General features: G+C 49.1%; 74 protein-coding genes, 7 tRNA genes and 18 pseudogenes. 70 read left to right on the top strand and 29 right to left on the bottom strand.

What is annotated here, in order from left to right; translation table 11 throughout:
* The first annotated feature begins 49 nt into the window (after nt 1-49).
* Complete coding sequence (locus tag A3SI_RS07720; RefSeq protein ID WP_009054903.1) at nt 50-1,051, top strand: ABC transporter permease; 1,002 nt, start codon at nt 50-52, stop codon at nt 1,049-1,051.
* A gap of 64 nt (nt 1,052-1,115) precedes the next feature.
* Nucleotides 1,116-1,523: a hypothetical protein gene (locus tag A3SI_RS07715; protein ID WP_156810219.1), complete on the top strand. Its 408-nt coding sequence runs from the start codon at nt 1,116-1,118 to the stop codon at nt 1,521-1,523.
* A gap of 116 nt (nt 1,524-1,639) precedes the next feature.
* On the opposite strand, the pseudogene A3SI_RS07710 reads toward A3SI_RS07715, so the two are convergent.
* Nucleotides 1,640-2,480, bottom strand: a pseudogene (locus tag A3SI_RS07710) (aminotransferase class IV).
* 54 nt (nt 2,481-2,534) lie between these two features.
* Between A3SI_RS07710 and A3SI_RS19305 the strand changes: the two are divergent.
* Both A3SI_RS19305 and A3SI_RS07700 read left to right on the top strand, forming a co-directional pair.
* Nucleotides 2,535-3,113, top strand: coding sequence for a MerC domain-containing protein (locus A3SI_RS19305; RefSeq protein WP_040670396.1), 579 nt, complete (start codon nt 2,535-2,537; stop codon nt 3,111-3,113).
* Between the two features lie 66 nt (nt 3,114-3,179).
* Nucleotides 3,180-3,602 carry a hypothetical protein gene (locus tag A3SI_RS07700; protein WP_156810216.1) on the top strand — a complete coding sequence of 141 codons (423 nt, stop codon included), beginning with the start codon at nt 3,180-3,182 and terminating at the stop codon, nt 3,600-3,602.
* A gap of 207 nt (nt 3,603-3,809) precedes the next feature.
* Here A3SI_RS07700 and A3SI_RS07695 read toward each other — a convergent pair.
* From A3SI_RS07695 to A3SI_RS07680, 4 genes and pseudogenes are all read right to left on the bottom strand, one after another.
* Nucleotides 3,810-4,151 (bottom strand): annotated as a pseudogene (locus tag A3SI_RS07695) (DUF6567 family protein); the annotation flags it as partial.
* 65 nt (nt 4,152-4,216) lie between these two features.
* The gene (locus tag A3SI_RS07690) at nt 4,217-4,663 is read right to left on the bottom strand and encodes a c-type cytochrome (protein ID WP_009054889.1); all 447 of its coding nucleotides are present in this window, start codon (nt 4,661-4,663) and stop codon (nt 4,217-4,219) included.
* Nucleotides 4,656-5,345, bottom strand: coding sequence for an SCO family protein (locus A3SI_RS07685; RefSeq protein ID WP_009054887.1), 690 nt, complete (start codon nt 5,343-5,345; stop codon nt 4,656-4,658). The genes A3SI_RS07690 and A3SI_RS07685 overlap by 8 nt, the downstream gene beginning before the upstream one ends.
* A 1-nt stretch (nt 5,346) precedes the next feature.
* A pseudogene (locus A3SI_RS07680) lies at nt 5,347-5,888 on the bottom strand (CopD family protein).
* Between the two features lie 63 nt (nt 5,889-5,951).
* Between A3SI_RS07680 and A3SI_RS07675 the strand changes: the two are divergent.
* Nucleotides 5,952-6,374 carry a hypothetical protein gene (locus A3SI_RS07675; RefSeq protein ID WP_009054883.1) on the top strand — a complete coding sequence of 141 codons (423 nt, stop codon included), beginning with the start codon at nt 5,952-5,954 and terminating at the stop codon, nt 6,372-6,374.
* Entirely contained in the window at nt 6,361-7,374 is a 1,014-nt protein-coding gene (gene meaB, locus A3SI_RS07670) for a methylmalonyl Co-A mutase-associated GTPase MeaB (protein ID WP_009054882.1), read from the top strand. The genes A3SI_RS07675 and meaB overlap by 14 nt, the downstream gene beginning before the upstream one ends.
* Here meaB and A3SI_RS18160 read toward each other — a convergent pair.
* The 7 genes and pseudogenes from A3SI_RS18160 to A3SI_RS07650 all read right to left on the bottom strand — a co-directional run bounded on the left by A3SI_RS18160 (nt 7,346) and on the right by A3SI_RS07650 (nt 13,136).
* Nucleotides 7,346-9,022, bottom strand: a complete 1,677-nt coding sequence (locus A3SI_RS18160) for a TonB-dependent receptor (protein ID WP_238531656.1) — start codon at nt 9,020-9,022, stop codon at nt 7,346-7,348. The two genes, meaB and A3SI_RS18160, sit on opposite strands and share 29 nt — an antisense overlap.
* Nucleotides 8,946-9,329, bottom strand: a complete 384-nt coding sequence (locus A3SI_RS20490; protein ID WP_238531658.1) for a TonB-dependent receptor plug domain-containing protein — start codon at nt 9,327-9,329, stop codon at nt 8,946-8,948. Before A3SI_RS20490 ends, A3SI_RS18160 begins: the two co-directional genes overlap by 77 nt.
* On the bottom strand, nt 9,293-9,790 hold the full coding sequence (locus tag A3SI_RS20485) for a peptidase associated/transthyretin-like domain-containing protein (protein ID WP_050977428.1): 498 nt from the start codon (nt 9,788-9,790) through the stop codon (nt 9,293-9,295). The genes A3SI_RS20490 and A3SI_RS20485 overlap by 37 nt, the downstream gene beginning before the upstream one ends.
* 123 nt (nt 9,791-9,913) lie before the next feature.
* Nucleotides 9,914-11,343, bottom strand: a pseudogene (dnaA, locus tag A3SI_RS07660) (chromosomal replication initiator protein DnaA).
* Between the two features lie 99 nt (nt 11,344-11,442).
* Nucleotides 11,443-11,889: a metallophosphoesterase gene (locus A3SI_RS20480; protein WP_238531655.1), complete on the bottom strand. Its 447-nt coding sequence runs from the start codon at nt 11,887-11,889 to the stop codon at nt 11,443-11,445.
* 26 nt (nt 11,890-11,915) lie between these two features.
* On the bottom strand, nt 11,916-12,380 hold the full coding sequence (locus A3SI_RS20475; RefSeq protein ID WP_009054879.1) for a metallophosphoesterase: 465 nt from the start codon (nt 12,378-12,380) through the stop codon (nt 11,916-11,918).
* 3 nt (nt 12,381-12,383) lie between these two features.
* Nucleotides 12,384-13,136, bottom strand: coding sequence for a 5'-nucleotidase C-terminal domain-containing protein (locus tag A3SI_RS07650; protein ID WP_009054877.1), 753 nt, complete (start codon nt 13,134-13,136; stop codon nt 12,384-12,386).
* Between the two features lie 130 nt (nt 13,137-13,266).
* Here A3SI_RS07650 and A3SI_RS07645 point away from each other — a divergent pair, with 130 nt between their 5' ends.
* The 5 genes and pseudogenes from A3SI_RS07645 (at nt 13,267) to A3SI_RS07625 (ending at nt 21,342) form a co-directional block, all read left to right on the top strand.
* Nucleotides 13,267-14,679, top strand: coding sequence for a methylmalonyl-CoA mutase family protein (locus tag A3SI_RS07645; RefSeq protein WP_009054875.1), 1,413 nt, complete (start codon nt 13,267-13,269; stop codon nt 14,677-14,679).
* 2 nt (nt 14,680-14,681) lie between these two features.
* Nucleotides 14,682-16,814: pseudogene (scpA, locus tag A3SI_RS07640) on the top strand (methylmalonyl-CoA mutase).
* Nucleotides 16,815-16,821: 7 nt separating this feature from the next.
* Nucleotides 16,822-18,789 carry a DUF389 domain-containing protein gene (locus A3SI_RS07635; RefSeq protein WP_009054866.1) on the top strand — a complete coding sequence of 656 codons (1,968 nt, stop codon included), beginning with the start codon at nt 16,822-16,824 and terminating at the stop codon, nt 18,787-18,789.
* Between the two features lie 599 nt (nt 18,790-19,388).
* On the top strand, nt 19,389-20,396 hold the full coding sequence (locus A3SI_RS07630; RefSeq protein WP_009054865.1) for a hypothetical protein: 1,008 nt from the start codon (nt 19,389-19,391) through the stop codon (nt 20,394-20,396).
* Nucleotides 20,383-21,342 (top strand): hypothetical protein, encoded by a 960-nt coding sequence (locus A3SI_RS07625; protein WP_009054864.1) that lies wholly within the window; start codon nt 20,383-20,385, stop codon nt 21,340-21,342. Before A3SI_RS07630 ends, A3SI_RS07625 begins: the two co-directional genes overlap by 14 nt.
* A 121-nt stretch (nt 21,343-21,463) precedes the next feature.
* Here A3SI_RS07625 and A3SI_RS07620 read toward each other — a convergent pair whose 3' ends face one another.
* The 4 genes and pseudogenes from A3SI_RS07620 to A3SI_RS07605 form a co-directional block, all read right to left on the bottom strand.
* Nucleotides 21,464-21,787 (bottom strand): 2Fe-2S iron-sulfur cluster-binding protein, encoded by a 324-nt coding sequence (locus tag A3SI_RS07620; protein WP_009054863.1) that lies wholly within the window; start codon nt 21,785-21,787, stop codon nt 21,464-21,466.
* An 11-nt stretch (nt 21,788-21,798) separates the two neighbouring features.
* Nucleotides 21,799-22,802 (bottom strand): annotated as a pseudogene (locus A3SI_RS07615) (NAD(P)/FAD-dependent oxidoreductase).
* Between the two features lie 78 nt (nt 22,803-22,880).
* Complete coding sequence (locus tag A3SI_RS07610) at nt 22,881-23,324, bottom strand: MarR family winged helix-turn-helix transcriptional regulator (protein WP_009054861.1); 444 nt, start codon at nt 23,322-23,324, stop codon at nt 22,881-22,883.
* A 94-nt stretch (nt 23,325-23,418) separates the two neighbouring features.
* The gene (locus tag A3SI_RS07605; RefSeq protein WP_009054860.1) at nt 23,419-24,159 is read right to left on the bottom strand and encodes a toxin-antitoxin system YwqK family antitoxin; all 741 of its coding nucleotides are present in this window, start codon (nt 24,157-24,159) and stop codon (nt 23,419-23,421) included.
* Nucleotides 24,160-24,431: 272 nt separating this feature from the next.
* Between A3SI_RS07605 and A3SI_RS07600 the strand changes: the two are divergent.
* The 4 genes and pseudogenes from A3SI_RS07600 (at nt 24,432) to amaB (ending at nt 29,030) form a co-directional block, all read left to right on the top strand.
* A pseudogene (locus A3SI_RS07600) lies at nt 24,432-25,633 on the top strand (pyridoxal phosphate-dependent aminotransferase).
* Between the two features lie 491 nt (nt 25,634-26,124).
* Nucleotides 26,125-26,727, top strand: a complete 603-nt coding sequence (locus A3SI_RS21560; RefSeq protein WP_050977427.1) for a DUF4421 family protein — start codon at nt 26,125-26,127, stop codon at nt 26,725-26,727.
* Between the two features lie 5 nt (nt 26,728-26,732).
* Entirely contained in the window at nt 26,733-27,191 is a 459-nt protein-coding gene (locus A3SI_RS21555; RefSeq protein ID WP_009054854.1) for a DUF4421 family protein, read from the top strand.
* A 294-nt stretch (nt 27,192-27,485) separates the two neighbouring features.
* Entirely contained in the window at nt 27,486-29,030 is a 1,545-nt protein-coding gene (gene amaB / locus A3SI_RS07585; RefSeq protein WP_009054852.1) for an L-piperidine-6-carboxylate dehydrogenase, read from the top strand.
* Between the two features lie 199 nt (nt 29,031-29,229).
* Here the strand turns inward: amaB and A3SI_RS07580 are convergent.
* Nucleotides 29,230-29,304, bottom strand: a tRNA-Val gene (locus A3SI_RS07580).
* Between the two features lie 449 nt (nt 29,305-29,753).
* Nucleotides 29,754-31,340: a TonB-dependent receptor plug domain-containing protein gene (locus A3SI_RS07575; RefSeq protein WP_394330363.1), complete on the bottom strand. Its 1,587-nt coding sequence runs from the start codon at nt 31,338-31,340 to the stop codon at nt 29,754-29,756.
* 172 nt (nt 31,341-31,512) lie between these two features.
* Here A3SI_RS07575 and A3SI_RS07570 point away from each other — a divergent pair.
* Nucleotides 31,513-33,472 (top strand): annotated as a pseudogene (locus A3SI_RS07570) (M1 family metallopeptidase).
* A gap of 256 nt (nt 33,473-33,728) precedes the next feature.
* Nucleotides 33,729-33,950, top strand: coding sequence for a hypothetical protein (locus tag A3SI_RS07565; RefSeq protein ID WP_009054850.1), 222 nt, complete (start codon nt 33,729-33,731; stop codon nt 33,948-33,950).
* A gap of 108 nt (nt 33,951-34,058) precedes the next feature.
* Here the strand turns inward: A3SI_RS07565 and A3SI_RS07560 are convergent, their stop codons facing one another.
* Nucleotides 34,059-34,466 carry a VOC family protein gene (locus A3SI_RS07560; protein WP_156810217.1) on the bottom strand — a complete coding sequence of 136 codons (408 nt, stop codon included), beginning with the start codon at nt 34,464-34,466 and terminating at the stop codon, nt 34,059-34,061.
* 179 nt (nt 34,467-34,645) lie between these two features.
* Nucleotides 34,646-36,300, bottom strand: a pseudogene (locus A3SI_RS07555) (S41 family peptidase).
* A 141-nt stretch (nt 36,301-36,441) separates the two neighbouring features.
* Between A3SI_RS07555 and A3SI_RS20465 the strand changes: the two are divergent.
* From A3SI_RS20465 to A3SI_RS07515, 10 genes are all read left to right on the top strand, one after another.
* Nucleotides 36,442-36,594, top strand: a complete 153-nt coding sequence (locus A3SI_RS20465) for a hypothetical protein (RefSeq protein WP_009054846.1) — start codon at nt 36,442-36,444, stop codon at nt 36,592-36,594.
* 85 nt (nt 36,595-36,679) lie between these two features.
* Nucleotides 36,680-36,952, top strand: a complete 273-nt coding sequence (locus A3SI_RS20460; RefSeq protein WP_238531654.1) for a hypothetical protein — start codon at nt 36,680-36,682, stop codon at nt 36,950-36,952.
* Nucleotides 36,949-37,197: a hemerythrin domain-containing protein gene (locus A3SI_RS20455; protein WP_238531653.1), complete on the top strand. Its 249-nt coding sequence runs from the start codon at nt 36,949-36,951 to the stop codon at nt 37,195-37,197. The genes A3SI_RS20460 and A3SI_RS20455 overlap by 4 nt, the downstream gene beginning before the upstream one ends.
* Nucleotide 37,198: 1 nt before the next feature.
* Nucleotides 37,199-37,612, top strand: coding sequence for a Holliday junction resolvase RuvX (ruvX, locus tag A3SI_RS07545; RefSeq protein WP_009054844.1), 414 nt, complete (start codon nt 37,199-37,201; stop codon nt 37,610-37,612).
* On the top strand, nt 37,609-38,163 hold the full coding sequence (def, locus tag A3SI_RS07540) for a peptide deformylase (RefSeq protein WP_009054842.1): 555 nt from the start codon (nt 37,609-37,611) through the stop codon (nt 38,161-38,163). The genes ruvX and def overlap by 4 nt, the downstream gene beginning before the upstream one ends.
* Before the next feature lie 3 nt (nt 38,164-38,166).
* Nucleotides 38,167-38,913 carry an amidohydrolase gene (locus A3SI_RS07535; protein ID WP_009054840.1) on the top strand — a complete coding sequence of 249 codons (747 nt, stop codon included), beginning with the start codon at nt 38,167-38,169 and terminating at the stop codon, nt 38,911-38,913.
* 206 nt (nt 38,914-39,119) lie between these two features.
* Nucleotides 39,120-41,360, top strand: coding sequence for an NADP-dependent isocitrate dehydrogenase (locus A3SI_RS07530; RefSeq protein ID WP_009054837.1), 2,241 nt, complete (start codon nt 39,120-39,122; stop codon nt 41,358-41,360).
* Nucleotides 41,361-41,621: 261 nt separating this feature from the next.
* Nucleotides 41,622-42,626 (top strand): type I glyceraldehyde-3-phosphate dehydrogenase, encoded by a 1,005-nt coding sequence (gene gap, locus A3SI_RS07525; RefSeq protein ID WP_009054835.1) that lies wholly within the window; start codon nt 41,622-41,624, stop codon nt 42,624-42,626.
* A gap of 172 nt (nt 42,627-42,798) precedes the next feature.
* Nucleotides 42,799-43,482 carry a M48 family metalloprotease gene (locus A3SI_RS07520; protein ID WP_009054833.1) on the top strand — a complete coding sequence of 228 codons (684 nt, stop codon included), beginning with the start codon at nt 42,799-42,801 and terminating at the stop codon, nt 43,480-43,482.
* An 82-nt stretch (nt 43,483-43,564) separates the two neighbouring features.
* Nucleotides 43,565-44,191 carry an LON peptidase substrate-binding domain-containing protein gene (locus A3SI_RS07515; protein WP_009054831.1) on the top strand — a complete coding sequence of 209 codons (627 nt, stop codon included), beginning with the start codon at nt 43,565-43,567 and terminating at the stop codon, nt 44,189-44,191.
* A 60-nt stretch (nt 44,192-44,251) separates the two neighbouring features.
* Here the strand turns inward: A3SI_RS07515 and A3SI_RS07510 are convergent, their stop codons facing one another.
* Nucleotides 44,252-44,974, bottom strand: coding sequence for an SH3 domain-containing protein (locus tag A3SI_RS07510; protein ID WP_009054829.1), 723 nt, complete (start codon nt 44,972-44,974; stop codon nt 44,252-44,254).
* A 108-nt stretch (nt 44,975-45,082) separates the two neighbouring features.
* On the opposite strand from A3SI_RS07510, the gene A3SI_RS07505 reads away from it, so the two are divergent.
* From A3SI_RS07505 to A3SI_RS07485, 5 genes are all read left to right on the top strand, one after another.
* Nucleotides 45,083-45,155 (top strand) — tRNA-Lys (locus A3SI_RS07505).
* 78 nt (nt 45,156-45,233) lie between these two features.
* Nucleotides 45,234-45,308: transfer RNA gene (locus A3SI_RS07500), tRNA-Pro, on the top strand.
* A gap of 16 nt (nt 45,309-45,324) precedes the next feature.
* Nucleotides 45,325-45,398, top strand: a tRNA-Arg gene (locus A3SI_RS07495).
* Nucleotides 45,399-45,414: 16 nt separating this feature from the next.
* Nucleotides 45,415-45,487: transfer RNA gene (locus tag A3SI_RS07490), tRNA-Lys, on the top strand.
* Nucleotides 45,488-45,652: 165 nt separating this feature from the next.
* Nucleotides 45,653-46,303 carry an MCP four helix bundle domain-containing protein gene (locus A3SI_RS07485; RefSeq protein ID WP_009054828.1) on the top strand — a complete coding sequence of 217 codons (651 nt, stop codon included), beginning with the start codon at nt 45,653-45,655 and terminating at the stop codon, nt 46,301-46,303.
* A 180-nt stretch (nt 46,304-46,483) separates the two neighbouring features.
* On the opposite strand, the gene A3SI_RS07480 is transcribed toward A3SI_RS07485, so the two are convergent.
* From A3SI_RS07480 to A3SI_RS07465, 4 genes and pseudogenes are all read right to left on the bottom strand, one after another.
* A complete protein-coding gene (locus A3SI_RS07480; RefSeq protein ID WP_040670387.1) occupies nt 46,484-47,038 on the bottom strand; it encodes a gluconate 2-dehydrogenase subunit 3 family protein in 555 nt (184 codons plus the stop codon).
* A gap of 11 nt (nt 47,039-47,049) precedes the next feature.
* Nucleotides 47,050-48,729, bottom strand: a complete 1,680-nt coding sequence (locus A3SI_RS07475; protein WP_009054824.1) for a GMC oxidoreductase — start codon at nt 48,727-48,729, stop codon at nt 47,050-47,052.
* 31 nt (nt 48,730-48,760) lie between these two features.
* Nucleotides 48,761-49,645 carry a hydroxypyruvate isomerase family protein gene (locus tag A3SI_RS07470; protein ID WP_009054822.1) on the bottom strand — a complete coding sequence of 295 codons (885 nt, stop codon included), beginning with the start codon at nt 49,643-49,645 and terminating at the stop codon, nt 48,761-48,763.
* Nucleotides 49,642-50,885, bottom strand: a pseudogene (locus tag A3SI_RS07465) (nucleoside permease). Before A3SI_RS07465 ends, A3SI_RS07470 begins: the two are co-directional and overlap by 4 nt.
* A gap of 344 nt (nt 50,886-51,229) precedes the next feature.
* Here A3SI_RS07465 and A3SI_RS07455 point away from each other — a divergent pair.
* From A3SI_RS07455 to rpsA, 5 genes and pseudogenes are all read left to right on the top strand, one after another.
* Nucleotides 51,230-52,287: pseudogene (locus A3SI_RS07455) on the top strand (sugar phosphate isomerase/epimerase family protein).
* Nucleotides 52,288-52,305: 18 nt separating this feature from the next.
* A complete protein-coding gene (locus tag A3SI_RS07450; RefSeq protein ID WP_009054811.1) occupies nt 52,306-52,728 on the top strand; it encodes a c-type cytochrome in 423 nt (140 codons plus the stop codon).
* A 12-nt stretch (nt 52,729-52,740) separates the two neighbouring features.
* Nucleotides 52,741-52,938 (top strand): hypothetical protein, encoded by a 198-nt coding sequence (locus tag A3SI_RS22485; RefSeq protein WP_009054807.1) that lies wholly within the window; start codon nt 52,741-52,743, stop codon nt 52,936-52,938.
* Nucleotides 52,935-53,477: a 3-keto-disaccharide hydrolase gene (locus A3SI_RS07445; protein ID WP_009054805.1), complete on the top strand. Its 543-nt coding sequence runs from the start codon at nt 52,935-52,937 to the stop codon at nt 53,475-53,477. Before A3SI_RS22485 ends, A3SI_RS07445 begins: the two co-directional genes overlap by 4 nt.
* A gap of 428 nt (nt 53,478-53,905) precedes the next feature.
* Nucleotides 53,906-55,667: pseudogene (gene rpsA, locus A3SI_RS07440) on the top strand (30S ribosomal protein S1).
* A gap of 649 nt (nt 55,668-56,316) precedes the next feature.
* Here rpsA and A3SI_RS07435 read toward each other — a convergent pair.
* Nucleotides 56,317-56,387 (bottom strand) — tRNA-Cys (locus A3SI_RS07435).
* Nucleotides 56,388-56,752: 365 nt separating this feature from the next.
* Here A3SI_RS07435 and A3SI_RS07430 point away from each other — a divergent pair.
* From A3SI_RS07430 to A3SI_RS07305, 30 genes and pseudogenes are all read left to right on the top strand, one after another.
* Nucleotides 56,753-58,012, top strand: a complete 1,260-nt coding sequence (locus tag A3SI_RS07430) for a c-type cytochrome (RefSeq protein WP_040670385.1) — start codon at nt 56,753-56,755, stop codon at nt 58,010-58,012.
* Between the two features lie 35 nt (nt 58,013-58,047).
* Complete coding sequence (locus A3SI_RS07425; RefSeq protein ID WP_009054800.1) at nt 58,048-61,122, top strand: TAT-variant-translocated molybdopterin oxidoreductase; 3,075 nt, start codon at nt 58,048-58,050, stop codon at nt 61,120-61,122.
* A gap of 15 nt (nt 61,123-61,137) precedes the next feature.
* A complete protein-coding gene (gene nrfD, locus A3SI_RS07420; protein ID WP_009054798.1) occupies nt 61,138-62,502 on the top strand; it encodes an NrfD/PsrC family molybdoenzyme membrane anchor subunit in 1,365 nt (454 codons plus the stop codon).
* Between the two features lies 1 nt (nt 62,503).
* On the top strand, nt 62,504-63,034 hold the full coding sequence (locus A3SI_RS07415) for a DUF3341 domain-containing protein (RefSeq protein ID WP_009054796.1): 531 nt from the start codon (nt 62,504-62,506) through the stop codon (nt 63,032-63,034).
* An 8-nt stretch (nt 63,035-63,042) separates the two neighbouring features.
* A pseudogene (locus A3SI_RS07410) lies at nt 63,043-63,670 on the top strand (c-type cytochrome).
* 2 nt (nt 63,671-63,672) lie between these two features.
* Nucleotides 63,673-64,964: pseudogene (locus tag A3SI_RS07405) on the top strand (quinol:cytochrome C oxidoreductase).
* A 23-nt stretch (nt 64,965-64,987) separates the two neighbouring features.
* Nucleotides 64,988-66,022 (top strand): cytochrome c oxidase subunit II, encoded by a 1,035-nt coding sequence (locus tag A3SI_RS07400; protein ID WP_009054790.1) that lies wholly within the window; start codon nt 64,988-64,990, stop codon nt 66,020-66,022.
* Between the two features lie 13 nt (nt 66,023-66,035).
* Nucleotides 66,036-67,922 carry a cytochrome c oxidase subunit I gene (locus A3SI_RS07395; RefSeq protein WP_009054789.1) on the top strand — a complete coding sequence of 629 codons (1,887 nt, stop codon included), beginning with the start codon at nt 66,036-66,038 and terminating at the stop codon, nt 67,920-67,922.
* Entirely contained in the window at nt 67,906-68,982 is a 1,077-nt protein-coding gene (locus A3SI_RS07390; RefSeq protein WP_009054787.1) for a COX15/CtaA family protein, read from the top strand. Before A3SI_RS07395 ends, A3SI_RS07390 begins: the two co-directional genes overlap by 17 nt.
* Nucleotides 68,979-69,881 (top strand): heme o synthase, encoded by a 903-nt coding sequence (gene cyoE, locus A3SI_RS07385; protein WP_009054785.1) that lies wholly within the window; start codon nt 68,979-68,981, stop codon nt 69,879-69,881. Before A3SI_RS07390 ends, cyoE begins: the two co-directional genes overlap by 4 nt.
* A gap of 1 nt (nt 69,882) precedes the next feature.
* Nucleotides 69,883-70,464 (top strand): cytochrome c oxidase subunit 3, encoded by a 582-nt coding sequence (locus A3SI_RS07380; RefSeq protein WP_009054783.1) that lies wholly within the window; start codon nt 69,883-69,885, stop codon nt 70,462-70,464.
* 15 nt (nt 70,465-70,479) lie between these two features.
* Nucleotides 70,480-71,259: a cytochrome c oxidase subunit 3 gene (locus A3SI_RS07375; RefSeq protein ID WP_009054781.1), complete on the top strand. Its 780-nt coding sequence runs from the start codon at nt 70,480-70,482 to the stop codon at nt 71,257-71,259.
* Nucleotides 71,260-71,273: 14 nt separating this feature from the next.
* A complete protein-coding gene (locus tag A3SI_RS07370) occupies nt 71,274-71,597 on the top strand; it encodes a cytochrome C oxidase subunit IV family protein (protein WP_009054779.1) in 324 nt (107 codons plus the stop codon).
* A 73-nt stretch (nt 71,598-71,670) separates the two neighbouring features.
* Nucleotides 71,671-72,336, top strand: a complete 666-nt coding sequence (locus A3SI_RS07365) for an SCO family protein (RefSeq protein WP_040670384.1) — start codon at nt 71,671-71,673, stop codon at nt 72,334-72,336.
* Nucleotides 72,323-72,874 (top strand): annotated as a pseudogene (locus tag A3SI_RS07360) (DUF420 domain-containing protein); the annotation flags it as partial. The gene A3SI_RS07365 and the pseudogene A3SI_RS07360, both read left to right, overlap by 14 nt.
* 38 nt (nt 72,875-72,912) lie before the next feature.
* A pseudogene (locus A3SI_RS07355) lies at nt 72,913-73,177 on the top strand (hypothetical protein).
* 320 nt (nt 73,178-73,497) lie between these two features.
* Nucleotides 73,498-74,313 carry a hypothetical protein gene (locus A3SI_RS22480; RefSeq protein WP_316929126.1) on the top strand — a complete coding sequence of 272 codons (816 nt, stop codon included), beginning with the start codon at nt 73,498-73,500 and terminating at the stop codon, nt 74,311-74,313.
* Between the two features lie 46 nt (nt 74,314-74,359).
* A complete protein-coding gene (locus A3SI_RS07350) occupies nt 74,360-77,212 on the top strand; it encodes a sensor histidine kinase (protein WP_316929125.1) in 2,853 nt (950 codons plus the stop codon).
* Nucleotides 77,213-77,399: 187 nt separating this feature from the next.
* Entirely contained in the window at nt 77,400-78,035 is a 636-nt protein-coding gene (locus tag A3SI_RS07345) for a hypothetical protein (protein WP_009054775.1), read from the top strand.
* A gap of 63 nt (nt 78,036-78,098) precedes the next feature.
* The gene (locus tag A3SI_RS22475; protein WP_238531652.1) at nt 78,099-78,692 is read left to right on the top strand and encodes a heavy metal translocating P-type ATPase metal-binding domain-containing protein; all 594 of its coding nucleotides are present in this window, start codon (nt 78,099-78,101) and stop codon (nt 78,690-78,692) included.
* Nucleotides 78,635-79,321 (top strand): P-type ATPase, encoded by a 687-nt coding sequence (locus A3SI_RS22470; RefSeq protein WP_009054773.1) that lies wholly within the window; start codon nt 78,635-78,637, stop codon nt 79,319-79,321. The genes A3SI_RS22475 and A3SI_RS22470 overlap by 58 nt, the downstream gene beginning before the upstream one ends.
* A complete protein-coding gene (locus tag A3SI_RS22465; RefSeq protein ID WP_009054772.1) occupies nt 79,318-79,659 on the top strand; it encodes a P-type ATPase in 342 nt (113 codons plus the stop codon). Before A3SI_RS22470 ends, A3SI_RS22465 begins: the two co-directional genes overlap by 4 nt.
* Complete coding sequence (locus tag A3SI_RS22460) at nt 79,595-80,566, top strand: HAD-IC family P-type ATPase (protein WP_238531651.1); 972 nt, start codon at nt 79,595-79,597, stop codon at nt 80,564-80,566. Before A3SI_RS22465 ends, A3SI_RS22460 begins: the two co-directional genes overlap by 65 nt.
* Nucleotides 80,557-80,790, top strand: coding sequence for a cbb3-type cytochrome oxidase assembly protein CcoS (ccoS, locus tag A3SI_RS18150; RefSeq protein ID WP_009054769.1), 234 nt, complete (start codon nt 80,557-80,559; stop codon nt 80,788-80,790). The genes A3SI_RS22460 and ccoS overlap by 10 nt, the downstream gene beginning before the upstream one ends.
* A gap of 3 nt (nt 80,791-80,793) precedes the next feature.
* Nucleotides 80,794-82,927, top strand: a pseudogene (gene ccoN, locus A3SI_RS21540) (cytochrome-c oxidase, cbb3-type subunit I).
* An 11-nt stretch (nt 82,928-82,938) separates the two neighbouring features.
* Nucleotides 82,939-83,136, top strand: coding sequence for a hypothetical protein (locus A3SI_RS07325; protein ID WP_009054766.1), 198 nt, complete (start codon nt 82,939-82,941; stop codon nt 83,134-83,136).
* On the top strand, nt 83,120-84,097 hold the full coding sequence (locus A3SI_RS07320; protein WP_009054764.1) for a cbb3-type cytochrome c oxidase N-terminal domain-containing protein: 978 nt from the start codon (nt 83,120-83,122) through the stop codon (nt 84,095-84,097). The genes A3SI_RS07325 and A3SI_RS07320 overlap by 17 nt, the downstream gene beginning before the upstream one ends.
* Nucleotides 84,098-84,274: 177 nt before the next feature.
* Nucleotides 84,275-85,686: pseudogene (gene ccoG / locus A3SI_RS23205) on the top strand (cytochrome c oxidase accessory protein CcoG); the annotation flags it as partial.
* 33 nt (nt 85,687-85,719) lie between these two features.
* Nucleotides 85,720-86,154: a FixH family protein gene (locus A3SI_RS07310; protein ID WP_009054760.1), complete on the top strand. Its 435-nt coding sequence runs from the start codon at nt 85,720-85,722 to the stop codon at nt 86,152-86,154.
* A gap of 58 nt (nt 86,155-86,212) precedes the next feature.
* Nucleotides 86,213-86,929, top strand: coding sequence for a sulfite exporter TauE/SafE family protein (locus A3SI_RS07305; protein WP_009054759.1), 717 nt, complete (start codon nt 86,213-86,215; stop codon nt 86,927-86,929).
* Between the two features lie 120 nt (nt 86,930-87,049).
* On the opposite strand, the gene A3SI_RS22445 is transcribed toward A3SI_RS07305, so the two are convergent.
* Both A3SI_RS22445 and A3SI_RS22440 read right to left on the bottom strand, forming a co-directional pair.
* Nucleotides 87,050-87,907 (bottom strand): radical SAM protein, encoded by an 858-nt coding sequence (locus A3SI_RS22445; RefSeq protein ID WP_009054758.1) that lies wholly within the window; start codon nt 87,905-87,907, stop codon nt 87,050-87,052.
* Nucleotides 87,908-87,978: 71 nt separating this feature from the next.
* Nucleotides 87,979-88,404: an oxygen-independent coproporphyrinogen III oxidase gene (locus A3SI_RS22440; protein ID WP_009054757.1), complete on the bottom strand. Its 426-nt coding sequence runs from the start codon at nt 88,402-88,404 to the stop codon at nt 87,979-87,981.
* A 335-nt stretch (nt 88,405-88,739) separates the two neighbouring features.
* Between A3SI_RS22440 and A3SI_RS07295 the strand changes: the two genes are divergently transcribed.
* Nucleotides 88,740-88,827 (top strand) — tRNA-Ser (locus A3SI_RS07295).
* A gap of 79 nt (nt 88,828-88,906) precedes the next feature.
* Nucleotides 88,907-89,104, top strand: coding sequence for a hypothetical protein (locus A3SI_RS07290; protein ID WP_040670383.1), 198 nt, complete (start codon nt 88,907-88,909; stop codon nt 89,102-89,104).
* 274 nt (nt 89,105-89,378) lie between these two features.
* Here A3SI_RS07290 and A3SI_RS07285 read toward each other — a convergent pair whose 3' ends face one another.
* Nucleotides 89,379-90,302 (bottom strand): toll/interleukin-1 receptor domain-containing protein, encoded by a 924-nt coding sequence (locus A3SI_RS07285; RefSeq protein ID WP_009054755.1) that lies wholly within the window; start codon nt 90,300-90,302, stop codon nt 89,379-89,381.
* A 929-nt stretch (nt 90,303-91,231) separates the two neighbouring features.
* Here A3SI_RS07285 and A3SI_RS19675 point away from each other — a divergent pair.
* Nucleotides 91,232-91,901: ADP-ribosylglycohydrolase family protein (locus A3SI_RS19675; protein WP_238531650.1), on the top strand; the 670-nt coding region annotated here is incomplete at its 3' end.

The following is a 91,901-nucleotide window of genomic DNA, read 5'->3' as shown; positions in this document are numbered from 1 at the left end:
CAGCTGATACTCTCTAGCATTTACCATATTGATTTCCCTACAGGGAATATTGACCTGGAAGAAGCGCAGAAGCTTACGCAAACCGGCTTGTCAAGCAGGTGATCCACTCGGTTTAGGGAGTAACTACCAAGGCTATCGTATCGTGGGGACGAATTACGACTATCTGGACCTGTATGAGGCCGAAGTAGGGGAAGGGAAACGCTGGGAAAAACCTTTTGAAATCGTTTTGGGTGCTGCGGTAGCCGCAAAAACGGGCTTAAAGCTGGGCGATCAGATCATCGGCTCCCATGGTGTGGGTGGTGGCGGCCATGCTCATGATGAGCATCCCTATACCGTCGTGGGTATTTTACCCCTTCAGAAAAATGTCTTGGACCAACTTATCCTGACGAGCATAGAAAGTGTCTGGTACACCCATGATGAGGAAGAGGAGGGGGAAGAGCATGTGCACTCCAGTAAGTTCGATGCCCCGGTGGCGACTACGGGCTTTCCGGATCCCCAGGGTGAATTCCGCGAGGTTACCTCCTTATTAGTGCAGTATAGAAATCCGATGGCCGCCGTGCAGCTTCCGCGGATGATTAATTCTCGCACGAATATGCAGGCCGCCAGTCCGGCTTTCGAAGTAGCGCGACTGTTTGAACTTCTCGGCGTAGGTGTTAGTTTAGTGCAGGGAATCGCAGTCATTATCGTGATCATTGCAGGGCTTGGTATCTTTATCGCCCTATATAATTCCCTAAAAGAGCGCAAGTATGATTTAGCCATCATGCGAACGCTCGGGGCCACCGGAGGGCAACTCTTCCTACATATCTTACTGGAAGGGCTTATCCTCACCTTTCTGGGTGCGCTAGTGGGCCTCGGCCTCGGGCATGCCTTTTTAGCACTGGTGATAAACCAAGTGGACCAGGGAGCCGTTAATACGCTATCGGCCAGTGTGTTCTTATTCGAAGAGCTGTATATCTTGGCCTATGCCCTCGGAGTGGGGGTCTTGGCAGCCATCGTGCCCGCATTCGCGGCGTATCGCACCGATATCGCGGGCCAGCTGACACGCTCATAAAACCGTATACGTGAAACTACCAAAATTGAATATGAAGTACTTTAAGTTGTTCTTTATTACCTCCATGCTAGCACTATTCGCCCTGCAGGAGGTCGCCGCGCAGTCACCTACTGTCTGGCGCGATTTAAGTGCAGTCACCTACCGCATCACCGAAGATGAATTCGGGGAGCTCTATGTGCCTGTTTTCAGCGATAAAATCCGTAGCCTGGAGGGCAAAGTCGTGGAAGCAGATGGCTACATCATTCCTTTTGAAGGCTTATTTAAGCCCGAGCACATCATTCTGAGCTCACTGCCGCTGGCGGAGTGCTTTTTCTGCGGCTCTGGTGGCCCAGAAACGGTTATGGAAGCCGAGATGACGAAGGCGGTCAAGTACACCTCTAAAAAAGTGCGCATCCGCGGTACGCTCACCCTAAATGATAGTGACCCAGAGCGGCTCATGTACATCATGAAAAATGCACAACTGATCGATTAAGGGATCAGGGATAAAAATAGAGCCCGAATGTAGCGTTAACACGGCTATATTCGGGCTTTTTTATGGAGCAGTTTTTTTGGCCGGTAGGCCAAAGCGCCAGCAGGAGGACTCAGCAATCAATGAGTGGGAGCTTGGTCGGCTATCCACTGGGCTTCCATTTTTCGGAAGCGCTCCATGAGCATCTGGGTGACTGGTCCCACCCGTCCGGCATTAACTTTTTTATCGGCCAGGGTCGTCACCGGAAGGATGCGCTTCGTGGTAGAGGTCATGAAAACCTCATCCGCGCACAGGAGTTCATCTAGGCTTATCGGCCTTTCAGCGACATTTTCTGCCACCTGAATAACTTGCTTTCGTGTGATTCCGTACAGTATATCATGGTTGGGCGTGGAGATGGCCCCATCCTTTACTATGAATATGTTACTGCGCGAGCTTTCAGACACGAAGCCCTCGTGGTAGTACAGTACATCCTCTGCACCCGTAGCCTTCCAGTCTCCGCTTAAATACACCGGGAAGGCATAATTCGTCATTTTAATCGTCGCTACTGCCCGCACATGGGACACAGGAAGTAGCTTGACTCCCTGTATGTACTTAGAGGCATCCGGAAAAAACAGGTCTTCATTAAAAATAAAGAGCTGAGGACTGCCCAGGGGCAAAGTGATTTTCTGAGCGCCCCCCTGTGAGCACTAAGCGGATTCCTCCTTCGCGCAAGTCATTCTTGGCGATAAGGGTATAGATGATGTCACGGAGCTCGTCCTTCGTATAGGCGAGCGGCAGGCGGGTATGCTGTGCCGAAGCGATGAAGCGGTCCAGGTAGTCAGATAGAAAAAGAGGGCAGTATTCCTGGGTGCGTAAAAAATCGAAAATGCCATACCCGCGGATCACGGCGATGTCACTGGCATGTATGCGGGCCTCTTCTACCGGAGCGATTCGGTCTAGGGCAAAGCAGTAGGGCTTCATAAAATTTCGTTTAGAAAGTCAAATATCTTCAGAATTACCTATATTTACAATCGTATGTGGCAAGCTATTAAACAATTTACGTCGAAAACAGCCGATCTGATGGGCATGTCCGCTTCAGTGCTTTGCATGATTCACTGTCTGGCCGTTCCCGTGCTGATTTCAGCAGGATACTTTTTTAATCATGTCGGTGGAGATGAAGCGAACAGCGCACAAGCTGGGATCGCAGTTCATGCCCACCACGACCATGCACATCATGACCACGATCACGACCATGACCACGATCATGCACATCATGATCATGACCACGACCATGCACATCATGGACACAGCCACGCGCATCATGGGCATGCCCACGCGCATAGTCATGGCAGCATGCTTTGGCATGCACTCGATTATGTCTTTATTCTCATCGCGCTTTTCGCGGTGTACAGTGCCACGAAGAAGGCACACTCTAAAGGTATAAAAATAACGCTTTGGAGCGCTGTAATCGTGTTCTCAATCGGCGTACTCTTACATGACTGGAAACCTGAGATGATATTCGTGTCTCTGGCCGCGTCTTTCGTCCTCGTCATCGGGCATTACCTGAACTGGAAACAGCATGGGGCCTGTGAGGTAGATCACAGCCATTCCTGATCTTTTTACCTACCTTTCGGATTCAAATAATTTCACTTACTTCTTATGATGTATTTACGTGTTTTTATGGCATTCGGAGTGCTCCTGATGTCTGTCTGGGCTTGCCAGCCGCAAGCTTCCAGCGAAGAGAAAAAGATCGCTGAAAATGAAGCCCTCCGTGATGAGGTAATCGCCGTGCACGATGAGGTGATGCCTTACATGGATGAGCTGAAAGCGCTGAAGCGCAAAGTACTCGCCGATGCGGAATCGGGAGAGGGTCCCCTATCGGCCGAAGAGGCAGAAGACCTAGCCACTGAATTAGATGCCGCTTTCGATGGCATGTTCGCCTGGATGCGGCAGTTTAAAGTGAAAAATGATGAAATGAGCCCAGAGGAAGTAGAGGAATACCTAAACGATCAGATGGCAAAAGTACGTGTGGTACATGAGCAAATCACACGCGCTCTACAAAAAGGCCGCGAAGCTACGGGTTCTGATAAAGCGAATTCCTGAAGAATTACGCAGACCTCCGCTTCCGCTTTTAATGAGCGATGCCGATAGCTTTCTGAAATAAGTTCCTTGTAAGAAGCGGCTTGTTATTCCAAGATAACAAGCCGCTTTTTCATGTGTCTACATCATCTAATATAGAAAAGGTACACCTTATACACCCCACGCCACCGACACTGGTACACCTGGAATGGCGCAAAGAGGAAATGCGCCTCAATCTGTGAATTCTACGACATGTGCATGCACGAATGTAGTGCGGCGGATGTAGAGTGGTGTAATGGACTTTACATGGGACTCATTCGTGACATTCACGATGGCACGAGACTTGCCCACTAAGTCCGCATTATCCAGCATGTCCGTGTAGGCCATTTGAAGGAGTGCCTTATTCGAAATACCTCCAATCCCGAAAATGTAGGTGGCAGTGGAAGAACCTGTCACTTTTTTAACTACAGTAAAATTTTTCTCACTTAGCTCCACATTCGTGGTATTACTGTTGAGATTCGCTACGATAGCCGTATTCACGCCGCAGCTGCTTAGTCCCGCTATAAGGACGAAGGAAAAGAGAAAGGCAAGTTATTTTTTCATAGGGTTCATTTTTTTTGATTGTATAAAAAGTGATGTTAGTCCTTCAAGTATTCTACCACATCGTTTACGTGAATCAAGCCCTCCGAGTGGCCCCAAACGTTGTAAATATAGGTTGAGATCTGTGCGATTTCGAGCGGCGTAAGTTGTGGGTTTCCGGGCATGGCGCGGTTATAGGTGACGCCATTTACCACGATTTCACCCTTTAGGCCATAGCGAATCAGCCGAACCGTCCGCGGGATGTCTTCCAGCATGTAGTCCGAAGGGTTCAGAGGCGGAATTACCTTGCCCAGGCCTTTACCGTTTTTCTGGTGGCAGTTAGCACAGTGCATCTCGTACAGTGTTTTCCCCTGCACGGCATACTGCATCACCTTCGTGTCTGTGATAGAAGAAAGGCCGATTTCCTTATCGGCCTTATTGTCTTTGCGCGAGCAAGCGCCCAGCAGCAAAACCCCTATCAAGAGTGCGGCTAAGAACTTATGCATGATCTCCTTCTTTCTTCAGTAATTTCGGAATGTCTTTCAGCAGTCTGTCCACCTGGTCTTCACGGGTACCATCGTAGATTCCGCGGATATGACCGTTCTGATCGATCAGGACAAAGGCCCCCGAGTGCAGGTAACCTCCCGGTTCATCCTTGTCTTCCATGGCAGTGGTCAGGTAGGAGGTCTGACCGATTTCAAAGATTTTTTCTTGGTCTCCCGTCAGAAAATGCCAGGTGCGTGTGTCTTCTACGCCCAGGTCAGAAGCAAACTGCGCCAGTAGCTCTACAGTATCGTGCTCGGGGTCGATGCTGTGGCTGAGAATCTTGAAGTCTGGCTCATCGCCAAAGGCTTCATACACCCGTAGCATCTGTGTCTTCATGATCGGACAGATCGTTGGGCAAGAGGTAAAGAAGAAGTCTGCTACGTAGACTTTGCCATCCACGGTGAAGTTATCCACGCGCTCTCCCGCCTGATTCAGAAAGCTGAAGTCCGCGATTTTATGGTAGGCGGTGTCTGTCACTGTTTTGCCCTCCATTTCGAAGGTGTCGATGGTCTTTTGACCCAGAAAAGGGAGCTCGCCCTCCTCTTTTTTACTTTCCTTTTGGGCCTCGCCCCCACAGGCCACCAGGCCTAAGAAGAGGATTCCCAAGAAGAACGGATACATAATTTTCGCTTGTTTCTTCATATTAACTGACTTTTTTTTCACGAATACGGCGGTAAAGGGTGATGCCGAGCATAAGCATGGCGCCTAGGGCAAAGAGCCCGACGATGCCCCATACCATGCTGGCGAGTTTTTCAAGACGATGAGAAAAACGATCGCAAACAGGAACAGGGTAGCCACCTCATTCCATATTCTTAACTGATTTGATGTGAATTTAGTTGCACCCGTCTGGAGCTGCTTGTAGAGGATATGGCAGAGGTAATGATACACGTAGAGGAGCAGCACGAAAGCCAGTTTCGCATGCATAAAGCCCAGCTGCATGTAGCCCCAGCGGTAGCTCAGCGTCCAGAAGCCGAAAATTAGCGTCAGGATAGCGGAGGGCCAGGTGATGCCGAGCCAGAGGCGCTTAGCCATCAGCGCAAACTGCGGGCTGAGGATCGCGCTTTCGGCGGCAGGTTTCTCGTAGGCTTCCGTCTGATAAATGAAGAGGCGCACGATGTAAAAGAGGCCGGCGAACCAGGTGACGATGAAAATGATGTGTAATGCTTTGATATATTCGAAGGCCATATCATTTTTTCTGCTAAATTAGGGTTTAAATCTGAAAGTAACCCACATTTCGGCCACTATCCCATGAAGACCTTTTTGAAAATTGTGCTGTTTTTGGCGGCTTTGCTGCTGCTGTACAACTTATACCTGGCGCTCCATCAGGCTGGTCCTCAGGACTTAGTGACTCAGTTCGAGGAAATGGACCGCTACCGAAATGAAAATAATACCGGGCCGGTGCTGCGTATTTACACGGTAAAGATAGACCGAGAAGATTACATGGACATGCAGCGTTATGGCGATTTTATGCCGCACACGAAATATGGGAAAACCATCGTCTTTTTCTTTGATGAGCAGATGCCGGTGCAGGTGAAGGCGCGGCCAGACTATCCCCATATCGATCGGCAGTTGCAGCCTTTTTGCATCGCGAAATACGAGAAAGATGGCATGGGGCAGGTGCGGTTTCAGTTGAACCCTTTTGAAAAAATAGATCTTAATGCGCAAAAATAGATTGTCGGCCTCAGCCTACGTATCGGGAGTTTTAGCGGGAGATCGTGTGGTGCTTAGCCGCGCGATTACCTTAATCGAAAGCACTTTACAGAAGGATCGGCTGCTGGCCGAGCAAGTCATGCAGGAGATACTTCCGCACAGTGGTCGCTCGCTTCGGGTCGGCATTACGGGCGTTCCGGGCGTGGGGAAGTCTACTTTCATCGAGCGCTTTGGCATGCAGCTTATCGAGCAGGGTTATAAGGTCGCTGTTCTGGCGGTGGATCCGAGCAGTCAGCAGACGGGAGGCAGTATTTTAGGCGATAAAACGCGCATGGAGCGCTTGAGTCAGGATAAGCGCGCCTACATTCGCCCGAGTCCTTCGGGCAGCACGCTGGGAGGGGTGAGTGCCCGCACCCGAGAGGCCATGCTGCTCTGCGAAGCGGCAGGTTTCGACGTCATTTTAATCGAAACGGTGGGCGTCGGCCAGTCTGAAATCGCTGTAAAAGGCATGGTGGATTTTTTCTTACTGCTCATGTTAGCGGGGGCAGGGGATGAGCTGCAGGGCATCAAGAAGGGCATCATCGAAATCTGTGATGCGCTAATTATTAATAAGGCAGACGGCGAAAATGCGGCTTTGGCCAAGCGTGCCCGAAGGACCTATGCGAATGCGCTGCACCTTTTTCCGCCAAAGGAAAATGGCTGGATACCCGAGGTGAGCACCTGCTCTGGGCTCTCTGGCGATGGCTTAGAGGCGATCTGGGAGATGGTGCTGCGGTTCGAGCGGCATACCCGTGCGAATGGGACCTTTGAGCGGCAGCGTGCGCTGCAAAGAAAAACATGGATGCGTGAACATATTTCCTACCTGCTGTTGCAGGCTTTTTACGATAATCCGCTCATTCGGGGACAGCTGGCTGACGTGGAGAGCGATGTGGCTGCCGGTACTGTGTCTGCCATCGCCACTGCTAGGGCCTTAGTGGAGCGCTTTCGGGAGGCTAAAAATGAGCCCGAAAAGCCAGCGTAACATTCCGGCCCGGTGCCACTATCCCAGAGCTATAGGGGCGATACTGCAGGTCGAGCAGGTTTTCTACGCCCGCGCTGAGCTGATAGCGTTCTGCCATGTTCCAAAGCAATTTTAGGTTCCACGTGCTCCAGCCTGGAGAGAAGAGCTGTTCATTTTCATCCCGTACATAGAGCGCTGGCTTTTGCCGTTCTTCCTCTGCCAGGCGCTCGAAAGGCACCTCCGCGCTATACTGCACGTAGAGGATGCCTGTGAAGGCCTTGTTTTGGTAGCGCAGTTGGCTTTGGCCGAAGGCCGGTGCAGCATGCCGAGACGCGCTCACAGTCCCATCTTCCAGCTCTTCCTGCCCCCGCTGAAAGTTATAGCGGGTGTTTAGGGTCAGGCCTTTGGCCAAAAGGGCCTCGAAACCTAGGTGGAAGCCCCAGACGCGGCCAAAAGCGGCGTTCTGCAGTGCCAAAACGCGGCTAGGTACATCGTTAAAGCGGATACTGTCCTGGCCGGCGATCTGGAAGGGGCGGCGAACGATGGCGGCATCCAGATAGGTGTAGTAAGAGGTGAAGTCGAGCTTAAGCCAGTCTCCGACGACCTTAGAGGCGTGCAGCTCAGCATTGTAGGCGTACTCCGCGTCCAAGCTTGGGTTAGGCACCAGCACTTCTCCGCCCACGAAATCAAAAATCTTTCCGATGTCGTCGAGGTTCGGCGCTCGAAAGCCTGTGCTCAGTGTGCCACTCAGGGTCCAGCTGTCGTCGGGCATCCAGATGAGGCCTGCACTGCCAGTGGTGGCTTGGTTATGGAGGTTACTTTGTTCGAAGTCAAAGGGGAAGAAGGCCAGCTGCCGGCGGAAATCTGCGGCTATGCCAAAGCCCCCGTGGCGGAGTCCCGCCTGCAGCACCCAGCGCTCCTGCAGCGTCCAGCGGTAATTTAGGTAGGCGGCATAGCTGGTCCAAGTCCCCTGGGGATAGCGATCGGGGACGGCGATGGGGCTGCCGTCGCGTATATCAATTGCACTTCCTGTGGAGCTGACAGCGTTGCGGATGTATTCTACGCCGTAAAACAACTGCTGCCGCCCCCAGCTTTTTTCTGCGTCCACCTGCGCAGAGAGGGCTGTTACCTCTTCCAAGTTCGTGCGTAGGCGGAAGCGCTGCCCTCCTGAAAAATTCCTGTTGATGCGAGACTCTTCGAAGTACTGATGCGCGAGACGGATAGCCAGCTGATCGTAAAAAGCGTTTTGGCCCTGATGCAGGGCGCTCAGCAGCTGCATACGCCAGATCTGCGGGCCATAGCGCCAGTCTGCGGAGCGTGGGCTGCCATCTGCCTGGGTTTCGATCAGGCGGTCATAGCGCGGAAAATCTCCTGTTTCGGATAGGTGGAAGGCGTACTCCAGGTCCCAGTCGGCATGGGGCTGGTAGCGTAATTTCTGCATGAAGTTAAACTGCTCATAGCCAGTAGGGTGCTGTACGAGAGGGTCTGGGTTTTCTACCAGACGGTCTTCCCCATCGATGCGCTGCACGAAAAAAGGGCGTAAGTATTCGGGCCGCCCGCTTCTTCTGCCCATTCGCAGGTCTCCGAAGCGGTTATGTGTGAAGCTGCTGAGTGCGGCCCACTTCTTTCCTGAGAGCTGCCACCTGCGCGTGACTACGGATGTGCCCATTAGCGGAAGCTAGACCCAGCTCTGCGGCACCACTCACCTGTAGTGTGTCGGAAGGGCTGAAGCTGGGGCGCAGGGTCTGAAAGCTCATCACACCGCCGATGGCGTCGCTGCCATAAAGTACAGCCCCTGGGCCGAAAAAGACTTCCGTGCTTTGAATGGAAAGCGGATCTAAAGAGATGACATTATGCAAGTTGCCAGATCGGAAGATGGCGCTGTTCATGCGGATGCCATCCACGGTATACAGCAGGCGGTTAGCCGAAAATCCCCGAATCATGGGACTGCCGCCGCCCTGTTGGCTTTTTTGGATAAAGACCTCACCGCTACTGCCCAGGAGGTCTGCGGTGGTCTGCGGCTGTAGCAGCGCGCGGTCCTCAGGCTGATTTGCGTGATCTTCGTCGGTATGGCGCGGGCACGGGTACGCCAGCGTGTCGCGGACACCACATAAGTTTCGAAGGCTTGGACGATGGGCTCCAGGTAGAGGACATAATCTGCTGCCACTAATTCGGAGAAGCTAACGCTCTTTTCGCGGTAGCCCATGTGGCGCACGTCGATCTGCACAGCGCCGCGGAAATCTCGAAGCGATACCTGTCCCCTTTCGTCACATTGCGCGATGGCCTGTGGATCTGTGGAGCGCAGGGTGGCAAAAGGCACGGGCTGCTGGCTACCTGCTTCTAAAATCCGTAAGGTCTGAGCACAGGTCTGCCGCGCTGGAAAGCCCAAGAGGGCGGCCAGGAGGAGCATGCCAAGGAAAGAAAGCGAAAACTTCATATGCCAGCGGGTAAGCTATAAAACGAAATTAGCCGAAATATTACTTTCGGCTAATGCTATTTTAACGGCAGCATGTTTCAGGGATAAACGGTGGATTCGGTCACCGCTCCGCTGCTGGTAAGGCTAATACGCGCGGATTTTGAACTTTTTTTTCAGTTCGGCTACGATGTTTTTCGTGTTGTTATCCGAATCCAGCAGGTCATTAATCGCTGTTACGGCATGAATCACGGTACTATGATCGCGTCCACCGAAATGATAGCCGATCGATTTAAGGGAGTGGTTTGTGAACTCTTTCGAAAAATACATGGCGATCTGACGGGCCAGCACGATTTCTTTTTTACGGGTTTTGGCCTTCAGGTCCTCCACTTTCAAGTCGAAGTACGCGGCTACCGTTTTCTGAATCATGTCGATGCCTACTTCCGTCTCGATATCCTTCACGATGTTTTTCATGATGCTTTTGGCCAGGGCCAAATCGATCTCCATCCGGTTTAAGGAAGCGTGCGCGATAAGGGAAATCATGACGCCTTCCAGTTCACGCACATTCGTGTCGACCGTATGGGCGAGGTATTCGACCACATCATCTGGAATAAAGATGCCTTCGGCCTCCATTTTCCGACGAATGATGGCGACACGCGTTTCGAAATCCGGCATCTGCAGGTCCGTGGTGAGCCCCCATTTAAAGCGGGAAAGTAAGCGTTCCTCTAGCCCCTTTAAATCCTTTGGCGGACAGTCGGAGGTCATGATGATTTGCTTCTTACTTTGGTGGAGATGGTTGAAGATATGGAAAAACATCTCCTGCGTCTTGTCCTTCCCTGCGAGGAACTGGATATCGTCGATGATGAGGACATCTACCTGCATGTAGAAGTTGGTGAAGCTTTTTAAATTCCCTTCCTTGATGGAGTCCATGAACTGGTTCACGAACTTTTCCGAGGAAACGTAGAGGACAAATTTATCGGTAGGGCCGTTTTTAATTTCATTGCCGATGGCCTGCACCAGGTGGTCTTGCCCAGGCCCACGCCACCATATACCATCAGCGGATTAAAGGAGGTGATGCCCGGTTTACTGGCCACCGCGTAGCCTGCCGAGCGTGCCAGGCGGTTACAGTCACCTTCGATATAGGAGTTAAAGGTGTAGTTCGGGTTCAGGTTGGACTGCAGCAGCTGATCCTGCTGGAGGCTTTGCATGTCGAAAGGGCTTTTCCCTGCCTCTTTCACGCCTCCGTTCATCGCATGTTTCTGGGCTCCTGCTTGATTGCCTTGTGGATAGCTGACGGTGTATGCTTGGTTTTGGGCATTGCCCTTATCCACGACCACCGCATACTCGAGTCGACCCTGCGGGCCTAAGGTCGTCTTAATCGCCAATTTTAGCACTTCCACATAGTTGTCCTCCAGCCATTCGTAAAAAAACTGGCTGGGCACCCGGATTGTGAGGCTACTGCCTTCCAGGCGCACAGGTTCGATCGGCTTAAACCAGGTCGAAAAACTCTGAGCGTTAATGTGCTGCTCGATAATTTTCAAGCAGGCATTCCATACTGCATTCGCCTCTGAACTCATTTACTTAGGTATAAAAAAAGGAACGTACACGTGGTACTCCTTGCATTTTATGTGAAGAAAGGATTTCAAAATTGGGTAAAAATGTTGGAAATAAAAAATCTAAACTGCCTTGACTTTCTCATTAATATCCACATAGCCATAGTCTTTCGCCAGCATTTTTCCTGCCGCATTTTTACTGTAATAGAGGTGTCCAGCACGTAAGGCTGCCATGCCGGCTTGCGTTACCAAGCAGCTGCCGCCATCTGGACGCACCACAGGCACTGGTCGCTCCAAGAAGGTATGTGTATGTCCTCCAATGATCAGGTCGATTCCCGGTACGCGGGCGGCCAACTTCAGGTCATCTATTTTTTCGCTTTGATAGCGGTGCCCCAGATGGGACAGACAGATGACCAGGTCACAGGACTGTCCACGTAGCTCACGGACGATCTCGCGAGAGACGGCCACTGGATCCAGATATCGAGTCTGCCCGTAGTTTTTTTCGCCTACCAAGCCAGCCAGCTCGATGCCCACACCGAAAATCCCCACTTTAAGGCCTCCTCGTTTCACCACTTTGTAAGGCTTGAAGGCATCTTTTAATAGGGTGCGCGAGAAGTCGTAATTTGCGCACAGAATATCGAATTCTGCATGCTCGAGCTGCTCGTAGAGCCTTCGAGGCCATTGTCAAACTCATGATTGCCCAGCGTGCTGGCGTCATAGCCCATGCGGCTCATCAGTTTGAGCTCCAGCTCACCCCTGTACACATTAAAATAAGGGGTTCCCTGAAAGAAATCTCCTGCATCCAGGAGCAGCAGCGCCTCCTCCGATTTGCGATAGCTGTCCACTAAAGCCGCCAAGCGTGTCATGCCGCCCTTTCCTGCATTTCTACCTCCATCCATCGGAAAGGGATCGATGCGGGAGTGCATGTCGTTTGTGTGCAGCAGGTGCAAGCCTAAGGAAGGAACTGCTGGCGAAGCCGCTGCCTCTAATGCGCCGATTCCGGCGAGCCCGAGGCCTGTGCCCGTAAGGAGGGACTGTCTGAGAAATGCTCTTCTGTTCATGGTTTAACGATGTACTTGACGGTTTTCGATAGCTGCGGTGATGGCTTCTCCCTGCGCCGTGCGGGCTTCTATGCGCTCGATGAGCAGCTCGCGGAGGGTGAGGCTCGTTTCCTCTACACGCTTCAGCGGCACGAGAAACTCCATATAGTCGCCCCCATTCGCGATGTAATCATTCGCTGCGATGCGGTACATGCGTCCTGCTTCGAGGGCCTTTCCGCCCACGGTAATTTCTCGAACGCGGCCTCCCTCACTGCGAATTTCCATGCCCGAAACGGAGATGTTTTGGCGCTCCGCCGCGAAGGCCGCCAGCGCTTCCACCGCCGCTTTATTTCCTTCTAAAATCACCAAATAGTTGTCGAAAGGAGAGAGCTCGAAAATATGGCCTAAGGTGATGGGCCCTGCGGGCAAATTACTCCGCATGCCCCCATTATTCATTAGGGAGATGTCTACGGGAAGGCCCATTTTCTCGGCTGTATAGGAGGCCTGTAGATCGGTGACCAGATTGCCTAGGGCATTTTCACCTCTTCCGCGGACGATTTCTTCCGGGCTTTCCCCTAAGACGCGCCCCATCTCACGCTCCATTTGGAGGCGATAGGGCAGCACAAAAGCCTCTGTATCGGCTAAAATGGCCATGTTTTCTGAGAGCTCGATGAACTCGAAGTCAGGGCTTTTTACTAGCGGGCTGGCACAGGATAAAAGGAAGAGGAGCGCCAGGAAAGGCAGTCGGGTATACAAGAATTTAGCAGATTGAGCCATTTATTTCGCGGGCTAGAGTCGGTTTTAACTGGATTTCGCTGTATTTTTGAAAGACTTAGTCGAATACTGCGCCCCAAATATACAGCATGCGGGGCGTTTTGTTCGGGAAAAAAAGCAAAAATAACCCACCATGAAACATAACTTGTTTGAAGCCTTTCCTCCGCTGCAAAAGGCGGACTGGATCGCGCAGATCAACAAAGACCTTCGGGGAAAGCCATTTCAGGAGACGCTGGTGAGCCAGACGCGTGAAGGCTTAGAGATCGCCCCGGCTTACACGGCAGAAGATATCGAAAATGCGCACTGGGCAAAGGCCTTTCGCTACCGCAGCCAGCAGGATCTGACGGCTCTCGGTTATAGCCCTCGTCACTGGACCACGGTGGCCCAGCAGCGCGTGCAGCCCGGTGAAGAGGTGGCTGCGAATAAACGTTTACTGGATCAGCTCCAGCAGGGGGTGGATGGTTTGCACTTGAAGCTCGGTGCTGAGGTAGATTTCTCGGCCCTTTTTGCCGGTATCGGCTTGCCGTATATTTCTGTGTATTTGGCTCCGGAAGGGGATCCAGTGGCGCTATTGCGCGGTTTTCTCGCCTATGCGCAGCAGGCTGAGGGGAGTGCAGAGCAGCTGCAGGGCGGGCTGCTGTATGACCCTGTGGCGGCGGCGCTGCGGGTGCAGCAAAACCGTTCGGATGCCTTTCAGACTTTTTTGGCCCTGGCCGAGCTAAGTGCTCCTTATCCTCATTTTTATGGTGCCTGTGTGGACTTTCAGGCCTATCATGCCAGCGGGGCAGACGCTGTCCAGGAGACCCTTTATGCACTGGCAGGCTTCCAAGATCTTTTACTTCAAGCGGAGGAAGGAGGCCATGCCTTGGAGCCTCTGGCCAGGCAGGTGTTTTTGCGCGGCAGCGCGGGGGCCCATTACTTTCCTGAAATCGCGAAAGTGCGTGCGCAGCGGATCCTATTCCAAAGCCTCCTCGCCTTAGCTGATGTGACGGTGGCCAGTGAGGAGGTGCAGCAGTATGTGTCGACGAGCCCGTGGACGAAAACGCGGCGTGATGTGTACACGAATATGCTGCGGAACACCACCGAGGCGATGGCGGCCCTCTTAGGTGGGGCGAATGCGCTGGAGGTTTTGCCTCATACCGTCGCGAAGGCGGAGGCCAGCAATTTTGATTTGCGCATGGCGCGCAATATTTCCTCCATTTTACGGGATGAGAGCTACCTGGATAAGGTGGTGGACCCCTTGGCGGGGGCATATCTGATCGAAAATGTTATCGAGCAGCTTTGTGGGGAGGTGAAAAAGCAGTGGGAGGCGCTCGAGCAAAACGGCGGCTGGTGGGCGGCTTATGCTGCGGGCACCATGCAGGATGCGGTGCGGCGAGCTCGCGTTTCGGTGCATGAGGCGGTGGCTTCCGGGAAGCAGGTGATGGTCGGTGTGAATCGCTACACCCAAGAGGAGGAATTCGAGCCGGAAATGCCGGTGGAAGAGGCGGAGTGGCAGCTTTTGCCCGCCAGGGCCAGCAGTTTAGTAGAACGTAAAGCAGAATAAAGATGAAATCGATACACCATTTACAGCCCATTCAGGCGGAGGGGCCTACATTTTCCGCCCAGCCGGAGTGGGTGACGGCCGAGCAGATCGCTGTTCCGGCCCGATTAGAGGAGGCTCCCCTGCTGAAACTTCCTCATTTACAGTTTAGTGCGGCGGGGATTGCGCCCTACTTGCGGGGCCCTTATAGCACCATGTATGTGATGCGCCCTGGACGATTCGGCAGTATGCGGGTTTTTCCACGGCGGAGGCTTCGAATGCATTTTATAGGAGAAATTTGGCCGCGGGCCAAAAGGGCCTTTCGGTGGCTTTCGACCTGGCGACCCATCGAGGGTATGACTCGGATCATCCGCGCGTGACGGGGGATGTGGGCAAAGCGGGCGTGGCGATCGACTCGATATTGGATATGAAAATTCTTTTCGATCAGATTCCGCTCGATCAGATGTCGGTGTCCATGACCATGAACGGGGCAGTGATTCCGGTGATGGCGTTTTATATCGTGGCGGCAGAGGAGCAGGGGGTCAAGCAGGAGCTGCTGAGTGGCACGATCCAAAATGATATTTTGAAGGAGTTTATGGTGCGGAACACGTATATCTATCCGCCACAGCCATCGATGCGGATAATCGCGGATATTTTTTCGTACACGGCGAAGCATATGCCGAAGTTTAATAGTATTTCTATTTCGGGCTATCACATGCAGGAGGCGGGTGCTACGGCGGACATCGAGCTGGCGTATACGTTAGCGGATGGGCTGGAGTACCTGCGTACGGGTATCGCGGCGGGGCTGGATGTGGATGAGTTCGCTCCCCGTCTGAGCTTTTTCTGGGCGATCGGGATGAATCATTTTATGGAGATCGCGAAGATGCGGGCGGGTCGCCTGCTGTGGGCGAAGATCGTCAAGCAGTTTAACCCGAAGAGTGAGAAGTCGCTGGCGCTGCGGACGCACTGCCAGACTTCTGGCTGGTCGCTGACGGAGCAGGATGCTTTTAATAATGTGACGCGCACGGCGGTGGAGGCCATGGCGGCAGCGCTGGGGCATACGCAGTCGCTGCATACGAATTCTTTCGATGAGGCGATCGCACTGCCGACGGATTTTTCTGCGCGTATCGCGCGGAACACGCAGCTGTACCTGCAGGAGGAGACGGGAATCTGTCAGTCGGTGGATCCCTGGGGTGGGGCACACTATGTGGAGTACTTGACCGCCTCGCTCGTGGAGCGTGCTTGGACCCTGATCGAGGAGGTAGAAGCTTTAGGCGGAATGGCGAAGGCCATCGAGGCGGGCATTCCGAAGATGCGCATCGAGAAGCTGCGGCGCGTAAGCAGGCCCGTATCGATAGTGGCAAGGATGTGATCGTAGGGGTGAACCGCTATTTAGCTGATGAAGAGGCGGCTTTCGATATTATGGAAGTGGATAATGATGCGGTGCGGACTTCTCAGCTGGCGCGCTTAGCACAGTTAAAGGCTGAGCGGATGGTGAAGCGGTAGCGGCGGCATTAGCTGCGATCACGGAAAGCTGCCGGAGTGGGGAAGGCAATTTATTGGCATTGGCCGTGGATGCTGCGCGGAAACGTGCTACCTTAGGGGAAATTTCCGATGCTATGGAGCAGGTTTTCGGGCGTCATCAGGCGACGGTAAAGTCTATTTCCGGCGTGTACAGTGGTGAGGCGAAGGCCGATAAAGGGTTTCAGGAGGCGCAGGCGCTGGCGGATAAGTTCGCCGAGTCAGAGGGCCGCCGTCCGCGTATTATGGTGGCCAAGATGGGGCAGGATGGGCATGACCGTGGGGCGAAAGTGATCGTTACGGGCTTTGCTGATCTGGGTTTCGATGTGGATATCGGGCCATTATTCCAGACACCAGAAGAGGTGGCGGCGCAGGCTGCGGAGAACGATGTGCATGTGGTGGGAGCGTCTTCTTTGGCCGCAGGCCATAAAACCTTAATCCCCCAGCTGATACAGGCGCTGAAGGATATCGGCCGCGAGGATATTATGGTGATCGCAGGTGGGGTGATTCCACCGAAGGATTATGATTTTCTCTATCAGGCAGGGGTGGCCGCAGTGTTCGGCCCGGGGACGGTGCTGTCGAAGGCGGCGGTGCGGATCCTCGAACAGCTTATGCAGGAGGAGGAAGTAGACGAATAAAAGAAGGATGAAAGGCATCACATTAATATACGATCCCGCGTACCGGGAACAAGTAGATGAGCAGGTGGTGCCGGCATTTGGGCCACATTTAAAAATCAAGTACCGCTATGAGGAGGCGCTGAAGCTGGAGCTGACGGAGCGGGATTTCATCGTGTGTTTTCTGTCGGATGAGCAGCTGAAGGTTTTTTTGCCGCAGGTGTCTGAAAATCACTGGAAGATCGGGTTTTTACCCCATCCCAAGATGGATCAGGCGCGGCAGGGATTCGGTGTGGAGGCAGACTTAGAGCGCGCTATCGAGCATCTGCTGGCTTCGGAGGAGGTTTTCTCCGTGGATATGTTGCTAGCGAACGAGGTGCCCGTGTTTAATACGCTGGCGCTGGGTAATACGCTGAGTGTGATGTACAGTGCCATGGATGGCAATCGCTGGCAGCGTTTCGCGCAGCGGATGCGGAATCTGGGGCGTGTGCTGAAGCAGGCGAGTCTGCATGCGATCGCTTTAGACTGGGAAAACGATAAAGACCAGATGCGTGAGAAGCCGATCGAGACGGCAGCTCTGGGTATGGTGGTGGTTCAGCATGGTGCGAGCAACTTGCTCTCCAGGCGGATCTTAGAAAATTCGGCCATTAATGATGGCATGATGCATAGTTTGGTGCTGTCGCCCAAAAGCTTCGCGGAGCTTTTGGGCTTCACTTTTTCGGGGCTGCTGAGTGCGCGAAATTCCAAGCGGATACCGAATTATGTGGCCCATATCAAAACGAATCGACTCATCATTCACAGTGCAGAGGGGGTGGAGTTTTCGCTAGACGATCGTCTGATGACGGCGAAGGAAGTGGAGCTGGTGGTGAAGCGAAAGGCCTTAGACATCGTGCCGGGCCGCCTACTGCGAGTAGAAAAGCGGGATCGGGGCAAGAAGGTATTTAAGACACAGGCGCTGCCTACGGGTGAGCTGCGTAAGGAACTGATCAGTCGCAAGCTACCGCTGACGCGGCATGCGACGACGGAGGAGTTTAAGGGGCTGTTTACCACGCTTCGTGATAATGCACAGCTGACACCCTCTTACTTGGTGCTGATGGCGCTGTCCACGATTATCGCCACCTTTGGGTTATTCGGGGATTCTTCGCCGGTGATTATCGGAGCCATGATTTTAGCGCCGCTGATGTCGCCCATCATCTCTTTAGGGATGGGGGTGCTGCGGCAGGACACGTCCATGATACAAAACAGCATGCGTACGATTGGTTTTGGGATGCTGGTCGGATATGCTTTCGCGGTGGTGATCACTTGGTTTACACCTTTAAACACCCTGAATGCCGAGATTTCTGCGCGCATACGGCCTAATTTATTGGATTTAGGTGTAGCGGCTGCCTCAGGGATAGCGGGTGCCTATGCGCATGCGAAGGAAGAGGTGGCCAAAACGCTGGCGGGCGTGGCGATCGCGGTGGCTTTGGTGCCGCCTTTGGCTGTTTCGGGCATCGGCCTGGGCTGGGGGGATCCGAATGTTTTCGGTGGCGCGCTTCTGCTACTGGCTACGAACTTAGCCGGGATGGTTTTAGCGGCTGCGGTAACCTTTTTGATTTTGGGCTTTAGCCCTTTCGGCCTGGCCAAAAAGGGAATTTTACTATCGCTCTTTTTAGTGCTGGTCATCAGTACACCACTGGCTTTCGGTTTTTCCAAGATGGTGAAAGAAAATAAGTTGGTGCAGGAGCTTTCAGGTCGGGAGATTACTAAGGGGGTGATTCGGGATGTACGTGTGCGCAATTTACGCCCCTTGTCTATTTCCTTTACCTTAGTGACGGAGAAGCCGCTGCGTGATGAGGAGCTGCCGGGTATTCGAGAGGAGGTGATCGAGGTGATCGGCGAGGAGGCGGAGTTAGAGTTGCGCATCGGCATTCTACTGGACAAGGCCATCGAAGAGACGCTGGAAGAGGAGGATTCGGAAGGAGAGCGGGTGGATGCGGTACGCGCGCTGCTGAGATGAAAGGCTTAAGTTTAGTTAGCGTTTTAATGCTATCAGAAGCCGTCAGATCCTCAGCAGGGGGGAGACTGTCTGAGGCGGTTTATTTAGGTATTTAGAATGTTTTTCCGTTGAGAGTCAGTATTTTGTTCAAAAAAATAATTTTTTTATTTAAGTATTTGGATAATTAATAAGTTTTTTTTTCTTTTGAGTTGAACTAGAAAAGGCGCCTAAATTTAAGTTCAACTATGCCAAAGTTTGGTTCTGGTAAAATAAAACAACTAAAAGTTAAATAATTATGAGTAAGATTAGATTCTTTATACTAAGCTTCGGTCTTAGCTTTCTGGTAGTATCTGCAAATGCGCTTTGTATCAATTGTGGGTGTTCTTCTAATTACAAATCCTGTATAGCTAAAGTTAAATTAGCCGATCCATCTACAGGATTAATTGATAACGGAGATGGATCTTTTACGTATGCAGGTACACCAGGAGAGTGCAAACAAAGACGCTCGGATTGTCATAATTCCGGTGGTTTTCTTACAATCAGATTGTAAGCAAAATTTGATGTGGTTTTTTAGTTTAAGCCATCCTTTTTTTGGATGGCTTCTTTAAAATTCAGAAAGCATGATACGAAACATTGTATTTTTAGTCCTTGTTTTTATTATTTCTGCGTGTTCTAAAAATAAGCCTTCATCAGAAGGTAAAGCTAAAAGTCTGACCTATGTAAGCATTGATCTTTTAGAATCCTTGGGTATTTATACCATAGATGCGCCTGTCAGAGAATTTGAAGGAGACTATTTTATTTTGGATCGAAGCCAGCAAAAGGTAGCCCGGGTGGATGACTCGTTTGCTGCAGTTAAGTGTTTTTTTGACCTTCAGGAGTCTATTACCGATGATAATGAAGTATTTGGATTTGACATCCTTGGAGATAGATTGTTTTTGCGATCGCTGTCAGGTTTTACTGTATTCAATTTGCGTACGAATGCCCTTTTAGGCTTCCACAGAAATCCTTTCCCATTAACCCAGCAATTGATAGCAGGGGCACAGTCTTATTATACCACTAGATTTTCTAGGGCAGGTCTTGAGGTGGTTTCATTCAAGTGGGATGATGATCAGGGATTTCATTCCGTATCTACAATTGCAGAGATTCCTAATTCAAGAAATGTCATTGAAATCGATCAATCGGGTTGGCTGTTTGCAATGGATGCATACCTGGTCTATTTAGACGAGTGGTCGGGGGAATATTATGTTATGGATAGCTCAAAAAAGAAAATTATAACAAAAGGACGGCTACCCTTTAGCGGTCCAATAGAAGAAAATTATGAAGTCGATGAGGATGGCTTTTCCTTCGGGACCTATAAAAATGCCTATAGTGTATCGGTGAGTAGTCCCAACACGTTTTGGGCATTAAGAGAAGTAGATTGGGAAATAAGTGAGTCCGCAGATATAGATTTAGAAAAAGAATCAGATAGAAAAAGGATTAGAAGGAGAGTTCATCATTTCAATGCTAATATGGAGTTGATTGACTCATACGTGTTAGCGGAAATTGGTAATTGTATTTTCTATCATGACGGTAAGTTGTTTGTCAACCACACGGGTAGCGAAAAGGTGTATGTATATGCGTTGGATTAGCGTTTTATTTAGTATGATGCTGGGCTTTCAAGTGAATAGCCTGTTTGCGCAAAAGTTGGTATTTGATGCATTCAGGCAAGATACCTTGTACCGGTCTTTGATAGATAGACCCGATATCTCCTTAGTCTATTCCCAGCAGGGCATCATTTTCAGTGATTGGCTGATACAAAGTGACGAAACGAAAGTTTTTGCTGTGTACAGATATAATAGTCAGGCTTTTACAAGCCATACTCCTTTATTGCTTTTTGATAGCAATAACATAAGATTAGATTCTATTTCGATTCGTAACTGGCCTCACGATGGCCTTCCTCAAACATTTCCTATACTCAGTATGGCTGAGGGAAAAATAGCTTACCAGCCTTTAAGTATCTACGCTGATTCTGAAAGGTTTCCAGGGATAAACAAGCCAACGAAAGGATTTGTAAAAATTGATCCGCGTAATTTTAAATTAGACGACTTCGAATTTTCTCCGATTGAAGCAAGACTCAACCGGGATTTTATTCAATTCAATGAAAAAAAGGAGGAATTTTCTATCCCGTCTTTACGAGTGAAATCTGCTGCATTAACTAGTTTATTGCGGTTTAAGGATGCTATTACCCTAATGATAGACAAAGAAAATAGGAGATTTTACGTCTATAATCCTAACAGTACGCAAAACTTGATTCAAGGCGTCTTGCCATTGTCTACTGAAGATAAAATCGTTAATGTTGAGCTACTGGATGAAAACACATTCCTATTGATTTATCGAAGCAGACAGGATGGGTTCTACCATGTAACTTCGTTTGATATGAGCGAATTAAAAATCTACCCTATATATTCTTCCAAGTACTTTATACCGAGGGCCAAGGCGATTCATAGGGATGTATATGTTGAATTATCAGGTAAGTTCGCGGAATCACTCTATCCTGAATCTATTATTTTGAAACTGAAGGATGGCTTGCCTTAGCACACGCGATCACTATCTGTAAACAGGATAAAAAATAGCGAGGCATCATCGCCTCGCCACTGTATTTTTTAAAGACAGCCAAAAATAAGCTGGTTTTGTCGCATGACAATAAGGTACACCCTTAATTGTCCTCTCCACGAAGTTTGATGACAGCACCCTCCAGGTCTGGACTGATGCGTACCTGACAGGCTAACCGGCTAGTAGGGAAATACTCGGGTAGGTTTTCAAGCTGGTCGAGCTCTACGTCCGTAGCTTCACCTAAATCATCAGCCCCTCCCTCGAGGATTTCCACATGGCAGGTGGCACAGAGAGCCATGCCGCCACAGGTGGCCAATACAGGATATTCTGAGGCCTTTAAAATTTCCATCAGGCTTAGCCCCATGTCATCAGGTGCCTCCACCTCTTGTCTATTGCCCTCGTGATCTTCTATTGTAAACGTTACCATAGCGCGCTGGATTAAAAGGCGTTAACCCCGTTGACGGTGGTGTATTTAAAGCTCAATTTCTGGTCTGGATAGACATATTTGAAGGCGCTATGCATCATGATGGCCGCTTCGTGGAACCCACACAATATAAGCTTCAACTTACCTTCGTAGGTATTGATATCACCGATCGCATAGATTCTTTCCACACCCGTGGAGTAATCCTTCGTATCTACCTCGATGGCATTTTTATCGATGCTTAATCCCCAGTCGGCGATAGGGCCTAATTTTGGGCTTAGCCCAAAGAGAGGGATTAAGTAATCCGCTTCCAAGGTAAAGGCATTTTTCTTTTTATCTACCACAGAGACGCGCTCCAAATGGCCTTCACCCTCTAAAGCCTGCAAGTTAGCCGAGAGGATCAAGTCGATTTTCCCTTGGTTGGCGAGATCAAATACCTTTGAAGCCGAGTCTGGTGCTCCGCGGAAGGTTTCATTTCGATGGATGAGTGTTACACGTTCTGCTACATCGGCGAGGAAAATGGTCCAGTCGAGAGCAGAATCGCCACCTCCAGCGATGATTACCTTTTTGTCTCTGAATTTTTCAGGGTCTTTTACCATGTAGGCGACACCCTTGCCCTCGAATTCCTCCAGGCGATCAAGCGCTGGCTTTCTCGGCTCGAAGCAGCCTAAGCCACCTGCGATGACGATTACCTGACAGTGCACCTGCGTCTTATCACTCGTCGTGACGATGAAAGAGCCGTCTTGCTGCTTAGCCAAGTGGTCCACACGCTCCCCTAAGGTAAAGGTGGGGCTAAATGGCTTAATTTGCTCCATCAGATTATCCACCAGCTCTTGAGCTTTCACCTCAGGGTATCCCGGGATATCGTAAATCGGCTTTTGAGGATAAATTTCTGAAAGCTGTCCGCCTACCTGCGGAAGGGCATCGATCAGGTGACAGCGCATTTTAAGGAGACCTGCTTCGAATACGGCGAATAGTCTACTGGACCGGCTCCGATGATACAAATATCAGTGGTAATCATATCGCTTTTTATTATGTATCGATAACCAAAAAGGAGATCGAAATGTTTGTTTACAAATAGTTCGTGCAACAAATAGTTTTACACGTTTTCCTGATTTAAATTGTCATAAATCGTCGTCAGGATTCTTTTGAATTCATCGAAGTCTTGTTCGGTCAAGTTTTTCCAAGCCTGTTGGCGAATTTCTGCGATTTTCGGGCGCAGGTGGCGCACTTTTTCTTCCCCCTCTGTCGTCAGCATGAGCTGGAAGCTTCTGCGGTCACTGGGGTGCTGCTGGCGCAAAAGGAGCTGCTTTTTTTCCAGTATGTCCAAGATCCGCGTTAAGGTGGGGTGATCTTTACTCACCCGCTGTGCTAACTCGGTCTGGCTGAGTTGCTCACCGTCAGCGAGTTGGCGTAAGACAAGCCACTGATCTACAGTAATGTCAAATGCCTCCAGTTTAAATTTCTGCTGGGCATACTGCTTGACTCTCCTGGCGGTACGGTCCAGAAGAAAGGAATATTGACTGAATTGCTCTTTGGCCATGACTTCTTATGGCGCAAATATAGGGGATATATTTTACAAACAATGAATAACCTACAAAACAGATAGGGTTTAAATAGTAATCAATTATTTACTTTCAGTTTCTTCTGTAGATAAGGTTGCCATCGGTATCCCACTCGGCACGGATGAAGGGGCGGAAGGTTTTATCAAAAGGGTTTTCCTGGTACTGTATCTCTCTCTTTTTGATGACTTTCTCGTTATCGGTATTCCAGAATTCAGTCCACAGGCCCACGGGCTCACCGTAGCGATATTCTCCGATGACGGCGACTTTTCCATTTTCATAAAAGTGGAAGAAGTTTCCTTCCTTCAGGTCGTATTCGATGGGCGTGAGCTTCTCTATCTTGCGGCTTTCACGGTCGTAATAGCTTACGCGAGAATCCCGTGGCCAGCCCTCGCTGTAGTGCCACTTGCCGATGAGTATGCTGTTTTCATCGTACTTCATCCAAATCTTATGTTTGGCTCCGAAGTAGAAATGGCCTTCTTCTAAGAGTAGCTCATCGGCGCGTTTTTCGTAAGGGCCATGCAGGAGGTAGCCTCGCTGCGGGTCAAAATTACCTACCCGCACCACTTTATCTCGTTTATCGAACCAGTAGATATCGCGGATGTAGGTGTCTTGCGGCTTCTTATTGGTCGTATAATGAAAGAATTCGTAGCGATTAGCGCCGCGGTATTTTTGGCGCGTCATGCCTTTCGATGTTTTTTCTCCGAAGTAAACGTTTTTTCGTTTTTTCTTTTTCTGTGCCTTCTTTTTCTCTTTTGTAGCCTGATCGTCGAAGAGCAGGAGCGGAAGTGTGGTCGGCACCAGTTTGTCCACCACGACGCAGAGGAGTCTGGGTCGATGAGTGGCTCTTCGGATTTTTCTGATTTCTTAGAAGTACTGCCCTCCTTTTGCGCCAGCGCCACATGCTGCCAGGCAAGTAGAAAAAGGGCTACAAGTGATGGATAAAGGGCTTTCATACGGTATAAACGAATGTGCTGCGGGTATATTTTATGCTAAATTACGCATTCTCCCCTAATTTTTAAGAATTGTTTAGAATTAACGCATTCTCTACGTATTTTTGGCAAGAAAAATTTAAAAATAACCACTACATGAGTTCTATACTATCGGATCGTATCAATCAAATGGAGGAGTCGGCCACTTTAGCGATGGCGAAAAAAGCACGCGAGTTAAAGGGGCAGGGCAAGGCGATCATCAGTTTAAGTTTAGGGGAGCCAGACTTTAAAACGCCTCAGCATGTGCAGGATGCAGCGAAAGAGGCCATCGATACAGGAAACTATTTTGCATACCCTCCAGTGGCGGGGTACCAGGACTTGCGCGAAGCGATAGCCGAAAAGCTCCGTAGCCAGAACGGCATCGAGCAGGCGAAGCCGAAAATATCGTGGTGTCTACGGGCGCTAAGCACAGCATCGCGAATGTCTTTATGTGCATGCTAAACGTGGGGGATGAGGTCGTCATTTTCTCGCCTTACTGGGTGAGTTATGCAGAAATTATCAAGCTAGCCGGCGGGGTGCCTGTCCTTATCGAGGGGACTTTAGAAAACAATTTTAAGGCGACGGCGGAGCAGCTGGAGGAGGCGATGACGGACAGGACTAAGGCAGTTATTTATTCCTCTCCTTGTAATCCGACAGGCTCTGTGTTCTCTGCGGAGGAGCTCCAGGCCATCGCAGATGTCGTGCTAAAGCGTGAGGATGTGTTTGTGATCGCAGATGAGATTTATGAGTTGATTAACTTCACGGGCGCTCATGCGAGTATAGGGGCTTTCCCAGGCATGTTCGAGCGTACCATCACCGTGAATGGCTTTTCGAAAGGCTATGCGATGACGGGCTGGCGTGTAGGCTACATTTGTGCTCCGCTGACGATCGCGAAAGCGTGTGAAAAAATGCAGGGGCAGTTTACCTCTGGGGGGACGGGTATCGCACAGCGAGCGGCTTTAGCGGCTATCGCAGGGGATCAGGGGCCTTCTCAGGAAATGGAAGCAGCCTACCTGAAGCGTAGAGATCTTGTTTTAGGCTTGCTTCGCGACATCCCAGGGATTAAAACGCATGTACCTGAGGGGGCTTTTTACTTTTTCCCTGATGTGTCGGCCTTTTTCGGAAAGCAGGTAGAGGGTCGCGTCATCGCGGATGCGGATGCCCTGTGCTTGTATATTTTAGAAGAGGCGAATGTGTCGCTTGTGACGGGTGCCGCTTTTGGTGCGCCTAACTGTGTTCGCCTTTCCTATGCTGCCTCTGAGGAGGAGCTGATAGAAGCCCTAAAGCGCATGAAAGCAGTTTTAGCCAAACTGGCTTGATAAAGAAGTAATTTTCGGCTTTGGACCGTGGAGAATCGCTGGAAATTTTTCCAGCGATTTTTTTTTGGCCTGAGTGGGCTTTTTTTTGCTCGGAAAACGGTTTGAAAGTTCCGAAAATGCTATTAGTATATGGAATTATGCAGTTTGGTGTAGATTGTATGCAATATATTGTTTTAAAGAATTTTTACTTCCTAAAATTCCTTCTCGGCATGCTTGTTTTCCATTCGTAAAATTACGTATCTTTGTCACGGGTGATTAAGCGACTTTTTTTGCTTCGGTTTTTAGATTTATTTGAAAAAATGAAGGTTGTCAAGACAATTATTTTTCCCAATCTTCATTTTACCTTAGATTAGTTCTTTACGCGAAAAAATTTAGTTTATTAACTTTTTTGTGCTAGTTACACGTTCTCGGCATGTAAATTGTCCCTAAACTCCTTTAAGTTTCGTACATTCAGAACCGATTAGCTGTTGTTTCTTTTTGACCTGCCCACTATGCGAGCCACGTATGTGCTATTTTGGATATTGATCAGCCTGGGAGGCTCCAGCGCGCTTTTGGCGCAGGATGCGCCTACGTCCACTTCTACGGCTTATCCTTTCCGCACGCAGGCGGTGGCGGATTCATCAGGAAATGTTTTTTTCGAAACTTATCCCGATGCCATCACGGGTCGCCTATATGTATCTCGGAAATATACCGCTTTACAGCTGGCTGGTCCCTTGCAGTCTGCGGGGCCACGATTAGAGCCTTTTTCGACCCTTAATCTGGGGGTGGGGGCTTCTTATAAGGGGTTTACACTCAACTTAGCGACGGGCATTGGTTTTATGAATCCAGAAAATGGGCGCGGAGAAACCCGTTTTTTAGACTTGCAAGCGCATGCCTATCCCAAGCAGTGGGTGTTTGACTTTTTCGGGCAGTTTTATACCGGTTTTCACGATCCAGCTGTGCGCCTTCCCGAGGGAAATCTCCTGCAGTTTCCTGATAGCCGTATCCGTAAGTTTGGCTTGAATGCGCAGCGCCTGCTACGGCCTGAGCGGATTTCTCTGCGTGCGGCCTTCTTGCAGACGGAGCGCCAGGTGCGTTCGGGAGGTAGTCCCTGATCGGGGTGGAGGGCTTCGGTGGGCGGATCAGCCGACTTCCGCTGGGCTTTAGCGCTCAGGAAGCGGAAGGCATGGATTTACTCGCGCTAAACTTTTTTTCTTTAGGCCCTAATGCTGCCTATGCCCACACCTTCGTTTGGCGTGGTTTTTTCCTTACGGGCATGCTGTCTGCTGCCTTGCCCCTAAGCTATTCGCAGCAGTTTTTTCATGAGCCGAACGCTCCGCGAGAGCATGTTTTTGGCGTTGGCATGCAGCTTTTTCTGCGTGGATTCGTCGGGTATGATGCCGGTCGCTGGTCTGTAAATGCGAATTATGTGCATAACAGAGTGGAATTACTAGCGGGCGACTTGCTGCCCATGACGCTAATGACGGGGAATTATCGGATTAATTTTATCTATCGTTTTGGTGTCAGTGAGCGGGTGTATCCCATCGCGGAGCTATTTAACCTGCGGCGTTACCTGTAGTTAACTGCTCGTTTTTAGCATTCGGGCTGGGTTTTATAGGTGGGGTTATTGTGCGAAGAGGAGGCCAGTCGGGTGCTTGGATGAGGGTTCATACATGCGATGCTGGGGCTGTTTTTGTCGCTTGGCTTTTGGGCCCGCGGCCCAAAAGGTAGTTAGAAATCCCGATCTGCCAGGCAAATTTCTGGCTATGTGCTTTGAAAGCTGCTGGGAGGGGCTTAGTTTTACTAACGGGCTACTGCCGGTGGGCCAGTTTAGCTGTATGTGACATGTATAACCCAATTAGCAATAGACTTTATGGATTCAAAAAATAAGATGCAGGCGGTATTAGAGCGCCTGGGCATTCAAGCTGAAAACTCGGGAACGTCCACGGGCAGTGAATGGGTCACAAGTACGGGAGACTATTTTTCTTCCATCTCTCCCGTGGATGGGGAGGCCATCGCAGCGGTGCAGGCCACGGACGCGGCGGCATATGCGCGTGTCATGGAGCGGGCTACTGCGGCCTTCAAGGAGTGGCGCACGGTACCGGCCCCGCAGCGCGGAGAAGTGGTGCGTCAGATCGGTGATGCGCTCCGTGCACATAAAGAGGATTTGGGTACGCTGGTCTCCTACGAGATGGGCAAGTCCTATCAGGAGGGCTTAGGAGAGGTGCAGGAGATGATTGATATCTGTGATTTTGCGGTAGGGCTTTCGCGGCAGCTGTATGGTTTGACCATGCATTCGGAGCGTCCAGCGCATCGCATGTATGAACAGTATCATCCTCTCGGCGTGGTGGGCATTATTTCCGCCTTTAATTTCCCCGTGGCCGTGTGGTCCTGGAACACGATGCTGGCTTGGGTCTGCGGAGATGTCTGTGTGTGGAAGCCTTCTGAAAAGGCACCGCTTTCGGCCTTAGCCTGTCAGCATATCGTCGCTCCGATTTTCGCGCGAAACGGTTATCCGGAGGGCATTAGCTGCTTGATCCAAGGGGATTACCGTGTCGGGGAGTGGCTCAGTCAAGATAAGCGTATTCCGCTGGTTTCTGCTACCGGTTCCACGCGCATGGGTAAAATCGTGGCAGCTACCGTGGCGGAGCGCTTGGGGCGCAGTCTGCTGGAGCTGGGCGGTAATAATGCGATCATCATCAGCCCAGAAGCGGATATGGAAATCGCCATTCGCGGCGCCCTTTTCGGGGCGGTGGGTACAGCTGGGCAGCGCTGCACGACCACACGCCGTCTCATCGTGCACAGCAGCGTCTATGAACAAGTAAAGGAGCGCTTGGTGGCTGCCTACGGCAAATTAAACATCGGGAACCCTTTAGATGAAAAGCATCATGTGGGTCCCCTCATCGATAAAGAGGCAGTGTCTGCTTACCTGAAGACGATCGACGCGGTGCAGCAGGAAGGAGGGCGCGTGCTTATTCCGGCGCGTGTCTTGGAAGGTCCCGGTTTTGAGAGTGGCTGCTATGTGCAGCCCACCATCGTGGAGGCTGAAAATCACTACCAGAAGGTACAGGAAGAGACCTTTGCGCCTATTTTATATTTGCTGCGCTACGAAACCCTGGAGGAGGCCATCGAGATGCAAAACGCCGTTCCGCAAGGTCTCAGCTCAGCGATTATGACGCTGAATATGCGCGAGGCGGAACAGTTTTTATCTGCGGCTGGATCTGACTGCGGCATCGCAAATGTGAACATCGGCACCTCAGGGGCGGAAATCGGCGGTGCTTTCGGGGGTGAAAAAGAAACAGGTGGAGGCCGTGAGTCCGGCTCGGATGCTTGGAAGGTATATATGCGCCGGCAGACGAATACGATCAACTATAGCACTGCGCTGCCTTTAGCACAGGGAATCAAGTTTGATATTTAAATCTGCTTTCAAACCCATAGCTGTGGCGGGGATGCAGTGGAGGTAAGGCGTCATGGTCTAAGTAGCTCGCTTATCACTTGATAAGCGATAGTACATAAAAAGGGCTCTCGGATTTTTTCGAGGGCCTTTTTTCACCTTTGCCCCTCGAAGCAAAAAAATAGGCACAAAAAAAAAGATGCAGCTAAAGCTACATCTCTTGTGGGATTTGAGGGATTCGAACCCCCGACCCTCTGCTTGTAAGGCAGATGCTCTGAACCAACTGAGCTAAAATCCCATTCTGTGTGTTGCTTGGCCATGTGCCTTGCGTTAATTGGTATGCAAAGGTAGGTTTAAAGCGTTAAAATGCAAACTACCCTGTGAAATATTTTGCGCTATTGAAAATAAGGCCTTGATAATGAGAAATAAAAAAGTGAGCAGGAGCCTGTGGGATGTCCAGCTGCTCCTGTTCACCGGCTTACAGGTCAAATAAATTTAAGGTAAGCCCCATTCGGAACCAGCGTCCGGGCATCTGGACGAAGCCCGCTTCGATGTAGTCGGTATTGGTGATGTTCGAGATTTCGGCGAAGCCGCCCCATTTGCGCAAGCGCCCGATGTCCATACGTGCATCGAGGAGGAAGTAGGGATCCAGTGCGAAACGTTCGATGTAGCGTGCCTTCACGTTTAACTCCACGAAGTTTTTATAGGAAGTTTGTACCCCGCCGATGACCTGATGGCGCAGGGAGGTTAGCGTATTGCGTGACTCCAGCTCAGGGCGCTGGTTGAGGTCTGCGTCGATGTAGTTATAGCTAAATGAGATTTCGTCGATGCGGAAGTTTCCGATGGCTTCACGGATACCATAGGCCAGTCCCAGTTCGATGCCGTTAAAGCGCACTTCACTGACGTTATCGGGTCTCCAGGCTGCGGTGCCTGTCCAGGGGCCACAGGGGCACGCGTGTAGTCGATCAAGTTACGGGTATCGCGAAAGAAGTAAACGGCTTCCGCGCGCAGGCGTTCTCCCACATATTTGTAGCCCACTTCGAAGTTATAGGCCTCCTCAGGCAAAAGGTCTGGGTTAGAGCTATTACTGGGATCCACGTAGTAGAGCTCCGTGAAGGAGGGGATGCGGAAACTTACCCCGTAGCTGCTATAAAAGCGGCCTCTTTCGCTGGCTTGGAAGCCGATTTCTGCACCTGGAAAGGCTCTCCACCCGAACTCATCGTAGAAATTCGCATAGACACCTGCACGCGCATCCCAGCGGTCAAGAAATTCGACTCGGTGCTCACCGAAGACCCCTAAAAAATAACGTTCGCGCTCTCCCAGGTTGGTGCTGTTCAGCTGCTCGCTACGCCCCTCTACTCCGAAGCCCGTGCTGCCGAGACTGCTGGTGTAGCGGCCATTTACCTCTAAGGCATAGACATCGCTGACGTGGAAGTTCGTGAAAAACTCCGGTTCTTCGCGTCGCAGGCGGAATTCATCGTCATTTCTTCTCCAGTAGGCGCGGGTTTGCAGGTAGAGGCCGCCGTCGCGATAGGTATGGCTTAGGGATGCCAAGTAGGTGGAAACGGCCTCCCACTGATCAGGGAAAGCATCTGTGTAGAAGCCATTGGCCCCGAAATCGCGCTCCGTATAGCCGAGCATGGTGCGCCATTCGTGCTTGCCGCCCGTGGTGATTCCCCCTTCATAGAAGAGATTGTTTACCACGAAGTCCGAGTTGTGCCAGTGACCATTACTGGCATCATGGCTGAAGCTGATGGTTTGTTTGTACTTGCCTACCGGCAAAGAGAGGACGGCATTTGCTCCCCGCATTCCGAAATCACCCCCAAAGAGCTGCGCCTGAATGCTTTTTTCTTCAGGCAGGCGCGTAATTATATTGACAGCTCCCGCAAAGGCGTTTTGGCCATAAATACTGCTTCCGGGGCCTTTTAAGACGTCCACTTGCTGGATAGCCATCAGGGGAACGGGGATGTTCATCATGTGGTGGCCTGTCTGTGGATCGGTGAGCTTGATGCCGTTTAAGAGCATGAGTGTCTGTTCGAAGGAGCCCCCGCGAATGCCGATATTAGCCTGAACCCCACTGACGCCCCGCTGTCGTACATCTACCCCAGGAGTGAAGGAGAGGACCTCCTGCAAGCTGCGGGCTGGAGTCGTTTCGATGGCCTTTCGGGTGATCACGGAGACGTTCCGAGAACTTTTATTGTAGGGGATTTCCAGTCGGTTTTCCTGAATGGTGACCTCGCCGAGCTGGACGATCACACTATCCTGCTCGTGGCGGGCCTGGAGGATTCCGGAAAATAAGAGGCAGCAAAGCCCCGTAAGTAAAGGTTTTTTCATGGAATTCTTTCAAAGATGTAGCCAAAATTAGGGGGTATTTAGTCTACATTCTAATAAAAAATTGTATTTAATTTCAGCGTAGTACAATTTTATTTTTTTATGGTATTTAAGTTTTTTTCTCTTTCTTGTTTCTGTATTTTAGCGCATTAACTTACAGTTCCAAATAAACACTATGATTCGACTAAAAAGTAAAATTTTTCTTTTACTCTTCGGCTGCTTGTTCGCTACGGTGGCACAGGCGCAGTTTGAGGTACGAGGAAATAAGGACGCTGCCTTCACGGAATTTGGCTACCGCCAAGGCACAGCCTACCGCACGGCTTCCGGTAAACCAGGGCCTATGTACTGGCAAAACGGGGCGGATTATGTGCTCGATGTGACCTTAGATGAGGAGGAGCACACTGTCTCGGGTAAGGTGACCATAACCTATACCAATAATAGTCCGGAGTCACTGGACTTCCTGTGGCTCTACCTCGAGCAAAACCGCTTTATGGAGGATTCTCGCGGTACGCTGATCACTCCGATTCAGGGAAATCGCTACAGCGGAGATGTAAATGGTGGAAATACCATCGAAAATGTGCGGGCACAGGTGCTCGGACGTAACAAGCCGGTTTCCAACAAGTATCTGATTTCGGATACGCGTATGCAGGTCTTTTTTGCAGAGCCGATTCCCGCGAATGGTGGCAAGGCTACCGTGAGCATGGACTTTTCCTTTAAAGTTCCTGAAAAAGGCATGGACCGAATGGGACGTGTAAAGCTGAAAGACGGTGTTATCTATGCCTTGGCGCAGTGGTATCCGAAGGTGGCGGTCTTCGATGATGTCCGTGGCTGGAATGTAGACCCTACTTAGGAGCGGGCGAGTTTTACCTGGGTTACGGAGATTTTGATTATAAAATCACAGTGCCTTATGACCATATCGTAGTCGCTTCTGGAGAGCTCCAAAACCCACGTCAGGTCCTAAGCAAGACCCTTTTAGATCGTATGGAGGAGGCCGCTAAGAGCGATGAGCGTGTTTACCTGATCAAACCCGAGGAAGTAGGCGATAATGCCCTGCTTCGTCCCAAGCAGGAAGGCACCCTCACCTGGCACTTTAAGATGGAGAATAGCCGAGATATCGCTTTTGCTTCATCGAAAGCCTTTATTTGGGATGCCGCGCGGATTAATTTGCCTAGCGGCAAAAAAGCCATGCTGCAGTCCGTCTATCCGAAAGAGTCGGATGGCTACGAGGCTTGGGGACGTTCTACTGAGTATGGGAAGGCTTCCGTGGAGCATTATTCTGAGATGTGGTACGAATACCCATACCCAGTGGCCGTGAATGTGGCGGCAAATGTAGGTGGAATGGAGTATCCGGGCCTGAGTTTCTGCAGCTACCGCTCTAAAGGCGAAAGCCTCTGGGGAGTTACTGACCATGAATTTGGGCACAACTGGTTTCCGATGATCGTCGGGACGGACGAGAGACGACATGCCTGGATGGATGAGGGTTTTAACACTTTTATCAACTATTATTCGTACTTGGCCTTTAATGATGGCGAGTACACGAATAACTTGATTCAGACACGACGTTATGCGAACTGGTTAACGAATGAAAACCGTGAACCTACAGCGACGCATCCCGATCGTACGCAGTCGAATAACTTAGGGATGGTGGCCTATATGAAACCTGCGATGGGCTTGATGATGCTTCGAGAGTACGTGATCGGGCATGAGCGCTTCGATAATGCTTTCCGTTCGTATATCAAGACCTGGGCCTACAAGCATCCGCAGCCTGCTGATTTCTTTAATCATTTCGAGCATGTAGTAGGCGAGAATTTAGACTACTTCTGGAAAGGGTGGTTTTACAGTAACGATAACATCGATCTCGCATCGATGGGGTGTATCCTTACATGAATAATTATGTGGTCGTATTCTCGAATAGAGGAGACCTGCCAATGCCGGTGAATTTCGAGGTGACTTATGAAGATGGTACGAAAGAAAGACGCTCGCTGCCGGTGGAGATTTGGTATCAAGGAAACACATGGAATCATTTACTGAAGACAGATAAAAAGGTAGTCGCAGTAGAAATCGATCCTGATAAAGTGATGGCAGATATTAATGTGGCGAATGACCGCTGGCCGAACGCTATCTACGAAGAGTAGTACCTGTGGGAAAAGAAACTGTGTTTAGTCAATAAGGTTTCCCTTACAAGTAAACCCCTTAGGGCTTCTTAGGAGCAGTATTTAGGCGATTTTCGCTTGAAATACTGCTCTTTTCTTTTGTGGGGCAATCGGCTGACAGTGAGGAATTTTGGTCGAAAATTAGTAGGGTAAAGAAATGGCATGTATCTTTGCGATACAATAAGCGGTTTTTAGCCCTTATGTACTGTCTATTCATAACAATATAAACGACCAAACTATGTTTACGAAATTAAAGTCATTATCCGCCCTGACACTTGCATTCGCTTTCTTCTTCGCCATCGGTTTCACCTCATGCGAAGAAAAAGAGGCAGAAGATGCAGAAGATCAAATGGAAGAAATGATGGAAGATGCTGAAGAGAGCATGGAAGAGCTGATGGAAGAGGGCGAAGAGGTCCTAGAAGAGGCTGAAGAAGGCATGGAAGACGAGGCAGCTTTATAATAGAGCTGGCGAAGGCATTCCCTTTCCTACTGACTACATGGTAGTATGAAAATTAAAAAGAGCGCTTGCTGTAGCGCTCTTTTTTTTGGTCCTAAGGGAGTGCTTGCATCAGGGACGTAGTGAATCATTTACTTCTATCCAGTAGCCATTTGGGTCCTGCAAGTAGATCTGCTGGATGCCGTCTGGACGTGTGGTGACGCTTTTTTTGGCCCCTGGCCAATCTTCGTATCCAATTTCCAACCTGTTTAAGTTATCTATAAAGCCCTGCAGGTCGCTGACAGCAAAGCAGAGGTGGTTGTTCTTATCGATGGTGGGGGAGGTCCAGGTGTCTTCTATCAAATGTAAAGAGAGCCCATGGCCGATTCCTAGCCATGCGTGTACTTCGTCACGGAAGGGGTCTTCCAGTCGCGGAAATCCAAAGACTTTTTGGTAAAAGCTTAAGCTTTCTGGTAGGTTTTCCACTAAAATGGCGATGTGGTCGATTTGGGCAGCAGCCCGAGGAGTTGTTGTGTTCATTTGCGTTTGAGCCTGGGTAAGGGAGGTAATAAGTAAGGCGAAAAGCAGCGGGATAAAGATTTTCATGACTCAAGAAACCAAAAATTAGACGTTTATGCAATGTTTTTTTTAGAACTATAAGAAGTACAAAACAAAAAAGCAGCTTGTTTACCAAGCTGCTTTTTTGAAATTAGGAGGACTTACTCACTTTTCGAGTCGAGGTCGCCGGGTTTACGAGCGGCCACCCTGTCGGCTTCTCCGAAGAGGTTCAGGGCTTGCTGGTACACTTCGTTTATATCGTTAATGACCTTGTAGAATGCATTTTCATCGTAGATATTCCGGCTCATGTGCGCTTTTAGCAGAATTTTCAGGTAGTCTTTTGAGCGGTTAAAATCCTTTTCGTCAAATTTCACCTTGTTGCGCTCACCTACTTTCACCACTTCTTCCAGCATCGCATCGGACACCTCGAACTTGGCATAATAGTCTTGGAAAGGCATGTCTTTGAATTTGCTCTTATTCTTTTCCAGATAATCCAAGATAAATTCTCGGGCTGAGTCAGAGTTGAATAAACGATTCACGTAAGCGCTGGCCATGGTGGTATCGAAAGGCACGAAGAAATCCGGCATGATCCCGCCACCGCCGTAAACGATGCGGCCGGAGCGTGTTTCGTATTTGAGGCTATCGTTAAACTTGATGCTGTCCGCGCTGAAAAATTCTCCATGCTCGTAGCGATCGAGCCAGTCCATGCTATAGTCTTTATCCTCCCCGTAAGGCTTCTGAATAGAGCGCCCGGAAGGGGTATAATAGCGTGCGATGGTCAGGCGAAGTTCTGCTCCATCGGAAAGGTCTATCGGCATCTGCACGAGTCCTTTCCCGAAGGATCTTCTGCCCACGATAAGCCCTCTATCATTATCTTGAATGGCACCCGCCACGATTTCTGAGGCGGAAGCAGAGCCTTCATTGATAAGAACGATGACGCTACCATCTTCGAAAAGCCCTGGTTTTACTGCGTAGGCTTTTTGGTTAAAGCGAGTAGTTTTTCCTTTTTGAGACACGATGACCACATTATCGCTTAGAATCTCATCTGCGATGTTAATGGCGGCTCCCATATAGCCTCCGGGATTTCCCTGCAGGTCTAAGATGAGCTTTTGCATGCCTTGTTCCTTCAGCATCTTTACGGCTTCCTTAAATTCATCGTAGGTGGTGGCAGCAAACGCGTTACCTTAATATAGCCCACCTCGTCGTCCACCATATACTTGGCATTGATGCTGTACTGAGGAATTTTATCCCTTTTGATCGTAAAGGGCATGAGGTCTGCCTGATTTTTACGTTTGATTTCGATTTGTACTTCACTGCCGCGTGGTCCGCGCAAAAGGTCGAAAACATCCCGATTCGTGATGCCTGTTCCAGCCACAGTTTTATCGTCCACCTTGATGATTTGGTCACCAGACTGGATGCCTAACTTTTCAGAGGGCCCCCCTGTAAGTGGCGCCACTACATAAATGGTATCGCGTAAAATGCCAAATTCCACGCCGATGCCATCGAACTCCCCATCCAGCTGTGATTTCGCCAAACTAGCATCACGTGCAGGGATATAGTTGGAGTGCGGGTCGAGCTTTTCGAGCATCTTTTCGATACCATACTCGACCAGCTCGTTTGTATTCACACTGTCTACATAATCTCTATTGATGTAGGTGATGATTTCTTGTAACTTATAAATGGCCGCTCTCAGGTCATTTTTCTCTGATTTTTCAGGCTCATGGAAGGTAGCGCCTATCCAAATGCCCGCAGCTATCCCCAATCCGATGAAGAGCGGAAGCCGAATGATATGGTTGCTATTTTTACTAGTACTCACGCTTGAACTTTTTTAGAAAATCATGTAGAACAAATATAACACTTAACAGGTGGAATTGCTATTTCGTTTTGATAAACGTAAAAAAATCAATTTAGATGAGTTTCCCTGTCTTCGGTGGCTAAATATTTTTAAATTTGTACCATGATGCGACCCCACCCTACCACCACGATCCGCGAGCTTGTGAGCGAAGAGCGCCTGATGGCGGCCGTGCTGCATCACTTTGGTATAGACTTTTTTCGCTACGAGGAGCATACTTTTCAGCAGGTATGCCATTCTTTTCGCCTTATCACCTGAGCAGCTGACGCATACCTTAGAGCAGTGGGCGCAGGATCGCCGGGAGCCTGCCTTCGAGGAGCTTTATCTGCATCCGATAGAAGTTTTGGTAGAATACCTGACGGCGCGGCATCGGCAATTTGTCCGGCAGGACCTTCCTTTCCTCAGCCAGATGATCGAAGGAATAGCCGATGCGGGGAAATACCAATCTATTTTACTCGATTTAAGTACGCTGTTTCCGCTTTTTGTAGATGATTTCGTACATCACTTAAAGGAGGAAGAAGAAGGTATATTTCTGAAGATCAGCTACCTGAGTCTGCTGGAAAAAGGCAGCTGCCACTCCATCGTGCGCTGCAGGTGTGGGCGAAGTGTAGGGTGAGCACCCATTTAGATGTGCATGATCAGCATGACGATGAGATGCAGGGGATTCGTGCCCTTACCCGGGGCTATGCACTGGATGCGGAAGTGCCCTTTGCGGTACGCGTCCTTTATGAAGAGCTACAGGCCTTCGAGCGCAAGCTTCAGGTGCATGCGAAAATAGAAGACGAGCTTCTTTTCCCGAAGGCGGCGGCTTTAGAAAAGGAAGTGGAGCGTATTTTAACGCTTAAAATTAAGGCAAACTGATATGGGAAGGCTGCTGGCTATAGACCTGGGAACTAAACGCACGGGGCTGGCTGTTACAGACCCGTTAAAACTCATCGCTAACCCTCTGGAGATGGTCCCGACGCATCAGTTGCTGGTGTATCTCGAGCAGTATGTGGCTCGTGAGCCGGTGGAGGCCTTTATTTTGGGCCTGCCCCGTAACCTTCAGGGCGAGGCAAATGAGATGACGCCTCGGGTGCTGCAGCTGAAGGGGACTTTAGAAAAAAAGTTCCCAGTGATTCCGGTGAAGCTGGTGGACGAGCGGTTTACCTCTAAGATGGCCATGCAGTCCATGCTGGCGATGGGGTCTAAGAAGCGAGACCGGAAGGAAAAGACTGGTAATCTCGATAAGATCAGTGCAACTATTATTTTACAAAGCTATTTAGCGTCTATATGATATATCCAATCGTCGCCTACGGCAATCCGATTTTAAAGCGAGAGGCAGAGGAAATCCCTGAGGGGGAGGACATTCAGGCCCTTATCGCAGACATGTATAAAACGATGGATCATGCCCATGGTGTGGGACTGGCGGCTCCGCAGATTAATAAGGGGATCCGACTTTTTGTGATCGACAGCACGCTGATGCTGGATGAGGGCGATGAGGAGAAAGGCATTCGCCGGGCGTTTATTAACCCGATTTTGCTGGATGAGTACGGAGATGCCTTCGGCTTCGAGGAAGGCTGTCTGAGCATTCCCGAGGTGCGCGCTGAGATTATCCGCCCGGAAAAGTTGACGCTGGAGTACTACGATGAAAACTGGAACTTGGTGGAGGAGGAATTTTCAGGCATGACGGCGCGGGTGATACAGCATGAGTATGATCACTTAGAGGGCATCCTTTTCGTGGATTACTTAAAGGGCTTGAAAAAGCGCATGATCCAGAGCCGCCTGATCGAGGTGAGTAAGGGCAAGGTGCCGACCGATTACCGCATGGTGTACCCGACGCGCTAAAGCATGGAGGGACAGGGCCATACCACGGATACTGTGAGTGCTCCAGAGCTGCGGGTGCTGCTGGTTCAGGCTGACCTTTACTGGAAGGCACCGGAATCGAATCGTGCCCGTCTAGAGGAGCAGCTTTGGCAGGCGAATGCAGCTGAAGCGGATTTAATCGTACTTCCGGAGATGTTTACCACAGGCTTCACGATGGATGCTGCTGAGGTGGCGGAGGTTCCTGGGGGGCCTACCTCACGCTGGCTGCTGATGCTGGCGGCGCAGTTTGATGCGGTCGTAACGGGCAGTATTGTGGTTAAAGCAGGGTTGAAATATGTAAATCGCCTACTTTGGGCCACGCCCCAAGGGGAAATTCGGCATTACGATAAGCGGCATCTTTTTCGTATGGCGGGGGAGGATGCCTCCTACAGTCCCGGAGAGGAGCGTCCGGTGTTTACGCTGAGGGGCTGGCGGCTGCTGCCGCAAATTTGTTACGACCTGCGCTTCCCTGTGTGGTCTCGAAATCGTGTGCGCGGGGAGTGTCTGGACTATGACGTGGCCCTGTATGTGGCGAACTGGCCTCAGGCACGCACCTCCGCCTGGGATGTGTTACTTCAGGCGCGTGCTATCGAAAATTTAGCCTATACGCTCGGTGTGAATCGGGTGGGAGAAGATGGCAATCAGGTGCCCTATCAGGGGCATTCGGCGGCCTATGATTTTAAGGGCGAGGCGCTACTTTTTTTAGGCGAGAGGCCCGGGCTGGCTGGGTGACGCTGGAGCGGGCGCCATTATACCGCTTTCGGAAGAAATTTCCGGCCTGGCAGGATGCAGATGCATTTCAGCTGGGGAAGTCCACGTAGGGGGCATAATTCAAGAATTTTAGCTAACTTAGCGCAATTTTAAGGCATTTAATACGAGTTTAATCAGCACGGAGCAGGGCTGTTTCGTGCGTGAAACCACCCCATAACACTAGTGTAATGACCAAAAAAACCGCAAAAATCCTGTACACATTAACAGATGAAGCACCTGCATTGGCGACGTATTCGTTTTTGCCGGTAGTGAAAGCCTTCACCGATGCGGCAGGAATCTCAGTGGAGACCCGCGATATTTCTTTATCGGGAAGAATTCTGGCGCAGTTTCCGGATCGCCTGACACCCGAGCAGCGTGTGCCGGATTATCTGGCTGAGCTCGGCGAGGTGGCCAAAACCCCTGAGGCGAATATCGTAAAATTACCAAATATCAGTGCGTCTCTTCCGCAGCTGAAAGCGGCCATCACAGAGCTTCAGCAGCAGGGATATGCCCTTCCAGATTATCCGGATTTCCCGAAAAATGAGGAAGAAGAGCAGATTAAAGCCAGCTACGATAAGGTGAAGGGTAGTGCAGTAAACCCTGTACTTCGCGAGGGGAATTCGGACCGCCGAGCGCCTTTTGCTGTCAAGCAATACGCCAAAAATAATCCACACCGCATGGGCAAGTGGTCTGCAGACTCTAAGAGTCATGTGGCGAGCATGCCGGCAGGCGACTTTTATGGTAGCGAGCAGTCTCGTACGCTAAGTGAGGCTACCGAGGTGCGCATCGAGTTGACCACGGCCGATGGCCAAAAGCATGTGTTGAAGGAAGGCCTGAAGCTGCAGGCAGGGGAGGTGATCGATGCCTCGTTTATGCAGGTGGCAGCGCTCCGTCAGTTTCTCGCCGAGCAGAAAGCGGCGGCGAAGGAACAGGGGATACTGTTTTCTTTACACATGAAGGCCACCATGATGAAGGTCTCTGATCCGCTTATTTTCGGACATGCGGTGGAGGTTTTCTTCGCCCCGGTTTTCGAGCGTTTCGGAAAAGAATTAGCTGCTGTAGGTGTGGACGCCAGTAACGGTTTCGGGGATGTACTCGCTAAGCTCCATAAGTTAGATGAGGCGGTGCAGCAGCAGGTAGAGGAGGCGATTGCGGAGGCATTGGCCGAAGGCCCAGACCTGGCGATGGTGAACTCAGATAAAGGCATTACGAATCTGCATGTGCCGAATGATGTGATTATCGATGCTTCTATGCCGGCGATGATCCGTAGCTCGGGACAGATGTGGAATAAGAATGATGCGCTTCAGGATACGGTGGCGATTATTCCTGATCGCTCCTATGCGGGGGTGTATCAGGCCACGATCGATGACTGTAAGCTGCATGGCGCCTTCGATCCAGCGACGATGGGTTCGGTATCGAATGTGGGGCTGATGGCCCAAAAGGCGGAAGAGTACGGTTCCCATGACAAGACGTTTAAGCTGCCTGCTTCAGGTACGGTTCGCGTGATCGACGCTGCGGGAGAGGTGCTTTTCGCTCATGAGGTGAGTGAAGGAGATATCTGGAGAATGTGCCAGACGAAGGATGCAGCGATTCGCGACTGGGTGAAATTAGCCGTTAACCGCGCGCGTGCTACGGGTGATCCAGCCGTTTTCTGGTTAGATAAGGATCGGGCGCATGATCGTGAGCTGATCGCTAAGGTGGAAGCTTACCTGAAGGAGCACGACACAGCCGGCCTCGAGCTGCATATCCTAGCACCTACGGAGGCGACGAAGTTTTCTTTAGCGCGCATCCGTGAGGGCAAAGACACGATTTCGGTGACAGGAAATGTGCTGCGTGACTACCTGACGGATTTATTCCCGATTTTAGAGGTGGGCACCAGTGCCAAAATGCTTTCCATCGTTCCGTTAATGAATGGTGGTGGGCTTTTCGAAACGGGAGCAGGCGGCTCTGCTCCGAAGCATGTGGAGCAGTTGCTGTATGAAAACCACTTGCGCTGGGATTCTTTAGGGGAATTTTTGGCCCTAGCCGTTTCCTTAGAGCATTTAGGGCAGGTGTTCGAAAATAAGCGTGCGATTACCTTAGGAAAGGCGCTGGATGTGGCGAATGCCAAGTATCTACAGGAGAATAAATCTCCTTCTCGTAAGGTGAAGGAGCTGGATAATAGAGGCACACATTTTTATCTGGCCTACTACTGGGCGGAGGCGCTGGCAGAGCAGCAGGAAGATGAGGCACTTCGTGCCAAATTCACCCCAGTTTTAGCCGAGTTCGATCGCTTAGAAGCCCAGATTATCACTGAGCTTAGCGAGGTTCAGGGAGAGGGTGTCGACATCGGTGGCTACTACCGACCTGACCCTGCGAAGGCCGAGGCGGTAATGCGTCCATGTGCGACATGGAATGCCTTACTGGCGCGGATCGCTGAAGAAAATTAATGCCGTGAGACCATGCGAGTTCGCCTTGCATGGTCTTTTTTACTTTTAGCCGACATGCGGGGAGAAAAAGCAGTGAATCTGCAATCGTTTACGAGCGATTTTTTAGCTAAGCAGCTGCATATTATGATAGAATCTGTTGGGAGTACGGCGAATAAGTGGTAATTTTAAAAACAAATAAGGGATTTTTTACTGAATCATAAACGAATGCAGGGAAATCCGGATAAGAAGGAGTGTACCCAAAATTTAAATCTATAGTTAATTATGAGCACAATCAAAGTAGGAATTAACGGTTTCGGTAGAATCGGGAGATTAGTTTTTCGCGTCGCTGAGCAGCGTGAAGACATCGAAGTCGTGGCTATTAATGACCTGATCGATGTGGATTACATCGCGTATATGTTGAAATACGATTCCACTCATGGAAAATTCGACGGTACGGTAGACGTGCAGGACGGCAAGCTGATCGTAAACGGGCGTGAGATCCGTGTGACGGCAGAGAAGAGCCCTGCCAACTTAAACTGGGCTGCTGTGGGTGCTACGCATATCGTGGAATCTACGGGCTTATTTTTAACCAAGGAGTCTGCCAAGGGGCATATCGAGGCAGGTGCTCAGAAGGTAATTATGTCTGCACCTTCTAAGGATGATACGCCGATGATCGTAATGGGCGTAAATGAAGATACGTACACTCCGGATATGGATTTCGTGTCGAATGCCTCTTGTACGACGAACTGTTTAGCGCCTATCGCGAAAGTGTTACACGATAACTTTATTATCGAGGAGGGCTTGATGACGACGGTTCACGCGACTACAGCGACGCAGAAAACGGTAGATGGACCTTCGGCGAAAGACTGGAGAGGTGGTCGTGGCGCTGGTCAGAACATTATCCCTTCTTCCACGGGAGCTGCGAAAGCGGTAGGAAAGGTAATTCCAGAATTAAATGGCAAGCTGACGGGTATGGCATTCCGCGTACCTACGCCGAACGTATCGGTGGTGGACTTGACGGTACGTCTGCAGAAACCTACTACCTATGCTGAGATTTGTGCGAAGATGAAGGAAGCTTCTGAAGGTGCGCTTAGCGGTATTTTGGGTTATACGGAGGACGCTGTGGTGTCGAACGATTTTATCGGCGATGCGCGTACGTCTATCTTCGATGCGGGTGCAGGTATTCAGCTAAGCGACACGTTCGTGAAAGTGGTCTCTTGGTACGATAATGAGTGGGGATATTCGAATAAGGTCGTAGACCTACTCGCCTATATCGCTGCGAAATAAATCATGTCAGTCGCCTGCGGGAAACCGTGGGCGATTTTTTTATTTTTTGGTGGCGAGCGCCAAAGCGTCTGTTCGTTCAGGAACAATTTTAGGGAGAGCACGCTTTTATAGTAGAGTTAAAACTGTGCTTGCGAACGTCTGCGTTTTCGTTTGGCACGTATATTTCTTCGTTATGCAGCATTCCATCCGTTTCCTTTTTTTCTTTGTTCCTTTCTTCGGCTACCTTTCCTTTTGTGCCCTGGCACAAGTAACAGAACAAGTAACAGAAGAAGAACTATTACGGCATAAGGAGGTGCCCGATGAGCTTCGGGAGGTGGTCGTGGAGACCTTACGTTTTTTTCCGGAGCTGCAGGAGGTGTTTATTCGGTTCGAGTTTAAGGAGCGCATCCGTGGGGCCAAGATGCTTGGGCAGTCTCAGTTGGGAAGTTTGTTCGTGGACCGTAAGGACAATCGCAAGTACAAGGTGAAGCTGACGCGTTTTTTACCAGATGGAGATGGTTTGATGCCTGTGGAGGACGTCCCTAAGGAGGTGTTAATGGGCTGGATAGGTCATGAGCTGGGGCATATTATGGATTATCTAAATAGGAGCTCTGTGGGCATGATGCGTTTTGGGCTGAAGTACATGACCTCTCAGCGCCACATGGTGGATGCGGAGCTAGCAGCGGATGCCTATGCGATCGGTTGCGGCTTAGGGGAAGAAATTTTAGCGAATAAGCATTACATTTTATCGAATCCGTATTTTAGTGAGGATTATAAGGAGAAGATTCGAGATCTGTACATGAGTCCTACCCAGATCGTGCATGTAAAGGAAGCGCTGCACCACGTACAGCAACGTACAGAGGAAGAAGGGGATTAGGAAATGCATCTGCCCGTCTTTTTTAATCGGGGCTAAAACATCCCTTGGGGTATGGTGTTAATTTTGGTAAACCTGCAAGACTATGGAATCGCGTTTACCTTTATTTCCTTTAAAGCTGGTAGCTTTTCCCGGCGAGAAAGTGAATTTACATATTTTTGAGCCTCGATATAGGCAGTTAGTGGGCGATTTAGAGGCCGGAGATGGGCGTTTCGGGCTTTGTGTCTACTCTGATAGTCTTTTGCCGATAGGCACACTTTTAGAGCTAAGCTCTGTGGAAAAGCGGTATGCGGATGGGCGCTTTGATATTAGCTGTCGTGCGACCAGGACCTTTCAGATTCAGCATTTCTTTAATCCACTTCCGGGCAAGCTCTATGCGGGGGGTGATGTGGTTTTCCGAGAGCAGCAGCTGGTCGTTATTCCTTACCTGATGCAGCAGCTTATGCCTTATGTTCAAGATTTTTTTCGCTTGATGGGGCATGAAAAAACCTACGAAGCCAAGACGACGACAAGCTTCGACTTGGCCCATAAGTTGGGCCTGAGTTTGGATCAGGAATATGCCTTGCTTCTAATGCCTGAGGAAGAAGAGCGTATTTCCTTTTTGCGTGAGCATCTGCTGCGCGTCCTGCCTGTCTTACGAGAAGCTGAAAAGGCCCGACAGCGTATTCAGCTGAATGGCCATTTCAAGCATTTAGATCCTTTGGATTTTTAGTTGTTTCGCCCTTTCCGCGCTTAGGGTGTAGCGCCTATCCGTGACTCAAGCTTACCGTGGTTACAGCATGCGCAGGCTGGATTTACGGATATAGCCCGTTTCATTTTCCAGCTCGACGCGGAGCCAGTTGTCGGTTTCCCCGACCACCTGTACGCGGTGGCCTGTTTCCAGTTTCTCCACTAGTCGGCTGCCACCGGATGGGCCTTCCATGAGTAAGGTGGGCATGCGGTCGATGAGTGCGTATTTAGGGTCTTGTAGGCCGTTATTTAAGGCGAGGGCCAGCAGGCAAAAGACCAGGGCAGGGAAGGCGGCTTCGCGGGCTCTGGCGGGCTTTAAAAGGGCTAAGATAAGGAAGACGATTACCAGAAGGCTGAGTGCACCGAGGAGGGGTTCTTTATAGAGTAGGAGAAGGGAAAGGAGCTGTTCCTTGTCTGATACGGTAAAGCCACGGAGGTTTTCCTGTCCGTTAATGAGTTTAATTTTAGAGACCACTCTAGGGGAGTTATTGTGGGCGTAGTATTTGGCCAAGTAAAAGGAGGCTGCGCTTAAATCCCCGCGACCCTCTGCGATGAAGGCCATCTTTAGTAGCATGGCAGGAGAGAATTTACCCTGTTCGTGCAGGAGAACTTCGTAGACTTCCATGGCCTCTTGATAGTCTTGGGCGGCGAAGAAAGCATCTGCCTGTTCGAGGCTGATAGTAATTTCCTGAGCATTAGCGTTTTGGGTGTTTTTGCTGAAAAAAAGCAGGAAAAAAAGAATAAAGAAGGGCTTTAGGTTTTGCATTTTCAATTACTACGCTTATTTTTGCAGTCCAATTACGGCAAAGATTTACTCAAAACCAAGTCAGTGCCGATAATTTAACCGCTTTTAAAATACGTTTAAGGGCATTTTGATTCCGTAGCTCAGCTGGTAGAGCATAACACTTTTAATGTTAGGGTCCTGGGTTCGAGCCCCAGCGGGATCACAAAATAAATTGAAAACTGCTTTCAAAAAAGTTTGGATTACAAAGAGTAATCACTACCTTTGCAAACTCAAACAGAATCGGGGTGTAGCGTAGCCCGGTTATCGCGCCACATTTGGGATGTGGAGGTCGCAAGTTCGAATCTTGCCACCCCGACTTCTTTTTGAAAGCAGGTCCTGTAGCTCAACTGGATAGAGCAACTGCCTTCTAAGCAGTAGGTTTCAGGTTCGAGTCCTGACAGGATCACATTACTAAGATTTTAGATTCCGTAGCTCAGCTGGTAGAGCATAACACTTTTAATGTTAGGGTCCTGGGTTCGAGCCCCAGCGGGATCACAGAGGGATATCTTCGGATATCCCTTTTGTTTTTTTATCTTGCCCCACGCGGTAGCTTATTTTTGGCAGGGTTAAGGGCTTGGTATTCACAAGAAAAATCTTGGATTTACCTTGTATTCCTTTAACTTAGCATGTTCAATTATAGAAATTCAGCGTACCCAAATTATGACAAAGGGATTTAGAAGTAAGCTCACCTTAGCCAGTGTTCTGTCGGTTATCGTGTTGGCGATCGTGTATAAAAATTATTTAGAGCGTAAAAATTTCGAGGCGCTAGGGAGTTCCTTCGCCTCTGTGTACGAAGACCGCTTAGTTACCGAGTCTTTACTTTTTGATATAAGTGAGCGGCTGTATGAAGTAAAGCTAGCGATTAATCACTGCGATGTGGTAGAAGATCCCGACCTGATCCTAGCGGACATCGCCCAAAAAGAGGAAGAGATTTTAGCCCGCGTTTATCAGTTCGAAAGCACACTCCTCACCGTAAGTGAAGCCGATGCGCTGGCTGATTTTAGACGCATCGTGGAAGATGAGCTGAGAATAGAGCGCTATGAGCGTATTTTTAATACAGCGACGAACACCGTAAACACCGAGGAAGTACGTGTCTATAATGCGGCCATTCGGCGTGCGCTGACGGATTTAGAGCGTCTTTCCGAAATTCAGCTGGACGAAGGACAGCGCTTAGTAAAAGAAGCGAGTGTCATTATTAATCGTTCGCGCATCTGGGCGCAGTTTGAAGTGGCAGGCTTGTTTCTTTTACTCGTACTGGTGTATTACTTGCTTTACAGCTCCCGTTACGTCACGAAGAACTGGGTGGATTAAGTCTATAGCTAAACATGAGCTAAAGCGATTACGATAAAACCCCTTAGGAAAAGCTGCTGCCTTCCTAAGGGGTCTTTTTTTAACTTGAGCGACCGATGGGTGTTGACTTCCCCGGTAGTAGTATGTACGACTACATAAAGAAGTCTTGCCTATACACCCATAAACGAGGTTTTTACACCTTTATAATGCCCATGCCCTGTCGCCAGGAACATACTCCATACAACCGTCGTATTTCCCTGGCGTCTCCATGTAGCGTAAGGCCTGTGTGGCACCGATTTCAGAGGTGAAATACCCGAGGACTGTGAGATCCTTGGCCATCGCTAAGAAGCCAGCTAAAGCCTCCTCCTCAGCCGCTCGCGCCTGTAGGGCGTTGAGATAGGCGGTGCGATCTGCCGTGCTAGCCTCCATAAAGTCTGTGCTTTGCTGTTTTTTAAAGTCTGCGCGTAAAGCATTCAGGCCATTGGTAAACTTCTCTTGCTCTGCTGCATTATAGGTATCCTTTACCATCATGACCATAAAGGTGCCGATTTCAGCTGCCTTAGCCCCTGGCGTATCGGTGGTGGGGATAATCGCCTCACCCAGCTCGTCTAAGAAAGCGATATCTTTCTCGCTGAAATTCAGTCCGCTAAGTTGTTCCTCTGGGCTACACCCTGTCAACAAGGCATTCATCCCTACTATAGTTCCTCCCATCAGGAGGGCCATGGATTTTAGTGCGTCTCTTCTATTGATTGCCATGATCGATTCTTTTATAGGTTCCCTTTCTTTAATTCTGCTACCGCAAAGTCCGCTGCTCGTGCGGTTAAGGCCATGTAGGTCAGAGATGGGTTCTGCGCAGCCCCTGAGGTCATACAGGCACCATCTGTGACGAAAACGTTTTTAGCGTCCCACACCTGATTATTGCCATTCAAGACTGAGGTTTTCGGGTCACGCCCCATACGAGCGGTTCCCATCTCATGGATTCCTTGGCCTAAGGTGTAACCTGCATCAAAACCGCGTACATCTTTTAAGCCGGCAGCTTCTAGCATAGCGACCGCCTCGCTCATCATGTCTTTTCGCATGCGCTTTTCGTTCTCCTTCAGCTCTGCATCCATTTCTAAGACAGGAAGCCCCCACTTGTCGGTGACATCCTTCGACAGGGTGATTTTATTTTCATGGTAAGGGAGAATTTCACCGAAGGCGGTGATGCCCATGCTCCAAGGTCCTGGCTCCGTAAGTGCCTCTTTTAGAGGAGCACCGAAGTTTATCTCGGCCACATTACGGCTCCATCCGGATCTGCTGGCGCCTCCCTGATAGCCAAAGCCGCGTACGTAGTCACGCTTGTCATCACCTACGTTTTGGAAGCGCGGAATGTAAATTCCATTTGGCCGGCGGCCAAAATAATAGCGGTCCTCGAAGCCCTCGTATGTTCCGTTCGCTCCTACGCGGAAGTGGTGGTCCATAACGTTATGGCCGAGCTCTCCACTGCTGCTGCCGAGGCCTCCTGGCCAAATATCTGTGGCAGAACGCATCAGAATGGCGGTGGAATTAAAGGCAGAGGCACACAGGAAAATTACTTTGGCCTTATACGTGTAGGTCTGATTATTTTCAGCATCTAAAACCTCCACTCCTGTGGCCTTCTGGGTATCCTTATCGTAGGTAAGCTTGGTTACGATCGACCAGGGGCGAAGGGTTAAGTTGCCCGTACGCATAGCGGCAGGAAGGGTAGAGGACTGCGTAGAGAAGTAGCCTCCGAAAGGGCAGCCGAGCCAGCATTTATTTCTGTACTGGCAGTTTACGCGTCCTTCATGCGGCTGCGTGATATTCGCCACACGGCCGATGGTCATGAGCCTTTTCCCGTTCCACTTGGCTTTAATGCGTTCCGCCACCTCTTTTTCGACGCAGTTTAAGTCCATCGGAGGTAGAAATTCTCCGTCAGGAAGGATATCCAGGCCGTCACGGTTACCGGAAATTCCAGCAAAGCGCTCTACATAGCTGTACCAAGGGGCCAGGTCCTTATAACGCACTGGCCAGTCTACTGCGATGCCTTCTTTTAAGTTGGCTTCGAAGTCGATGTCAGCCAAGCGGTAGCTCTGGCGGCCCCACATCAGGGAGCGTCCACCTACTTGGTAGCCTCTAAACCAGGTAAATGGTTTTTTCTCCACGTAGGGGGAGTCCTTTTCATGTGCCCACCAGTCGAGATTCTGCTCATTTAAGACGTAATCACGTTTTAAGTTTGGGTGATTTTCCAGCATTTCGATGGTCCTGCGCCCTCGGTGAGGGATTTCCCAAGGCGCCTGATTGGCGTTTTTGTAGTCTTTGACATGTTCTACATTTTGCCCACGCTCTAATAAAAGTACTTTTAAGCCTTTTTCTGTGAGTTCCTTTGCCGCCCAGCCGCCGCTGATACCGGAGCCGACGACGATCGCATCGTACGTTTGATCTGCCATTTATGTGATTGAGTTTATCGCGTTAGTATAGTTATAATTTCGTGTAACTGTCGCAGATTGCTTTCGCTTCTGCTAGTGCCTGCTGCTTATCCGGATTCTTCGGAATAAATTCATGGGCGATGTAGCCCGTATAGCCTGTTTCCATGATCGCTGCCATCACGGCGGGATACTGGATTTCTTGTCGGTTTGTCAGCTCACCACGCCCAGGATTTCCTGCAGTATGGTAGTGCCCGAAATGCTGGTGATGCATGCGTATACTGCGAATGAGATCTCCTTCCATTACCTGCATGTGGTAAATATCGAAGAGCAGCTTAAACTGCGGGCTGTCCAGTTCCTCGCAGAGCGCGATGCCCTTTGCACTCGTGGCGGCCCAGTAGTCGGGGTGATCCAAGCGGCTATTGAGCAGCTCCATGTGTAAGATGACTCCATGCTCCTTTGCTAGAGGGAGTAAGGGCCTCAGGCCTGCGGCGCAGTTCGCTAAACACTCCGCATCACTTTGGCGCCCTTGGTTTCCGCTGAAACAGATAAGGTTTGTATATCCAGCTGCAGCTACTTCCGGAATCAGGGCCGCATAGCGGGTGAAGAGCTCTTCGTGTAGGTCTGCTTGCGCAAAACCCTCGGTCAGGCTAATCTCGGCTCCATTACACATGCTGCAAGCTAGTCCATGGGCCTTTAAGGTCGGCCAACCGGCGGGGCCCACCAGGTCGATGGCCTGAAAGCCCAGTTTTTGTGCCACGCCGCACTGCTCGGTTAGGCTCAGTTCTGGGAATAGCCAGCTGCAGAAGGCATGGCGTATCCGGGAGTCTTTCGCGGCGGGTGTCCGCAGCTGCCCTGCTCCGGCGAGGCCGTGAAGGGAGGCTGTCCCTAGTGCGAGGCTGCTGATTCCGATACTTTTCAGCCAGGTTCTGCGCTTCATGCTTTTACAGGTATTTCTGGATCTTTTTTACGCTCGTCCTTAAAGGCGATAAAGAAGATCAAGACCACTAGCGCCGCGATGCCTGCTGGAATGAGCCAGATGGATTCCCAAGCATGTGTGTTTTCGGAGAGCAGGTAGGCGTCGGCTACTTTGCCGGCCACGGCAAAACCGATCAACATTCCTACTCCATAGGTGGCAAGGGTAATCAGACCCTGTGCAGCGGATTTTACTTTCGGCCCCGCCTTCGCATCGGTATAAATTTGGCCCGAAACGAAGAAGAAGTCGTAGCAGATGCCGTGCAGCGCGATTCCGATGAGTAGGTAGTAGAACTTACCGTCAGCGTCGCCGAATGCAAAGAGGGCATAGCGGAGCACCCAGGCGATCATGCCTAAGAGCAGGGTCACTTTAAAGCCAAAACGTTTAAAGAAAAAGGGTAGTGCGAGCAGGAAGAGGGCCTCGGAGACCTGTCCGATGGTCATTTTTCCGGTAGGGTTCGCCACGCCGATTTCTGTCAAGAAGGGGTTCGCCAGCTGGTAATAGAAGGCGAGTGGAATGCAGATGAGGATAGAGGAAACGAAGAAAATGCCGTAGTTTCTATCCTTTAATAATTTGATGGCATCTAGACCGAGTAGACCGCCCAGGCTGACCTTTTCGTTTTTATTTGCCTTCGGGGGTGTAGCGGGGAGGGTGAAGCTAAAGAGCCCTAGGATGAGGGAGCTGATAGCGGCCATCAGGAAGGTATTTTTTAAGAGGCCTTCGGCCAAGCTGGCGCTGCTATCCCAAGCGAAGACGTAGCTGATGGCGGCACCAGCCACTACCCAGCCGATGGTTCCCCAGACGCGAATGGCAGCAAATTCCTTTTCGGGGCTTTTCAGCTGATTAAAGGATACGGAATTTACTAGGCCAGGGTGGGCATAAACAGCACCATGTAGGCCAGTACATAAGGATAGAAGCTGCTAAAATCCGTGGCATTAAACATCATAAACATGAGCGCTGCGCCTGCTAGGTGGAGGACGCCGAGGATGCGCTCAGCATTAAAGTAGCGGTCGGCGATGAGCCCGATGATAAAGGGGGCGATGATGGCGCCGAGGGATTGGGAAGAGAAGGCAGCTGCGGTCTGCGCGCCCGTCGCTTGTAAGTTGGTACCCAAGAAAGTACCCAGCGTCACGAACCAGGAGCCCCAGATAAAGAACTCCAAGAACATCATAAAGGAAAGCTGAAATTTTACTCCTGAACGCATGCGTTATTTCGGTTAGATAGGTTTAAAACGTTTTCGAGAAACGTGAATTATAAGACCAAACTATCAATTTTTCATTTAATATTCAGCCTTTTTCCTTTAAATTTAAATCTTAAATGCCGTTTTTTCGGGAAAAGAATCCGTAAGCGGCGTGCGCGATTGGAAGAAAAAAATGGGAGTCGAAGTGAAAAAGTAGCCTATAAAGGCTTTGCAATCGATTTAAATTCAAAATCCCACTTAGGACGCTTGGGGTCAGGACGTTGGTGGATTTTGTGATGAAGTGCAGACCCTTTCGTGAAAAAAAATGTTTAGAAAAGAACCAAACCGATTAAACCGAATACTGAAAAATGAAAAATGTGAGAGGGCCGGGAATTTTTCTGGCACAATTCGTAGGGGACCAAGCGCCCTTTAATCGTTTAGACACGATCTGTCAGTGGATGGCGGAAATAGGCTATAAAGGGGTGCAGATTCCTACCTGGGAGCCGCGTCTGATGGACTTAAAATTAGCGGCGGAGAGTAAGACGTATGCGGATGAGCTGCGGGGAACCGTGGAGGCGGCGGGGCTTCAGATTACCGAGCTGTCCACGCACCTGCAGGGCCAGCTAGTGGCGCTAAGTCCGGTGTACAATCAGTTGTTCGACGCCTTTGCGCCAGCGGCGCTGAAGGGAGACCTGAAGGGCAAGCAGGCCTGGGCGAAGGAGCAGCTGCTGCTCGCGGCAAAGGCTTCCGCGAACTTAGGCTTGCAAGCCCATGCGACCTTTAGTGGGGCCCTGATGTGGCATACGGTGTACCCTTGGCCGCAGCGCCCGGCGGGACTGGTGGAACAGGGGTTTCAGGCTTTGGCGGCACGCTGGCTTCCGATTTTAGATGCCTTCGATGCGGCGGGAGTAGATCTCTGTTATGAGTTGCACCCAGGTGAGGACCTGCACGATGGCGTCACGTTCGAGCGGTTTTTAGATGAGGTGAAGGGGCATGTGCGCGCGAATATTCTATATGATCCAAGCCATTTTCTGCTGCAGTGCATGGACTATGTGCAGTTTATCGATTTCTATCATGAGCGGATCAAGATGTTCCATGTGAAGGATGCGGAGTTTCGCCTTCGGGCAAGCAGGGCGTCTACGGCGGCTATCAGAACTGGGTAGAGCGAGCCGGTCGCTTCCGTTCCTTAGGGGATGGGCAGGTGGATTTCAAGCAGATTTTCAGTAAACTTGCGCAGTATGATTTCGCTGGCTGGGCGGTTTTAGAGTGGGAGTGTGCGCTGAAGCATCCTGAGCAAGGAGCCATAGAGGGGGCGCGCTTTATCGAGGAGCACCTGATTCGGGTGACGGAAAAGGCCTTTGACGATTTCGCCTCCGCGGGTGCAGATGCCGCCTTTAATGCGCAGATTTTAGGAGAGAACATGTAATTTTAAAAGAGATAAAAAATGAAGATGAATCGTATGTATGTGGCCCTGATCGCGTCGGGCCTATTTCTCATGACTGTCGCCTGTGGTGGTGGCGGTGAGCAGACGACCTCTGGAGAGGCGCTCACGACGGATGCTGTGGAGGTGAAGCAAAGCCCCGAGGAGCGGTACAAAAATGATCCTATTTTCCAAGCCGGCAGTGAGAAAGTGAAGGCGAATGGCTGTACGGCCTGCCACATGTCTGTGCGTAAGGTGATCGGGCCTTCTTATAAGGATGTGGCGGAGCGCTATGAGGCTACGGATGAAAACGTGGAGATGCTGGCCGCCAATATTATCAATGGAAACTATGGCAACTGGGGCGAGGTGCCTATGCCTCCGCATCCGCAGATCAGTCAAGACGACGCGGAGACGATGGTGCGCTATATTTTAATGTTTAAAGATTAATTCAGACAGACTATGAAGAAAAATATGATTTTAGGTGTGTTTTTAGCCGGAATACTGGCGGCTTGTGGGCCTGAGCGCACGGAAGAGGTAGAAACTGAGGTGGTGGAGTCGGAAGTTACGGATGCGGAATGGGTGGCTTTGTTTAATGGAGAAGATCTGAGTGGCTGGCGCAAATATGGGGGAGAGCCCGTGGCGCTGCCTGGAAGGTGAAGGAAGGGGTCTTGTATTTAGATGCCTCGAATAAGGATGGCTGGCAGACCGGTGATGGTGGCGACATCATTACAGAGGAGACCTTCGATGATTTTCACCTGCGCTTAGAGTGGAAAATTTCGAAAAATGGGAATTCGGGCATTATGTTTTTAGTGCATGAGTCAGAAGATTTTCAGTATCCGTGGATGACAGGTCCTGAGATGCAGATTTTGGATAATGACGGGCATCCTGATGGGCAGATTCGGACGCACCGTGCGGGAGATTTATATGATCTGATCGAGGCGAGTGAGGAAGCTGCCCGGCCTGTGGGCGAGTGGAACTTAGCGGAGGTAATCGTCCAAGACGAACAGCTTTCGCTGAAGTTAAACGGTGTTTTGGTAGTGCAGACCTCTCTTTGGGATGAGAGCTGGAAGGAGCTTATCGCAGGGAGTAAGTTTAAGGATATGCCAGGTTTCGGTTCTTTCAAGTCTGGCCGTATCGCACTTCAGGATCATGGCGATGATGTATGGTTCCGGAATATCGAAGTGAAACGTCTGTAAAAGGCGTTTGATTTCCTGTACTTGAGACCCGTGGTTTGGGGCTTTGTTTTGCACCGGGAGGTGCAAAACGCTCTTCTGTCTAGGCGCTACTCTTTTTATAGAAAGTCTGCCGGCAGTATCTCATTCGGTAGGGATTTAGTTTCAGGGGTTGATTTTGTAAATTCAGGGTGAAGGCGTATATTTGTCATGGACATACGTCCTTTCACTAAATGTTTAACTCTTTGCTTGCAGCCTCCAAAGCGTTTTGGGGGCTTTTTTTCTTTATCTCCTTGTATTTCATGCGTTTTTAGGGTGGATGGTCAGGATTTTTTTCGTACTTTTGCCTTCCCTTCGAGTGAAGTGGCCTTTCGAAACGAGAGGAATTCCTTACTGTAAAACCTCAGCCCGATGACTCTAGGGCTGTTGAAAATCAGAGTTACTACATTTATATGTCAAACAATCAAGATTTTAACTGGGACGATTTCGGCACCAAAGGTTTCGGTGAAGGCTATTCTAAGGCAAAGCGTGAGGAGATGGAAGCGCTTTATGCTGGAACGCTAAATGAGATCACAGAGAAAGAAGTTATCAAGGGTACTGTAGTAGGTATCAATGATAAGGATGTTATCATTAACATTGGCTTCAAGTCTGACGGTTTAGTGCCTGTATCTGAATTCCGTGACCTTCCTGATTTAAAGATCGGTGACGAGGTAGAGTTGTTTATCGAAGAGCAGGAGAATGCTTTAGGACAGCTTGTACTTTCCAGAAAAAAGGCGCGTATGGTACGTGCATGGCAGGATATTGAGTCTGCGTTAGAAGATGATAACGTGATCGAAGGTCTTGTAAAGAGAAGAACGAAGGGTGGTTTAATCGTAGACATCTACGGTGTAGAGGCTTTCCTACCGGGTTCTCAAATCGACGTGAAGCCTATCCGTGACTTCGACGTTTACGTAGGCAAGAAAATGGAAGTGAAAGTGGTTAAGATTAACCACGCGAATGATAACGTAGTAGTTTCTCATAAGGTCCTCATCGAGAAAGATCTAGAGAAGCAGAAAGCGGAGATCCTGAACAACCTAGAGAAGGGTCAGGTACTAGAAGGTGTGATCAAGAACATGACCAATTTCGGTGTATTCATCGACTTGGGTGGTGTAGATGGTCTCCTTCACATTACGGATATCTCTTGGGGTCGTATTAATCATCCGGAGGAAGTGCTTAACCTGGATGATAAGGTACAGATCGTAGTGTTAGACTTCGATGATGACAAGAAGCGTATTTCTTTAGGTATGAAGCAGCTTACTGCTCATCCGTGGGATGCACTTTCTGCTGAGTTGGAAGTGGGTTCTCGCGTACAGGGTAAGATCGTGAACGTAGCGGATTATGGTGCGTTCCTAGAGCTAGCTCCTGGAGTAGAAGGCTTGATTCACGTTTCTGAGATGAGCTGGTCACAGCATTTACGTAATCCTGCGGATTTCGTAAAAGTGGGTGATGAGATCGAGGCGGTAGTACTTACATTAGATAAGGAAGACCGTAAGATGTCACTAGGCATCAAGCAGCTAACGGAAGATCCTTGGACGAAGGGCGATATGAGTACGAAATACGCTGTAGGTACGAAGCACCGTGGTGTTGTGCGTAACCTGACGAACTTCGGCTTGTTCTTAGAGCTTGAGGAAGGAATCGATGGTTTGGTTCACGTGTCTGATTTATCTTGGACGAAGAAGATCAAGCATCCATCTGAGTTCGTAAAAGTAGGCGACGAGTTAGACGTGGCTGTTTTAGAGCTGGATGTAGATAACAGAAGATTAGCCTTAGGTCATAAGCAGTTAGAAGAGAACCCATGGGATACTTTCGAGTCTGTTTTCCCTGTAGGTTCTACGCATAAGTGTACAGTCGTTTCTAAAAACGATAAGGGAGCGGTACTTGAGTTGCCTTACGGTTTAGAGGGTTTTGCTACATCTAAAAACCTGGAGAAGGAAGATGGTTCTTCTGTAGAGGTAAGTGAGGCGATTGATTTCGTGGTGACGGAGTTCTCTAAGGAGGATAAGCGCATCGTGTTATCGCACACAGCTACGTTTAGAGAAGAGGCGAAGCCTGCTAAGAAAGCGGCTGCTGGCAAGAAGAAGCCAGAGTCTACTGAGCCTGCCAGAGAAGTCTACATTAGGAGACTTAGATGCTTTAGCACAGTTAAAAGAGCAAATGGAAGGCGGTAAGAAGTAAGCGTAAGCACTTCCGTCTGCATGTATACTAAAGCCCGGTTTTCCGGGCTTTTTTTATGGTGTGGAGTGCCTTCTTTGGGAGGGTGTTTTGTACAGATGTAGATGCCTTGCAGCTCTTTTGCGCTGGTCTCGACGGCCTGGTTTACATGAGCGCAGCAGCGCTCGGTCTCGCAAGCTCTAAGGGCGGTATTTCAATTAATATGGAAATAGGGTAGTGGGTAATGCCTAGCGCAAGCGCGCTTTGCGCTTTTCCTTTTTGTATGGAAAGGAGCGCTGTCTATGTGTCTAGATGAGCTGGTTTACAGGCTCCGTTTCTTCGTCCTGCATGGGCTTAAAAGATGGGGTGAGGCCTTGGAAAAATGCCTAGTAGGATGGTTTCTGGATGGAGTAAGTTTCGTTACAACTGTAAATAATACAGATAAAAGTGGCGGGATTTGAAACTTATTCAATGGGTTATACGCTTTAAATAAAAAATCTTAAGCATAGCATGAACCACAGCTACACTGGAGTATCAAGAATGCGTAGTAAGGGAAAGAGGGGGAGAACTGCGCTGAACGGAGCCTTATTACAGGACGCTAATTTACTATCCTGTCTACAAAAAACAGAACCTCCCGAACACTTTAGAGAAAGTATAAGGGAGGTTTCAGGAGAGGTCGCGAGCGGATTCGAACCGCTGTAGAAGGTTTTGCAGACCTCTGCCTAGCCACTCGGCCACGCGACCATTAATTCGAAGTGCAAAGGTACGCATAAGTTCGAATATTCAAAATTTAGAAGCGTTAAAAATCACATCATGCTTTATAAAGCATCCGTTTGCAGCGCTGCTAATATTTGTAAGCTAAGGGTAAAAGCATCATAATCAGCTTGGTGAATTCTTATAGATGAGGACTTATTTATAAGCTTTCTAAATTAAAATTCAAAGGGATTGCTAACTTATAAAGTGCTGATTTTTAGTGCTTTGATTTGAAATGTCTCTTGGATTTTGATGCTTACAGTGCTTTAGTTTCAAGTTTGAAAAATGGAATTGCGGTCGTACTTTTGTGATGTTTAAGTTTAGGAATAAATCAAACTGGTTAATTAGTAATAAATATGTCAATCAAACGCTCTTTATTAAGCATTCCGTCTCGGTTAGGCGTTCTGGCGTTCTTGTTCCTCATGGTGTTGGGGACACAGGTTTTCGCTGCCCATCCGGACGTCCCAGATGACGAATCAGCGATTTCGGCTGGTAAAGCATTATTCAATTCCAACTGTCGTACTTGTCACAAGCTTGATCAGCGTGCGACAGGTCCAGCGCTTCGCGGGGTGACAGAACGTAGATCCCTGGAATGGGCAGGGAAGTTCATTAAAAACAGCCAAGCGCTTATCGCTTCAGGGGACGCACAGGCAGTTGCGATCTATGAAGAGTGGAATAAGTTGGCCATGCCGTCTCATGAGTTTTTGAGCGATGATGACGTAATGAACCTATTAGCTTACATCGAGTATGGTGACAAAGCTGAAGCACAGGTAGCTGGTGGCGATGGTGAAGGATCCGGCGGTGGTGGCGGAGGCTCAGGTGTTCCTAGCGAATACCTAACGATTATCCTAGCGGTGCTCGTTATCGTGCTTCTTCTCATCCTTATCGTTTTAGGTTTAATCATCTCTGTACTCACAAAATATCTAAATTCTCAAAACTTAGAGGAGGATGATAAGGAGTTTGTGAATCAGAAATTTGATTTAGGCAAAATTCTTAAATCTGATGCTTTTGTCATCATCGTGACTGCTCTGGTTATTGCGCTTGTGGCGAAAACGGCCATAGATGGTCTTTACTCTGTAGGAATTCAGCAAGGTTATGCACCGAAGCAGCCGATAGCGTTTTCTCACGCCTTACATGCTGGTCAGTATGAGATCGAATGCCAGTACTGCCATACGGGTGTTGAAATCGGCAAGTCCGCTAATATTCCTTCCGCAAACATCTGTATGAACTGTCATACACATATTCAAAACGTAGGTGGTAAAGACGGTATTTCTCCAGAGATTCAGAAGATTTACGATGCATACGATAATAATAGACCGATCGAGTGGGTACGTGTACACAACTTACCTGATCTGTCTTACTTCAACCATGCGCAGCACGTGGCAGTAGGAGGAATCGAATGCCAAACTTGTCATGGCCCTATCGAAGAAATGGAAGTGGTTTACCAGCATAGCTCCTTAACGATGGGCTGGTGTATCGACTGTCACAGACAAACAGACATCAAGTCTAATGGTAATGCTTATTATGACAAGTTAGTACAACTTCACTCAGAGTCTAAAGGGTCTTTAAAGGTAAAAGACATCGGGGGCTTAGAGTGTGCGAAGTGTCACTATTAATTAAATAAGAATCTTCTTTTCTGGATATATATAAGATGAAAGAAATTAAAAAGACATATTGGAAAGGCGTCGAGGAACTTACGAATGATCCTGCATTTATTAAAAATGCAGATCGTGAGTTCCCTGAATTACCTACGCAAGAAGAGAATACTCCTTCAAGAAGAGATTTCTTGAAGTTAATGGGTTTTAGTTTAGCTGCTGCTTCTTTAGCAGCATGCGAGGCTCCTGTTCGTAAGGCAATCCCTTATGTAAATAAGCCGGTGGATATAGATCCTTCTATTCCTAATTACTATGCTTCTACATACAATATTGGTGGTGATTATGCCTCCATCGTAGTAAAAACAAGAGAAGGTAGACCGATTAAGATCGATGGAAACGGTATTTCACCTACCACTCAAGGAGGTACATCTGCCCAAGTAGAGGCATCTGTACTTTCTTTATATGACAAGCAAAGACTTTCTGGCCCTATGGCCAATGGTGAAAGTAAAGACTGGGATGCTTTTGATAGAGAATTAGCGGGAAAATTTGCTTCTGCTTCCTCCATTACGATAGTGACCAACACAATTCTTTCTCCTACTACGGAGAAGGCAATAGCCAAATTTGCAGATAAGTATGCAAATGTAAATGTGGTGACCTACGACCCTTCTTCCAACTATGGTATCTTGAAAGCTGCCGATGTAAGCTATGGAGTTAAAGGTATCCCTACTTATCACTTTGATAAAGCGAAGACCATTGTGAGTTTCGGTGCTGACTTCTTAGGTACTTGGATTTCTCCGATTGAGTTTAGCAAAGATTATGCGCAGACGAGAAAGATTTCGAAGGAAAGACCTGAGATGTCTCGTCATTATCAGTTTGAGTCAAACCTCTCTTTAACGGGTGCTAATGCTGATTACAGAACACCTATCAAGGCTTCCAAGTCTGGATTAGCTGTTTTAGCGCTTTACAATGCACTGGCAAAGAAAGCAGGTGCGAGCACTTTTACTGCTCCAGCAGTAGAGGTTGAGCATTTAGATAAAGCAGCGAATGAGCTTTGGGCAAATCGCGGAGCTTCCCTCGTAGTTTCTGGATCCAATGATCCAAATGTGCAGGTGGTTGTAAATGCTATCAATGATTTACTAGGAAACAATGGTAAAACTGTAGATTTCTCTCGTCCTTCTTATTTCAGAAAAGGAGACGATGCAGCAATGAATAAGTTTGTTGTGGATTTAAAAGCGGGAAGAATCGACGCAGTAGTATTCCACGAATGTAATCCTGCTTATGACTTCGCTAAAGGGGAAGAAATAGCTGATAATATCTCTAAGGCTAAATTAACCGTCTCTACTAATGACACATTAAACGAGACGGCTTCCTTAGTGCAGTACGTAGCGCCAACACATCATTTCTTAGAGTCTTGGAATGATTATAGCCCGCGTTTAGGTGAGTATAGCTTGGCACAGCCTACTATATCTCCACTTTTCAATACACGGCAGGCTCCTGAGTCTTTCTTGGTGTGGGCTGGAGAGTCGATGACGTATTATGAATTACTTCAGGAAGAGTGGAAAGCGCACTTCGCCAAGCAAGATGTGATTGCTGATTTCCAGACTTTCTGGGATTCAAGCTTGCACAATGGTGTAGTCGAGGAAGCTTTTACTCCAGTTTCTTTAAGTGAGTTGAATGGTTTAGAACAAGCCGCTTCAGCGGTAGCTAAAGCCTATAAGTCGGATAATGCAGGTACTGAGCTTATTGTTTATAAGAAAATAGGTGTGGGTACAGGTGTTATGGCGAATAACCCGTGGTTACAGGAGATGTCTGATCCGATTTCAAAGGCTACTTGGGATAACTACCTAACTGTATCTCAAAAGTGGGCGAATGAAAATGGTTTGCGCATGGTCGAAGGTGCTACTCGCAAGGCCAAACTAACGGTAGGAGATAAGTCTTTAACTGTTCCGGTTTTGGTTCAGCCTGGTCAAGCAGAAGGCACCGTAGGTTTAGCGATTGGTTACGGTAGAACCAAGGCAGGTCGTGTAGCGAATGGTGTAGGGGTGAATGCTTATGAGTTACTAACTACTGGTGGTGACTTTGTTAATTTCGATATTACGGATGGTGTTACGGTAGAGTTAACGTCCGATACCTACAGTATCGCGCAGACGCAGACGCACCAGACTTACATGGGTCGTGAATTTGTGGTTCAGGAGTCCACACTAGGCGCTTATAAAGAAGATGCCTTCGCTGGTCGTTACAGACCTGAAATTTATAAAGATGGCAAGTTCGTAAAGCCTTCAAAGGTAAGTTTGTGGAAAGGGCATAAGTATAGCCAGCACCACTGGGGACTTGCGATTGACATGAACTCTTGTGTGGGTTGTGGTGCTTGTACCATTGCTTGTCAAGTAGAAAATAACGTAGCAGTAGTAGGTAAGCAAGAGGTTCTAAATCGCCGCGAGATGGCTTGGATCCGTGTTGACCGTTACTATAGCTCTGATGCTGATGTAAAAGACTTGAAGGGTCTTGAAATCGCTTCTGAAAATCCGGAAGTTACCTTCCAGCCGATGATGTGTCAGCATTGTAATAATGCTCCTTGTGAGACTGTATGTCCAGTGGCTGCTACTACGCACTCATCTGAGGGATTAAACCAAATGACGTACAACAGATGTATCGGTACCCGTTACTGTGCAAATAACTGTCCTTATAAAGTACGTCGTTTTAACTGGTTTAAGTATCATGACAACAAGGACTTCTCTGTTGTGAACGTAGCACAAAATGATGACATGGGTAAGATGGTACTGAACCCAGATGTTACAGTTCGTGCTCGTGGTGTAATCGAGAAATGTTCGATGTGTGTGCAGCGTATTCAGGCAGGTAAGCTAACCGCTAAGCGTGAAGGTCGTCCGGTTCGTGATGGCGAGATCAATGTAGCGTGTGCAGTGGCTTGTCCTACAGATGCTCTTGTATTCGGAGATATGAACGATGCTGAAAGCCGTGTATCTAAATTGCTTAAGATTCAGGAAAATGAACTTGAGGCAATTAAGGAAGTGGGTGAGGAGCGTGCATATCACGTTTTAGAAGAAATCAACGTGAGCCCGAATGTTTGGTACTTTACCAAAATCAGAAATAAGGATAAATCAGAAGCGTAATAAATTTAGAAAGATATGCAGGTTACATCATCGCTAAGAGAACCTCTGATTACAGGAGGGAAAACCTTAAAAGACGTTACCCATGACGTATCAAGACATGTGGAGGGTAAACCTACCCTCTCATGGATCTTGGCTTTACTGACTTCCGTAGGCGTTTTAGGGGTAGGTGCTATTGCACTTGCCGCTACCCTTTGGGAAGGAATCGGTATGTGGGGTTTAAATAAAACTATCGGTTGGGCGTGGGATATCACCAACTTCGTATGGTGGGTAGGTATCGGTCACGCTGGTACTTTGATTTCGGCAGTACTTCTTTTGTTCAGACAAAAGTGGAGAATGGCCATTAACAGGGCAGCGGAGGCGATGACCATTTTTGCGGTTATCTGTGCAGCGCTTTTCCCGGTAATTCACATGGGTAGACCATGGGTGGGTGCTTATTGGGCGCTTCCGCTACCAAATACATTTGGATCTCTATGGGTAAACTTTAACTCCCCGCTTTTGTGGGACGTGTTCGCGATCTCTACCTACTTCTCGGTATCCCTTGTATTCTGGTATATCGGTTTGATTCCTGATTTCGCTACGATTCGTGATCGTGCGACAGGCTTAAGAAAAACGATTTACGGAGCCCTATCTTTTGGTTGGGATGGTGCTGCTAAGACTTGGTTTCGTTACGAGGCTGTAGCCTTAATCCTTGCGGGTCTTGCCACTCCTCTCGTACTTTCCGTACATACGATCGTATCCTTCGACTTTGCAACTTCTGTAATTCCTGGCTGGCACACGACGATCTTCCCTCCGTACTTTGTGGCGGGAGCGATTTTCTCCGGTTTCGCCATGGTATTAACCTTGATGATTATCACGCGCAAGGTGTTTAAGCTTGAAGATTATATCACGATTGGCCATATCGAGTTGATGAACATTGTAATTATCATTACAGGTTCGATCGTAGGTATTGCGTATATCACTGAGTTTTTCATCGCCTGGTATTCTGGAGTAGCAGCAGAGCAGTACGCTTTCATTAACAGAGCCTTTGGTCCTTACTGGTGGGCATATTGGGCTATGATGACATGTAATGTGATCTCTCCTCAGTTATTCTGGTTCAAGAAGATTCGTACTTCTATTGTGTTAACTTTCATACTATCTATTGTAGTTAACATCGGTATGTGGTTTGAGCGCTTTGTAATTATTGTAACATCCTTACATAGAGATTTCTTACCTTCTTCTTGGGCTATGTTCTCTCCAACCTGGGCCGATATGGGAGTTTATCTCTTTACATTCGGATTATTCTTTACCTTATTCCTTCTGTTCGCGAAGTTTTTCCCAGTGATCAACATGGCGGAAGTGAAATCTATTGTTAAATCTTCTGGTGAAAAAGTGAAAAAATAATATGGAAAGAGATAAGCATTTCGTATTAGGTGTTTATGAGGACGAAGACGTTCTTTTGGATGCCGTAGCTCAAGTGAGAAACAGTGGAGTGAAAATCCATGAAGTATATTCACCTTTCCCTGTTCACGGTTTAGATGAAGCTCTTGGTTATAAAAGAAGTAGATTGCCTATTGCAGCCTTTCTTTTTGGTATGTTAGGCACTACCCTGGCACTAACCATGCAGTTTTACATGATGAAATTCGACTGGCCGATGATCATCGGGGGTAAGGATTTCGCAGGTTTCCCGAACTTTGTTCCGGTTACATTTGAGTTAACCGTTCTTTTAGCAGCCTTTGGGATGTGTGGTGTCTTCTTTGTAAGCAGTAATTTGAAGCCATGGGGTCAGCCTAGAATCTTTGACATTCGCGTTACTGATGATAAACACGTGATGGCCATAGATTTAGCAGCTAATGCTAAGCTAGATGAGCAGCAGATTGGTGAGGTATTAAAAGCTACTGGTGCTTCTGAGGTTAATAAAAAGAACTTTGACTAAGTAGAAAAATGAAGACGAAAACTTTCATATATACAATGTGTGTCGCAGGGCTTTCTTGGGGTTTATCCTCATGTGGAGCCTCGGGTGACCACCCCGGTTACGAGTATGCACCTCAAATGTATAATTCTGTAGCCTATGAGCCGCTAAGCCAGATTAAGGATGAATCTCAAGGAAGCTGGTTGTCCTCACGTGAAGATGGTAAGGGCGAGTTTTTTAACTCAAACCCGAACAACCCACACGGGATGAACATGCGCGAGCCTGTTCAAGGGACTGTTCCACGTAATCATCAAGGATACCTTCCTTACCGTCTAGGTGTGAACGAACTTGAAAAAGCTGCAGAGATAGAAAATCCTGTGGAGCTTACAGACCAAGTTTTGGCAGAGGGTAAAGTGCTTTATACGCAGTTTTGCGCTACCTGTCATGGTGCTGGTGGTGAAGGTGATGGCAAAGCAGGCGAAGTATTAGGTGGTGTAGCTAACCTTAAAGGAGGAGCTTACATCAATTTACCTGAGGGGCATATTTTCCATGTTATTACGCATGGTAAGGGTAGAATGCTTGCGCATGGCTCACACAATGTCTCAGGAAAAGAGATGGAAAATCACACACTATGTTAAACAAGAAATTCAGAAGCAATAGTCATGGGTAAGCAGGTAATCGATATAAACTGGGATCAGAAATTTGATTTTGCTGGGACCTTTAAGAAGCCGATAATGAAAGTTTTGGTGCTTGGTGCCATTCTTCTTGTCGCAGGGATTGTAATTGAAATGATGGCTGGTGGACATGAAGAGGTTGCTGAAGCCGGTGACCATGCCTACCATTGGTATCATCGATTGTTCGCTGCTATATGGGTGAATAATATTTATTTTGCCGGTATAGCTGTTATTGGCGTCTTTTTCTTCGCCTTACAGTACGCTGCTCAAGCGGGTTGGTCTGCGCCAATTCTTAGAATTCCTTTATCTTTTGGTAACTGGTTACCATACGCAGCAGTGATTACCATCGTTAGTTACTTTATCGTAGGACATGATATCTTTCACTGGACGCACAGTTACTTGTACGATGTGAATGATCCTCAATATGACAGAATCATTGATGGTAAGGGTGGATTTTTCTTTTGGCCTATGGCAAAGGGTTCTTTCCCGATCTTCTTTATCGTAAGAATGGTTGTATTCTTTGCTGCTTGGGCGCTTTTCTTTAATAAATTGAAGCAGCTTTCGTATGCTGAAGACTTAGAAAAGTCGGATAGTTACTGGAGAAGAACGAGAACTGTCTCTGCTATTTTCCTTGTTTTCTTCGCTGTATCTTCTTCTGTTGCAGCCTGGGATTGGATTATGTCTATTGACACGCACTGGTTCTCTACTATGTTCGGATGGTATATGTTTGCCTCTTGGTTTGTAGCAGGTCTCTCAGCCGTGACTTTAATCACTTTGTTCTTGAAAGACAAAGGCTATCTTGAAATGGTGAATTCTAACCATATTCATGACCTAGGTAAATTCATGTTTGCATTCTCTATCTTCTGGACATATATCTGGTTCTCCCAGTTCCTTTTGATCTACTATGCGAACATTCCTGAGGAGTCTGTTTACTTTGTAGAGAGACTGCAGAGCGAGCTATATGGGCCGTTGGTTTTTGTAAATCTAGGACTAAACTTTATTTTACCATTCCTTGTTTTAATGACAAGAGATGCTAAAAGACATGGTGTATTCTTAAAAGTAGTATCTGTTTTAATCATCGTTGGTCACTATATTGACTACACACTAATGGTTCAGCCAGGTACGCTTAGAGAGCACGGTGGATTAGTCTAATTGAAATTGGTCTATTCTTAGCATACGGTTCTGTTGTTGCTATTGTTGTTTTGACAGGTTTATCGAAAGGCAACTTAGTACCTAAAAATCATCCGATGCTTGAAGAAAGTCTTCAGCATCATATTTAAACTAGTCCGAAAAATTTAATACTATGTACGGATTTCTTATTGCTGTAGGTGTTGTGTTGTTACTGTCCTTAATTTGGATGGTCTACCGCATTCAAACACTTGTTTCTGTGGTGAAGGGTTCTGATAAGAAGATTGCAAGTAGCAGTAACAGTGTCAATGCCTTTCTATTTATTGTTTTCCTCGTTTTATTCGGGGGACTCATGGTATGGTATTCTGTAAAAGAATTTGATAATTATACGCTGCCAGTAGCTTCTGAGCATGGTATAGAGACAGATAAGTTGTTTTGGGTGACGATGGCCGTTACAGGTTTTATCTTCATCATTACACATATTCTGCTTTTCATATTCCCTTATAAATATCGTTATGATGAGAAGCGTACTGCTTCTTTCTACCCAGATAACAATAAACTGGAGGTCATTTGGACTGTTGTACCTGCTATCGTTTTAACCGTGCTCGTTATCGGTGGTTATCAAACTTGGTCGGATATTACGGCTCCTGCGCCTGAAAAGTCGCACCAAGTGGAATTGATGGGATATCAGTTTGGTTGGGAAGTTCGCTACCCAGGTATGGATGGCGTTTTAGGATCGCACGATTACAGATTGACTTCTGGTACAAATGCTTCTGGTATCGATTTTACGGACAAAAATGCTTTAGACGATTTTACTTCTCCAGTAGTTGTAATCCCTAAAGGTGAGCCTGTAGAATTTAAAATTCGATCTAGAGATGTATTACATTCCGTTTTTGCGCCTCATATGCGCTTAAAAATGGATGCGGTTCCTGGAATGCCTACTCGCTTTTGGTTTGTCCCAACCAAGACAACAGCTGAAATGCGTCAGGAACTTGGAAATGATGAATTCGTATATGAAATTGCCTGTACTGAAATCTGCGGTAGAGGGCATAATGCAATGAGAAGAGTGATTGAGGTTGTTGAGCCAGCTGAGTATAGAAAATGGATGGCAGAGCAGAAGCCCTATATTGTAAACAATCCCTCACTTGTTGAAAACTTAACTCCTGATCTTAAGGAGTTGGCAGAAATTACAATTTCAGAACACAAGTAAAACTTAATATCACATGGCAACATTAGCGCAATCAACTGCTTCCCATGATGCACATGATCACGATCATGAGCACCACGAGGAGGGTTTTATCTCCAAGTATATCTTTAGTTACGATCATAAAATGATCGGGAAGCAATTCCTTATAACAGGTATATTCTGGGCTATTATCGGTGGTTTACTTTCGGTAATCTTCCGTCTACAGCTGGGTTTTCCGGATTTAGAGCTACACTTCTTGAAGCCTTTACTCGGTGGATGGATTGACGAGTCAGGTAAGCTAGATCCTGAGTTCTACCTTGCATTGGTTACCATGCACGGTACAATCATGGTATTCTTTGTACTAACAGCGGGCTTGTCTGGCACTTTCTCCAACTTCCTTATTCCGTTGCAGATTGGTGCCAGAGATATGGCTTCTGGCTTTATGAACATGCTTTCTTACTGGTTATTCTTTGTAGCTGGTGCAATCATGTTTGTTTCTCTCTTCATCGAGACAGGACCAGCAGCTGGTGGTTGGGTAGTATATCCACCACTCTCGGCGCTTGAGCAAGCAATTCCAGGTTCAGGATTAGGGATGACACTTTGGCTAATCTCTATGACGTTCTTTATCGCTTCTTCATTACTTGGTGGTATCAACTATATTTCCACTGTAATTAACTTAAGAACGAAGGGAATGTCTTTTAGCCGACTGCCATTAACCATTTGGGCTTTCTTCTTGACTGCCATCATTGGTTTATTATCTTTCCCTGTACTATTTGCAGCTGCCCTATTACTTGTGTTTGACCGTAGCTTTGGTACATCTTTCTACTTGTCCGATATCTATATTGCGGGAGAAGCTTTACCTAACACAGGTGGTAGTCCTGTGCTCTATCAGCACTTGTTTTGGTTCTTAGGACACCCTGAGGTATACATTGTATTATTACCTGCCTTAGGAATCACTTCTGAGATCATTGCTACTAACTCACGTAAGCCTATCTTCGGATACAAAGCGATGATTATCTCCATGTTGGGTATTACTATTCTATCATTCGTAGTATGGGCTCACCACATGTTCGTGTCTGGTTTGAATCCTTTCTTAGGAAGTATATTCATGTTCTTGACACTTATCATTGCGATTCCATCTGCTGTGAAAGTGTTTAACTACCTGACGACGTTATGGAGAGGTAATTTGATCTTTACTCCGGGAATGTTATTCTCTATTGGTCTTGTATCTTTCTTTATCTCTGGTGGTTTAACAGGTATTTTCCTTGGTAACTCTGCCATCGATATTCAGCTGCATGACACTTATTTCGTGGTAGCTCACTTCCACTTAGTAATGGGTTCTGCTTCTTTCTTCGGTCTTGTTGCAGGTGTTTACCACTGGTTCCCTAAAATGTTTGGTCGTATGATGGATAACCGTTTAGGTTATATTCACTTCTGGTTGACTTTCGTAGGGGTTTACCTTGTGTTCTTCCCTATGCACTACATCGGTATTGCTGGTTTCCCAAGAAGATATTATAGCTGGACAGGTTTTGAATTCTCCAACATGTATGAGGATCTGAACATGTTCGTATCTGCAGCAGCCATTGTCACGTTTGCAGCTCAGTTTATCTTCTTGTTTAACTTCTTCTACAGTATGTATAGAGGAAGAAAAGCGAATCAGAATCCTTGGAGATCTACTACATTAGAGTGGACTACTCCAGTATTACCTGGTCATGGTAACTGGCCTGGTGAAATTCCTACGGTGTACAGATGGCCTTACGACTATTCGAAGCCAGGTGCCAAGGAAGATTTCATCATGCAGACTGTTCCTTTATCAGCTACACCTGAATCTAATTTACCGCATGAGCAAGAGCTTGTGAAATTAGAAAAGGAAATTATGGCAGAGGAACAAGAAGTATTGGTCGCTAATGAAGCTAAATCTTAAATCTTTAAACAGCTTTCGCAGGTTATCATTGATAACCGCGTTAGCTGTTTATTTCCTCATTTTGGTTGGGGGCATCGTTAGAAGTACCGGTTCTGGTATGGGATGTCCTGACTGGCCTAAGTGTTTTGGGAGCTGGGTTCCGCCTACGAGCGTGAATCAGCTCCCATCTAATTATCAGGAGATATATCTCGAAAAACGCATCGTTAAAAATGATCGTTTTGTGGCTTCTCTTGAGCGATTAGGGTTCGCCAAAAAGGCTGAGGAAATAAAAAACGATAAAAGCATTTTAATTGAAGAGGAGTTTAATGCATCCAAAACCTGGATTGAGTATGTAAACCGGCTTATTGGAGCGATTATTGGCTTGCTTATTCTGGCTGTATTTATTCGATCCATTTCGCTTTACAGCGTCGATAAATGGATCCCTATACTCTCTTTCATTAATCTTATTCTACTGCTCTTTCAAGCTTGGATAGGTTCCATAGTAGTATCCACTAATTTACTACCGTGGATGATCACAGTACATATGGTACTGGCATTAATCATTGTTTGCCTTTTGTTGTATGTGTTTTACCGTGCACTTAAGGTGAATTATGTTCCTAAACATACCATGAGGAATGCCAATAAAGTTTATACGTTATTACTTGTTGGTTTTATTCTTATGATTCCTCAGATCGTATTAGGTACGCAAGTTCGTGAGGCTATAGATCATGTAGCCTTTGAATTTGGGAACCTTTTTAGAGGACAATGGATTAACAATTTAGGGATTGAGTTCCTGATACATCGGTCTTATTCTCTTGTGCTTCTTCTTATTCATGCAGTACTTATGTATTGGATTTATAAGTATACAGTAAGAGGGAGTAAGATCTATTGGCTAACTAAACTACTGTTTGGAGTCATCGTATTAGAAATTCTTTCCGGTGTTGGTATGGCTTATTTTGCTATTCCAGCGTTTCTCCAGCCGATTCACTTGTTGTTCGGCGCACTAATAATTGGGATTCAGTTTTTGCTGCTCCTTTTTATTGGGAATCAAAAAGTTAAAAGTGATAGTATTCCTTCATGAGAACCGTTCATTTCATTCTTGACAACTGGGCCCAATTTGTGTCTTCTCGCCTGAAAGCGTATGCAGAGCTATTAAAGCTTAGGCTTTCCTTATTGGTCACCTTTTCTGCAGTCTTTGGATATATTTTAGGTGATTCAGGGGCAGTCTTTTCGTGGCCTACCTTCGTAGGACTTATGTTAGGTGGTTTCCTCATAAGTGGTGCCTCAGGTGCTGCGAATGAAATCTGGGAACGGGACTATGATAAGCTGATGAAGCGGACTCAAAATCGTCCTTTGCCAACGGATGCTATTGGATTGAATGAAGCGATTTTGTTTACCTTCTTCGCGGGTTTTACGGGGATCTATTTGCTTTGGATCTTTACCAATCCATTAACGATGTGGTTAGGGATTCTCAGTATGGTACTCTATGTATTCGCGTATACGCCACTTAAGCGTGTAGGGCCTATCGCCGTGTTCGTAGGCGCCATCCCTGGTGCTATGCCACCACTTTTAGGATGGACTGCGGCTACAGGAGTAATTGGGCATGAAGCACTTATTTTATTCGGTATTCAGTTTATCTGGCAGTTTCCTCATTTCTGGGCTATCGCTTGGGTTAGTGACGAAGATTATAAGCGAGCAGGTTTTAAACTGCTTCCCTCAGGAGGTAAGAAGGATTTAAATACGGCCATCCAAATCATGATTTATACCTTATTTCTTCTTCCATTAGGTCTGTTGCCTACTTATTTCGGATTAACAGGAATTAACTCAGGTATAGTCGCTACAGTTTGTGGTGTTTTATTTCTTGCTCAGACCTTCTCGTTGATGAGGGACTGTTCACGTAAATCTGCCTTACGTATCATGTTTGGGTCCTTTCTGTATCTGCCCATTGTACAAATTGCATATCTATTAGATAAAGTTTAATATGGAAGAAAAATTCGCTTATGCGGAAGGAGTAGAGCAACCCATTGCGATGCATCCTAAAAAGTTCGCCTTGTGGCTTTTTATGGTGACAGTGGTGATGATTTTTGCCGCCCTTACGAGTGCTTATATCGTACGTCAATCGGAGGGGAATTGGCTTGAGTTTGAATTGCCAACGCTCTTTTGGTATTCTACTGGTATTATTATCATTAGTTCGTTGGCATTGCATTGGGCCTATACAGCTGCAAAACGGGATAACCTAGTGCAACTTAAGCTCGGCATGGCCGTAACTGTGGTAACTGCCATCGCGTTTCTTGTAGCGCAGTGGTACGGTTGGGTAGCTTTAGTCAATCGTGATGTGTTCTTCGTAGGGAATCCTTCCGGGTCCTTCCTATATGTTTTTACCGGTTTGCACGGAATACATTTGATAAGTGGTGTGATATTTATCATTTTTGTATTAATTTCGTCATTCCGATATAAAGTGCATTCACAAGAAATGACTGTCATGGAAATGTGTGTGACTTACTGGCATTTTCTTGGTGGTCTTTGGATTTACCTCTTTATGTTCCTTCTATTGAATCATTAAAAATTATTAACTAATATGGCTACTGTTTCGACATCAGTCCCAGGTGTTAGCTCTAAAAGGGGAGTCTGGGGTGGCGGTAATGAACCGCTGAAGGCAAGTTATGGAAAACTCATGATGTGGTTTTTCCTACTATCCGATATCTTTACTTTTGCTGCCTTCCTGGTAGCTTATGTGGCTATTCGTGTCAGCTTCCCAGCTTACGCGGGTCCAGATGACGTATTCGTGGGTTCCAACGAATACTGGCCAGTACCAGAAATGGTGTTCGACGCCTTCCCTTTCTTCCATGGTGTTCATTTACCACTAGTTTTCGTAGGTCTAATGACGTTTATTCTCATCGCAAGCTCCGTTACTATGGTATTGGCCGTAGAAGCTGGTCACCGTAACGATAGAGAAGATGTAGTAAAGTGGATGCTTTGGACATTACTTGGTGGTATTACCTTCTTGGCCTGTCAGGCATGGGAGTGGTCTCACTTTATCCATGGTTCTGATGGTGGTAGTATGATTACCTACGTGAATAACATGGGGAAAGTGGTCACTGACACAGTGTTTGGTGCCAACTTAGTGGTGAATGAATACGGTCCTGCCGCCTTTGCCCAACTTTTCTTCTTTATCACTGGATTCCACGGTTTTCACGTAACTATCGGTGTCGTACTTCTATTCCTTGCTTTCTATCAGGCAGCAGTAGGTGTGTATGAAAGAAGAGGTCACTATGAAATGGTAGAAAAAATAGGGCTTTACTGGCACTTTGTAGATCTAGTGTGGGTATTCGTGTTTACCTTCTTCTATCTCATCTAATTAAATTTAAGACTATGGCGACAGAAAATAAACCACTTAACGTCATCCCTAGAGATGAAGCTAAGATTGTAAAAATTTGGAAGACAGCTGGTATTCTATTAGCACTTACTCTTGTAGAATTCGTATTTGCTTTTAACATGGAGCGAGGGATCTTATTATATTTGATCTTTATCGCACTCACCATTTGGAAAGCAAAATATATCATGATGGACTTTATGCACCTTGGTGAAGAAGCGAAACCGCTTTTCTACTCCATCGTCGTTCCATTGATATTCTTAGTATGGCTTGCTATCGCATTAGTGAAAGAAGGTTCCGAAATCTTCTTAATGCGCTGGTAATCGCTATTCGATCGTACAAAAAAAAGCAGGTAGAAATAGACATTTTCGCCTGCTTTTTTGTTATTCCTCTACTATGAAAGGATTACGTTTGCTACAGGGCCTCATTCTGGTCTGTATTCTATTAGTGCCGATTCTGATCTTTCTCTTTCTTAAAGCTTTTGGGGAAAATCAATATGACATTCCCCTTCTCTATGAAAACGGTGTGGAAAATATCTATCATGACTGTGTCTATGAAGAGGGTGTCCAACATACCATTCCCTATTTCGAGCTTACCAGTCACCGTGAAAAACCGCTAGGAAGAGAAGAAATGACGGGCAAAGTAACTATTGTTGATTTCTTCTTTACTTCTTGCCCGAGCATCTGTCCCGTTATGTCCACAGAAATGGAGCGTGTAGATGATGCATTTCGGGGGGATGACCGCGTTCAAATCTTCTCTATAAGTATCGACCCTGATTATGATACGCCTGAAGTGCTTCGTGAGTATGCCGATTTTCACAGAGCATCCGATAAATGGCACTTTCTTACAGGTGATAAAGAGGCTATTTACGACTTAGCTCGCTGCGGATTTATCCTGCCCACCATCGACGGAGGGGACGACCCCGAGGAATTTGTGCATTCAGATAAGTTCGTGCTCATAGATGATCAGGGACGTATTCGTGGTTATTATAGTGGCACAAATCGTAAAGATGTCGATCTCTTAATTCTTGAAACAAAGGTTCTATTACATGGAAAAAAGTAATGTCATGCGTCCTGGTAACGAAAGCACGATTCGGCTTTGGATTACCATCATTTCGATAGCAGTGCCTGTCGTCGTAGCCATCCTTCTGTTTATGCCTGCCAAATTAGATGTGGCCTCGGACTGGGTTTATTTCCTTCCGCACCTAAATGCGGTGATTAACTCGGCAGCGACCATCGCACTTATTGCAGGGCTCGTATTTATCAAGCAGAATAACATCAGTATGCACCGAACGGCCATGAGTACCGCTTTCGGCCTGGGAGCTATTTTCTTGGTCTCCTACGTGATCTACCATGCATCAGCAGAAAGTACTTCCTTCGGTGGAGAAGGAACCATCCGCACGGTGTATTTCTTTATTCTCATTTCGCATATCATCTTAGCAGCCGTAGCACTATTCCCGATCTTGTTTGCCTATTATTATGGATACACAGATCAACGAGCGAAGCATAAAAAAAGTCGTTCGCTTCGCTTATCCCATCTGGCTTTATGTGACAGTAAGTGGCGTAGTGGTCTATCTGATGATAAGCCTTATTACATGCATTAAGGGAACTTAACCCGCCAAAAAACACTTATTTAGGTATGAAAAAGATTATTGCTCTCAGCATCACCCTTCTGGTAACGCTTCTCTTTCACGTGCAGAGTTTTGCGCAGTGCGCCATGTGTCGCGCTACAGTGGAGAATAATGTATCCAATGGAGATACTTCTGTAGGTGCTGGTCTTAATGCGGGAATTCTTTACCTGTTCTCGATGCCCTATCTCATCGCTGGCAGTCTTAGGCTACCTTTGGTATCGTAATGCGAAAAATAGGAAAAAGAAGTTTGTGTTCTTCGGTGAGAAAATGTAAAAAGCTCCGAGTAATGTCGCTAAAAGTAATTAGCACTCAGCGCTTAAACTGACTATATACAAGAAGACGTCCATAAGGCGTCTTTTTTTGTTTCTTCTGCATGGTTTTTGCGCCACGCGCAAAAGGTAAACCGCCAAAAGGACTCCCTATTTCCTGCTTTGCTGCCTCTCCTCCCTGATATATCACCCTAGGAGAGAGGGGAGGGCACAGGAGTAGAAGGGTTATGCTGAAGCGAAGTATCCCGTAAGGTTAGCTAACTTTCTCTGTTCTTTTCGTATTTTACCACACTATACCGCTTTTAGCATCCTCCATTTCGTTCTATGTTAAAACAAAGACGGCTTCTTTTATTTCTGCTCTTAGGATCGATGGGCTTCCTGCTGCTCGTGGGAAGCTTTTACCTAACCGTCCGAGATGATGAACAGGCATATTTCGAACAACTGAATACGCAGTTTCAGGAAATAGATGCACAGTTCGACCAGGATTTTGTGGACTTACTGCTCAGAAGCAAGCCTGATGAAGGCCTGCGTTTTTCCCAATTGAACTTTGATACGACCTATCCCTTTCTAGTGTATACCGAAGAGGGAAAGCTGGCTTTTTGGTCAGACTTTACCCTGGTACTCGATTTTACCTTGGTGAATAACCAAGTTAAGTATCAATTGGTAGAGGATAATTTTGGGCGCTACTTCTCCAAGCTTCGCCGTTTCTCACGAGGTGGGGAAAATTATTGGCTCCTGCAGGCTGTTCCTGTTTATTACAAGCGGACTATCGAAAATCAATACCTCTATACAGGGCCTGATAACCGAATTTTCGGCTCGCAGCCTATCGTTATTGCCGCTACTTCCCGTGCGGGTTTCCACGATGTGCGTTCGGTCAGCGGGGATTACTTTTTTTCGGTAGGCTTCCAAGAAAATGCATCCTTTATGTACTTGAATGAAGGAAACATCACCCTGCTCATTTTTTTCTTCTCCTTAATTTTCCTCGTACTGCTTATTGGGTATGACTTCATCCAAATGCTATGGTCACGAGGAAAAGGGCTTTTGGCCATCTTTTACACTGCCATGCTTCTCTTTACCATGCGGGCGCTTATGCTTTTCTTTCACTTTCCGCAGGATTACTTCGAGCTCGACTTTTTTTAGTGCCACATTTTATGCCTCCTCTTTTTTTAATCCCAGCCTTGGAGACTTGTTTTTAAACGTCGTTTCTTCTATCGTGGTGCTGCTGATGGTCATCGGTTTTATCACACGGAAAAAATTCACCTATAAAATCCGACGCTTTCTGCTTCCTAAGCCCGCATGGGCCTATACCTTAGCTGCTTATATCTTCTCCAGCGTGCTGCTGCACCTTTTTTATTCGCTTTACCTTAATATTTTCCAAAATGCTCAGTGGCAACTGAATATATTAGCTATTCCCTCTTTCGATGCCTTTAAGCTGACCAGCCTAGTCATCATTTTCTTAGCAGGTGCAGGGTATTTGCTGTTTTCGATCCTGGTGATGAACCTCATCATGACGCACATGGGGGTCGGCAGGCGCTTTGCACTGCAAGTGCTCCTCCTCTACAGCTTGCCCATGATGGGGGTGCTACTGTACCTCAACTGGATGCTGGTTCTCGTCTTCAGCGCGCACTTGATTCTGGTGGTCTCCATCATCAGTTTTCGTCTGTATGAAAATATCTTCACCCTCGGACTGAATACTTTTTTGACCTTTTTCTTTGGCTGTCTCATCGGGGCCGTAATTACGGGGGTGGCCACCTATGAGGTGCAGCTGGCCAGTGATAAGCAGACCAAAACCAGTTTCGGACAGCAGCAGCTCGTAGAAAACGATATTCTCGCCGAATACCTGCTGGCCGATGTAAAGGAACGCGTAGCCGGAGACCTCTTTATCAAAACCGTGCTTCCAGACCCGCTTCAGTCGAATGAGGCCATCGTGCGCAAGATTAAAAAAATCCACATCGGTGGCTACTTCGATCAGTATGAAGTCACGATTCGACTGTTTAATGTGGCGGGGGATGACCTACTGGATGCCGAGAGCCCCCTGCGGCTACTCGATTATAAGCGCGAGTACGTAAACAGTGATTACGCGACTTCGGTGCGCGATCTTTATTTTATAAAAAACCCAGAGGAGGATTTTGGAAATACCTACGTGGCCTTTATCCCGATCATCCGCGATAATCAGCTGCTGGGCACCGTGCTACTCTATCTTAAGCAGATGAAAGTGCTGCCGGGCGCCGTGTTTCCGAGACTGCTCCTCGACGATAAATACAGCGCGGGTCTAAATAGCCGTAATTTCGACTATGCCGTGTACAGCGATGAGGAGCTACTCTACAGCGTAGGCGTGTTTAACTACCGCGCAGAAGATGTGCTGCGCCTGCCCAGTATGCGCGGATTAGACGGACAGGGGGTCAACCTAAAAGGCTATCACCATGTCGGCATCGGAGAGCCCGGACGTCTGGTGGTAGTCAGCTCGCCCCTTTATCCCCTTTACTACATCTTGGCTGATATCTCGTTCTATTTTATCGCCTATATTCTGCTCACACTGCTCTCCATCCTGCTTTACTTGGCGATACGTGGCATTCGGCGCGTGGATTTTAACTACTCCACCAAGCTCCAGTTTTACCTGAACTTTGCCTTTTTCGTGCCCATGCTCGTGATCTCGGTGATCATCATCGGCCTGCTGACGAATAGCTACCGCGAAGAACTGAACAGACAGTATTTTCAGCGGGCGAATCTCATCGGGAATAACCTCTCCGCCATCCTGGAGCAGGAAATCGCCGGCGAGCTCGAACCCGATGACTTCCCTGAGGCCGTAGGAGATCTCTCCCTGCTGACCAGTACCGAAATAAATATCTATGAACCCAGGGGCAGCCTATTGGCCACTTCCCAGCCGAATATTTTTGATAAGGGCATCTTGCGGCCCTGGGTGAATCCACGCGCTATCGCGCAAATAGTGGAAGGCCAAAACAATATCATCCTCCTAGATGAGCGGGTCGGCGAGCTGCGCTACAAAGCCGTATATGCCGCCATCCGTTCCACGAACAACAAGGAAATTCGCGCCATCATGGCCATCCCCTTCTTTGAGTCTGAAAATGAACTCGACGCACTCATCGCTGATGTGTTTAGCAATATCCTGAACATCTTCGTACTCATCTTTATCGTCTTTCTGATCATTTCCTACTTCGTGTCGAAAAGTCTCACTTATCCCTTTAAGATGCTAACCAGCAAGCTTTCCGAAACCGACCTGGATACGAATGAACCCATGCAGTGGCCCAGCCGTGATGAAATCGGACTCCTGATCGATGAGTATAACAACATGCTCTTTAAGCTCGAAGGCTCGAAAAAGGCCCTAGCCAGCACCGAGAAAGAGTCCGCCTGGAGGGAAATGGCCAAACAGGTGGCCCACGAAATCAAAAACCCCCTGACCCCCATGAAACTGACCCTGCAGCACCTGCTACGCCTGCAGCAAATGGGCCACCTCGACGATCCCGAAAAGCTTAAAAAGCCCATTCAAACCCTTATTCATCAGGTGGATACCCTAAGCGATATCGCCACCTCTTTCAGCACCTTTGCGAAGATGCCCCTGCCGAAAAATGAGCAGATGGACTTCCGCCAAGTCGTGACAGAGGCCGTCGAACTCTTTAAAAACCGCGAAGACCTCCTCCTGCACTTTGAAGACCAACTGCCTGCAGGGAAAGTCCAAATCCTAGGAGATGATCAACTTTTCGGAAGGGTAATCGGCAACCTGATCATTAACGGTATTCAGGCCGTGCCCGAAGAGCGACAGCCAGAGATCCACTTGGTACTCTTTGCCCGGGAGGGCCAGGTGATCCTCTCGATTCGGGATAACGGCAAGGGCATTCCCGAGGAGCTCGCCGATAAGATTTTCGTGCCTAATTTTAGTACCAAGTCGGAGGGCTCTGGACTGGGGCTGGCCATCGCGAAAAGGGGCGTCGAGACCGCAGGAGGGCGCATTTGGTTCGAGTCGCAGGTGGATGAGGGCAGCACCTTTTACCTCTCTTTCCCCCTGCAAGCGCCCGTTTAATGCCAGCCGTGCGAAAGGCATTACGCTCACCAAGCGCCTCCTAAGCGAGTACCTGAGGCCATTTCTAAACAGCGGTTTTTGGGCTATGCCGCCCAAAACATGACATGTATCATATTTCCAGCTGGGAAAAGGTCAATCCCCCCATGCTGCCCATGCAGTAGCTTTGTACCTAATAAACGCTACAGCTATGGAGGGAAACAGCACATTAACAGCCACATTCGAAATTCCGGAAAATCTGATTGCGGCGCATCACTGCGCCCAGCTTCCGATCGGTTTTACCCGGAACGGCATGCCCTATAAGGCGCTTTGTACGGGAGAGGTCCTCGAAAAGCCTACCCTCTACACCGCGCAGCTCCCTCAGGTGCTCGACTGGCTCCACAGTCAGGAGCGCCCCAGTGCCTTAGAGGCCAGCCCCTGTGAGGTGCCGGTGCTGCTCTATGAAAAAGAGCTCTCCTTTTCTCATATTTTATTTCACTACGACGGTACCAAAGCCTCCGTGCGCCTTATTGAGAATTTTTTACAACTTTTCGGCCCACACCTAACGGAAAGTAAGGCGACCATCATCTCCCCGCGCTTCACCCCGAAATCCAAGCAGCGTGAGGAGCAGCGCATCATCGAACAGGTCGGCCAGGTGACCGCTGAAACTTCCTTTATCAAGTTCAATTTTACGCGCATCGGGGACTTTTGGTCCTATGCCGTGCAGCAAGACTGCAGCCTGCTCGTCACCACGAAAGCCTACCAGGCAGATCTGGCTAAAGTGCTCTTTCACTTCTATAAAGGCAGCAAGTGGAGCGACCGCCTCTCCTTCTATCTCGCGCTTTAAATCATGCTAAAAGCTGATTTTCATCACCTTTTTTCTCTGCCGACGGCCTAACTTGCATCCATTATGAAACCAGAACTGCTCCATACCGCCCGCGTTTCCACGCCGCCTGCCTGCTACCACTGCGGGGAGAGCTGCAGGGAGGAACACCTGACCTATGCAGAAAAAGACTTTTGCTGCACGGGATGTCAGCTCGTCTATCAGGTCCTCAGCGAGGCGGATATGTGCAGTACCTACTATGCGCTGGAAGCCCAGCCGGGCAGCACCCAGAAATCCCGCTCCGAGCGTGAAAACCGCTTTGACTACCTCCTCGATGCCGAGGTGGAAGGCAAGCTGATTGACTTTAAAAACGAGCGCGAAACCCACATCACCTTTACCATCCCACTGATCCACTGCGCCTCCTGCATCTGGCTCCTCGAAAACCTGGAACGCCTCCACAGTGGCGTGATCTCCGGACGGGTAGACTTTATGAAAAAACAGGTGCAGATCAAGTTTTTGCACGAAGTGCTTACCTGCGCGACCTGGTTCGCCTGCTCAGCAGCATCGGCTATGAGCCGCGCATCCAGCTCTCCGATGTGGTCGAGCGCAAGGCTGTCTCAGGCATGGATAAAACCCTGCTGTTCAAGCTCGCCGTCGCAGGATTTTGCTTCGGGAATATGATGTTCTTTAGCCTGCCCGAATACTTTTCGGAGGCCGCACTGCTCGGAGACAGCTTTAAAGGCCTTTTTAACTACCTGAACGTGTTGCTGGCGCTGCCGGTCTTCTTCTATGCCGCCACGGACTACTACCGCTCCGCCTGGTTGTCACTGAAAAATCGGCAGGTAAACATGGACGTGCCGATCGCCATCGGTATCGTGACGCTATTTAGCTATAGCTTGTACGAAATCTTCGTCCTGGGCCAAGAAGGCTACATGGACACCCTCGGCGGGCTCTTGTTTTTCCTTTTGCTGGGCAAATTATACCAAGCCAAGACCTATGAGACGCTTTCCTTCGACCGGGATTATACGGCCTATTTCCCCGTAGCCGTCACCCGCCTGAAGCAAGACCGCGAGGAGGTGGTGCCCCTCACCAAATTAGAGGTGGGCGATGTGCTGCTCATCCGCGACCAGGAGTTGATTCCTGCCGATAGCCTGCTGCTGGACGGCCAAGCCTACATCGACTACAGCTTCGTGACGGGGGAGGAAGTGCCTGTGGCGAAGAAAAAAGGAGAGCTCCTCTATGCGGGCGGTCGCCAAAAAGGCCAGGCCATCACCTTAGTGGTGCAGAAAAGCCCCTCTCAGGCTACTTGACGGACCTTTGGAACCAGGAGGCTTTCGCCAAAAAAGATAGCCCTAGCCTGGAGTCCCTCGCCACGAAAATCTCGGGCAAGTTTACCGCCGTGGTCCTCTTCATCGCGCTGGCGAGCCTCATCTTCTGGGCTTATCGCGGAGAGGCCGGACTGGCCGTGCAGACCTTTACAGCGGTGCTGATCATCACCTGTCCCTGCGCGCTGGCCATGTCCACACCCTTTACGCTGGGCAATACCCTCCGCATTTTCGGCAGAAATAAGCTGTACCTGAAAAATGGCCCGTCATCGAAAAGATGGCTGCCATCGATACCTTGGTCTTCGACAAAACGGGGACGCTGACGGACCCCGCGCATGCGAGTATCGCGTATGTGGGCTTTACGGGCACCACGCTCAGCGAAAGCCAAAAAAGCATTATCAAGGCCATGGTGGGCAGTCCACGCATGCGCTCAGCAACAGGCTGCACCGCTACCTGCAGAAAAGCCCTGCCGCGACGCTCAACTCCTGCGAAGAAATCCAGGGAAAAGGCTTGCTCGCCACACATAAGGGCAGCATGTACCGCCTCGGCTCAGCCAGCTTTACAGGATTGCCACAGGCACTCCGCCAGGGCTTCACCGGAAATCAAGTGGTTTTCGCGCAGGACGATCGGATCATCGGCTATTTTCTCCTCCACAGCGGACTGCGCCAGGGGATGGAAGCGATGATCGGCAGCCTGTCGGCGGACTATCCCGTGCACCTGCTCTCCGGCGATCAGGACCATGAGCGTACCAGCATGGCTCAGCGCCTCGGCTCAGAAGTACAGCTAAACTTCCGCCAGAGCCCGCAGGACAAATTAGACTACCTCGAAAAGCTTCGCGCAGCCGGCCAGCATGCGCTGATGATAGGCGATGGGCTGAATGACGCCGGCGCCCTGAAGGCTGCCCATGTGGGCATCGCGCTGACCGATCAGGCCAGCCACTTCTCTCCCGCCAGCGACGCCATCCTAGATGCCAGCATGCTCGAGCAGTTGCCCCGCTTCTTTCGCTTCAGCCGCCAAAGCCGAAACGTGATCAAGGCCAGCTTCGGACTGAGCTTTACTTACAATGCTTTTGGCGTGTACTTCGCCGTACAGGGGCTAATCAGCCCGCTGTTCTGCGCGATCCTCATGCCCATCAGCAGCTTGTCCGTGGTCCTTTTTACCACGCTCGCCACGAATTACCTGGCACATCGTCAGGGTCTTAGCCTTAAACCCACTGTCTCATGGAAGTAATCTTCGTGCTGATCGGGATCAGCCTTCTTCTGGCCGCAGGCTTTCTGTACATCTTCTTTCGGGCCCTGAAAAGCGGGCAGTTCGACGATGCACATACCCCGGCCATCCGCATCCTCTTCGAGGGCAAAGGGCCGAAAGCCCCCGCCGCCTCGGAAGCAGGCGCTGCACATCCCACCGTAGAAAAAACCAAATCGAATCGCATACCATCAACTAAACACAAGTAAATTATGTCAGGAGCCACGCTGGAAAAATTCAGTTACGATAATAAGATCGTAAAGTATTTCGGTGCCGCCACCATCTTCTGGGGCCTCGCCGGCATGCTAATCGGGGTGATCGCTGCCACGCAGCTTTTCCTCCCCGAAGCCAACCTGGGCAATCCCTACACGACCTTCGGGCGTATCCGTCCACTGCATACGAATGCGGTGATTTTCGCCTTCGTCGGGAATGCCATCTTCGCCGGTATCTATTACTCGATGCCGCGCCTTTTAAAAGCGCCCATGTGGAATAAAACCCTCAGCTGGTTTCATTTCTGGGGCTGGCAGCTCATTATCCTCTCTGCCGTCATCACCCTTCCCCTCGGCCTGACGACCTCTAAGGAGTACGCTGAGCTCGAGTGGCCGATCGATATCGCGATCGCGGTGGTGTGGGTTGCCTTCGGTGCGAACATGATCGGAACACTCGTGAAGCGTCGCGAGAAACACATGTACGTAGCGATCTGGTTTTACCTCGCCTCTTTCGTGACGGTGGCGGTGCTGCATATCTTTAACTCCCTGGCCCTGCCGGTATCCTTCTTTAAAAGCTACTCCGCCTATGCTGGGGTGCAGGATGCCCTCGTACAGTGGTGGTATGGACATAATGCGGTGGCCTTCTTCCTGACCACGCCCTTTCTCGGCTTGATGTACTACTTCCTACCGAAAGCGGCGAACCGTCCCGTGTACTCCTACAAGCTCTCCATCGTGCACTTCTGGTCCCTGATCTTTATTTACATTTGGGCAGGGCCCCACCACCTCCTCTACACCGCGCTGCCAGAGTGGGCACAGGTGCTCGGAGTAGCCTTCTCGGTCATGCTGATCGCGCCTTCATGGGGCGGGATGGTAAACGGCCTGCTGACCTACGTGGTGCCTGGGATAAGGTCCGCGTAGATCCTGTACTGAAATTTATGGTCGTGGCTGTGACTGCCTACGGGATGGCCACCTTCGAGGCCCGCTGCTTTCCCTTAAAAGTGTGAACGCCATCGCGCATTACACCGACTGGATCGTGGCACACGTGCACATCGGTGGCCTGGGCTGGAACGGCTTCTTGACCTTCTCCATGCTCTACTGGTTATGGCCGCGCATGTGGAAGACGAAATTGTATTCCGTGAAAATGGCAAATACGCACTTCTGGCTAGGGACTTTGGGGATTTTATTCTATGCCCTGCCGATGTATGTGGCGGCGCTGACGCAAAGCTTGATGTGGAAAGAATTCACTGAGGCAGGTCGCTTGGCCTATCCGAACTTCCTCCAAACGGTCATCCAGATCGTGCCCATGTATGTGCTCCGCGCTATCGGAGGAGTCTTCTACCTCAGTGGGGCTGTGATCATGGTGGTGAACCTGGTGAAAACGGCCAAGCAAGGCGAATTCCAAGCAGAGGAGGCCGATGCTGCCCCTGCTTTAGCCCCATACAAAGCTGAAAAAGGTGAGTTTTGGCACCGCGCTTGGGAGCGCAAGCCGGTCTTCTTCACCGTCATGGCTACCGTAGCTATCCTCATCGGGGGTGCCATCGAGATCGTTCCGACCATCCTCGTCAAGTCTAATGTGCCGACCATCGCTACCGTGGAGCCGTACACGCCGCTCGAACTACAGGGCCGTGACCTCTACATCTCTCATGGCTGCGTGGGCTGCCACTCGCAGATGATTCGCCCTTTCCGCTCCGAAACAGAGCGCTATGGGGAGTACTCGAAAGCAGGAGAGTTCGTGTACGACCGTCCGTTCCTTTGGGGCTCTAAGCGTACCGGGCCAGATCTGCACCGCGTCGGCGGCAAGTACCCGGACAGCTGGCACTACCACCACATGGTAGATCCTACGAGCATGTCGCCAGGCTCCCTCATGCCCCCGTACCCCTGGATGGCCACGAACAGCATGAAGCATGACGATGTGCCAGCCAAGATCCGCACCATGACCAAGCTGGGCGTTCCTTACCCAGCCGGCTATGACGAGCAGGCCCTTGAGGACCTTTGGGCGCAAGCCGAAAGCATCACGAAAAACCTCGAGAACTCGGGAGTGGCCGTGAGTGCCGACAGCGAAATCGTGGCCCTGATCGCCTACTTGCAGCGTCTGGGTACGGATATCAAGAAAACCACAGCTACCGCAAACCCTTAACCGCCACTGCCATGCATAAAGAACTCTTAAGATCCATCGAGAACATCGAAATCTACCCGATTATCTCGCTCCTTATCTTCGTGACCTTCTTTGCGGGGATGTTCTGGTGGGTGCTCCGCGTAGATAAAAGCTATGTGGATGAAATGAAAGCCATGCCTTTAGAAGACGAACCAGCGCTAAAACAAGAACGACATGAAACGAAATCCTAACTACACCGCACTCCTCCTGGCGGGCCTCCTGGGCGCCCCCGCCGGAGCGATGGCGCAGACTTCCTCCATGCCCTGGGTGAATGAACTGCTCAGCTTAGACGCCTCCTCCCTCACACTTCTCATCCTACTGGGCGCCGTGCTGGGGGTGATCCTGCTGCTCTTAGTGCTCATGATTTACCTGATGAGCTTCCTGTCCACCGTGCTGAAGCGCGAGATGCTGGCCAGTGGGGCCCTCGCCGCCGCTGCTGTAACCGGCCCGAGCTGGTGGCAGCAGTTTAAAGAGCGCTGGGTGACCGGCAAGCTGAAGCCTGTGGAGGAAGAACAAGACCTCATGCTGGACCACAGCTACGACGGCATCGTGGAGCTGGACAACTTCATGCCGCCCTGGTTGAAGTTCGTCTTCTACGGTACCATCGTCTTCGCCGTGGCCTACTTCGTGAACTACTCGGTGCTGGGCATCGGTAAAACACAGGTGGAGGAATACGAGGAGGAGAAGCGCCTGGCGGCCATCCAAATCGAAGCCTATAAGGCCAATCTGCTCAGCAGCATAGATGAAAATTCGGTGATCTATGACGACAGCCCACAAGCGTTGCAGGCCGGTAAGACGCTCTTCATCGAAAACTGCGCCGCCTGTCACGCTGCCGATGGCGGGGGAACAGTAGGCCCGAACCTGACAGACGACTACTGGATCCACGGAAACAGCATCGCAGCGGTCTTTAAAGTGGTGAAGTATGGCGTGCCCGCTAAAGGGATGATCCCCTGGGAAGACCAGCTGAGCCCAGAGCAGATGCAACAGGTATCCAGCTATGTGCTGACCCTACAGGGCACTACGCCGGCTAACCCGAAAGCGCCTGAAGGAGAGAAAATGGCCCCTACCAGCCCTTCCGATTCCGCCGATGAAGCGGAAGAGGAGGAGGCCTCCGAGGGGACAGCAGCTCCGGAAACGGCTACCGCTGTATAAGCTTACGGGCAGCTTGATCTGCCTATTCGGTGGGCGCGGAGCGCCAAAGTAAAAGCATGCAGCGCCCACCATATTCCATTCCCGCGGGGAGGGACAGCTTCCTCCCCGCTCTTTAAACAACCAGAGGATCCCCCTACGCCACATCCACCCATTACCCCCTTTACTCAGTCATGAAAACCCCATCTCAGCCCAGAAAAATTTCGCGACGCGCTCGCTACGGTAAAAGAGGATGGTGCGCGGAACTGGATCTTCCCTAAGCGGGTCAGCGGCTGGTTTTACAGCGCCCGCACCTACCTGTCCTGGGTGCTTCTAGCCGCCTTTTTTGCAGGACCTTTTATTCAGGTAAACGGCCGCCCTTGGCTGCTTTTCAATATCTTCGAACGTAAATTCATCATCTTCGGCGCTGCCTTCTGGCCGCAGGATACGCATATTCTGATCTTTCTGATGCTGACGCTCTTCGTCTTCGTCATCGTCTTCACCGTGGTCTTCGGCCGCGTCTTCTGCGGCTGGGCCTGCCCCCAAACCATCTTTATGGAGATGGTCTTCCGCAAAATCGAGTACTGGATCGATGGAGATGCCGGGCAGCAGCGACGCTTGGACGCGCTCCCCTGGAACGGAGAAAAGCTGCGCAAGCGCCTCCTCAAGTGGTCCGTTTTCCTGGGGATTTCTGTGTTGATCGCGCACACGGTGATGGCCTATCTCATCGGCATGGACCGCGTGATCGCCCTGGTCCAAAGCTCCCCAGCGGAGAACTGGGCGGGATTTTTCGGCCTGTTAGCCTTCACCGGCGTCTTTATGTTCGTCTTCACCTGGTTCCGGGAGCAAGCCTGCCTCGTGGTCTGCCCCTATGGCCGCCTGCAGGGTGTACTGCTGGATAAAAACAGCATCCATGTGGCCTACGACTATGTGCGGGGCGAGCCGCGGGGGCCTTTGCGCAAGCAAAAACCGCTCGTGGAGGAGGTGAAAGGGGCCTGCGTGGACTGCTCCCTCTGCGTGCAGGTCTGCCCGACAGGGATCGATATCCGAAACGGTGTGCAGATGGAGTGTGTCAACTGTACCGCCTGCATCGATGCCTGCGATGAGGTGATGGAAAAGGTGCAGCGGCCAAAAGGCTTATCCGCTATGCCTCGGAGGCGGGGATCTCCGAGGGGACGAGCCGCCTGTGGACAGGAAGGGTGAAGGCCTATACGGCCATTTTAACCCTGCTGGTGGGGATTTTCGTGGCTTTGCTGCTGACCCGCACCGACCTGGCCGCCACCGTTACTCGCTTCCGGGGCATGACCTATCAGGAGCGCGAGGGGGGTATGGTGAGTAATCTCTATGAGGTGACTTTTATCAATAAAACCTTTCAAGAGCAGGCCATCGCCCTACAGCCGGAGGATCCGACGCTGCGCCTGGAGGTGGTCGGAGATCAGCGCTGGGTGCTCGGGGAGCAAAGTAAATTTGAGGGTCGCTTCTTCCTGGTTCGGGAGCAGGAGGCCATCAGCCGAAACCAGGAGGATGTGGTGCTGCTCTTGCTCCAAAACGGGGAGGTGATCGATCGCCTGAAAACTTCTTTCGTGGGGCCAGTGAAGCGCACAGAACCGTAAAGCTATACAGAATAACACGTAACGACTAAGGATATGAAAATGAATTGGGGAACAGGAATCGTGCTGGTATTCGTCGGATTCGCGACGATCATGATCAGCATGGTGCGCATCTGCATGAAGCAGGATGATCTGCACCTGGTGGAGGAAAACTACTATGCGGAGACGATCCGCTACCAAAGCCACATCGATAAGGTGGGCAATACCCAGGAGCGGGGCCAGCAGGTCATGCAGCAGCTCCCTGGACAGGCGGCGCTACAGTTTGCGCTGCCGGCGGGTGCCAGTGGGGAGGTTCACCTCTTCCGCCCTTCGGATGCGCGACTGGATCAGCGCCTCAGTGTGGCAGGTACGCCGACAGAAGAGGCCGTGGTGCTGCCACTGGAAGGCCTGAAGGCGGGCTACTGGAAGGCCAAGTTGACCTGGCAGCTCGGGGAGCAGGCCTTTTACGAGGAGCTGAGTATCCACTTATAAAGTTCATGAGGTCCGCGCAGTGCTGCTGTTCGGACCCAAAATGAGAAAGGAGTCAAGCATGCTTTGGACGGGATTTGTTTTAGGATTTTTAGGGAGCGTACACTGCGTGGGCATGTGTGGGCCGATCGCTTTGGCGGTAGGTGCGGGGGGAGGCAAGGCCGCCTCGGCGCGTCGCTTCCATCTCCAGAAGCTGGTGTACCACCTCGGCAGGACGTTTACCTATAGCCTGCTGGGCCTGCTCATCGGCCTGCTGGGCTTTTCCCTCTTTTTAGCGGGGATGCAGCAGTCCCTTTCGCTGCTGGCGGGGCTTTCCCTGCTGCTGATGGCTTTCTTTTACAAGCGCTCCGAGCGGCTGGCAGGGCAGGGCATGGCCTTTCGCTTCGTCCAAAAGCTCCGCGGGCTGCTGGCGCGCTACCTGCGTCAGGGCAGCTACCGGGCGCATTTTTTTACCGGGGCCTTAAATGGGCTCCTACCCTGCGGGATGGTGTACTTGGCGCTGCTGGCGGCCTTTGCACTGCAGCGCCCCTGGAAGCGGCAGCCTACATGGCGGCTTTCGGGCTTGGGACGAGTCCCTTGCTGCTGGCCTGATGCTGGGAGGGCACCTGCTTCCCATGCTTTGGCGCGAGCGCCTGAACCGCGCCATTCCCTATATGGCCGTGCTGATCGGGCTACTTTTTGTGCTTCGTGGCCTGGGCCTGGGGCATCACCTCTCTCCCGCGCTGCCCACTCAGCGCCCGCTGTCGGGGTGGAGATGACGCTCTGTGGAGGGATGTAAGGGCCTCCCGGCCCAAAGCAAAAGAAAGGAGTGCAGCTGTGCCACACTCCTTTGCTGGGATTGAACTGTAATTCGTCTAAAAAATTTCTTTCTTCATACACTAATCTGCGGCCAAAGGGCCTAAATGGACTGGCTATAGCGCTTTCGTGCTTGGGCATCTCCCTGCAAGCGGCGGTCGAAGACCATACAAATGTTACGCAGGTAGGCCATGCCTTCGGGGCGGATGCGGATGCCTAGGTTCGAGAAGTGGAGCAAGCCCTCCGAGCGGAAGGCCTCCAGCTGGCTTTTGGCTTCGGCGCTGAGGCCGTCGAAGTAGCAGCGGTTCCATTCGGCTCGCCCGTTACAGGTGAGAGCCAAAAGGAGGCGGCGGGTTTCGATGTCTTCCGAGCTCATCACATGCCCCTTTACGTGTGCGCTGCGGTCTAGGCGTAGGAGTGCCCGGTAGCTGTCCACATGCTTTTCGTTTTGGACATAGGCATAATGGATATCGCTGATGGCCGAGCTACCCAGCCCCAGAAGGAGGCGGGAAGGCTTGACGGTGTAGCCCATAAAATTGCGGTGCAGCCGCGCCTGCTCCTTCGCTTGGCAGAGGGGGTCATCGGGCAGCGCAAAGTGGTCCATGCCGATTTCCTGATAGCCGAGCTGGGTCAGTAGCTCGCGGCCCAGAGCGTAGAGGGCCCGCTTTTCTGCGTTTTGGGGCAGGAAGCGCTCAAAGCTTTTTTGGGCCGGGAAGGCAGCAGGCAAGTGGGCATAGCTGTAGAAGGCGATGCGCTCCGGCCGTAGGGCTGCCACCTCGGTGAAGGTCTGGCGGATGCTCCTCGGAGTCTGATGGGGCAGTCCATAGATCAGATCAAAATTAATGGAGGTGTAGCCGATCTCCCGTGCGGCTTCTGTCACCTCGATCACCTTTTCGAAGGGCTGTATGCGGTTGATGGCTTGCTGCACCTGTGGATTGACATCCTGCACGCCGAAGCTCACCCTGCGGAAGCCCAGGTCATAGAGCCGCTGGAGGTGTTCGCGCGTGGTGTTATTCGGGTGGCCTTCGAAGCTCAGGACGCATCTGCTGCCAGTGTTCCCCCATCGAGCAGCTCCGAAAGCAGGAGCTCCAGGTGTTCGGGGGAGAAAAAGGTAGGTGTCCCTCCGCCGAGGTGGATGCCCGAGATGAGGGGTTTAGGAGGCAGTGCCGCCAGGTGTTCTTCCCATTCTTTTAGGACGCTATAGACATAAGGCTCTTCGACCTGATGGTTTTTCGTGATGCGCTTCGTGCAGCCGCAGTAGGTGCAGAGGCTTTCGCAGTAGGGGAGGTGGATGTAGAGGTGGATGCCTTCTTCCTCGCCGAATTCCGCGTAGGCCTGTCGGAGCAGGATCTGCCATTCGGTTCTATCGGGCATCTGTTCCCACTGCGGTACGGGTGGGTAGCTGGTATAGCGTGGTGCCGGCACATTATATTTTTGGATAAGTGTTGCGTTTTCCATGTTTTCCTGCTTTTAAGGCATTGAGGGTCTGGGCGCTGGCCCAAATCTGGAGGTAAAGGTCGTCGAAAAAGGGGGTGTTTCTGCTGTCTCTGCTCATGTGCTGACCTGATAAAAGTCATAAAAAAGCCTTATTTGTTTAAAAAACAGGGGGGGATTGGTGCTGGGTAGAGGGGGGAATCGGTATTTCCTGCGTTTTTTTTGTGGGGTGGGGGAACCTGTTTTTGGGTATTCGCCTGGCGGCAAAGGGAGGCTTAGGGCTGTTTTTTTTGGTTTGGCATTACGGGGAATTTGGAAAAGCGCTGGGGATTTCCTTACTTTGCACTCCGAAATCACACAGAGAGGTGTCCGAGTGGTTGAAGGAGCACGCCTGGAAAGCGTGTATACCCCTAAAGGGTATCGAGGGTTCGAATCCCTTCCTCTCTGCAGTTAAAAGATCCAATATTCTGAATACAAGGATGTTGGATCTTTTCTTTTTGGTAGGGGGGCAAGTTGGGGTGCACATATGGAAATCGACAACAATTTAGTGGAAAATGCTGCCATGTACTTCTTTATGGCAAGCTGTAAGCGCAAGGATGTGGATGAAAGAGAGTGGCTAAGTGATAGTTTTGATCGCGTACGGGGAATCAAGCATGAGGACCTCTTCAAGCTACTGCCTGCTAACTGGCCAAGTACAGAGGCCAATTTTAAATCCAATACGTAGTTTGTCGAACGGATACAAATGATATTCAAATAAAATCAGACTGCCAGTCATATAGTTATCTCATTAAAAATCATTGATTGTCAATAAGTTGAATTGGTAATTGGCGCCATAAATCACATAACCATCCTATAAGAATTCTGAGCTGCTCAAACAGCCATCAAATAAGGTTTTTAGCTAAATCTCCGCTCAACCCCGCTACACTTCTGTCAACAGGGCTAATTCCGAAATTCCGCTGCGCTCCACTTCGGTTTAGCCCTTATATGTTAGCGGTATTTTATTTTGAAAAGTCAGATGTTGCATTAGTTAAGATTACGTATTTAAATGTCAGCTTATCAAAGTCAGCATTTCTTCTCATATGTTTTACTTCAATTATTTGTGTTGCAGCGAAGTAACCATTACGGTTCTGCCATATCACAATATCACCAATAGCAGGTGTTCTCACTCTTGATGAGTAATCAAATTCATCGACATTGATTATATCCTCAATCTTTTCATGTTTTGTGACTAATGCCAGACAATCAATTGATGATGAATCAGTGTAGGCATGGACTGAGTCTGCACCTGCGCCAGACCATTTTGTTTCAAACAATAAATCACCTTCTCCTATTGAATAGCTCCCGTTATTATTTGAGTAGTCAAATTTGACAATACCTGAGTAGGCTGGGGAGTGATATTTTTCAGATTTAGGTTTGAAAATTATTCTTCCAGTTTCCTTTATTGTGATAAAGGGGCTTTGTCCTAGTTTAGGTTTAGGGTGGAGCGGGATATTTAAAAGCTCTCTTAGAAGCTTTTCATATTCGTGCTCAAATGAATCATCGTTGTTAAAGTTCCCATAAATTTTTCCCGTTAAAAACATGGGTACTTTGGATTCTGGATTTTTTCTAATAATTGGTATAATCCACTTTGTGTTTATCTTTTGCAGGAGTTCTCCGGTCATAATCATCTTTTCGTAACCAACACCACCTTGACCTTTATTAGCTTTTTCAGTGTATCGTTCACTGCATACACAAATAATTCTATTTTCATTAGAAAGGCCGTTTTCCATATAACTTGGCAAGTCGCCTCCTAAGGATAAATTGTGTTGGTCAAGAACCGCATTCACGCCATTGCTTATCAACCTGTTTGTAAGTTTTAATACCCATCCTTTATGATCCTCATCATCATGTGAGTATGAGATAAATGCTGTTGGATTATCCATTGCTACTATTTGTTTCTATTAATTACCGCTAACGGTCTCGGCTATGCGTAGTGCGGGATTACACTGCACTTCACTTTCCGTTTAGCAGTTCGTTTATTTAATGTAATTACTTTCATATCAGCACTTTCGCCCGCATTACGTATAGCCATTGTCGAACAAAAGCTTCACTAGCTTTGCCATTCCATTTCCTTCCCTAAGATAGCTGATTTTTCGTATACATCAGTATACCCAGATTCACTTGTCATGACTTTTAAAAAAAGAAAATTATACGACTACCGTGCAAAAAGCTATGGTTGTCGTGCAGGGGTTCAAACAGGCATTCTCCCGGTTCGAAGAACGTAGGGTACTCGACCAATGCTCCAAAAGCATGGCCCACAATTACGGACGCAACATCGCCCTTCTAGCACTCCACTTCGCTGGCTCCCAATACTGTACCTGAGAATCATGCTTTTTTTAAACCAGAGCTAAGCCACTCCCGGTAAAGCTCCTTGGAAAACTCTTTGTCCCTTCTTTCCATTCCGCAAGACTACAAAATACCTCGCCTATGTAGAATATGGGGTTCGTCTAAGGGATACGCTTCTTCAGATCTTATCAATCAAAGTCTTTACTATTTGCACTGGATTAAAGACCACAAAAGTGACTTTTAGATTGCTGTAAATAAGGTATTTGTAAAAAATATCGACATTGATTGGTCCGATATAAGGGTAATTTACTTGACTCCCGAATATAAAAATATGACAGGGAAGACTAAGAATTTCTGCACACCATGCATGGGGATCTGCGCAGAATGGCGTATCTTATAGTTTATTTACTGTTAACCTGCTCCATGTGCTGAAAATTTTTCATGCACCCTGGAAGTATCCCCCTTTATTTATATCTAAATTCTTAAACGTATGTGGATAGCCAGCAAAAATGGATTTTTTTCGATCGTGCAGCATAGAGAGGATCCAGAACAAGTTCTAGTGCGCGCCAGAGTCAAAAAAGACCTTGCCGAAATTTTCCCCGAAAACCGGATTCTCCACACCCCCAGCGCCGACTACCACTGGAGGGTCTATGCCTCCAAACAGGAGCTGGGCGAACTCCTCCTGGGGCAAGTTGCCGCGCTGGACTACCCGAATTTTAAAGGAAAAATCGCCGAAATCCCCAGCCAAGCGGATAAGTCGGAGGCCTATCACCGCATCTGGACTGTCATGCACGCTTACGGGCGGCAACTTTTTGACCGGAAAAATGTCTATCAAGGTTGCCTCCTCGGGGGTGCCATCGGTGATGCCTTGGGAGCACCGATCGAGTTCATGTCCTTTGCCCGCATCCAAGACCGCTATGGCGCTGGTGGCATTCGCGGCTACGTGGAATTTGCCGAAGGCCAAGGGGCTTTCACCGACGATACCCAGATGACCCTTTTTACGGCGGAAGGCCTGCTGCGTGCCCAGCATCGTGGCATGCAGCGCGGTATCAGGGGGGCAGAGGTGACCATCGTCCATCATTCCTACCTCCGCTGGCTGCACACACAGGGTGTGCCCCTGAAGGAAATGCCTGCGCAGGGGGTCTACGATCCTGCAGGCGGCTGGTTGCTGAGACGTCGCGCMAAGGCTACACGAC

The sequence above is a fragment of the Nitritalea halalkaliphila LW7 genome, from assembly GCF_000265075.1.
GTDB classification, from domain to species: Bacteria; Bacteroidota; Bacteroidia; order Cytophagales; family Cyclobacteriaceae; genus Nitritalea; species Nitritalea halalkaliphila.
Note: the sequence above shows the minus strand (reverse complement) of the source record. Positions and strands in the feature narration are given on the sequence as shown.

Bases quoted from the DNA above. Each gene is read 5' to 3' on its own strand.
- A3SI_RS07715 (WP_156810219.1), top strand. From the start codon at position 1,116: ATGCTAGCACTATTCGCCCTGCAGGAGGTCGCCGCGCAGTCACCTACT.
- A3SI_RS19305 (WP_040670396.1), top strand. From the start codon at position 2,535: ATGTGGCAAGCTATTAAACAATTTACGTCGAAAACAGCCGATCTGATG.
- A3SI_RS07700 (WP_156810216.1), top strand. From the start codon at position 3,180: ATGGCATTCGGAGTGCTCCTGATGTCTGTCTGGGCTTGCCAGCCGCAA.
- A3SI_RS07690 (WP_009054889.1), bottom strand. From the start codon at position 4,663: ATGCATAAGTTCTTAGCCGCACTCTTGATAGGGGTTTTGCTGCTGGGC.
- A3SI_RS07685 (WP_009054887.1), bottom strand. From the start codon at position 5,345: ATGAAGAAACAAGCGAAAATTATGTATCCGTTCTTCTTGGGAATCCTC.
- A3SI_RS07675 (WP_009054883.1), top strand. From the start codon at position 5,952: ATGAAGACCTTTTTGAAAATTGTGCTGTTTTTGGCGGCTTTGCTGCTG.
- meaB (WP_009054882.1), top strand. From the start codon at position 6,361: ATGCGCAAAAATAGATTGTCGGCCTCAGCCTACGTATCGGGAGTTTTA.
- A3SI_RS18160 (WP_238531656.1), bottom strand. From the start codon at position 9,022: ATGGGCACATCCGTAGTCACGCGCAGGTGGCAGCTCTCAGGAAAGAAG.
- A3SI_RS20485 (WP_050977428.1), bottom strand. From the start codon at position 9,790: ATGAAGTTTTCGCTTTCTTTCCTTGGCATGCTCCTCCTGGCCGCCCTC.
- A3SI_RS20475 (WP_009054879.1), bottom strand. From the start codon at position 12,380: ATGAACAGAAGAGCATTTCTCAGACAGTCCCTCCTTACGGGCACAGGC.
- A3SI_RS07650 (WP_009054877.1), bottom strand. From the start codon at position 13,136: ATGGCTCAATCTGCTAAATTCTTGTATACCCGACTGCCTTTCCTGGCG.
- A3SI_RS07645 (WP_009054875.1), top strand. From the start codon at position 13,267: ATGAAACATAACTTGTTTGAAGCCTTTCCTCCGCTGCAAAAGGCGGAC.
- A3SI_RS07635 (WP_009054866.1), top strand. From the start codon at position 16,822: ATGAAAGGCATCACATTAATATACGATCCCGCGTACCGGGAACAAGTA.
- A3SI_RS07630 (WP_009054865.1), top strand. From the start codon at position 19,389: ATGATACGAAACATTGTATTTTTAGTCCTTGTTTTTATTATTTCTGCG.
- A3SI_RS07625 (WP_009054864.1), top strand. From the start codon at position 20,383: ATGCGTTGGATTAGCGTTTTATTTAGTATGATGCTGGGCTTTCAAGTG.
- A3SI_RS07620 (WP_009054863.1), bottom strand. From the start codon at position 21,787: ATGGTAACGTTTACAATAGAAGATCACGAGGGCAATAGACAAGAGGTG.
- A3SI_RS07610 (WP_009054861.1), bottom strand. From the start codon at position 23,324: ATGGCCAAAGAGCAATTCAGTCAATATTCCTTTCTTCTGGACCGTACC.
- A3SI_RS21560 (WP_050977427.1), top strand. From the start codon at position 26,125: ATGCGAGCCACGTATGTGCTATTTTGGATATTGATCAGCCTGGGAGGC.
- amaB (WP_009054852.1), top strand. From the start codon at position 27,486: ATGGATTCAAAAAATAAGATGCAGGCGGTATTAGAGCGCCTGGGCATT.
- A3SI_RS07575 (WP_394330363.1), bottom strand. From the start codon at position 31,340: ATGAAAAAACCTTTACTTACGGGGCTTTGCTGCCTCTTATTTTCCGGA.
- A3SI_RS07565 (WP_009054850.1), top strand. From the start codon at position 33,729: ATGTTTACGAAATTAAAGTCATTATCCGCCCTGACACTTGCATTCGCT.
- A3SI_RS07560 (WP_156810217.1), bottom strand. From the start codon at position 34,466: ATGAACACAACAACTCCTCGGGCTGCTGCCCAAATCGACCACATCGCC.
- A3SI_RS20465 (WP_009054846.1), top strand. From the start codon at position 36,442: ATGATGCGACCCCACCCTACCACCACGATCCGCGAGCTTGTGAGCGAA.
- ruvX (WP_009054844.1), top strand. From the start codon at position 37,199: ATGGGAAGGCTGCTGGCTATAGACCTGGGAACTAAACGCACGGGGCTG.
- def (WP_009054842.1), top strand. From the start codon at position 37,609: ATGATATATCCAATCGTCGCCTACGGCAATCCGATTTTAAAGCGAGAG.
- A3SI_RS07535 (WP_009054840.1), top strand. From the start codon at position 38,167: ATGGAGGGACAGGGCCATACCACGGATACTGTGAGTGCTCCAGAGCTG.
- A3SI_RS07530 (WP_009054837.1), top strand. From the start codon at position 39,120: ATGACCAAAAAAACCGCAAAAATCCTGTACACATTAACAGATGAAGCA.
- gap (WP_009054835.1), top strand. From the start codon at position 41,622: ATGAGCACAATCAAAGTAGGAATTAACGGTTTCGGTAGAATCGGGAGA.
- A3SI_RS07520 (WP_009054833.1), top strand. From the start codon at position 42,799: ATGCAGCATTCCATCCGTTTCCTTTTTTTCTTTGTTCCTTTCTTCGGC.
- A3SI_RS07515 (WP_009054831.1), top strand. From the start codon at position 43,565: ATGGAATCGCGTTTACCTTTATTTCCTTTAAAGCTGGTAGCTTTTCCC.
- A3SI_RS07510 (WP_009054829.1), bottom strand. From the start codon at position 44,974: ATGCAAAACCTAAAGCCCTTCTTTATTCTTTTTTTCCTGCTTTTTTTC.
- A3SI_RS07485 (WP_009054828.1), top strand. From the start codon at position 45,653: ATGACAAAGGGATTTAGAAGTAAGCTCACCTTAGCCAGTGTTCTGTCG.
- A3SI_RS07480 (WP_040670387.1), bottom strand. From the start codon at position 47,038: ATGGCAATCAATAGAAGAGACGCACTAAAATCCATGGCCCTCCTGATG.
- A3SI_RS07475 (WP_009054824.1), bottom strand. From the start codon at position 48,729: ATGGCAGATCAAACGTACGATGCGATCGTCGTCGGCTCCGGTATCAGC.
- A3SI_RS07470 (WP_009054822.1), bottom strand. From the start codon at position 49,645: ATGAAGCGCAGAACCTGGCTGAAAAGTATCGGAATCAGCAGCCTCGCA.
- A3SI_RS07450 (WP_009054811.1), top strand. From the start codon at position 52,306: ATGAAGATGAATCGTATGTATGTGGCCCTGATCGCGTCGGGCCTATTT.
- A3SI_RS22485 (WP_009054807.1), top strand. From the start codon at position 52,741: ATGAAGAAAAATATGATTTTAGGTGTGTTTTTAGCCGGAATACTGGCG.
- A3SI_RS07430 (WP_040670385.1), top strand. From the start codon at position 56,753: ATGTCAATCAAACGCTCTTTATTAAGCATTCCGTCTCGGTTAGGCGTT.
- A3SI_RS07425 (WP_009054800.1), top strand. From the start codon at position 58,048: ATGAAAGAAATTAAAAAGACATATTGGAAAGGCGTCGAGGAACTTACG.
- nrfD (WP_009054798.1), top strand. From the start codon at position 61,138: ATGCAGGTTACATCATCGCTAAGAGAACCTCTGATTACAGGAGGGAAA.
- A3SI_RS07415 (WP_009054796.1), top strand. From the start codon at position 62,504: ATGGAAAGAGATAAGCATTTCGTATTAGGTGTTTATGAGGACGAAGAC.
- A3SI_RS07400 (WP_009054790.1), top strand. From the start codon at position 64,988: ATGTACGGATTTCTTATTGCTGTAGGTGTTGTGTTGTTACTGTCCTTA.
- A3SI_RS07395 (WP_009054789.1), top strand. From the start codon at position 66,036: ATGGCAACATTAGCGCAATCAACTGCTTCCCATGATGCACATGATCAC.
- A3SI_RS07390 (WP_009054787.1), top strand. From the start codon at position 67,906: ATGAAGCTAAATCTTAAATCTTTAAACAGCTTTCGCAGGTTATCATTG.
- cyoE (WP_009054785.1), top strand. From the start codon at position 68,979: ATGAGAACCGTTCATTTCATTCTTGACAACTGGGCCCAATTTGTGTCT.
- A3SI_RS07380 (WP_009054783.1), top strand. From the start codon at position 69,883: ATGGAAGAAAAATTCGCTTATGCGGAAGGAGTAGAGCAACCCATTGCG.
- A3SI_RS07375 (WP_009054781.1), top strand. From the start codon at position 70,480: ATGGCTACTGTTTCGACATCAGTCCCAGGTGTTAGCTCTAAAAGGGGA.
- A3SI_RS07370 (WP_009054779.1), top strand. From the start codon at position 71,274: ATGGCGACAGAAAATAAACCACTTAACGTCATCCCTAGAGATGAAGCT.
- A3SI_RS07365 (WP_040670384.1), top strand. From the start codon at position 71,671: ATGAAAGGATTACGTTTGCTACAGGGCCTCATTCTGGTCTGTATTCTA.
- A3SI_RS22480 (WP_316929126.1), top strand. From the start codon at position 73,498: ATGTTAAAACAAAGACGGCTTCTTTTATTTCTGCTCTTAGGATCGATG.
- A3SI_RS07345 (WP_009054775.1), top strand. From the start codon at position 77,400: ATGGAGGGAAACAGCACATTAACAGCCACATTCGAAATTCCGGAAAAT.
- A3SI_RS22475 (WP_238531652.1), top strand. From the start codon at position 78,099: ATGAAACCAGAACTGCTCCATACCGCCCGCGTTTCCACGCCGCCTGCC.
- A3SI_RS22470 (WP_009054773.1), top strand. From the start codon at position 78,635: ATGGATAAAACCCTGCTGTTCAAGCTCGCCGTCGCAGGATTTTGCTTC.
- A3SI_RS22460 (WP_238531651.1), top strand. From the start codon at position 79,595: ATGGCCCGTCATCGAAAAGATGGCTGCCATCGATACCTTGGTCTTCGA.
- ccoS (WP_009054769.1), top strand. From the start codon at position 80,557: ATGGAAGTAATCTTCGTGCTGATCGGGATCAGCCTTCTTCTGGCCGCA.
- A3SI_RS07325 (WP_009054766.1), top strand. From the start codon at position 82,939: ATGCATAAAGAACTCTTAAGATCCATCGAGAACATCGAAATCTACCCG.
- A3SI_RS07320 (WP_009054764.1), top strand. From the start codon at position 83,120: ATGAAACGAAATCCTAACTACACCGCACTCCTCCTGGCGGGCCTCCTG.
- A3SI_RS07310 (WP_009054760.1), top strand. From the start codon at position 85,720: ATGAAAATGAATTGGGGAACAGGAATCGTGCTGGTATTCGTCGGATTC.
- A3SI_RS07305 (WP_009054759.1), top strand. From the start codon at position 86,213: ATGCTTTGGACGGGATTTGTTTTAGGATTTTTAGGGAGCGTACACTGC.
- A3SI_RS22440 (WP_009054757.1), bottom strand. From the start codon at position 88,404: ATGGAAAACGCAACACTTATCCAAAAATATAATGTGCCGGCACCACGC.
- A3SI_RS07290 (WP_040670383.1), top strand. From the start codon at position 88,907: ATGGAAATCGACAACAATTTAGTGGAAAATGCTGCCATGTACTTCTTT.
- A3SI_RS07285 (WP_009054755.1), bottom strand. From the start codon at position 90,302: ATGGATAATCCAACAGCATTTATCTCATACTCACATGATGATGAGGAT.